The sequence below is a fragment of the Xanthomonas boreopolis genome (genome assembly GCF_046529185.1).
In the GTDB taxonomy this organism is placed as follows: Bacteria; Pseudomonadota; Gammaproteobacteria; order Xanthomonadales; family Xanthomonadaceae; genus Pseudomonas_S; species Pseudomonas_S boreopolis.
In genome coordinates, this window is record NZ_CP097162.1 from 3,616,645 (window position 1) to 3,730,308 (window position 113,664).

Annotated in this window: 97 protein-coding genes, 3 pseudogenes and 1 riboswitch (2 of these 101 cut by a window edge); of the genes and pseudogenes, 43 read left to right on the top strand and 57 right to left on the bottom strand. The window is 69.6% G+C overall.

The annotated features are described in order from the left end of the window. From pdxA to M3M27_RS16365, 5 genes are all read left to right on the top strand, one after another. On the top strand, positions 1-625 hold the 3' portion of the coding sequence (pdxA, locus tag M3M27_RS16345) for a 4-hydroxythreonine-4-phosphate dehydrogenase PdxA (RefSeq protein ID WP_434026289.1). The gene continues 368 nt to the left of window position 1, outside the view; only the last 625 of its 993 coding nucleotides appear in the window; its start codon lies off the left edge, out of view; its stop codon occupies positions 623-625. Between the two features lie 281 nt (positions 626-906). Beyond that, positions 907-1,245: a tRNA-binding protein gene (locus M3M27_RS16350; protein WP_140723855.1), complete on the top strand. Its 339-nt coding sequence runs from the start codon at positions 907-909 to the stop codon at positions 1,243-1,245. Beyond that, complete coding sequence (rsmA, locus tag M3M27_RS16355) at positions 1,242-2,042, top strand: 16S rRNA (adenine(1518)-N(6)/adenine(1519)-N(6))-dimethyltransferase RsmA (protein ID WP_434026290.1); 801 nt, start codon at positions 1,242-1,244, stop codon at positions 2,040-2,042. Before M3M27_RS16350 ends, rsmA begins: the two co-directional genes overlap by 4 nt. A gap of 128 nt (positions 2,043-2,170) precedes the next feature. After that, positions 2,171-2,554, top strand: coding sequence for a Co2+/Mg2+ efflux protein ApaG (gene apaG / locus M3M27_RS16360; RefSeq protein ID WP_140723859.1), 384 nt, complete (start codon positions 2,171-2,173; stop codon positions 2,552-2,554). Positions 2,555-2,567: 13 nt separating this feature from the next. After that, on the top strand, positions 2,568-3,521 hold the full coding sequence (locus tag M3M27_RS16365; protein WP_434026291.1) for a symmetrical bis(5'-nucleosyl)-tetraphosphatase: 954 nt from the start codon (positions 2,568-2,570) through the stop codon (positions 3,519-3,521). Between the two features lie 7 nt (positions 3,522-3,528). Here the strand turns inward: M3M27_RS16365 and M3M27_RS16370 are convergent, their stop codons facing one another. The 8 genes from M3M27_RS16370 to M3M27_RS16405 form a co-directional block, all read right to left on the bottom strand. Then, complete coding sequence (locus M3M27_RS16370) at positions 3,529-3,963, bottom strand: dihydrofolate reductase (protein ID WP_434026292.1); 435 nt, start codon at positions 3,961-3,963, stop codon at positions 3,529-3,531. A gap of 119 nt (positions 3,964-4,082) precedes the next feature. Continuing rightward, positions 4,083-4,877, bottom strand: a complete 795-nt coding sequence (locus tag M3M27_RS16375) for a thymidylate synthase (protein WP_140723866.1) — start codon at positions 4,875-4,877, stop codon at positions 4,083-4,085. Then, a complete protein-coding gene (gene lgt / locus M3M27_RS16380) occupies positions 4,874-5,779 on the bottom strand; it encodes a prolipoprotein diacylglyceryl transferase (protein WP_434026293.1) in 906 nt (301 codons plus the stop codon). The genes M3M27_RS16375 and lgt overlap by 4 nt, the downstream gene beginning before the upstream one ends. Positions 5,780-5,927: 148 nt before the next feature. Then, complete coding sequence (locus M3M27_RS16385) at positions 5,928-6,419, bottom strand: TPM domain-containing protein (protein ID WP_140723870.1); 492 nt, start codon at positions 6,417-6,419, stop codon at positions 5,928-5,930. Continuing rightward, on the bottom strand, positions 6,419-7,321 hold the full coding sequence (locus tag M3M27_RS16390) for a TPM domain-containing protein (RefSeq protein WP_434028031.1): 903 nt from the start codon (positions 7,319-7,321) through the stop codon (positions 6,419-6,421). The genes M3M27_RS16385 and M3M27_RS16390 overlap by 1 nt, the downstream gene beginning before the upstream one ends. A gap of 37 nt (positions 7,322-7,358) precedes the next feature. Then, entirely contained in the window at positions 7,359-7,988 is a 630-nt protein-coding gene (locus M3M27_RS16395; protein WP_140723873.1) for a LemA family protein, read from the bottom strand. Between the two features lie 119 nt (positions 7,989-8,107). After that, positions 8,108-8,857 carry a TerC family protein gene (locus tag M3M27_RS16400; RefSeq protein WP_140723876.1) on the bottom strand — a complete coding sequence of 250 codons (750 nt, stop codon included), beginning with the start codon at positions 8,855-8,857 and terminating at the stop codon, positions 8,108-8,110. A 29-nt stretch (positions 8,858-8,886) separates the two neighbouring features. Then, complete coding sequence (locus tag M3M27_RS16405) at positions 8,887-9,267, bottom strand: diacylglycerol kinase (RefSeq protein WP_140723879.1); 381 nt, start codon at positions 9,265-9,267, stop codon at positions 8,887-8,889. A 158-nt stretch (positions 9,268-9,425) separates the two neighbouring features. On the opposite strand from M3M27_RS16405, the gene M3M27_RS16410 reads away from it, so the two are divergent. Continuing rightward, on the top strand, positions 9,426-10,157 hold the full coding sequence (locus tag M3M27_RS16410) for an SGNH/GDSL hydrolase family protein (RefSeq protein WP_434026294.1): 732 nt from the start codon (positions 9,426-9,428) through the stop codon (positions 10,155-10,157). A gap of 234 nt (positions 10,158-10,391) precedes the next feature. On the opposite strand, the pseudogene tnpA reads toward M3M27_RS16410, so the two are convergent. From tnpA to M3M27_RS16425, 3 genes and pseudogenes are all read right to left on the bottom strand, one after another. Continuing rightward, positions 10,392-10,658, bottom strand: a pseudogene (gene tnpA, locus M3M27_RS16415) (IS200/IS605 family transposase); the annotation flags it as partial. Positions 10,659-10,664: 6 nt separating this feature from the next. Further along, the gene (locus M3M27_RS16420; protein WP_434026295.1) at positions 10,665-11,462 is read right to left on the bottom strand and encodes an IS5 family transposase; all 798 of its coding nucleotides are present in this window, start codon (positions 11,460-11,462) and stop codon (positions 10,665-10,667) included. A gap of 34 nt (positions 11,463-11,496) precedes the next feature. Next, positions 11,497-11,616 (bottom strand): annotated as a pseudogene (locus M3M27_RS16425) (IS200/IS605 family transposase); the annotation flags it as partial. Between the two features lie 447 nt (positions 11,617-12,063). Between M3M27_RS16425 and M3M27_RS16430 the strand changes: the two are divergent. Genes M3M27_RS16430 through M3M27_RS16440 form a run of 3 tightly spaced genes read left to right on the top strand, consistent with a single transcriptional unit; the run spans position 12,064 to position 14,449 of the window. Beyond that, positions 12,064-12,729: a hypothetical protein gene (locus M3M27_RS16430; RefSeq protein ID WP_434026296.1), complete on the top strand. Its 666-nt coding sequence runs from the start codon at positions 12,064-12,066 to the stop codon at positions 12,727-12,729. Next, a complete protein-coding gene (locus M3M27_RS16435; protein ID WP_434026297.1) occupies positions 12,719-13,744 on the top strand; it encodes a hypothetical protein in 1,026 nt (341 codons plus the stop codon). The genes M3M27_RS16430 and M3M27_RS16435 overlap by 11 nt, the downstream gene beginning before the upstream one ends. A 24-nt stretch (positions 13,745-13,768) precedes the next feature. Next, positions 13,769-14,449: a hypothetical protein gene (locus tag M3M27_RS16440; RefSeq protein WP_434026298.1), complete on the top strand. Its 681-nt coding sequence runs from the start codon at positions 13,769-13,771 to the stop codon at positions 14,447-14,449. Between the two features lie 24 nt (positions 14,450-14,473). Here M3M27_RS16440 and M3M27_RS16445 read toward each other — a convergent pair whose 3' ends face one another. The 5 genes and pseudogenes from M3M27_RS16445 to M3M27_RS16465 form a co-directional block, all read right to left on the bottom strand. Further along, positions 14,474-15,508 (bottom strand): TraB/GumN family protein, encoded by a 1,035-nt coding sequence (locus M3M27_RS16445; protein WP_434026299.1) that lies wholly within the window; start codon positions 15,506-15,508, stop codon positions 14,474-14,476. A gap of 180 nt (positions 15,509-15,688) precedes the next feature. After that, positions 15,689-16,489: pseudogene (locus tag M3M27_RS16450) on the bottom strand (IS5 family transposase); the annotation flags it as partial. Positions 16,490-16,493: 4 nt separating this feature from the next. Continuing rightward, entirely contained in the window at positions 16,494-17,765 is a 1,272-nt protein-coding gene (locus M3M27_RS16455) for a sensor histidine kinase (protein ID WP_434026300.1), read from the bottom strand. A gap of 129 nt (positions 17,766-17,894) precedes the next feature. Further along, positions 17,895-18,608, bottom strand: coding sequence for a response regulator transcription factor (locus M3M27_RS16460; RefSeq protein WP_140723889.1), 714 nt, complete (start codon positions 18,606-18,608; stop codon positions 17,895-17,897). 100 nt (positions 18,609-18,708) lie between these two features. Beyond that, positions 18,709-19,371: an arylesterase gene (locus tag M3M27_RS16465; protein WP_434028032.1), complete on the bottom strand. Its 663-nt coding sequence runs from the start codon at positions 19,369-19,371 to the stop codon at positions 18,709-18,711. 233 nt (positions 19,372-19,604) lie between these two features. On the opposite strand from M3M27_RS16465, the gene M3M27_RS16470 reads away from it, so the two are divergent. The 3 genes from M3M27_RS16470 to M3M27_RS16480 all read left to right on the top strand — a co-directional run bounded on the left by M3M27_RS16470 (position 19,605) and on the right by M3M27_RS16480 (position 23,227). After that, a complete protein-coding gene (locus tag M3M27_RS16470) occupies positions 19,605-20,318 on the top strand; it encodes an ABC transporter ATP-binding protein (RefSeq protein WP_434026301.1) in 714 nt (237 codons plus the stop codon). Further along, positions 20,315-22,792 (top strand): ABC transporter permease, encoded by a 2,478-nt coding sequence (locus M3M27_RS16475; protein ID WP_434026302.1) that lies wholly within the window; start codon positions 20,315-20,317, stop codon positions 22,790-22,792. Before M3M27_RS16470 ends, M3M27_RS16475 begins: the two co-directional genes overlap by 4 nt. 81 nt (positions 22,793-22,873) lie before the next feature. After that, positions 22,874-23,227: a DMT family protein gene (locus M3M27_RS16480; protein ID WP_140723895.1), complete on the top strand. Its 354-nt coding sequence runs from the start codon at positions 22,874-22,876 to the stop codon at positions 23,225-23,227. 21 nt (positions 23,228-23,248) lie between these two features. On the opposite strand, the gene M3M27_RS16485 is transcribed toward M3M27_RS16480, so the two are convergent. The 3 genes from M3M27_RS16485 to M3M27_RS16495 all read right to left on the bottom strand — a co-directional run bounded on the left by M3M27_RS16485 (position 23,249) and on the right by M3M27_RS16495 (position 25,274). Then, entirely contained in the window at positions 23,249-23,878 is a 630-nt protein-coding gene (locus tag M3M27_RS16485) for a Hemin transport protein (RefSeq protein ID WP_434026303.1), read from the bottom strand. Between the two features lie 88 nt (positions 23,879-23,966). Continuing rightward, the gene (gene hemP / locus M3M27_RS16490; protein WP_434026304.1) at positions 23,967-24,161 is read right to left on the bottom strand and encodes a hemin uptake protein HemP; all 195 of its coding nucleotides are present in this window, start codon (positions 24,159-24,161) and stop codon (positions 23,967-23,969) included. 141 nt (positions 24,162-24,302) lie between these two features. Beyond that, positions 24,303-25,274, bottom strand: a complete 972-nt coding sequence (locus M3M27_RS16495; RefSeq protein WP_140723906.1) for a potassium channel beta subunit family protein — start codon at positions 25,272-25,274, stop codon at positions 24,303-24,305. A 190-nt stretch (positions 25,275-25,464) separates the two neighbouring features. On the opposite strand from M3M27_RS16495, the gene M3M27_RS16500 reads away from it, so the two are divergent. The 3 genes from M3M27_RS16500 to M3M27_RS16510 all read left to right on the top strand — a co-directional run bounded on the left by M3M27_RS16500 (position 25,465) and on the right by M3M27_RS16510 (position 30,025). Continuing rightward, complete coding sequence (locus M3M27_RS16500; RefSeq protein ID WP_140723909.1) at positions 25,465-26,763, top strand: NupC/NupG family nucleoside CNT transporter; 1,299 nt, start codon at positions 25,465-25,467, stop codon at positions 26,761-26,763. Positions 26,764-26,800: 37 nt separating this feature from the next. Next, positions 26,801-27,757: a ribokinase gene (locus tag M3M27_RS16505; protein ID WP_140723914.1), complete on the top strand. Its 957-nt coding sequence runs from the start codon at positions 26,801-26,803 to the stop codon at positions 27,755-27,757. A gap of 150 nt (positions 27,758-27,907) precedes the next feature. Further along, positions 27,908-30,025, top strand: a complete 2,118-nt coding sequence (locus tag M3M27_RS16510; RefSeq protein WP_140723918.1) for a TonB-dependent receptor — start codon at positions 27,908-27,910, stop codon at positions 30,023-30,025. Positions 30,026-30,093: 68 nt separating this feature from the next. On the opposite strand, the gene M3M27_RS16515 is transcribed toward M3M27_RS16510, so the two are convergent. Next, positions 30,094-30,531 carry a hypothetical protein gene (locus M3M27_RS16515; RefSeq protein WP_434026305.1) on the bottom strand — a complete coding sequence of 146 codons (438 nt, stop codon included), beginning with the start codon at positions 30,529-30,531 and terminating at the stop codon, positions 30,094-30,096. Positions 30,532-30,742: 211 nt separating this feature from the next. Here M3M27_RS16515 and dusB point away from each other — a divergent pair, with 211 nt between their 5' ends. Continuing rightward, positions 30,743-31,735, top strand: a complete 993-nt coding sequence (gene dusB / locus M3M27_RS16520; protein ID WP_434026306.1) for a tRNA dihydrouridine synthase DusB — start codon at positions 30,743-30,745, stop codon at positions 31,733-31,735. A 111-nt stretch (positions 31,736-31,846) separates the two neighbouring features. Here the strand turns inward: dusB and M3M27_RS16525 are convergent, their stop codons facing one another. From M3M27_RS16525 to M3M27_RS16535, 3 genes are all read right to left on the bottom strand, one after another. Beyond that, on the bottom strand, positions 31,847-32,446 hold the full coding sequence (locus M3M27_RS16525) for a nitroreductase family protein (RefSeq protein ID WP_140723924.1): 600 nt from the start codon (positions 32,444-32,446) through the stop codon (positions 31,847-31,849). A gap of 210 nt (positions 32,447-32,656) precedes the next feature. Beyond that, positions 32,657-33,475, bottom strand: coding sequence for a UDP-2,3-diacylglucosamine diphosphatase (locus M3M27_RS16530; RefSeq protein WP_434026307.1), 819 nt, complete (start codon positions 33,473-33,475; stop codon positions 32,657-32,659). Beyond that, complete coding sequence (locus M3M27_RS16535; protein ID WP_177497770.1) at positions 33,472-35,187, bottom strand: lysophospholipid acyltransferase family protein; 1,716 nt, start codon at positions 35,185-35,187, stop codon at positions 33,472-33,474. Before M3M27_RS16535 ends, M3M27_RS16530 begins: the two co-directional genes overlap by 4 nt. A gap of 263 nt (positions 35,188-35,450) precedes the next feature. Here M3M27_RS16535 and metK point away from each other — a divergent pair, with 263 nt between their 5' ends. Next, positions 35,451-36,662: a methionine adenosyltransferase gene (gene metK, locus M3M27_RS16540; protein ID WP_140723931.1), complete on the top strand. Its 1,212-nt coding sequence runs from the start codon at positions 35,451-35,453 to the stop codon at positions 36,660-36,662. Between the two features lie 176 nt (positions 36,663-36,838). Then, a complete protein-coding gene (locus tag M3M27_RS16545) occupies positions 36,839-37,348 on the top strand; it encodes an acyl-CoA thioesterase (protein WP_434026308.1) in 510 nt (169 codons plus the stop codon). A gap of 111 nt (positions 37,349-37,459) precedes the next feature. Here the strand turns inward: M3M27_RS16545 and M3M27_RS16550 are convergent, their stop codons facing one another. Beyond that, positions 37,460-38,725: a histidine-type phosphatase gene (locus tag M3M27_RS16550; protein ID WP_434026309.1), complete on the bottom strand. Its 1,266-nt coding sequence runs from the start codon at positions 38,723-38,725 to the stop codon at positions 37,460-37,462. Continuing rightward, positions 38,715-41,498 carry a TonB-dependent receptor gene (locus M3M27_RS16555; RefSeq protein ID WP_434026310.1) on the bottom strand — a complete coding sequence of 928 codons (2,784 nt, stop codon included), beginning with the start codon at positions 41,496-41,498 and terminating at the stop codon, positions 38,715-38,717. Before M3M27_RS16555 ends, M3M27_RS16550 begins: the two co-directional genes overlap by 11 nt. A gap of 278 nt (positions 41,499-41,776) precedes the next feature. Here M3M27_RS16555 and M3M27_RS16560 point away from each other — a divergent pair, with 278 nt between their 5' ends. Beyond that, entirely contained in the window at positions 41,777-42,610 is an 834-nt protein-coding gene (locus tag M3M27_RS16560; protein WP_434026311.1) for an aldo/keto reductase, read from the top strand. Positions 42,611-42,635: 25 nt separating this feature from the next. Here the strand turns inward: M3M27_RS16560 and M3M27_RS16565 are convergent, their stop codons facing one another. The 7 genes from M3M27_RS16565 to ppc all read right to left on the bottom strand — a co-directional run bounded on the left by M3M27_RS16565 (position 42,636) and on the right by ppc (position 53,032). Next, the gene (locus M3M27_RS16565; protein ID WP_434026313.1) at positions 42,636-44,756 is read right to left on the bottom strand and encodes an amylo-alpha-1,6-glucosidase; all 2,121 of its coding nucleotides are present in this window, start codon (positions 44,754-44,756) and stop codon (positions 42,636-42,638) included. Then, the gene (locus M3M27_RS16570; RefSeq protein ID WP_140723948.1) at positions 44,749-45,873 is read right to left on the bottom strand and encodes a glycosyltransferase family 4 protein; all 1,125 of its coding nucleotides are present in this window, start codon (positions 45,871-45,873) and stop codon (positions 44,749-44,751) included. Before M3M27_RS16570 ends, M3M27_RS16565 begins: the two co-directional genes overlap by 8 nt. Before the next feature lie 82 nt (positions 45,874-45,955). Then, on the bottom strand, positions 45,956-46,468 hold the full coding sequence (locus tag M3M27_RS16575; protein ID WP_434026314.1) for an Hsp20/alpha crystallin family protein: 513 nt from the start codon (positions 46,466-46,468) through the stop codon (positions 45,956-45,958). A gap of 209 nt (positions 46,469-46,677) precedes the next feature. Beyond that, on the bottom strand, positions 46,678-48,630 hold the full coding sequence (locus M3M27_RS16580) for an esterase/lipase family protein (protein WP_434026315.1): 1,953 nt from the start codon (positions 48,628-48,630) through the stop codon (positions 46,678-46,680). Then, complete coding sequence (locus M3M27_RS16585; protein ID WP_434026316.1) at positions 48,627-49,646, bottom strand: Lnb N-terminal periplasmic domain-containing protein; 1,020 nt, start codon at positions 49,644-49,646, stop codon at positions 48,627-48,629. Before M3M27_RS16585 ends, M3M27_RS16580 begins: the two co-directional genes overlap by 4 nt. After that, entirely contained in the window at positions 49,643-50,224 is a 582-nt protein-coding gene (locus tag M3M27_RS16590) for a TetR/AcrR family transcriptional regulator (protein ID WP_140723957.1), read from the bottom strand. Before M3M27_RS16590 ends, M3M27_RS16585 begins: the two co-directional genes overlap by 4 nt. Before the next feature lie 93 nt (positions 50,225-50,317). After that, positions 50,318-53,032, bottom strand: coding sequence for a phosphoenolpyruvate carboxylase (ppc, locus tag M3M27_RS16595; RefSeq protein WP_140724268.1), 2,715 nt, complete (start codon positions 53,030-53,032; stop codon positions 50,318-50,320). 312 nt (positions 53,033-53,344) lie between these two features. Beyond that, a riboswitch (S-adenosyl-L-homocysteine riboswitch) is annotated at positions 53,345-53,434 on the top strand. A gap of 38 nt (positions 53,435-53,472) precedes the next feature. On the opposite strand from ppc, the gene ahcY reads away from it, so the two are divergent. Continuing rightward, positions 53,473-54,918: an adenosylhomocysteinase gene (gene ahcY / locus M3M27_RS16600; protein WP_140723961.1), complete on the top strand. Its 1,446-nt coding sequence runs from the start codon at positions 53,473-53,475 to the stop codon at positions 54,916-54,918. 124 nt (positions 54,919-55,042) lie between these two features. On the opposite strand, the gene M3M27_RS16605 is transcribed toward ahcY, so the two are convergent. The 3 genes from M3M27_RS16605 to M3M27_RS16615 form a co-directional block, all read right to left on the bottom strand. Continuing rightward, on the bottom strand, positions 55,043-56,941 hold the full coding sequence (locus M3M27_RS16605) for a potassium transporter Kup (RefSeq protein WP_434026317.1): 1,899 nt from the start codon (positions 56,939-56,941) through the stop codon (positions 55,043-55,045). Positions 56,942-57,110: 169 nt separating this feature from the next. Continuing rightward, entirely contained in the window at positions 57,111-57,896 is a 786-nt protein-coding gene (locus M3M27_RS16610) for an endonuclease/exonuclease/phosphatase family protein (protein ID WP_434026318.1), read from the bottom strand. Positions 57,897-58,005: 109 nt separating this feature from the next. Beyond that, on the bottom strand, positions 58,006-58,563 hold the full coding sequence (locus M3M27_RS16615; protein WP_434026319.1) for a DUF3228 family protein: 558 nt from the start codon (positions 58,561-58,563) through the stop codon (positions 58,006-58,008). Positions 58,564-58,815: 252 nt separating this feature from the next. Here M3M27_RS16615 and M3M27_RS16620 point away from each other — a divergent pair, with 252 nt between their 5' ends. Next, on the top strand, positions 58,816-60,243 hold the full coding sequence (locus M3M27_RS16620; protein WP_434026320.1) for an alpha-amylase family protein: 1,428 nt from the start codon (positions 58,816-58,818) through the stop codon (positions 60,241-60,243). Positions 60,244-60,301: 58 nt separating this feature from the next. Here M3M27_RS16620 and M3M27_RS16625 read toward each other — a convergent pair whose 3' ends face one another. Continuing rightward, on the bottom strand, positions 60,302-61,204 hold the full coding sequence (locus M3M27_RS16625; RefSeq protein WP_434026321.1) for a TIGR01777 family oxidoreductase: 903 nt from the start codon (positions 61,202-61,204) through the stop codon (positions 60,302-60,304). 143 nt (positions 61,205-61,347) lie between these two features. Here M3M27_RS16625 and metF point away from each other — a divergent pair, with 143 nt between their 5' ends. The 3 genes from metF (at position 61,348) to M3M27_RS16640 (ending at position 63,406) form a co-directional block, all read left to right on the top strand. Further along, the gene (metF, locus tag M3M27_RS16630) at positions 61,348-62,175 is read left to right on the top strand and encodes a methylenetetrahydrofolate reductase [NAD(P)H] (protein ID WP_140723976.1); all 828 of its coding nucleotides are present in this window, start codon (positions 61,348-61,350) and stop codon (positions 62,173-62,175) included. A 99-nt stretch (positions 62,176-62,274) separates the two neighbouring features. Next, complete coding sequence (locus tag M3M27_RS16635) at positions 62,275-62,808, top strand: hypothetical protein (protein WP_434026322.1); 534 nt, start codon at positions 62,275-62,277, stop codon at positions 62,806-62,808. Between the two features lie 259 nt (positions 62,809-63,067). Next, on the top strand, positions 63,068-63,406 hold the full coding sequence (locus M3M27_RS16640; protein ID WP_140723981.1) for a hypothetical protein: 339 nt from the start codon (positions 63,068-63,070) through the stop codon (positions 63,404-63,406). A gap of 159 nt (positions 63,407-63,565) precedes the next feature. On the opposite strand, the gene M3M27_RS16645 is transcribed toward M3M27_RS16640, so the two are convergent. Both M3M27_RS16645 and M3M27_RS16650 read right to left on the bottom strand, forming a co-directional pair. Next, a complete protein-coding gene (locus tag M3M27_RS16645; RefSeq protein WP_434026323.1) occupies positions 63,566-64,477 on the bottom strand; it encodes a DMT family transporter in 912 nt (303 codons plus the stop codon). 32 nt (positions 64,478-64,509) lie between these two features. After that, entirely contained in the window at positions 64,510-65,304 is a 795-nt protein-coding gene (locus tag M3M27_RS16650) for a PhzF family phenazine biosynthesis protein (RefSeq protein ID WP_434026324.1), read from the bottom strand. Between the two features lie 119 nt (positions 65,305-65,423). On the opposite strand from M3M27_RS16650, the gene M3M27_RS16655 reads away from it, so the two are divergent. Beyond that, positions 65,424-66,827 carry a PLP-dependent aminotransferase family protein gene (locus M3M27_RS16655; protein WP_434026325.1) on the top strand — a complete coding sequence of 468 codons (1,404 nt, stop codon included), beginning with the start codon at positions 65,424-65,426 and terminating at the stop codon, positions 66,825-66,827. Positions 66,828-67,048: 221 nt separating this feature from the next. Next, positions 67,049-68,866: an NPCBM/NEW2 domain-containing protein gene (locus M3M27_RS16660; RefSeq protein ID WP_434026326.1), complete on the top strand. Its 1,818-nt coding sequence runs from the start codon at positions 67,049-67,051 to the stop codon at positions 68,864-68,866. Positions 68,867-69,091: 225 nt separating this feature from the next. Here the strand turns inward: M3M27_RS16660 and M3M27_RS16665 are convergent, their stop codons facing one another. Further along, positions 69,092-71,914, bottom strand: coding sequence for a TonB-dependent receptor (locus tag M3M27_RS16665; protein WP_434026327.1), 2,823 nt, complete (start codon positions 71,912-71,914; stop codon positions 69,092-69,094). 133 nt (positions 71,915-72,047) lie between these two features. On the opposite strand from M3M27_RS16665, the gene M3M27_RS16670 reads away from it, so the two are divergent. Further along, entirely contained in the window at positions 72,048-72,827 is a 780-nt protein-coding gene (locus M3M27_RS16670; protein ID WP_434026328.1) for a DeoR/GlpR family DNA-binding transcription regulator, read from the top strand. A gap of 56 nt (positions 72,828-72,883) precedes the next feature. Here M3M27_RS16670 and M3M27_RS16675 read toward each other — a convergent pair whose 3' ends face one another. Then, on the bottom strand, positions 72,884-74,020 hold the full coding sequence (locus M3M27_RS16675; RefSeq protein ID WP_434026329.1) for an amidohydrolase family protein: 1,137 nt from the start codon (positions 74,018-74,020) through the stop codon (positions 72,884-72,886). A 146-nt stretch (positions 74,021-74,166) separates the two neighbouring features. Here M3M27_RS16675 and M3M27_RS16680 point away from each other — a divergent pair, with 146 nt between their 5' ends. The 6 genes from M3M27_RS16680 to M3M27_RS16705 all read left to right on the top strand — a co-directional run bounded on the left by M3M27_RS16680 (position 74,167) and on the right by M3M27_RS16705 (position 82,116). Beyond that, positions 74,167-76,263, top strand: a complete 2,097-nt coding sequence (locus tag M3M27_RS16680) for a glycoside hydrolase family 36 protein (protein ID WP_434026330.1) — start codon at positions 74,167-74,169, stop codon at positions 76,261-76,263. Next, positions 76,260-77,180, top strand: a complete 921-nt coding sequence (locus M3M27_RS16685) for an EamA family transporter (protein WP_434026331.1) — start codon at positions 76,260-76,262, stop codon at positions 77,178-77,180. Before M3M27_RS16680 ends, M3M27_RS16685 begins: the two co-directional genes overlap by 4 nt. Positions 77,181-77,194: 14 nt before the next feature. Further along, positions 77,195-78,496 carry a D-tagatose-bisphosphate aldolase, class II, non-catalytic subunit gene (locus tag M3M27_RS16690; protein ID WP_434026332.1) on the top strand — a complete coding sequence of 434 codons (1,302 nt, stop codon included), beginning with the start codon at positions 77,195-77,197 and terminating at the stop codon, positions 78,494-78,496. Continuing rightward, positions 78,483-79,643: an SIS domain-containing protein gene (locus M3M27_RS16695; protein WP_140724013.1), complete on the top strand. Its 1,161-nt coding sequence runs from the start codon at positions 78,483-78,485 to the stop codon at positions 79,641-79,643. Before M3M27_RS16690 ends, M3M27_RS16695 begins: the two co-directional genes overlap by 14 nt. After that, a complete protein-coding gene (locus M3M27_RS16700; protein WP_434026333.1) occupies positions 79,640-80,602 on the top strand; it encodes an N-acetylglucosamine kinase in 963 nt (320 codons plus the stop codon). The genes M3M27_RS16695 and M3M27_RS16700 overlap by 4 nt, the downstream gene beginning before the upstream one ends. Positions 80,603-80,937: 335 nt before the next feature. Further along, positions 80,938-82,116 (top strand): arabinose transporter, encoded by a 1,179-nt coding sequence (locus M3M27_RS16705; protein WP_140724019.1) that lies wholly within the window; start codon positions 80,938-80,940, stop codon positions 82,114-82,116. A gap of 93 nt (positions 82,117-82,209) precedes the next feature. Here M3M27_RS16705 and fghA read toward each other — a convergent pair whose 3' ends face one another. From fghA to M3M27_RS16735, 6 genes are all read right to left on the bottom strand, one after another. Next, positions 82,210-83,040 carry an S-formylglutathione hydrolase gene (fghA, locus tag M3M27_RS16710; protein ID WP_140724022.1) on the bottom strand — a complete coding sequence of 277 codons (831 nt, stop codon included), beginning with the start codon at positions 83,038-83,040 and terminating at the stop codon, positions 82,210-82,212. A gap of 31 nt (positions 83,041-83,071) precedes the next feature. Continuing rightward, entirely contained in the window at positions 83,072-84,181 is a 1,110-nt protein-coding gene (locus M3M27_RS16715) for an S-(hydroxymethyl)glutathione dehydrogenase/class III alcohol dehydrogenase (protein ID WP_140724025.1), read from the bottom strand. Positions 84,182-84,237: 56 nt separating this feature from the next. Beyond that, a complete protein-coding gene (gene frmR / locus M3M27_RS16720) occupies positions 84,238-84,513 on the bottom strand; it encodes a formaldehyde-responsive transcriptional repressor FrmR (protein ID WP_140724028.1) in 276 nt (91 codons plus the stop codon). A gap of 137 nt (positions 84,514-84,650) precedes the next feature. Continuing rightward, entirely contained in the window at positions 84,651-85,067 is a 417-nt protein-coding gene (locus M3M27_RS16725) for a hypothetical protein (protein ID WP_434026334.1), read from the bottom strand. A 252-nt stretch (positions 85,068-85,319) separates the two neighbouring features. Then, complete coding sequence (locus M3M27_RS16730; RefSeq protein ID WP_434026335.1) at positions 85,320-85,550, bottom strand: hypothetical protein; 231 nt, start codon at positions 85,548-85,550, stop codon at positions 85,320-85,322. Between the two features lie 34 nt (positions 85,551-85,584). Continuing rightward, positions 85,585-86,607: a glycosyltransferase gene (locus M3M27_RS16735; protein ID WP_434026336.1), complete on the bottom strand. Its 1,023-nt coding sequence runs from the start codon at positions 86,605-86,607 to the stop codon at positions 85,585-85,587. Between the two features lie 211 nt (positions 86,608-86,818). Between M3M27_RS16735 and M3M27_RS16740 the strand changes: the two genes are divergently transcribed. Both M3M27_RS16740 and M3M27_RS16745 read left to right on the top strand, forming a co-directional pair. After that, positions 86,819-87,535: a response regulator gene (locus M3M27_RS16740; RefSeq protein ID WP_140724038.1), complete on the top strand. Its 717-nt coding sequence runs from the start codon at positions 86,819-86,821 to the stop codon at positions 87,533-87,535. Further along, entirely contained in the window at positions 87,532-89,004 is a 1,473-nt protein-coding gene (locus M3M27_RS16745; protein ID WP_434026337.1) for an ATP-binding protein, read from the top strand. The genes M3M27_RS16740 and M3M27_RS16745 overlap by 4 nt, the downstream gene beginning before the upstream one ends. Positions 89,005-89,908: 904 nt before the next feature. Here M3M27_RS16745 and M3M27_RS16750 read toward each other — a convergent pair. Further along, positions 89,909-91,273 carry a glutamate--cysteine ligase gene (locus M3M27_RS16750; protein WP_140724044.1) on the bottom strand — a complete coding sequence of 455 codons (1,365 nt, stop codon included), beginning with the start codon at positions 91,271-91,273 and terminating at the stop codon, positions 89,909-89,911. A 173-nt stretch (positions 91,274-91,446) separates the two neighbouring features. Between M3M27_RS16750 and M3M27_RS16755 the strand changes: the two genes are divergently transcribed. Further along, a complete protein-coding gene (locus tag M3M27_RS16755) occupies positions 91,447-92,163 on the top strand; it encodes a VIT1/CCC1 transporter family protein (protein ID WP_140724047.1) in 717 nt (238 codons plus the stop codon). 77 nt (positions 92,164-92,240) lie between these two features. Here the strand turns inward: M3M27_RS16755 and yihA are convergent, their stop codons facing one another. Next, positions 92,241-92,873 carry a ribosome biogenesis GTP-binding protein YihA/YsxC gene (gene yihA, locus M3M27_RS16760; RefSeq protein WP_140724050.1) on the bottom strand — a complete coding sequence of 211 codons (633 nt, stop codon included), beginning with the start codon at positions 92,871-92,873 and terminating at the stop codon, positions 92,241-92,243. Between the two features lie 134 nt (positions 92,874-93,007). On the opposite strand from yihA, the gene M3M27_RS16765 reads away from it, so the two are divergent. The 4 genes from M3M27_RS16765 (at position 93,008) to M3M27_RS16780 (ending at position 96,320) form a co-directional block, all read left to right on the top strand. Further along, positions 93,008-93,808, top strand: coding sequence for a c-type cytochrome (locus M3M27_RS16765; protein WP_140724054.1), 801 nt, complete (start codon positions 93,008-93,010; stop codon positions 93,806-93,808). A gap of 88 nt (positions 93,809-93,896) precedes the next feature. Further along, positions 93,897-94,541, top strand: a complete 645-nt coding sequence (locus M3M27_RS16770; protein ID WP_140724057.1) for a thiol:disulfide interchange protein DsbA/DsbL — start codon at positions 93,897-93,899, stop codon at positions 94,539-94,541. Between the two features lie 164 nt (positions 94,542-94,705). Continuing rightward, the gene (locus tag M3M27_RS16775; RefSeq protein ID WP_140724060.1) at positions 94,706-95,539 is read left to right on the top strand and encodes a thiol:disulfide interchange protein DsbA/DsbL; all 834 of its coding nucleotides are present in this window, start codon (positions 94,706-94,708) and stop codon (positions 95,537-95,539) included. A gap of 43 nt (positions 95,540-95,582) precedes the next feature. Beyond that, entirely contained in the window at positions 95,583-96,320 is a 738-nt protein-coding gene (locus M3M27_RS16780; RefSeq protein WP_140724277.1) for an endonuclease/exonuclease/phosphatase family protein, read from the top strand. 206 nt (positions 96,321-96,526) lie between these two features. Here the strand turns inward: M3M27_RS16780 and M3M27_RS16785 are convergent, their stop codons facing one another. After that, a complete protein-coding gene (locus M3M27_RS16785; protein ID WP_434026338.1) occupies positions 96,527-99,403 on the bottom strand; it encodes a TonB-dependent receptor plug domain-containing protein in 2,877 nt (958 codons plus the stop codon). A gap of 184 nt (positions 99,404-99,587) precedes the next feature. On the opposite strand from M3M27_RS16785, the gene M3M27_RS16790 reads away from it, so the two are divergent. From M3M27_RS16790 to M3M27_RS16800, 3 genes are read left to right on the top strand one after another with little or no spacing between them, the layout of a single operon-like run. Continuing rightward, a complete protein-coding gene (locus M3M27_RS16790) occupies positions 99,588-101,549 on the top strand; it encodes a transglycosylase SLT domain-containing protein (RefSeq protein ID WP_434026339.1) in 1,962 nt (653 codons plus the stop codon). Beyond that, positions 101,550-101,789, top strand: a complete 240-nt coding sequence (locus M3M27_RS16795) for a hypothetical protein (RefSeq protein WP_434026340.1) — start codon at positions 101,550-101,552, stop codon at positions 101,787-101,789. It begins immediately after the preceding gene. 40 nt (positions 101,790-101,829) lie between these two features. Beyond that, positions 101,830-103,059: a multifunctional CCA addition/repair protein gene (locus tag M3M27_RS16800; RefSeq protein ID WP_434026341.1), complete on the top strand. Its 1,230-nt coding sequence runs from the start codon at positions 101,830-101,832 to the stop codon at positions 103,057-103,059. Between the two features lie 145 nt (positions 103,060-103,204). Here the strand turns inward: M3M27_RS16800 and M3M27_RS16805 are convergent, their stop codons facing one another. The 8 genes from M3M27_RS16805 to M3M27_RS16840 form a co-directional block, all read right to left on the bottom strand. Beyond that, on the bottom strand, positions 103,205-105,817 hold the full coding sequence (locus M3M27_RS16805) for a TonB-dependent receptor (protein ID WP_434026342.1): 2,613 nt from the start codon (positions 105,815-105,817) through the stop codon (positions 103,205-103,207). 440 nt (positions 105,818-106,257) lie between these two features. Continuing rightward, complete coding sequence (gene nagA / locus M3M27_RS16810) at positions 106,258-107,415, bottom strand: N-acetylglucosamine-6-phosphate deacetylase (protein WP_434026343.1); 1,158 nt, start codon at positions 107,413-107,415, stop codon at positions 106,258-106,260. After that, complete coding sequence (locus M3M27_RS16815) at positions 107,415-108,464, bottom strand: SIS domain-containing protein (RefSeq protein WP_434026344.1); 1,050 nt, start codon at positions 108,462-108,464, stop codon at positions 107,415-107,417. The genes nagA and M3M27_RS16815 overlap by 1 nt, the downstream gene beginning before the upstream one ends. A gap of 9 nt (positions 108,465-108,473) precedes the next feature. Continuing rightward, positions 108,474-109,541 carry a LacI family DNA-binding transcriptional regulator gene (locus M3M27_RS16820; RefSeq protein WP_140724085.1) on the bottom strand — a complete coding sequence of 356 codons (1,068 nt, stop codon included), beginning with the start codon at positions 109,539-109,541 and terminating at the stop codon, positions 108,474-108,476. Positions 109,542-109,581: 40 nt separating this feature from the next. Further along, complete coding sequence (locus M3M27_RS16825; RefSeq protein ID WP_434026345.1) at positions 109,582-110,862, bottom strand: sugar MFS transporter; 1,281 nt, start codon at positions 110,860-110,862, stop codon at positions 109,582-109,584. 55 nt (positions 110,863-110,917) lie between these two features. Further along, a complete protein-coding gene (locus M3M27_RS16830) occupies positions 110,918-111,673 on the bottom strand; it encodes a GntR family transcriptional regulator (RefSeq protein ID WP_434026346.1) in 756 nt (251 codons plus the stop codon). Positions 111,674-111,768: 95 nt separating this feature from the next. Continuing rightward, complete coding sequence (locus M3M27_RS16835) at positions 111,769-112,908, bottom strand: acyltransferase family protein (protein WP_434026347.1); 1,140 nt, start codon at positions 112,906-112,908, stop codon at positions 111,769-111,771. Beyond that, a protein-coding gene (locus M3M27_RS16840; protein WP_434026348.1) for an alpha-N-acetylglucosaminidase crosses the window boundary here: on the bottom strand, positions 112,905-113,664 show its end. It continues 1,496 nt past the right edge of the window; the window shows 760 of its 2,256 coding nt (coding positions 1,497-2,256); its start codon lies off the right edge, out of view — the gene reads right to left on this strand; its stop codon occupies positions 112,905-112,907. The genes M3M27_RS16835 and M3M27_RS16840 overlap by 4 nt, the downstream gene beginning before the upstream one ends.

Genomic DNA, 113,664 nt, shown 5'->3' on the forward strand with positions numbered 1-113,664 from the left:
CGCCGGCATCGCCTACACTGGCACCACCGAGCACCTGGCGCATCGCGCCGGCACCGACGTGGTGATGATGCTGGCCAACGACATCGTGCGGGTCGCGCTGGCGACCACCCACCTGCCGCTGCGTGCGGTGCCCGATGCGATCGACGGCGCGCTGCTCGAACGGGTGCTGCGCATCGTCCACGCGGCGATGCGCGAGGACTTCGGCATCGCCCGGCCGACCATCGCCGTGCTCGGGCTCAATCCGCATGCCGGCGAGAGCGGGCACATGGGCCGCGAGGAGATCGAGGTGATCGAGCCGGTGCTGGCCGCGCTGCGCGGCCGGGGCATGCACCTGGTCGGACCGCTGCCGGCCGACACCGCGTTCCTGCCGGGCAAGCTCAAGGGCTTCGACGCGGTACTGGCGATGTACCACGACCAGGGCCTGCCGGTGCTCAAGTACAGCGGCTTCGAGCAGGCCGTGAACATCACCCTGGGCCTGCCGTACCCGCGCGTGGCGGTCGACCACGGCACCGCGCTCGACCTGGCCGGCAAGGGCCTGGCCGATCCGTCCAGCCTGTTCGCGGCGGTGGCGTGCTGCGCGCGGATCGCCGCGGCGCGGAAAACCTCGTCCCTCTCCCAAGGATGAAGGCGCGCTCGCTGGGTCGAGCGCGAAGCCAAATGAAGCCTTCCTTCTCCCTTGGCGAGACGGTGCTCCGAAGGAGCGGATGAGGGTACGGGCGAAGCCTCGCGCGGTTGGATATCGCGAGGAGCTTCGCCCCCCGTACCCCGCCCCCGCTCCGCGCCCGGCCCGCGCCAGCGGCGTGGGCGCTCCAGGTCGCGCACCCCATGGCGCGCGCTATGCCCTGGAGGGAGCGGGGCTGGTGAGCGCATGGAATGAGGATCGGGGAAATCCCGCATAATCCCCGCATGGAACTCATCGACTGGAACGACTTCACCAAGGTCGAGCTGCGCGTGGGCCGCGTGCTGTCCGCCGAAGTCTTCGCGCAGGCGCGCAAGCCCGCCTATATCCTGCAGGTGGACTTCGGCCCCGAGATCGGCGTGCGCAAGTCCAGCGCGCAGATCACGGTACACTACACGCCCGAATCCCTGGTCGGCCGGCTGGTGGTGGGCGTGGTGAACTTCCCCAGGAAGCAGATCGGGCCGCTGATGTCCGAATGCCTGGTCACCGGCTTCCACGACGCCGACGGCCACGTCGCGTTGTGCGTGCCCGACCGCGACGTGCCGCTCGGGACCCGCCTGCTATGACCGCGCGCACTCCCGCCACCGAGTTCGGCGCGGCCAAGAAGCAGTTCGGCCAGCACTTCCTGCACGAGCGCGCCTACATCGACCGCATCGTGCAGGCGGTGAACCCGCAGCCCGGCGACCGGCTGGTGGAGATCGGCCCCGGCCAGGGCGCGATCACCTTCCCGTTGCTCAAGCGCCACGGCGAACTGACCGTCATCGAGTACGACCGCGACCTGATCTTTCCGCTCACCGAGGCCGCGCGCGGGCTCGGCACGCTGGAGATCATCCACCGCGACGTGCTGGCGGTGAACTTCACCGCGCTGGCCGGCGAAGGCCGGATCCGCCTGGTCGGCAACCTGCCCTACAACCTGTCCTCGCCGATCCTGTTCCACGCGCTGGAACACGCCGCGGCGATCACCGACATGGTGTTCATGCTGCAGAAGGAAGTGGTCGAGCGCATGGCCGCGGCGCCCGGCAGCAAGGTCTACGGCCGGCTCAGCGTGATGCTGCAGGCGTACTGCCAGGTGCAGTCGCTGTTCGTGGTGCCGCCGGGCGCGTTCCGGCCGCCGCCCAAGGTGGACTCGGCGGTGGCGCGGCTGGTGCCGCGCGATCCGGCCACGATCGGCATCGACGACGCCGGCCGCTTCGCCGAGGTGGTGCGCGCCGCGTTCGGCCAGCGCCGCAAGACGCTGCGCAACGCGCTGTCCGGGGTCTGCGACAACCGCCATTTCGAGGCCGCCGGCGTGCGTCCGGAAGCGCGCGCCGAGCAGTTGGACGTCGCCGACTTCATCCGCCTCGCCAACGTGGCGGCGGACTGAACCGCGCGCGCCACGGCGACCGGGCCCGCGGCTTCACGGCGGCTCGCACGGCGGGCCGCCACACTGCCGGGGACGTCCGGGCAGGCGCGGCCTGTTCGGGAATCCCGGCAGCCCCTAAACTTTCCCGCATGCAAGACAGTCCCCGCTACCGGATCGAGGTCGAGGTTTCGCCCCGCTTCCTCGACCAGCAGTCCGCGCCGTCCGACGGCCGGTACGCGTTCGCCTATACGATCCGCATCCGCAACGCCGGCGACATCGCCGCGCGCCTGGTCGCGCGCCACTGGCGCATCACCGACGGCAACGGCCAGGTCCAGCACGTCGACGGCGAAGGCGTGGTCGGCGAACAGCCGCGGCTGCGCCCGGGCGAGCAGTTCCAGTACACCTCGGGCGTGATGCTCGATACCGAGCACGGCCAGATGCAGGGCCATTACGACATGGTCGCCGACGACGGCACCGAGTTCGCCGCGCCGATCGCCACGTTCGTGCTGAGCGTGCCCAGGACCCTGCATTGATGGAGGCCCGGGCATGAGCATCTGGGCGATCGGCGACCTGCAGGGCTGCTACGACGTCACCCAGCGGTTGCTGGAGAAGATCCGCTTCGATCCGGCGCAGGACACGCTGTGGTTCTGCGGCGACCTGGTGAACCGCGGCGGGCAGTCGCTGGAAACGCTGCGGCTGGTGCACTCGCTGCGCGAGCGCAGCGTGATCGTGCTCGGCAACCACGACCTGTCGCTGCTGGCGATCGGCGCGCGCTCGGAGGAGGAGCAACGCAAGGTCAACCCGGACCTGCAGCGCGTGGTGCTCGCCGAGGACCGCGACGTGCTGCTGGACTGGCTGCGCATGCAGAAGCTGGCGCATGTCGACCGCGCACTGGGCTGGATGATGGTGCACGCCGGCCTGGGGCCGAAGTGGACCACGCAGATGGCCGAGAAGTACGCGCAGGAGGTCGAGCAACAGCTGCAGGGCAACGGCTACCGCAAGCTGTTGCGCAACATGTACGGCGACCAGCCGAGTTGGTCGCCGGGCCTCGGCGGCTACGACCGCAGCCGCGCCATCATCAACATCCTCACCCGGATGCGCTATTGCACCCCGCGCGGGCGCATCGCCACCGAGGACAAGGGCACGCCCGGCACCCAGGCCCAGGGCATGTACCCCTGGTTCGAGGTGCCCGGCCGCGTGGAGCGCGACCTGAAGATCGTCTGCGGCCACTGGTCCACGCTCGGCCTGACCATCACCCAGGGCATCCACGCGATCGACACCGGCGCGGTCTGGGGCGGCAAGCTCACCGCGCTGCAGCTGGACAGCGAGGAACTGCGCGTCGTGCAGGTGCCGGGCCGCGAGGTGGACGGACCGCCGCCGGCATCGCGCGCGCCGAAGAAGCCGGCCTCCGAGCGGCCCGCGCGCCGCGGGCGCCGTTCCCGCGCGCGTGGCAAGGGCCAGCCCAGGCAGGACGCGCCCTCGCCCGCCGGCCAGGACTGAGCCGCGCTCAGCGGCGGCGGTAGTCGACGAAGTCGAACGCGAACGCGTGCCTCGCATCGGCGGGGTGGCGTTCGCGCGCCACCGGCTCCCACTCCGCCGCATCGATGGCGGGGAAGAACGCATCGGCGCCTTCGACCTCGGCCGCGACATGGGTCAGGTAGAGCATGTCCGCGCGCGGCAGCGCCAGCTGGTACACCTCGCCGCCGCCGATCACGCACAGCTCCCCGGCACCGGCCTTTTGCGCGCGGGCGATGGCCTCTTCCAGCGTGGCCACCGCCTGCATGCCGTCGAACGGCACCCGGCCGGAACGGGTCAGCACCAGGTTCGAGCGCCCCGGCAGCGCGCGCCCGAGCGACTCTGCGGTCTTGCGGCCCATCAGGATCGGCTTGCCGAGCGTGCGCGCCTTGAAGTGCCGGAAATCGTCCGGCAGGTGCCAGGGCATCGCGTTGTCGCGGCCGATGGCGTTGCGGCGATCGAGTGCGGCGATCAGGGAAAGCCGGGGCGCGGGAAGAGCAGCCGCGGGGCCTTCCCGATCGGCGCTCTCCGGGTCCCCGCTTTCCCTCATACCGCCACCGGCGCCTTGATCGCCGGGTGCGGGTCGTAGCCCTCGATCGCGATGTCGTCGAACCCGAAGGCGAACAGGTCGCTCACCGCCGGGTTGAGCCGCAGCTTCGGCAGCGGCCGCGGCGCGCGCGACAGCTGCTCGCGCGCCTGCTCGAAGTGGTTCGAATACAGGTGCGCGTCGCCCAGCGTGTGCACGAAGTCGCCGGCGCGCAGCCCGGTCGCCTGCGCCACCAGGTGCGTGAGCAGCGCATAGCTGGCGATGTTGAACGGCACGCCGAGGAAGATGTCGCCGCTGCGCTGGTAGAGCTGGCAACTCAACTTGCCATCGGCCACGTAGAACTGGAACAGGTTGTGGCACGGCATCAGCGCCATCTTGGGCAGGTCGGCCACGTTCCAGGCGCTGACCACCAGCCGGCGCGAATCCGGGTTGCGCTTGATTTCCTCCACCACCCAGCGCATCTGGTCGATCTCCCCGCCCTCGGGCGTGGCCCAGCTGCGCCATTGCTTGCCGTAGACCGGGCCGAGGTCGCCGTTGGCGTCGGCCCACTCGTCCCAGATGCTGACCTTGTTCTCCTTGAGGTAGGCGATGTTGGTATCGCCCTTCAGGAACCACAGCAGCTCGTGGATGATCGAGCGCAGGTGCAGCTTCTTGGTGGTGACCAGCGGGAAGCCTTCTTCCAGGTCGAAGCGCATCTGCCAGCCGAACACGCTGCGCGTGCCGGTGCCGGTGCGGTCGGATTTCTCCGTGCCGTGCTCCAGCACGTGCCGCAGCAGGTCGAGGTATTGCTTCACTTGGCGGCCTCCGCGGCGGGCACGGGCTGCAGCACCGGCGCGCGGCGCGACAGCCACAGCAGGAACAGCCCCACCGCGATCAGCGGCAGGCTCAGGATCTGGCCGCGCGTCAGCCAGCCGAACGCGACGTAGACGCCGTTGTCCGGCATGCGCACGAACTCGACCGTGAAGCGGAACACGCCGTACAGCAGCGCGAACAGACCGGATACGGCATAGCGCGCGCGCGGCTTCAGCGAGAACAGCCAGATCGCCGCGAACATCACCAGTCCTTCCAGCGCCGCCTCGTACAGCTGCGAGGGGTGGCGCGCGTAGCGGTCGAGCAGGCCCGCGGCGTACTGCTGCTGGATCTGCGCGACGCTCATCAACTGCTCCATCGCCGGCTGGCCGGCCGGTATGTCGCTCAGCGGCGCATGCGGGAAGATCACGCCCCATCCGGCCTGGGTGAACTTGCCCCACAACTCGCCGCCGATGAAGTTGCCGAGCCGGCCGAAGCCCAGCCCCAGCGGCACCAGCGGCGCGATGAAGTCGACCACGTCGAAGATGTGCAGGCGATGCTTGCGCGCCCACCAGGCCACGGCGACCAGCACGCCGAGCAGGCCGCCGTGGAAGCTCATGCCGCCTTCCCACACCTTGAACAGGACCAGCGGGTTCTGCACCAGCGCGCCGAACGCGTAGAACAGCATGTAGCCGATGCGCCCGCCCAGCACGACGCCGAGCATCGCGTAGAACAGCAGGTCGGAGAACCCGTTCGCGTCCACGCCCGGCAGCCGGCCAGCGCGGATGCGCAGGCGACCCAGCCACCATGCGGCGAGGAAGCCCAGCAGGTACATCAGCCCGTACCAGTGCACCTGCACCGGTCCCAGCGAGAAGGCGATCGGGTCGATGTCGTGGAGATAGGTCATGCGCGGCGGAACCCGGCCAAAGCGAGGCCGCCATTTTGCCAGCTAAGCCGCCCGCGGGGCTGTACCGGCCTTCACCGGCTGCCGGGAACGGTGCCGGGAGTGGCGCGAGCCGCGATGGCGCGTGCCTGCGGTTGCCGCGGCGCCGCGATCACCCCAGCAGCTGCGGTCGATTGGGCAACTCGTCCTCGTCCTGCTCGTCGCCGCTGCGCGGGAAATGCAGGGCCAGCAAGTCCGATACCGCACGGATGCCGCCGATCACCGCCGCCTCGGCCTCGCCGGCGCGCAGGCCTTCCTCGATGCGCCTGCAGACCTCGCGCCACTGCGCCTCGCTCACCTTCCCGCGCAATCCCCGGTCGGCCACGATCTCGATCGCATGGTCGGCCAGCAGCAGATAGATCAGCACCCCGTTGTTGGCGTGGGTATCCCAGGTCCGCAGCTGCGCGAACGCATGCTCGGCGCGCGCGCGCGGCGGCATGCCCCGCAGGACCGCCGCGATCGGCAGGTCCGATTCGACCGCGAACATGATCTCGCCGCGATGCGCCCGCTCGCAGGCCTCGATGGCCGCGGCGATCGCATCCAGCCGCGCAGGCGGGAACAGGCGTTGTGCCGAGGGCGCGAACAGGTGTCGCAACAGTCGCATCACCAGCTCCCCGAGGCGCCGCCGCCTCCCGACGAACCACCACCGCCGCCCCAGCCGCCACCGCCGCCGAAGCCGCCTCCACCGCCGAAGCCGCCTCCACCGCCGAAACCACCGCCACCGAAGCCGCCCCCGCCACCCCAGCCGCCCCAGCCGCCATGGCGGACGAAGCTGCCGGGCGAGCCGGATACCAGCCCGACCAGGAATCCGACCAGCGCCGCCGCTCCGCTGGCGAGGAACAACGAGGTGAACCACAGCGCCGCCAGCCCGGCCGCGCCGCCGCTGAGCAGCGCCCGCACCGGCCGCGGCGCCCAGCCGAAGGCCCCGCGCGCGATGCTGGCGACGACGAAGCCCACGAACAGGGCCACGAGCCAGCCGGCGCCGCCTCCGCTGCGGCGGGCGTCGTCGTGGCCGCTGACCGGTGCCGGCAGCGGCTCGCCCTCGATCAGCTTGACCAGCACGCCGCTCGCTTCCTGGACGCCGCCGGCGTAGTCGCCCTGGCGGAAACGCGGGACCAGGTACTCCTGGATGATGCGGTTGGCGATCGCGTCGGGGATCGCGCCCTCCAGCCCGTAGCCAGGCTGGATGCGCACCCGCCGGTCGTCCTTGGCGACCACCAGCAGCACGCCGTCGTCCACGCCCTTGCGCCCCAGCTTCCATGCGTCGAACACGCGCTGGGTGTATTCCTCGATGGTCTCGGGCTGGGTGCTGGACACGATCAGCACCTGCAGCTGGCTGCCCTTCTGCCGCTGCAAGGCCAACGCCTGCTGCTCGAGCTGCTGCCTCTGCGCGGCGTCGAGCGTGCCGGTCTGGTCGACCACCGGCGAGTCGAGCGCCGGGATCGCCGCGAGTTGCTGCGGCCAGGCCGGCGCCAGCAGCGCCAGCCAGAGCGCCAGCGCCGCCATGCATCGCCGCAGGACAGGCGTCACGGGGACGGCCGCCTCAGTGGCCCGGCGCGGGTGCCTGTTGCGGGGCCTGCTGCGGCTGCGGGCCGCCGAAGTCCACCGTCGGCGCGCGCGAGACCTCGGCCTCGTTGGCCACGCTGAAATTGGGCTTCTCCTTGGCTCCGGTGATCTTGGCGGTGATCACCTGCGGGAACTGGCGGATGTAGGTGTTGTAGTCCTGCACCGACTGGATGTAGCGGCCGCGCGCCACGGTGATGCGGTTCTCGGTGCCCTCCAGCTGCGCCTGCAGGTCGCGGAAGGACTGGTCGGCCTTGAGCTGGGGATAGTTCTCGCTGACCACCAGCAGGCGCTGCAGCGCGCTGCCGAGCTCGCCCTGGGCCTGCTGGAACTGTTGCAGCGACTGCGCGTCCTCGGCGTTGACCTGGATCTGCCCGACCCGCGAGCGCGCCTCGGTGACCTGGGTCAGCACCTGCTGCTCGTGCTGCGCGTAGCCCTTGACCGTGTTGACCAGGTTCGGGATCAGGTCGTAGCGGCGCTGGTACTGGTTGAGCACCTCCGACCAACCGGCCTTCACCGCCTCGTCCTTCTGCTGGATCGTGTTGTAGCCGCATCCCGCCAGCGAGGCGACGACCACCCACAGCAGCAACGAACGGATCAACAGGCGCATGGCACGACTCCGGTGCGTTCTAGGGGCATCCAGCATGCCATGAACCCCGCATGCGTGGCATGCAGGGCCCCGGCGGGCCGGGGTCCCGGGCCGGCGGGCGGCCGGGGACCCCTGTGCGGTCACCAGTTGCCGGCGCCGGGCACGTGGTGCGCCACCGCGCGGCGGCGCATCAGCAGGTTCAGCCACTCCACCAGCACCGAGAACCCCATCGCCGCGTAGATGTACGGCTTGGGCACGTGCACTTCCAGGCCGTCCAGGACCAGCACCGCGCCGATCATCAGGATGAAGGCGAGCGCCAGCATCTTCACGGTCGGATTGGCGTCGATGAAGCGGCCCAGCGGGTTGGCGGCCAGCAGCATCACCGCCACCGACAGCAGGATCGCGCCGACCATGACCGGGATGTGCTCGGCGATGCCGACCGCGGTGATCACCGAGTCCAGCGAGAACACGATGTCGATGATCGCGATCTGCAGGATCACCAGCCCGAACACGCCGGTCGCCTTGCTGGTGGTCGGGTCGCTGTCCTCGCCGCCGGTGATCAGCTCGCGGATCTCCTTGCCGCCCTTCACCAGCAGGAACAGGCCGCCGATGATCAGCACCAGGTCGCGTATCGAGATGCCCATGCCGGCGACGCTGAACAGATCGGCCTGCATGTGCGCCAGGTAGGCCAGCGAGACCAGCAGCACGATGCGGGTGATGCAGGCCACCGCGATGCCCAGGCGGCGGGCGAACGGGCGGCGCGCTTCCGGCAGCTTGCTGACCGCGATCGAGATGAACACCAGATTGTCGATGCCCAGCACGATTTCCAGCGCACTGAGCGTCACCAGCGTCAGCCAGGCATTGGGATCGGTCAGCAACTCAAGCAACATGGGGGAAACCTTCGAATGTGGAGGGGATGTCAGAGATAGCGCGGGGCCAGGACCAGGCCCCAGCACACCAGCACGTTCACCATCAGCACGAACACCGCGGCCGACCCCATGTCCTTGGCCCGCCCGGCCAGTTCATGGTGCTCCGGGCCGTAGCGCTCGATCACCGCCTCGATCGCCGAATTGGCCAGCTCCATCGCCAGCACCAGCAGCAGCGAGCCGATCATCAGCACGCGCTCGACCGGCGTCTGGCCCAGCCACAGCGCCAGCGGCACCAGCACGACCGACAGGTAGACCTCCAGCCGGAACGAGGACTCGTGCAGCCAGGCCGCGCGCAGGCCCTGGAACGACCAGACGGCCGCCTTGAGGATGCGCCTGGGCCCGCGCGGGAGATGGCCGGACTGGTCGGCCATCTCAGCGGCGTCCCGGGATTCGGCGAAGGCGCAACGGGCGACGGCGGACGGTCATCGGCGCAAGGACAAGGATGATGAACCCGTAATTCTGCCACATCCGCCGTTCCGGCCGCCCCGCCGGCCCGGCCGTTTGCCCGCATCCGGCCCGGTGACGCACCATGCGCCCCTGGTTCCATGCATCAGGATCGCCCGTGAAACACCGCATCGTCCGCTCAACCCTGCTCGTCCTCGCCCTGCTCGGTGCCCAGGCCCATGCCCTCGACCGTCCCGCGCCGAAGATCCCCGAACAGGTATCCAATGCCGCCTGGGAAGAGGACATGCGAAAGTTCGCGGCGGCCGACGCCGTGCAACCGCCGCCCCAGCACGGCGTCCTGTTCGTCGGCAGTTCCTCGATCCGCTTCTGGGACACGCTGGCCACCGACTTCCCGGGCCAGCCGGTGATCAACCGCGGCTTCGGCGGCTCGGAGGTACGCGACAGCACCTGGTACGCCGACCGCATCGTCGTGCCGTACGCGCCCCGCCTGATCGTGTTCTACGCCGGCGACAACGACCTCGCCGCCGGGCGCAGCCCCGCGCAGGTGCGCGACGACTTCGTCGCCTTCGTCCAGCGCGTGCGCAAGGACCTGCCGGACACCCGCATCGCCTACATCTCGATCAAGCCCAGCCCCTCGCGCGCGCAACTGATGCCGCAGATGGCCGAGGCCAACCGCATGATCCGGCACGCCGCCTCGCGCTTCCCGAAAGTGGACTTCATCGACGTCTACAGCCGCATGCTCGACGCCTCGGGCAAACCGCGCCCCGAACTGTTCCGCGAGGACCAACTGCACATGACCCGCGCCGGCTACGAGATCTGGCGCGACGCGGTGGCACTGGAGCTGGACAAGCGCTGAAGGATCCCGGGAAGACCCGTTGCGACTTCAGGGCACCTCTAACAACCTAGGTTTGCTTTCTTGCTCTGACCTCCTCCCCGCAGTAAATATCCCCCGGCAAAGCCGGGGGCTTTAGAGATGTGAGCCGCTCAAAGCGGCTGCGAGGGCGCTACGCGCCTCTCTATGTTGCGGCCACCTGAAGGTGGCCGACTACCTCAGCAACTACAATTGGTCCAAGCGCCGATCTTCCGCCTCTTAGTTCTGGATGTATGCCCGGATCAGCTCTTCATCCCGACCTACCGTCGTGACGAAGTAGCTTCGCGCCCAGAAGCCCTGCCCTACAAAGTTCCGCTTCCGCTCCCCATACACCCGCACTAGGTGGATGGCGCTCTTGCCCTTGATATAGCCCACCGCGTACTTCGGCGGAATCTTCAACAACATATGGACGTGACCTGCCATCAGATGGCCCTCCTCGACCCGGCTCTCCTTCTGCTCGGCCAATCGCCGAAACACCTCTCCTAGAGCGTGTTATGAACTTTGAAGTAGAGAAGCGGCATTGCCGAGCATGAGGATGGTGAAGACGACGAAATGAAGTCCTGCCAAGGTTTCAGGCAGGCGTTCATAGTCACGGGCCAAGCGGCGGAACCGATTGAGCCATCCGAAACTGCGCTCCACGACCCAGCGATGCGGCAGCAGCACAAAGCCCTTCTTGGCCTCCGGTAGCTTCACTACGTGCAGTTCGATGCCTTCCTCCTGCGCGGCTTCGGCCGGTTCCTTGCCCGTGTAACCCTGATCGACGAAAGCGACCTTCACCGTTTTGCCCGTGACATGCTGGACTTCCTGCGCCAGCGATCGCACCTGGGCCCGCTCCTGCTCGCTGGTCGGCGTGACCTGCACCGCCAGCGGCGTGTCCAGCGCTATGTGCACCTTGCTGCCCTTCTTGCGCTTGTAGCCATCGTAGCCGGCCCGTGGGCCGCTCTCGCAGGTGGACTGCAGCGTGCGGCCATCCAGGATCACTGCGCTGGGCTGCCCTTGCTTGCCTTGCGCCACCCGCAAGACCGAACGCAGGTCGTTGACCATGGCCTCGAAGCAGCCGGCTTGTAACCACCGCTGAGTCTGCTGATAAACCGCCTCCAATGGCGGAAAATCGTTTGGAATCAACCGCCATGGGGCGCCGGCTCGCGCCATCCAACGCAAGGCATTGAACATCAAGCGCAGCTCGCACTTGCGCTGCCGTGCCTGCGGATCCATCAGGGTCAGGTAAGGCGCCGCAAAGGCCCATTCTTCATCGGAAACATCGGTCGGGTACGGGCGCTTGGGCTTCATCCGGCTACGATAGCGAGACTCACCCAAAGTTCATAACACGCTCTAGATGCTTCCTCAGATCCACATACAGCGTCTTGCGGCGACACTTCGGTATGAACACGACGTAGTACAGACACTCCCACCTCGTGTGACTTAATCTCTCAAACTCATCCATCTCGATTTCTCCGTCTCGTGTGCTTGGCGGCTCACGTTTCGGAGTTTCCGGGATGGACTCCCGGATACATCAAACTTCTACTGCCTTCCCGGCAGAGCCGCGGGAACTCTCAAGATTGGTTTAGGCCCAGGCAGAACTGGAAAATTTCGGCCTACTCGCAGGCAGCCCAAAAAATTTCTTGCTAAAATAAAATATATGTGCTAACAGTCTCACTGCCATTTCGGCATAATCACAAGGATGAATAGTATGGCCTCTGCATTGAGCCTCGACGATCTTGAAGCCTCCTTCTCTCTGTCCCAGGTTGTGGAGAGTGTGCGAGATACGCTGCAACTGGCGGTCGAACAGCCGCCGACGACCCCTATCTGCACCTGCTGGTTTTAAAGCGCCCAAAGAGAGGGGAGGCTTGACCTCCCCCCTCTTCTTTTTTACGCAGAGAACGATGCAGAAATGGCTGCCTGCACGGATAGACAAGACAGGGAACGCCCATTACGGGTGTCAGTGGTCTCAACAAACAAATCCAACATACTGACAGCACGATCCGAGGCAGAAGCCGGGAAGTCCTTTGTTGTTGGCTCACGCGACGTGATGGACAGGATCGCAACAGACTGGATTGGGTTGCACAGCCCCGGCGAAATGCTGGGCAAGCTTCATGCCGGAACAGCTGAAAAGCAGCACATTTTTGTGTTTTCCGACCAGATAGCTGGACTTGGTCAAGCTTCATTCTATGTCTACGTCAACGGCATCGCCAAGAGCATGTCTGCGTTCGAACTCCTGTGCGCTGAGAAGTATTGTGCGCTTGTAGACATCGAAGGCCATGGTGAAACCTTCGACGTCTCTGCCGAACCCGACACTCGGGCGCGATTGATCGAAGCGCTGAAGGAACACTTGGAACGTGCCGAAAGCGTGGCTAACAGCGTGGCCAGCCACTTGGCCGAGGAGCGCCTGCGCAGTCGCCACCTACAACAGCAACTTGTCCGAGTTCGTGAGTATTACTCGATCTTGATGGATTACGCCCATCGCGGCCAGATGCCGGCCGAGCTAGCCATGGAGCAGATTTCCCATCTCAAGGAAATCGAACGCATCGCCCGAAAGGAGTTCGCCAATGCTCGCTAAGGCCGCGGCACAACTCATCAACGTCCTTGTCTCTTGGCACTTTAGGATATGCGAGGTACTTTTCAGGTTCAGACCCAAGCGCGATCTTGCAAAGGCAATTGCCATCTATTCAAAGGCATCACTGGACATTGATGCAATAGAAGCGCAGTGCCATTCTTCAGGACAGACGCTGCATTCCTATGCTGCCTGGATCGCGAACTACAAGCTCAAATCTTGGATGATGGTGGTCTTGCCCGGTCAGATCATGATGCCCTTGGCCAGCATGCTCTGCCCTCTCACTCCCGGTCAGAAAATGGCCTTGGATTCGGATGGCGGCGTCATCGTGAGTGTTCCTCACTACGGAGAGTTCATTCCGGCGATCATCTCCATCGCCCTGGCGACACCCGCTCAACGACGTGTGGTCATTTTTTACGACCCGCCCTCCTCGGTCCAAACCAACAGTACGTTTGATGAGATCGCACAACGCGTGATTCCGACGATCGCGCGCGATGTGGCAATCTGCCATAACAACGCTGCCGGACTCGGTCAAGCACTGAAGACACTCAAGTCAGGCGGCACCGTGATCTTGATGCCGGACGTGTGCAAGGACGTTACCGTCGGCACAGCAATCAGCTTCCTCGGAAAAGACTTCGTAGTGATGCTAGGCGTAGGGCAACTCATCCGGAAGACCGGTTCCATATTGGTCCCATTCCTACCTCGGATTGCTGGAACTGATGCGAAACCACAAGTTCTTCCGGCGCTCGTCGCCGCATCCGAACGCACGCTTGCCACCAGCGCCAATGTCGACTTCCTGGAGTATCACGACTATCAGTTGGTGCGATCTCTTTTTCATGTCTACGAGCAGGCCATCGGCACCGCCAGAATCTTCTGGCTCTATTGGCTGACCTACCGCAGTCCGATAAGTCTCGGCAACGCTTCTGATCCTGGCGCACTACTCAAACTGCTTGCTGCGGATCCAATGCTGCGACGACATTCCGTCTTGGTGCTCCGCGAGTCGGACGCGACTGGTGGTTGAAGTGCCTGGCTTAGCGATACCGATATGACCTGGATGAACTCGAGCCGGAGATCTTGGAGGAGGAGGATCACCGAAAATCTGATTGCAGTAGCCGCCGTGCTGTTGCTGCATCTGCTGCTTGCGAGCGTGCTTTTCATGGAGGTCGACCCAATAGTCAGGCCAGAAGCGATCGAAACGTCGCGCCTCTCCATCCGATTTATCACGCAGATTCCACCGGAGGTGCAGGTTGCCGATCCGACGACTTCGGTCTCGTCCCCGGTGAAGCCACGGCCGTCCACAAGTGCCAGCAGACCTTCAGTGGCCAGACGGTTTACGGAAGCAACTATTGATACGTCACCAGACAAGGCCGCAACGAGCGTCCCTGGTGAAGCGTCAATCGCCGACGACTCTGAGCACTCGCCGAGCACATTGAATCTCCGCCTTCCATCGGCTTATGTGGCGGAGATCGGCATACGCAGCTCTGGCCTGCAGGACAGTAGGCAACCAGTCGATGTAAAAAGCACCCGATTCAACAAGTCCTGGGCGCCGGATGGAGGGGCGATGCAGCAATCATGGGCATTCCATTCCAAGGCCGCCAAGCTTCTTCTATCGGCCACGGGCGCTTTAGAAAAGCCGTGCAGCGCAGAAGAGAGGAGACGGCGAGAGAAGCGTTGCTTCGGCGCCCAATACGAAGGCGCCGAAGGTGAGTTGGAGACGGGTAAATGAACTTCCCGCGACGCCAGTAGTCGTTTAAGGCGCCTCGATCTCGTATCCTTGAGCGCGCAGTCGGTCGAGGTAGCCATTGGGCTTGAGCAACTCATCAACGGGCAACAAGGCAAACGTCGAGCTGTTTGTGTCAAGCGCCTTGTCCGCGAAAGCCATCCAATGCTGACGCAGCTTCTCGTACAGGTCCCCATAGCCTCTTTGCTTGATGACCGTCGAATCGAGAAATGCCTGCATGCATACCACCTGTGGATCCGCATGCGGCAGCGAGGTCAACTGACCGATGTCGCCCAACGCCCACGCGTTCGCTCGGTTCACCATGAAAGCGAGATCGTATTCAACCGCGTCGATCTGACTTGCGAAGCATGCCCGGTCATCCATACCGTCGCGACTGAACTGTTTGACGGCAGCACGCGCATCCGTCAGTTGGACGAGAAGTTGGGTGGATGTGGGTTCAATCCCTGCGCGCTTGCTCGCTGCACTGACAACCGGCCAGATAACCGCCTTGTTCCCAAGGCCACTCTTCTTGATTGCCTCGTTATATAGCTCTTGGCCAGCCAACATCGGCCGCTTCTTTTCCACCGATGTGTTGTTCCCCAAATAGTGCTGTTTAAGCACAAGCCAGCGCTTGTAGGCCTCAGCAGGGACCACCTGCGCCAGATCGGCACCGCCTTCATTCTTTTTTGCTTTCATCAGGGAGGGAAGCAGTGTGAGCTTTCCCCAAAAACCCATGTCCACATCGAATTTAACACTCGGCGTAAGCAACACCTGCTGTGACTGCGCGATGACGGACTCGACCTGCTTGGGTTGCCACTCGATGTCATCGGGCAAAGGAGCGAGGGTGCCGAGGATCCAGAGCACATGGTCGCCCTTGGTCACTTTCCAAAGACCGGGTCCAGGCTGTGCGCCGCGCACAACCATCGACGCCATATCAACGATGCCGGGGGATGTTTGTGTGGCGGACTGCGTCTCGGCTGAATCCTGACGGGCGCTGGCTGAAAATGGGACGAGGACGAAAGCCAGGACGAGAGGAAAGCACATACCCGCGCGAGAAATCAGCATAACAATCCATTGTGCGATCAGTTGGCTTGAGCATACCAGTACGGAACGGAAGTTGGGATTTCTTAGGGAACGTCTGAACAATGCAGACTGAGGACGAGAGATGCAACATCATTCCCTCAGTTCGTGTTTGAACCATCGGATTTTCGCCGTTTCCGGCGTATTTCCGGCGCGCTTCTCGGATTACGGGCGCACCTGCCCCATGGCAGGTAATAACGGCCTTCGCTTCATCCACAAATTTGACAATGCAAACAGCGTCAGCATCTGCGCCGTGTTCTTCGCCAGGCCGCGATAGCGGACTTTGACGTACCCAAATTGACGCTTGATCACCCGGAACGGGTGTTCCACCTTCGCTCGCAGGCTGGCCTTGGCGTGTTCCCAGCGTTCGGCCCACTTCAATTCGCGCTTGTTCCTGATCTGCTTCAGCTTCGAGGGCTTCTCCGCGATCAGGTAGCGCAATTTGCGCTTGTGCTTCATCTCTTCGCTTTTTTCCAGCCCGGTGTAGCCGCTGTCGCCGTACACCGTGTCTTCCTCACCGTGCAGCAGCTTATGCGCCTGCGTGATGTCTGCCACGTTGGCTGCCGTGCATTCCACGTGGCGCACCAGGCCGGACTCGTCGTCCACCCCGATGTGCGTCTTCATCCCGAAGTAGTACTGGTTGCCCTTCTTGGCCTGGTGCATATCCGGATCACGCTCGCCGCCCTGGTTCTTGGTCGAACTGGGCGCGGCAATGATCGTGGCGTCCACGATCGTGCCACCGCGCAGGCTTTGGCCCTTGCGCGACCGATGCGCATTGACCCGATTGAATAACTTGCGCGCCAGGCCATGTGTCTCCAGCAACCGGCGGAAGTTGAGGATCGTCGTCTCATCCGGCACCGCATCCAGCCCGCCGAGCTTCGCGAAACGGCGCATCGACACCGTGTCGTACAGGGCCTCTTCCGCCGCCGGATCGCTCAGTGCGTACCACTGCTGAAAAAAAAGAATTCCCTCAAGCGAACCGGATCACCACCGAAGTCCCGATCCCCGGCTCGCTGTCCAGCTCGATCTTCCACCCGAACCGATCGCACAACCGCCGCACGATCGAGAGCCCCAGCCCCGTCCCCTGCGGCCGGCCCGGCTCCCCCCGGAAGAACGGCTCGAACGCCCGCACCCGCGCTTCCTCGCTCATGCCGATGCCCGTGTCGCGCACCACGATGCCGTACGCGTGCACTTCCACCACCACGCTGCCGTTGTCGGTATAGGCGCAGGCATTGCGCAGCAGATTGCTCAACACCACCCGCAACACGCGCGGCGGCGCGTGCAGCTGCAACGCGTGCACCAGCCTCACGTCCACGCGCACCGGCTTCTCGCCGAGCAGCTCGCGGGCGCTCTCGGCCTCCTCCTCGACGAGATCGGCGACATCGAACGTCTCGCTCTGCGGCGTGACCTCCGCCTCGCGCGCCAGGATCAGGAAGGCGTCGATCACCGCCTCCATGTCGCGCCCGGCGCGCTGGATCCGGCGCAGGCTGCGCTCCACGCGCGGCGGCACGCCTTCCTCCGAGATCGCCATGTCGGTGGCCACCCGCACCACCGTCAGCGGCGTGCGCAGCTCGTGGCTGGCGTCGCGGGTGAAGTTGCGCTCGCGCGCGATGTGCTCGCCGACGCGCGTGGCCATCGAATGCAGCGCCAGCGCCAGCTGCCGCGTCTCGCCCTGCAGGTCGGCCGGCAGGTGCACGGGCGCCAGGTCGCTCGCGTCCGGATGCCGCGGGTCCCAGTTCGCCACGCGCCGCGCCAGCCAGTTCACCGGCGAGACCAGGCGCTTGGACATGCGGTACGTCAGCCACGACACCGCATACACCGCCAGCAGGATCAGCAGCACCGGCACCGCACCGAACCAGAAGGCGAGGTGCTGCGCCTGCGAGCGCAGGAACGCCAGGTACAGCGTCCCCTGCGGCCGGCTCTGCACCAGCACCAGCTCGTTCTGCCGTTCCATTTCGTGGAAACCGTCCGCGAGCGGGCGCATGTACTCCGGCAGCACCAGGCGCGACTCGCCCGCGGGCACCAGGTACCCGCGGACGAACGAGGTGTTGGGCGGCGGCTGCGCAGGCGAGGATTGATACAGCTGCCAGAAGTGCGCCGCCTCGTCCTCCAGCACGGTACGGATCAGGCTGTACTTGACGACGATCGTGACCAGCCAGGCGCCCACCACGATCGCCAGACTCGCCAGCACGGTCTGCACGATGAACGCGATGCGTATTTTCCGGGGCAAGCCGTAGGGCATTTCGGCGTCCAGATGATGCGCGCCCGGATTATAGGAAGAGACCTCCCCACCCACCTGTGCCGGAAGCCGCCATGCGGCGCCGCGGCGCCGCATGGCGGTCGGGATGGGCCGGCGCGGGGCCGGGCCAGGTCAGCCCATCGGCTGGGCGATGTCGGCGATGCGGTAGCCGGCGCTCTGCACGGTGTGCAGCAGCGGGCGGTCGAACGGCTTGTCGATGATCTTGCGCAGGTTGTACAGGTGGCTGCGCAAGGTGTCCGAATCGGGCAGGCCGTTGCCCCAGATCTCGCGCTCGATCTCCTGGCGGCTGACCACGCGCGGGGATTCCCGCATCAGGATCGTCAGCAGCTTCAGGCCGATCGGCGAAAGCTGCAGTTCGGTACCGGCGCGGGTGGCGCGCATGCTGACCGGGTCGAGCACCAGGTCGGCGACCTTCAGCACCTCCGAGCCCACCTGGCGGCGCTCGCGGCGGATCAGCGCCCGCAACCGGGCTTCCAGCTCCTGGATCGCGAACGGCTTGGTCAGGTAGTCGTCCGCGCCGAAGCCCAGTCCGGTCAGTTTGTCGTCCAGCGTGTCGCGCGCGGTCAGCATCAGCACCGGCGTGGACTTGCGCGCGTCGTTGCGCAGCCGCCGGCAGACCTCGATGCCGTCCAACCGCGGCAGCATCAGGTCGAGCACGACCACGTCGTAGCTGTTCTCGGCCGCCAGGCGATAGCCGTCCAGCCCATCGACCGCGTAATCGACCTCGAAACCGCGGCCCTCGAGATACTCACCGATCATCTCGGAAATGTTGCGATTGTCTTCGACGACCAGAACAAGCCCGGACGTCTCCTTGGTCTGACGCATGGAAACCCCTCGATCTCAGCTTTCTTCAGCTTTGTGAAACATGCCCCATCCTGGGTCGATATGGCGTGAAGACCGGACGACGGGAAAAATCCCTTTCAAATCATTTGTCTAGCACGCCCTTGAGGGTCGGCCAGACATTGTCGAGCACCTTGGGCTGGCCGGCCGCGGTGGGGTGCAGGCCGTCGGACTGCATCAATCCCGGCTGCAGCGCCACCCCCTCCAGCAGGAACGGCACCAGCGGCAGCCGGTACTGCTCGGCCAGGTCGCGGTAGACGGCGCGCAACCGCTCGCGATACGCCGGGCCGTAGTTGGGCGGCACGTCGATGCCGAGCAGCACGACCTGCGCGCCGGCCTGCCGGCTCAGGCCGATCATCTTGTCCAGGTTGGCCTTCAACTGGGCCGGCGCCAGGCCGCGCAGGGCGTCGTTGCCGCCGAGCTCGATGACCACCACGCCCGGCCGGTGCTTGGCCAGCAGGCCGGGCAGCCGGGTCAGCGCCCCGGAACTGGTCTCGCCGCTGATGCTGGCATTGACGACGGCGGGCGGCGCCTTCATCTGCTGCTTCAGGCGCTGCTCGAGCAGGCTGACCCAGCCCGACTGCACCGGTATGTTGTGGGCAGCGCTCAAGCTGTCTCCCAGCACAAGGATCGGGCCGTTCCCCGGACCTTTGGCATAGGCGAGCGCCGGCAGGAGCAGCCAGCATGCAAGCAGCAACCACCATGTCGCCATGGCGCGATGGCACGACCGCAAACCGCTTTCCCGCATCACGGAGAACTCCTCATCGACATTAGAGCGTGTCATGCCATTTTCCCCGAGTGCGAAGCCGCCTGGGGCGCGCCGAGACACGGCGCGCAAGCCGGTACCGGCGCTCGCCGGGCGACTTCCCGGGGGGGTGTCCGCCAGCGGCGCCGGGCCGGCGCCGCGCCGCTTGGCCTGGCCGCCAGCCAAGGCCGCACCACGCTGCAACGGCCCCGCACCGCCGACGGACGACGCATCTCATGGAAAATGGCATGACAGCTTCCAAGCCCCCACACTCTCCCATCGCACTCGATGTCCGCGACGTGGGCAAGTCCGTCGACGGCCCGGAGGGCACGCTCCACATCCTCGACGACATCAGCTTGACGGTCGGTGAAGGCGACAGCGTCGCGATCGTCGGTGCGTCCGGTTCGGGCAAGACCACGCTGCTGGGCCTGCTCGCGGGCCTGGACCTGCCTACCCGCGGCAGCATCAGCCTGGCCGGCAACGCGCTCGGCGCGCTGGACGAGGAGGCGCGCGCGGCATTGCGCGCGCGCGAGGTCGGCTTCGTGTTCCAGAGCTTCCACCTGCTCCCGTCGCTGACCGCCGAGGAGAACGTCGCGTTGCCGCTGGAGCTGGCCGGCCGCGAGGACCCGGCGCGGGTGCGCGAGGTGCTCGACGCGGTCGGCCTGAAGGCGCGCGCGCGCCACTATCCCCGCCAGCTCTCCGGCGGCGAGCAGCAGCGCGTGGCGCTGGCGCGGGCGTTCGTGGCGCGGCCGCGCATCCTGTTCGCCGACGAGCCCACCGGCAGCCTCGACCAGGCCACCGGCCGCCACGTCAGCGACCTGCTGTTCGCCCTCAATGCCGACAGCGACACCACGCTGGTGCTGGTCACCCACGACATGGCGCTGGCGCGGCGTTGCCAGCACGTCTACCGCATCGACGGCGGCCGCCTGTATCCGGGCGCGGCGGCATGAACGTGCTGCGCCAGGCGCTGCGTTCGGTGCGGCGCGAGTTCCTCGCCGGCGACCTGTTGACCGTGTTCGCCGCGCTGGTGCTGGGGGTGGCCGTGATGACCGCGGTCGGCACGCTGGTCAACCGGGTGACGCTGGCGCTGACTTCCAGCGCGGCCGAGGTGCTCGGCGGCGACCTGGGCGTCACCGGCCGCCAGGACATCCCGCAAGCCTTCGCCGACGAAGCCGCGCGGCGCGGGCTGCGCAGCACGCGCATGGTCGCCTTCCCGAGCGTGCTGTTCCACGGCGAGGCCAGCCAGATGGCGACGATCCGCGCGGTCGGCGACGGCTATCCGCTGCGCGGGCAATTGCTGGTCGCGCGCGATGCCGGCGCCGCCAACGCCGTGCCGGGCGGCGCGCCGCCGAGGGGCGAGGCGTATGCGGACCCGCGCCTGATGGAGGCGCTGGGGCTGGAGCTCGGGGACGCGCTGGAATTCGGCGCCGGCACGCTCACCGTCACCGGCGTGCTGCGCGCCGAGCCGGACGCGTCCGGCGAACTGCTGCAGATATCCCCGCCGCTGATGGTCAACCGCGCCGACGTCGACGCCGCAGGCCTGCTCGGCCCCGGCAGCCGCGCCTCGTACCGTCTGATGTTCGCCGGCGAGCCGGAAGCGATCGCCGGGCTGCGCGAATGGCTGCAATCGCGCGCCAACGGCTATCGGCTGGTCGGGATCGAGGATACCCAGCGCGGCATGCGCGCCGCCTTCGACCGTGCCGGCCGCTTCCTGTCGCTGTCGGCGCTGCTGGCGGTGCTGCTGTCCGGCGTGGCGACCGCGCTGGCCGCCAACCGCTTCGCGTTGCACCGCATCGACACGGTGGCGGTGCTGCGCTGCCTCGGCGCGCGCCAGCGCGACGTCCTGGCCAGCCTCGCGCTGCAGCTGCTGCTGGTGGCGGTCCCGGCCTGCCTGGTCGGCATCGCGATCGGCATGCTCGCGCAGGAGGGCCTGGTCCGGGCGCTCGGCAGCCTGGTCCCGGACCGGTTGCCGCTGCCGCAGGCCACGCCGGCGCTCACCGGTGCCGGCATCGGCCTGGTGCTGCTGCTCGGCTTCGGCCTGCCGCCGCTGCTGCGGCTGCGCGACGTGCCGCCGATGCGCGTGCTCAACCGCAGCTTCGCGGCCACGCCGCCGACTTCGCTGGCGACCTACGCCGCGGCGCTGGCCGCCACCTTGGCGCTGACGATCCAGGCCACCGGCGATGCCGTGCTGGCCGGCTGGGTGCTGGGTGGACTGGCGGCACTGGCGCTGGTGGCGGGCGGCCTCGGCGCACTGCTGCTGGCGGGACTGCGCCGGCTGCAGCGGCGCCTGCGCGGTCCATGGCGGCTGGGGCTGGCCTCGCTGACCCGGCGCCGCGCGCTCAGCGTCGTGCAGTTGGTCGGCCTGTCGCTGTCGTTGTGCGCGCTGTTGCTGCTGGCGGTGGTCGGGCCGGGCCTGCTGGGGCAATGGCGCGACCGGTTGCCGATGGATACGCCCAACTATTTCCTGATGAACATCCAGCCCGACCAGACCGACGCGGTGCGCCGGCACCTGGCCGCGCTCGGCGTGCAGGACGCCGACCTGGAGCCGTTCAGCACCGGCCGCCTGGTCGCGATCAACGATCGCCCGGCGCGTCGCCTGGACCGCCCGGAGGACGACGAGGGCGAGGACCGGCCGGTCAATTTCTCCTGGCGCCATGGCTTCCCCGCCGCCAATACGCTCACCGCGGGCCGCTTCTGGAACCCCGGCAGCGCCGCCGCCGAGGCTTCGGTGGAGGACGGCTGGGCGCAGCGCTACGGCGTCGAGCTGGGCGACCGCATCACCTTGCAGATGGGCGAGCAGCGGCGCAGCTTCACCGTCACCAGCCTGCGCAAGGCCGACTGGGACTCGTTCCGGGTCAACTTCTTCCTGCTGCTCAATGCCGGCTCGGTCGGCGATGCGCCCTACAACCTGATCTCCAGCTTCCACCTGCCGACGGATCGGGCGCCGCGGCTGGCGGCGTTGACGCGCGAATTCCCCAACATCTCGGTGCTGGACATCGACGCGATCCTGGAACGGGTGCGCGAAGTGATGGAGCAGGTCGGCCAGGCGGTGCAACTGGTCATGAGCTTCAGCCTGTTGGCCGGCGTGCTGGTCCTGCTGGCGGCCTTGCAGGCCACCGCGGCCGAGCGCCGCTACGACAGCGCGGTGCTGCGCACGCTGGGCGCCAATCGTCCGCAGCTGCGCGGCGCGGTGCTGGTGGAGTTCGGCGCGCTCGGCCTGTGCGCCTCGCTGCTGGCGGTGCTGGCCGCCGCGGGCATCGGCGTGGCCGTGGCGCGGCAGGCGTTCGAACTCGCCTTCGCCCCGCCCTGGCCGGTCCTGCTGCTGGGCGGCGCGGCCGGCGTGGTGCTGAGCATGCTCGCCGGCTGGTCCGGCACGCGACGGATCCTCTCCACGCCGCCGGCGCTGGCGCTGCGCGCGTCCTGACCGGCCAGGCGGCGCCGGCGCATGCCGGCGCCGCTCCGGCATCCCCGGTATGCTGCCGCCCTCTCCCGCTCGCGCGCCGACATGCCCGCCTCCCCGTTCACCGCCTACCTCTATCCCGTGCTGTTGCTGCTCGCCAGCAACGTGTTCATGACCTTCGCCTGGTACGGGCACCTCAAGTTCAAGACCGCGCCGCTGATGCTGGTGGTCCTGGTCAGCTGGGGCATCGCGTTCTTCGAGTACTGCCTGCAGGTGCCCGGCAACCGCCTGGGCAGCGCGGTGTATTCGGCGCCGCAGCTCAAGGGCATCCAGGAGGTGATCACGCTGCTGGTGTTCGCGGTGTTTTCCTTCGCCTACCTGGGCCAGCCGCTGAAGTGGAACCATTGGGCCGCGTTCGCGCTGATCGCGGTGGCGGCGTTCCTGATGTTCAAGGAATAGCGCGGCGCGGGCACGCCCGCCTCAGCGACCGCCGTTGCAGGCCCCGTCGTGCGCGATCGCCGGTCCCGGCAGGTCGAGCCCCTCCGCCTGCGCGATCCTGCGCAACAGCCCCGCGCCCAGCGCCGACAAAGGCGCCGGGCTGGCGGCGAGGTCGTCGCCGAGCCGGCCCAAGGCATGCAGGCGCACCACGCCCATCCTCCAGGCGTCGCCACGCACGCGGTGGGCCAGCCGGCGCCACAGGCGCTCGCCGATCCCGCCCCCTGGCTCCTGCGCCGGCAGGCGGGGCACGACCGAAGCCAATCGGTCCCAGGCCAGGAAATCGCTGTCCGGCAGCAGGTGCAGGCGCCAGCAGCAGCGGCCGCCGGCGTCGAAGAACCACAGGCTTTCGCGCAAGCCGTCGCTGTCCATCTGCGACTGCGCGGCCAGCCGGACCGCGTGCGACCAGCCGGCCAGCTCGCTGCCGGATGCGGCCGGGGACAGGCACAGCACGGTCCCCAATGCCGCCAGTTGCGAGGGATGCGGCAGCGACCGATCGGCCGGCCGGGTCCGGGCCGGTACCGGCGTGGCAAGAGCCCCCGGCGCCGGCATCGCGGCGACGCGGCCGGACGACCGGGGGGGAGAGAACGTGGGGGAGAGGGCCGGATGTCGCATGCGGATCTCCTGAGGGGTGCGATGCGCTTTCGAGAGGAGCCGCGCCGGCCGGCCCCGTCCGGCACCCGGCACGGCCCGGCGACACCGGTTATTTGGTGAGGATCAGCTTGTCGTTGCTGGTGTGGCGCAGGCGGTAGACGCGGTCGCCATGCTGGATCAGCACTTCGCGGCGGCCCTTGAGCAGCGCGTCGCTGGCGATGGTTTCCTCGGCCGGTACCGGCCGCACGGGACGATCCCGCAGGGACAGGGTTTCGGGACGCAGCAGGACGGGTTGGGCAGTCATGATCCGTACTCCAGAAGGGTGTCGGATCAAATGATAATTATTCTCACAAAGCAATCAAGAGGCGTTCTCATCTTTATCGATTGATGCTGGCGATGGCTGGAATCCTCCCACCAGCCTCCTTCAATCGGCCGGCGAAGCCCGTCAGCCGGCCACGGCGGTTTCGATCCGGCTCCAGACGTCGGCGTCGTAGCGATCGAGCAAGTCGAGCGCGCCGAGGTTCTCCTCCAGTTGCGCGACCCGGCTCGCACCCAGGATCACGCTGGAAACGTGCGGGTTGCGCAGGCACCAGGCCACCGCCAGCTGGCTGGGGCGCTCGCCGAGTTCCTCGGCGATGGCGGTGAAGCGGCGCGCCTGCACGATCCGCGCGCCGCCGTCCGCCCCCAGCACTTCCTCGCGCAGCCAGGCGTAGCCCGGCTGGTCCAGGCGCGTGCCGGCGCCGACGCCCTGGTTGTACTTGCCGGTGAGCAGTCCCGATGCCAGCGGCGACCAGATCGTCAGGCCGAGGCCGGCCTGGCACAGCTCCACGTATTCGCGCTCCACCCTGGAGCGATGCAGCAGGTTGTACTGGGGCTGCTCCATCGACGGCCCGAACAGGTGCCCGGCGCGGGCGATCTCCTGCGCCTGCAGGATCTGCGCGGCCGTCCACTCCGAGGTCCCCCAGTACAGCACCTTGCCCTGGCGGACCAGCAGGTCCATGGCGCGCACGGTCTCCTCGATCGGCGTCTCCGGGTCGGGACGGTGGCAGAAATACAGGTCGAGGTAGTCGACCCGCAGCCGCCGCAGCGCGGCGTGGCAGGCATCGACGACGTGCTTGCGCGACAGCCCGCGCTGGGTCGGGCGCGGCGATTCGGTCGCCCCGAAGAACACCTTGCTGGACACGCAATAGCCATCGCGCGGCAGGCGCAGGTCGGCGATCACGTCCCCCATCACCCGCTCGGCCTCGCCGGCGGCGTAGGTTTCGGCGTTGTCGAAGAAGTTGACGCCGTGGTCCCAGGCGCAGGCGATCAGGTTGCGGGCCTCGTCGCGGCCGACCTGGCGCCCGAAGGTCACCCAGGCGCCGAACGAAAGCGCGGACAGTTGCAGGCCGGCGGCACCAAGACGGCGGTAGAGCATGCGGGGACTCCTTGGACAAGTCTTCGAGGATGGCGGCATCGCCGCGTCGCCCGGCAGTGTACGGCGCGCCGCCGGGCAGCCGTATGAAGCCGCCGTTCCGGCGGGAAATTCCCGGGATGAACCGGGTTGTCCTTGCCCCCCGCACGCCCCTGCCCTAGGCTTTCCGCTTTTGCCGGCACAGGGGCTACGCATGGTCGAGGGTTTGGGGAGGATCGGCTTCGGCCTGTTCGGGCTGGCGGTCCTGATCGGCATCGCCTGGTTGTTCTCCAACAACAAGCGGGCGGTCGACTGGCGCCTGATCGGCACCGGCGTGATCCTGCAGGTGGCCTTCGCCGCCGTGGTGCTGCTGGTCCCGGGCGGCCGCGACGTGTTCGACTGGCTCGGCAAGCTGTTCGTCAAGGTGCTGAGCTTCGTCGGCGAAGGCTCGTCCTTCGTGTTCGGCAGCCTGATGGACGCCAAGAGCTACGGCTTCATCTTCGCCTTCCAGGTGCTGCCGACCATCATCTTCTTCTCCTCGCTGATGGGCGTGCTCTACCACCTCGGCGTGATGCAGGCGGTGGTGCGGGCGATGGCCTGGGCGATCACCAAGGTCATGAAGGTGTCCGGCGCGGAGACCACCAGCGTCTGCGCCAGCGTGTTCATCGGCCAGACCGAGGCGCCGCTGACGGTGCGCCCGTACATCCCCAAGATGACCCAGTCCGAGCTGCTGACGATGATGATCGGCGGCATGGCGCACATCGCCGGCGGCGTGCTGGCGGCCTACGTGGGCATGCTGGGCGGCGGCGACCCGGTGCAGCAGGCGTTCTACGCCAAGCACCTGCTGGCGGCCTCGATCATGGCCGCGCCGGCGACGCTGGTGGTGGCCAAGCTGCTGGTGCCGGAGACCGGCACCCCGCTCACCCGCGGCACGGTCAGGATGGAAGTGGAAAAGACCACCAGCAACGTGATCGACGCCGCCGCGGCCGGTGCCGGCGACGGCCTGCGCCTGGCGCTGAACATCGGCGCGATGCTGCTGGCCTTCATCGCGCTGATCGCGCTGGTCAACGCGCCGCTGACCTGGCTCGGCGAGGTCACCGGCCTCGCGGCCGCGATCGGCAAGCCGACCAACCTGTCCACGATCCTCGGCTACGTGCTGGCGCCGGTGGCCTGGGTGATCGGCACGCCGTGGGCGGACGCGACCACGGTCGGCGGCCTGATCGGGCAGAAGGTCGTGCTCAACGAGTTCGTCGCCTATACCGAGCTGTCGCAGATCGTGAACGGGCAGTTGCCGGGCGTGGCGCTGAGCAAGGAAGGCACGCTGATCGCCACCTACGCCCTGTGCGGCTTCGCCAACTTCAGCTCGATCGCGATCCAGATCGGCGGCATCGGCGGGCTGGCCCCCGAGCGCCGCCACGACCTGGCCAAGTTCGGCCTGCGCGCGGTACTGGGCGGCTCGATCGCTACCTTCATGACCGCCACGATCGCCGGCGTGCTGTCGCACTTCGGCTGATCGGCCCCGTTTCCAGAATCCACCAAGAGATACCTGCATGAGTTCGGTTGTTGTCGTCGGTTCCTTCAATGTCGATCACGTCTGGCGTTGCGAAACCCTGCCGGCGCCGGGTGCGACGATTGCCGGCCGCTACAGCACCGGCCCGGGCGGCAAGGGATTCAACCAGGCCGTCGCCGCCGCGCGCGCCGGCGCCAGGACCACCTTCGTGTGCTCGCTCGGCGACGACGCCGGCGGCGCGATGGCGCGCGGGCTGGCCGCGCAGGACGGGCTGCTGCTCGCGGCCGAGCCCAGCGGCGAGCCGACCGGCACCGGCGGCATCTACGTCGATGCGCACGGCCGCAACACGATCGTGATCGGTCCCGGCGCGAATGCCGTGCTGAGCCCGGCCTTCATCGAAGCGCAGCGCGCGCTCATCGGCTCGGCGCAGGTGGTGCTGGCGCAGCTGGAATCGCCGGTGGAAACGATCGAGGCCGCCTTGCAGCTGGCGCGCGAGGCCGGCGTGCCGACCGTGCTCAACGCGGCGCCGGCCAACGCGCAGAGCACGATCGGCCTGCTCAAGGCCGCCGACGTGCTGACCCCGAACGAGACCGAGTTCGCCGCCCTGCTCGGCCGCCACGTCGGCGAGCGCATCGCCGCGGACGACGTGGCCGCCACCGACGGCAACACCTTGCATGCGCTGTGCCGCAAGCTGCTGCCGGGCGGCACGGTGGTCATCACGCTCGGCGCGGTGGGCGCGTTCATCTCGCACGCCGACGAACAGCTGCGCGGCGACACCCAGCCGTACTACCGCGTCGCCGCCGAGAGCGCGCAGACCATCGACACCACGGGCGCCGGCGACGCCTTCAACGGCGCGCTGGCGGCCTCGCTGGCGCAGCAGCCGGGCGCCCCGTTCGCCCAGCACGTGCGCTTCGCCAACCGCTACGCCGCGCGTTCGACCGAGGTCGCCGGGGCCGCGGTATCGATGCCGCACCTAACCCCGGACGCCGCCGCCTGACACCCGGCGGATGCCCCGCGCGTCCGCCCGCTCCCGCAGGGAAAGCCGCGCATGCCGCCGCATGGCATGTGTCGGCATGGGATGCCATCTTGATTCGATAACGAATCTCATTAACACTTCGCGGCTCACTTTCGTCCCCGCGTGCCGCCCATGCCCCGCCGTCGCCTGCTCTGCTCCGCCCTCCTGGCCCTGTTGGCCGCACCGCTTGCCCAGGCCCAGTCCGGCGACGTCGTCGACCTCGACCAGCTGACCGTCTCCGCCAGCACCAGCCGCATGCCGACCTCGGACGCGGCCCTGCCCAACACCATCACCGTGATCGACCGGGTGCAGCTGGAGCAGCAGCTGGCGCTGACGCAGGACCTCTCGCAGGTGCTGTCCAACCTGATCCCCTCGTTCTCGCCGAGCCGGCAGAAGCTCACCAACGCCGGCGAGACGCTGCGCGGGCGCAAGCCGCTGTACCTGGTGGACGGCGTGCCGCAGTCCACCCCCTTGCGCGAGGGCGGCCGCGACGGCCACACCATCGATCCGGCGATGATCGAGCGCATCGAGGTGATCCACGGCGCCAACGCGCTGCAGGGACTGGGCGCTTCCGGCGGCATCATCAACATCATCACCAAGCGCGCCCCGCGCCAGGACGGGCAGACCTTCCAGGAGGTCAACCTCGGCGCCAGCAGCGCGCTGCCGCACGAGAGCGACAGCACCGGCTACCGCGGCTCCTACCTGTTCGGCACGCGCCAGGGCGCGTTCGATTTCGTCGGCGGCGCCTCCTACGCGAAGGAAGGCCTGTACTACGACGGCGACGGCCATGCGATCGCGGTCAACGACGTGCAGGGCGACCTGATGGACGCCAGCAGCCACAGCGCGTTCGCCAAGGCCGGCTGGAACATCGACGATCGGCGCCGCCTGCAGCTGACCACCAACTACTACGAGCTGCAGGGCGACAACGACTACCTCACCGTCAACGGGAACCCCGCCACCGGCCAGCTCGCCACCTCCCGCCGCGGCCGCAAGGACGCCGACGCGCCGCGCAACCGCTCCACTTCGCTGGCGCTGGACTACAGCGACACCGCGCTCGGCGGCGGCTACCTGCAGGCGCAGGCGTACTGGGTGGACTTCAAGGGGCTGTACGGCTCGACCGCCTTCACCAACCTCTGGAACGACGGCCGCAACGTCGTCGACCAGTCGCAGAACGCCTCGGAGAAGTACGGCGCCAAGACCAGCTGGTCGCGCGGCGAGCTGTTCGGCCTGCCGCTGCGCGCCACCTTCGGCCTGGACCTGGCGCGCGACCGCACCTACCAGGAACTGGTGCACAGCGGCCTCAAATGGGTGCCGGCGACCACCTACACCTCGTTGTCGCCGTTCGTGCAGACCGAATGGCGCCTGGCCCCGCAATGGCTGCTCACCGCCGGCCTGCGCTACGAGCATGGCGAGCTGGAGGTCGACGACTTCACCACCATCCCCAGCAACAACGGCGGCCAGTTCGTGCGCGGCGGCAAGCCCACCACCCACGAAACGCTGCCCAACGCCGGCCTGGTCTGGGAGGCCACCGATGCGTTGAAGCTGTACGTCTCGTACTCCGAGGGCTACACCGTCGCCGACATCGGCCGCGTGCTGCGCTCGATCAACGTCCCGGACCAGCGCGTGGACAACCTGGTCGACCTGCGCCCGGTGATCTCGGACAACCGGGAAGTGGGCGTGGACTACGACGACGGCCGCTGGCAGGTGCACGCGGCCTACTACTGGTCCGACGCGGACCGCGGCACCCGGCTCGACTACGATCCGGCCATCCAGAGCTACCGCGTCGCGCGCGAGCGCACCGAGATCCGCGGCTTCGAGGGCAACGTCGCCTGGCAATTCTCCGAGCGCGGCCGCGTCGGCGCCGCCTATGCCACGACCGTGGCGCGCTACGACAGCGACGGCGACGACCGCGTGGACAGCGACATGCCCGGCGCGAACGTCAGCCCGGACCGCGTCACCGCGTTCTGGCAGCAACAGTGGACCCCGGGCTTCTCGACCCGCCTGCAGGGCAACCGCGCGATCAGCCGCCGCTTCGACCTGCGAGGCACCGAGGTGGGCCGCTTCGACGGCTACGCCACGCTCGACCTGCAAGCCACCATCGCCTTGCCGCTGGGCCGCCTCAACCTGGGCGTGGAGAACCTGCTGGGCGAGCAGTACGTGACCTACTACTCGCAGACGACCCCGCGCAACGACACCTACACCGCCGGCCGCGGCCGGGTACTGACGGTGAGCTGGGGCAACCGGTTCTGAGTGGATTGCGGTGGTGATGCGACAGGGCTGATGGATAAGCCCTGCAGAGATTCACCTGCAGCAATTCATTAGCGCACCCGACGACGGGTTCTGCTGTTGCTGTTGCTGTTGCTGTTGCTGTTGCTGTTGCTGTTGCTCGTGATTTTGCTTTGAGCTTTTGACTTACCGGGGCCCTCCGAAGCGGCGGAGACAATGGGAAACACCCGAAGGGCGGCGCACAGGGGCTCGCCGGAAAAGGCGAAGCACCGCTTCGCCCCGGCGGGCGGGCATTCGCCGCGCGGCGAATGCCCCGGGCTCGTCCGCGTAGCGGACGAGTGCGCCGTTTTCGGCCGCGACAGGAAGTCGCGTCCGAAAATCCCATTGGCTCCGCGAACCCGCAGCGTAGCTGCGGGCGCGTAGGCGGGGTGTGCTTGATCAGCCATGACCAGCCATTCGGCTGTTGTGAAGCGCTTCGGCTGCTGGGAAGCGATTCCCGCCTTCGCGGGAATGACAGCAATGGAGATCACGAGGCTTCGCCCGTACCCTCATCCGCCCCTGCGGGGCACCCCGCTTCGCGCCCCGGCCTGGCACAGCGCGCCAGGCGTTCAGACGTATGCGAACCCATGGTTCGCAAGCAACACGCCTTCACCCCGGAGGGAGAAGGGAAGACTTCGCGCCTGAACGCCGAAGAGAGAAGGAAAAAAGCTCCGCCACGACACTCCCAGTACAATGCGCCCCATGCGCATAGGCCCCTACCCGATCGAACCCAAGGTGATCCTGGCCCCCATGGCCGGCGTCACCGACAAACCGTTCCGGCAACTGTGCAAACGGCTCGGCGCCGGCCTGGCCGTGTCGGAGATGACGACCAGCGACCCGCGCTTCTGGAACACCCGCAAGTCGCGCACGCGCATGGACCACGCCGGCGAACCCGACCCGATCAGCGTGCAGATCGCCGGCACCGAACCGCGGCAGCTCGCCGAAGCCGCGCGCCACAACGTCGACCATGGCGCCCAGATCATCGACATCAACATGGGCTGCCCCGCCAAGAAGGTCTGCAACGCCTGGGCCGGCTCGGCCCTGATGCGCGACAAGGCACTGGTGGCGCGGATCCTGGAAGCCGTCGTCGGCGCCGTGCAGGTGCCGGTGACGCTGAAGATCCGCACCGGCTGGGACTGCGACCATCGCAACGGACCGGCGATCGCGCGCATCGCCGAGCAGAGCGGCATCGCCGCGCTGGCGGTGCATGGGCGCACCCGCGACCAGCACTACACCGGCCAGGCCGAGTACGAGACCATCGCCGCGATCAAGGCCCAGCTGTCGATCCCGGTGGTGGCCAACGGCGACATCGACTCGCCGCGCAAGGCCGAACAGGTGCTGCGCCAGACCGGCGCGGACGCGGTGATGATCGGCCGCGCCGCCCAGGGCCGGCCGTGGATCTTCGGCCAGGTCGCCCATTACCTCGCCACCGGCGAGGAACTGCCGCCGCCGCCGTTGCCGGAGGTGCGCGAGATCCTGCTCGGGCACCTGCGCGAACTGCACGCCTTCTACGGCGAACTGCAGGGCGTGCGCATCGCGCGCAAGCACCTGGGTTGGTACGCGAAGGATCATCCGGAGAGCGGCGCGTTCCGCGCGGTGGTCAACCGCGCGGAAACCGCCGAGGAACAGTTGCGCTTGACCGCCGGCTACTTCGACCGGCTGATCGCCGGCGACGTGCTGTCGGCCGCCGCGTAGCCGCGGCGTACGCCCCGTTCGGGTCCGGCGCCCGGGTGGCCCTGGCCCTGCCGCGGTCGGCGCCGGAGGTGGCCGGGGCGCGCGCTTCGCACCGCCCCGGCCGCATCGGCCTCAGGCCGCGACGATGAAGCGCTTCTCGTCCTCGATGAAGCTCTTATCGCCGATCGGCGCCTCGTTGGAGCCGAACGGCATCTGCGCACGCAGCTTCCACGACGCCGGCACGTTCCACTCCTTGCGCACGGCCTCGTCCACGATCGGGTTGTAGTGCTGCAGGCTGGCGCCGATGCCGGCATCGGCGAGCGTGGTCCAGACCGCGAGCTGGGCCATGCCGGTGGAGTGCTCGGACCAGATCGGGAAGTTGTCGGCGTACAGGGTGAACTGCTCCTGCAGGCCCTTGACCACGTCCTGGTCCTCGAAGAACAGCACGGTGCCGGCGCCCGCCGCGAAGCCGTCCAGTTTCTGCTCGGTCTGGGCGAAGCTGTCGGCCGGCACGATCTTGCGCAGCGCGTCCTTCACCAGCTCCCAGAACTTCACGCTCTGCGCGCCGAACAGGATCACCGCGCGCGAGCTCTGCGAGTTGAACGAGGACGGCGCCTGGCGGATCGCCTCCTTGATGAGGGTGGCGGTTTCTTCCTGGCCGATCGGCAGTTGCCTGCCGAGCGCGTACTGGGTGCGGCGTTTGCTGATCGCTTCGAGCGCCTTGTTGGTCATCGCTTGCATCCTCTTGGGGGATTGGGGGATGCGCGACAGGCGCATCCGGCTGGCCAAGAGGATAGGGAGGCTTGCGAAGACGCCTAGGGGGCAATCCGGCAATGGATCGTTCCACCCAGGGAACGAGCCAATAGAAATCCGATTAATTCACACAAAAATGCAGGCAATCCACGGATGGAAATCGCGCCCTGCCCGGCTGGATGGATTACTTCAGGCCACCCGCGGCCAGGCTTGCCCGGCGCCAGCCCGCGCCCGCGGCGCGACTTCCTTCAGGACCTGGCCGGTATGGGTGACCAGTTGCAGCGTGCCGTCGGGGTTCTCGCACAGCGCGGTCAGGCTTTCCACCCAATCGCCGTCGTTGGCGTAGATCAGGCCGTCGCGTTCCAGCAGCGCGGCGCGGTGGATGTGGCCGCAGACGATGCCGTCCAGGCCGCGCCGGCGCGCATCGGCCAGGCCGGCGTCGACGAAGCGGGCGATGTAGCGCTCGGCCGCGCCGCTCTGGCGCTTGAGGTATTCGGCCAGCGACCAGTAGCGCAGGCCGAGCCGGTGGCGGATGTGGTTGGTGAGCTTGTTGCCGGTGAGGATGCGGTAATAGAGCCAGTCGCCGAGCTTTTCCTGCAGGCCGCCGAAATGGGTCTGCGCGTCGTAGTCGTCGCCGTGCGTGACCAGCAGGCGGCGGCCGTCCGCGGTGACGTGGATGGCGCGGCGGCGCACCTGCGTCATCGGCAGCGCCAGGCCGCAGAAGCGGCGGATCGCACGGTCGTGGTTGCCCGGCACGTAGATGATCTCGGTGCCGGCCCGCGCCAGCGCATGCAGCGCGTCGGCCACGCGCTGGTGCTCCGCATCCCAGTGCGCGCGGCGCTGCGACATCCACCACAGGTCGACGACGTCGCCGACCAGGTAGAGCGTGCGGCAGCGCAGGCGGCCGAGGAAATCGGCGATCTGCGCGGCATGGCAATGGCGGGAGCCGAGGTGCAGGTCGGAAACGAACACCGCGCGGCGCGCGGGCTCCAGCGTCAGGACGTTCATGCGACGGCCTCCTCTTCGTGGCGGGTACCCAGGTAGCGCTCGCGCTTCTTCGGCTTGAGCCGGTGCAGGTCGACCTCGATCAGGCCGTCCACCGCGTCGTTGAAATCGGGATCCACGCCGAAGGCGAGGAAGCGCGCGCCGCCGGGCTCGCACAGTTCCACGTACTGCTTGTAGAGCATCGGCACCGCCGCGCCGAGCGCGTCGAGGTTGTCCTTGAGCACGCGGAACGCGGTGGCCGCGTCCAGTTCGGCGAACAGCGCCTCGGGGATGTCGGGCGCGAACGGGCGCTTGGCGGCGGCTCCCTCGCCGGCATCGCCGTGGTAGTGGCGGTAGTACGCGACGATCTGCGCGCGCGCCGCCGGCGGCAGCGCGGCGCTGATCGAGACCGCCCCGACCAGGTAGCGGAGGCGCGGGTGCCGGCGCAGGTAGGCGCCGATGCCCTGCCAGAGGTAGTCGATGCTGCGGCTGCCCCAATAGTCGGGCACCACGAAGCTGCGGCCCAGTTCCAGCGCCTGCGCCAGCCGCGGCACCATCGCCTCGTCGTAGTCGAACAGGCTGGCGGTGTACAGCCCGGCCAGGCCCCGCTGCGCGAGCAGGCCGGCGCAGCGCGCGACCCGGTAGGCGCCGACGATGCGGCCGGCAGCGCCGTCCCACAGCACGATGTGCTCGTACCAGGCGTCGTAGCGATCGAGGTCGCGCGACAGGCCGGTGCCCTCGCCCACCTCGCGGAAGGTCAGTTCGCGCAGCCGGCCGATCTCCAGCAGCAGCGGCGCCTCCGCGGCCAGCCTGCCGTAGCGCACCTCCTTGCCGTCGAGGGTGTGGCCGAGCAGCTCCAGCCCTGCGATGCCCTCCAGCACCTGCCCAGGCGGCAGCGCCTCGGCCAGCGGTTCGGCGCGGCAGCCGCCGGCCAGGCGGCCCAGCGCATACAGTTCGCGGCGCAGCGCGTGCAGCTCGCGCTGGTCGTCGCTGCCGTCCTCGGGCAGGCGGCGCGGCTCGCCGATGTGCAGCCGCACGCGCTGCGGGCGCCGGCGCGCCAGCGTCTCGCGCGCCAGCAGCGCGGTGCCGGCCGGCTTGAACACCGCCGAGGCCCCGTAGAACAGCGCGGAATTGCGCGCCTGCACGCAGACCGGCAGCACCGGCGCGCCGGTGCGGCGGGCGAAATGCAGCACGCCGCGCCGCCAGCGCCCGTCCTGCACGCCGCGCCAGCCCAGCCGCGAGACCTCGCCGGCCGGGAACACGATCACGCAGCGCTCCTGGCGCAGCGCCTCTTCCACCGCCAGCAGGCTGGTCCGCGAGGGCTGGCCGCCGAGGATGCGCACCGGCAGCAGCAGCTCGCGCAGCGGTTCGATCACTTCCAGCCAGTCGTTGGCGACGATGCACACGTCGCGGCGCACGCGGCCGATGGTTTCCAGCAGCGCCAGCGCGTCGCGCGCGCCGGAGGGGTGGTTGGCCAGCACCAGCACCCGGCCCTGGCGCGGGATGCGCTGCAGGTCCGCCGCCGGCACTTCGCAAGTGGTCCTCAGGAAGTCCAGCGCGGCACGCACGAAATCCAGCCCGCGCAGTTCGGGCCGGTCGGCCAGGAAGCGCTCGGCCTGTCCCAGGCCCGACCAGCGCCCGAAGCCGCGCAGCAGCGGCCTCACCAGTTTCGCCCTGCGCCCGTTGAACAAGCCCGGATACCGTTGCTGCAGGGTCTGCTCAAGCAGTGTCGCCATCGCGGCATCTCCATTCCCCGTTGCGCCCATGCTCCGGAGCGGTGGCGACGGTCATGTTGCAGCGGCAAGTCAGTTCCGTGACGGCGCCGGCGTCCCGCCTCGCGGCGCCCGGCCGCCCCCGTGCGCCGGGCGGCCGGGCGCCGGGTCCCGGCGCCCGGCGGACTTAACCCCGGTGCAACCTCGCGCACGGCACAATGCACGACCGCCCCGGCGCGTGTATCATGCGCGCCCATCTTTTCATCCGAATCAAGGGATATAGGCTGATGTCCAGCTACCTGTTCACTTCCGAATCGGTCTCCGAAGGCCATCCGGACAAGATCGCCGACCAGATCTCCGATGCGGTGCTGGATGCCATCCTGGCCCAGGACGCCCGCGCCCGCGTGGCCTGCGAGACGCTGGTGAAGACCGGCGTGGCCATCGTCGCCGGCGAGATCACCACCTCGGCCTGGATCGACCTGGAGGCGCTGACCCGCAAGGTGATCCTGGACATCGGCTACGACTCCAGCGACGTCGGCTTCGACGGCGCCACCTGCGGCGTGCTCAACCTGATCGGCAAGCAGTCCCCGGACATCAACCAGGGCGTGGACCGCAAGAAGCCCGAGGAACAGGGCGCCGGCGACCAGGGCCTGATGTTCGGCTACGCCACCAACGAGACCGACAGCTTCATGCCGGCCGCGATCCACCTGTCGCACCGCCTGGTCGAGCAGCAGGCCAAGATCCGCAAGAAGAAGAACTCGCCGCTGCCGTGGCTGCGCCCGGACGCCAAGTCGCAGGTCACCCTGCGCTACGAGGACGGCGTGGCGACCGCGATCGACGCCGTGGTGCTGTCCACCCAGCACGACCCGGGCGTGAAGCAGAAGGACCTGATCGAGGCCGTGCGCGAGGAGATCCTCAAGCCGGTGCTGCCGGCCAAGTGGCTGCACAAGGGCACCAAGTTCCACATCAACCCGACCGGCAAGTTCGTGATCGGCGGCCCGGTGGGCGACTGCGGCCTGACCGGGCGCAAGATCATCGTCGACACCTACGGCGGCTGGGCCCGCCACGGCGGCGGCGCGTTCTCGGGCAAGGACCCGTCCAAGGTCGACCGCTCGGCCGCCTACGCCGCGCGCTACGTCGCCAAGAACGTCGTGGCCGCCGGCCTGGCCGACCGCTGCGAGGTGCAGGTGTCCTACGCGATCGGCGTGGCCGAGCCGACCTCGATCTCGGTGACCACCTTCGGCACCGGCAAGATCCCGGACGACAAGATCGAGAAGCTGATCCGCAAGCATTTCGACCTGCGCCCGTACGGCATCATCAAGATGCTCGACCTGATCCACCCGATGTACCAGCCGACCGCCTCGTACGGCCACTTCGGCCGCAAGCCGAAGGAGTTCACCTACGTCAACGGCGCCGGCGAGACCGTCACCGCCACCGCGTTCTCGTGGGAGAAGACCGACAAGGCCGAGGCGCTGCGCGCCGACGCCAAGCTGAAGTAAGCCGGTCCGGCCGCGCGCCGGTCGAAGGAAGGCCGCCTCCGGGCGGCCTTTCTTTTTGGGCCGGCGCGCGCCGGGTGCGGTTACCCGTGCCGGACGAGGCCGTCCACGCCGGCGCTGGCGACCGGGGCGAGCACTCGGTTAGCCTGCGGCCCTCACCTCCAGCGGCGCACGCCCCGATGTCCGAGCTCAAGTCCCACCAGCTGTCCATGACCGTGCTGATGTCGCCGGAGATGGCCAACTTCTCCGGCAAGGTCCACGGCGGCGCGATCCTGCGCCTGCTCGACCAGGTCGCCTACGCCTGCGCCAGCCGCTACGCAGGCCGCTACGTGGTGACGCTCTCGGTGGACCAGGTGATGTTCCGCGAGCCGATCGCGGTGGGCGAACTGGTCACCTTCCTGGCGTCGGTCAACTACACCGGCACTTCGTCGATGGAAGTCGGCATCAAGGTGGTGGCCGAGGACATCCGCAAGCAGAGCGTGCGCCACGCCAACAGCTGCTTCTTCACCATGGTCGCGGTCGACGACGAGGGCAAGCCCACGCCGGTGCCGCCGCTGGAGCCGCAGAACGCCGACGAGAAGCGCCGCCACGCCGCCGCGCAGATCCGCCGGCAGCTGCGCCAGGAAATGGAACAGCGCCACCGCGAACTGCTGGCCTCGATGCCGGAGGCGCCGGTCGCGGCGATCTGAAATCGCGATGCCCTGCAGGAGCCGCTTATGGGGGAGCGTTACCGGGAAAACCCATCGCGGCTGAAGCCGCTCCCACAAGAGCGGCTTCCCTACAAGAGTTTAGCGATGCCGCTATGGCGATGCAGGTTGCGCAGCTGCGCGCAGCTGGGTGACGAATGCCTTCAGCGGGCACCGCATCGATGTCGCCGCCTTTCCGCACACCGCCGGCGCCAGCGCCTGCCGCAACGGCGGATGCGCCAGGTCCAGCGGCCGCAGTTCGCGCAGCTGGTCCAGCGACTGCGCCAGGTACTCCACGCGCACGTAGCGCGCTCCGCTGGTGCCGTCGCGCCAGCGCTCCAGCGCCAGCATCCCGCCCGGCGGCGGATCGTCCGCGCCATAGCCCGGCAGGTGGAAATGCACGCCCAGCAGGCTGGCCAGCGCGGCGATGTGCGTATCGCTGCCGACGAACAGCGACACCGTCGGCGCATCGCCCTCGCCCAGCCGCGCCAGGACCTCGCGCGCCAGCGGCGCGCCGGCGCGCGAGGCCATGTAGCGCGGACGCGCGTGGACATCGAACAGCAGCGCGTGCAGGCGCGAGACCGCCTCGAGCCGCGCCGGCGTGGCACGCCCCCAGGCCACCTGGTCGAGCGGCAGGCCCTCGGCGTACTGCAGCAGGAACACCTCGCCGGTACCCGACGTGAGGTCGACCGGCCCCTTCAACGACAGCCCGCGCCCGTTCGCCGACGGTGCCAGCGACGACGGCATCGCCGCGAAATCGCAGCGCGGCCCGCAGCCCAGCAAGGCCTGCATCGCCGCCAACTCTTCGCGGTGCGCGGCCGCCAGCGCGGCCGGCCCGCCATTCTCGCGCTGGATCGAAGCGACCGCCGCGCGTGCGTCGAAAGCGACCGCGCCGGCCTCGACCGGACGGAACAGCGGATCGTCGCTGCCCGGCGCGCGATGGCCGGCGACGAGCCCGCATCCCGGTGCCAGCGCATCCACCAGCAGCTGCCCGCTGTCGATGGTGCGCGCGTCGGTATTGGCCCACACCTCGACGGCGCCCGCGGCCGGGCAACCCTCGTGCGGCAGCGCGCCTGCCTGCCGCAGCCATTGCCGCAGGTAGGCGCCGCTCAGGCGCACCGCCTCGCGACCGTGCGGGGTCAGCAGGCTGGCCGGCGTGTCCCAGTGCGGCCAGGGCGCGTCGGCGTAGCGCGCCGCGGCGGCCTCGCCGTCCAACGGCGCGCGCACGCCGTGCCGGGCCACCAGCACGATGCGCTCCAGTCGCCAATCCGGGGGCGCGGGCCTGCCCCACGCCGGCAGCGGTGCGAGGCAGGCCAGCAGCAGCGCGAGCGCGCCATGGACGCGGCGGCGACGGTCCGGGCGCCTTTCCTCAGAAGGCATATTTGACCGTCAGCAGGCTGGTCATGCCGGAATCCACGATGTCCGACAGCGCCGTGCTGTTGTGGCCGACATGCGCCCAGTAGCTCACGCGCTTGGTCAGGTTGGCCACCGACAGGTCCGCGCGCCAGCGTTCGCCGAAGGCGTAGCCGACGTGCAGGTCGAGGCGCGAACTCGGCTTGACCCACAGGTCGTCCCACTTCGCGCCCTGGCGCAGGTAGTCGTAGGCCGAGATGAACTCGCCGGAGTAGTGGTAGATCAGGTTCACCGACAACGGGCCGTGCTCGTAGAACAGCTCGGCATTGGCCATCAGGTCCGGCGCGTTCTGGATGCGCTCGTCGTGGAAGCCTTCCATGCCGAGATCGACATGGGTCTTCTGGCGGGTGGCGTTGAGGCTCACGCCCAGGCCGTCCAGCAGCGGCGGCAAGCCCTGGAAGCGCTGGCGCAGCGCGGCCTCCAGCCCGTACACCTCGCCGTCGCCGCCGTTCTGCGGGCGCCTGTGGATGACGCCGCCGTCGCCCTGGAAGTCGCCGGCGTTGGCCGCGTTCGAACCGCTCTCGTAGATGTAGTCGCTCAGGTGCTTGTAGTAGACCGCGAGCATCGCGTGGCCGCCGGCATCGTTCTGCCATTCGCCGGACATGTCGAGGTTGACCGACTTGATCGGCTTCAGGTTCGGATTGCCCTCGGTGATGGTGGTCACGCCGTCTTCGGAAACGTCGGAAGACACGCCGCCGCCGAGCTGCACGAATGCCGGGCGCGTGTAGCTGGTCCACGCCGACGCGCGGTAGACGCTGCGGTCGCTCGGGCGCCAGTTCAGGAACACGCTCGGCAGCAGTTCGTTGTAGCGCGTGCGGTTGTTGTCGAAGTGGCCGGCGACTTCGTTGCCGTCGGCGTCCTCCGGCATCACCCAGAAGGTGTTGCGGATCGAGGTGTGCTCGTAGCGCAGGCCGGGGATGATCTCCAGGTCGCCGAAGCGCAGGTTCGCCATCACGTAGGCCGAGGACACCGCCTCGGTGCCGCGCATCGTGTTGCAGTTGTAGTTGTTGACGTACAGGCTGCCGCAGGTATCGAAGCTGTCGGCGGCGAGGTTCCGCGCGATCAGGTTCTTCAGCCCGGAATTGCTGAGCTTGACCGTGCTCCAGTCGTACTTGCCCGGGTACACCGCGTCGTACTCGCCGGTGACCAGGCCGGTGTCGCGCAGCAGGGTGCCGTCGGTGTACTTGGCGGTCGTCCAGTCGCGGCTGGTGAAGGTGCGCGAGCTGTCCACGTACTTCGCCCCGAACTGCACGTTCTGCAGCGCGCCCTGCTCGAAGTCGTAGCGCACGTCGAACTTGGCGCCGCCCTTGTCCTGGCCGCTGTACTCCTTGGTCAGCTGGCCGGTGCGGCGCGCATACAGGCCGCCGATGTCGTTGAGGCGCTGGCGCATCTCCGGGGTGAGCAGCGGGACCGGGAAACCGTCGCTGTCGTAGCCCAGGAACTGGTTGGCGCCGTAGCGGGGATTGGCGCCGTCGGAATACTGGTTGGTGCGCGCGGAGATCTCGATGTGGTCGGGGCGGTCGTTGTCGCCGAAGCTGTAGAACACGTTCGGCGAGAACGTCCAGTTGCCCGACTGCTTGTCGGCGCCGACCTGGAACGTGGCCAGGTCGGCCACCTCCGGGTTGGTCTCGTACCAGTAGCGCACCGAGTAGTTGCCGATCCGCGGCTGGTACACGCCGTCGGTGCCGGTGGCGACGTAGCTCACGTCGCCAGGGATCAGCTGCGAGTAGCCGGTGTTCTGCTCGGTCTTGGCGTAGGCGTAGGTGGCGCGCGCATACAGGTGCAAGGTCGGGTCGACGCGCCAGTCGAACGAGGCGTTGCCGCCGTAGCGGCGCGTGGTGCCTTCGGAATAGCCGACGTTGAGGCCGGTGCCCATCAGCGATTGCTGCGGATCGTAGCCGTCAGCCAGCGCGCCCTTGGCGTTGGTGCGCGCGAACTCCCAGGACCCGTCGTTGCTGGCGGTGGTGGCGCCGGCGACCTCGCTGTTCACGTAGCTGCGCTCGTCGTAGTACGCGCTGGCGTAGAAGCCGAACTGGTTGTCCTCGCCGAAGCGGAAGTGGTACTCCCCGGCCAGGCCGCCGCCCAGGCCGTCCTGGTCGTAGTCGCGGGCGCGGCTTTCCAGGCGGCCGCTGGCGGTGACGCTGCCGCCCTGCGCCTCGCCGTAGTCGAACGCGGTCGGGGTGCGGTAATCGATGGTGCCGCCGATCGCATCGCCGTCCATCGCCGCGGTCGAGGTCTTGTTGAGCACGATCGTCTGCAGTCCGGACGGCGGCAGCAGGCTCAGCTGCACGCTGCGGCTGTACGGCATGCCCTGCGCGACGTTGACGCCGTCGATCAGGTTGACGTTGTACTCGGCGTTGAGGCCGCGCACCGAGGCGAACATGCCTTCGCCGCGCGCGGCGCCATCGATGCCGCCGAAGTAGGACTGCCCGGTGTTGATCACGCTGACGCCGGGCATCAGGCCGAGCGCCTCGGCGATGTTGTGCACGGCGGTGTACTTCAGGTCGTCGGCCGACAGCACGCTGGCGGTGTTGTCCGCGGCCATCTGCATGTCGGTGGCGTTGTAGCGGGTGGCGGCGACGGTGACCTTGTCCAGGGTCTTGGCGGAGGATGGCGTGGCGGACGTTTCCGCGTCCTGTGCGGCATCCTGCGCTTGCGCGTGGACCACCGGCGCGACGCCGAGCAGCGCGGCGACGACGGCACGCGAAAGGCGGCTCTGGAAATGGATCGAATGGGGCATGGGGGAATACCGGACGAAAATGACCACGGCGGAACGGTCCGCCGGGCGAGGCGAAGGGGGATGCCAGCAGCACCGCCGGGCGATGGCGGCGCGCAATTGTTCGCAGGCGTGCTTGCAGTTGTGTGACAACGATGTCAGCGCGAGGTTTTGCGCGTTTTCCACCCAACACGACGCGAAAATCGGCACAAGCCGCGCGGCGTTGCCCCCTCGCAACCCAGCGTTTCGCGGAGCATCGCCGCGGTTGCGTCTACCATCAACGCTTTGCCCCGGGAGCCTCCATGTCCACGATTCCCTCCGTGTCCCTCAACGATGGCCGCTCGATCCCGCAATTGGGCCTGGGCGTCTGGCAGACGCCCGCCGAAGAGACCGCCCGCGTGGTCGGCACGGCCTTCGAACTGGGTTACCGCCACGTCGACACGGCCGCGATCTACCGCAACGAGGAAGGCGTCGGCCAGGCCGTCGCCGCATCCGGCCTGCCGCGCGGCGAACTGTTCATCACCACCAAGCTGTGGAACGCCGACCAGGGCTATGACCGCGCGCTGAAGGCGCTCGACGCCAGCCTGCGCAAGCTCGCGCTGGACTACGTGGACCTGTACCTGATCCACTGGCCCTGCCCCGCCGACGGCAAGTTCGTCGATACCTGGAAGGCGCTGGTCCGCGCGCGCGAGGACGGCAAGGCGCGCTCGATCGGCGTTTCCAACTTCCGCCCGCAGGACATCGACCGCATCGTCGAGGCCACCGGCGTCGTGCCGGCGGTCAACCAGATCGAACTGCATCCGCTGTTCCAGCAGAAGGAGCTGCGCGCCTACGATGCCGCGCACGGCATCGCCACCGAATCGTGGAGCCCGCTCGCCCAGGGCGGCGAGCTGCTCGGCGATGCCCGCCTGCGCGAGATCGCCGGCAAGCACGGCAAGACGCCCGCCCAGGTGATCCTGCGCTGGCACGTGCAACTGGGCCTGGTGGTGTTCCCCAAGTCGGTCACGCCTTCGCGCATCGCCGAGAACGCGGCGATCTTCGACTTCGCGCTCGACGGATCCGACCTGGCGCGGATCGCCGAACTCGATGTCGGCCGCCGGCTCGGCCCCGATCCGGCCACCCTGCAGGCGGGCTGACGAGCCCGCCAGGGCCTGGCGCCGCCTACAGGCGGACGCTCAGGCCGATGCCGGCGCCGCCGTCGCGCGCGACCAGCACGCGGCGGCCGCTGCGCTCGAAGCTCAGGTCCAGGCGTTCCTGCCCGACCTGCAGGCCGCGCAGCTGCAGGCGGTCCACGCCTTCGGGCAGGCGGGGATGGTCGATCTCCACCATCGCGCGCGCCGCTTCGATGCGGATGCCCAGGCAGGCCTGCAGCAGCATGAACACCGAACCGGCCGCCCATGCCTGCGGCAGGCAGGCCACCGGATAGGCGATCGGCGGTTGTCCCGGCAACCGCGGGAAACCGCAGAACAGCTCGGGCAGGCGCATGTCGAAATGGACCGCGGCGTCGAACATCTCCTCCAGCAGGCGCACGGCGGCCTCGCGTTCGCCGTAGCGCGCCAGGCCGGCCGCGCACAGGGCGACGTCGTGCGGCCAGACCGAACCGTTGTGGTAGGACATCGGGTTGTAGCGGGCCTGGCCGATGGCCAGCGTGCGCACGCCCCACCCGCCATCGAAGGCGCGCCCGGCCAGCTGCATCGCCACCGCGCGGCCGCGTTCGGGTGCGGCGACGCCGGCGAACAGCAGGTGGCCGGCGTTGGACGCCTTCACCCGGCAGCGGCGTCCCTCGCCGTCCCGCGCGATGGCGTAGAAGTCCAGCCCTGGGTCCCAGAACACCTGTTCGGTGCGTTCGCGCAATGCGCGCGCCTGCCGCCGCCAATGCGCCGCGTCCGCCTCCCGCCCGCGCAGTTGCGCCAGCTCCGCCAGGGCCTGCAGTCCGGCGCAGGCATAGCCCTGCACCTCCACCAGCGCGATCGGCCCCGGCGGGATCCGGCCATCGGCATGGAAGATCGCATCGCCGCTGTCCTTCCAGCCCTGGTTGAGCAGGCCGCCCGGCTCGCCGCGGTGGTAGGCGAGCAGGCCGTCGCGGTCGGCCCGGCAACTGCGCTCGATCCAGCCGGCGGCGGCGACCAGCGACGGCCACAGGTCCTCGATGAAGCCCGTGTCGGCGGTGCGCGCGTGGTAGGCGCCGGCCAGGACCAGGAACAGCGGCGTGGTGTCCACGCCGCCGTAGTAGCGGCCGAACGGCAGCTCGGCCAGCGCCGCCATCTCGCCCTTGCGGGCCTCGTGCAGGATCTTGCCGGGGGCGGCGTCGCGGAAGCTCGAGGTCTCCTGCGCCTGGTGCCGCGCCAGGTAGGCGAGCACGCCGCGCGCCAGCGACGGATCCAGCCACAGCGTCTGCAACGCCGTCACCACCGCGTCGCGGCCGAACGGCGTGGAGAACCAGGGAATGCCCGCGTAGGGATACGGCCCGGTCGGCAGGTCGCTGGTGAGCAGGGCGATGTCCGCGCGCGAGCGCTCCAGCCACGCATTGAACAGGCGATTGCTGCTGCGCGGCCGGGCGCCCACGCGCCGCCGCGCCCGCATCGCGCGCCGCGCGTGCGCCGCCGCCTGGCGGAACCGCGCGCAGTCCGGCCGCTGCGCCTCCGCGCCGGCTTCCAGGTAGAGGACGTGGTCCGCGTCCGGCGCGAGCTCCAGTTCGAATTCGGCGCGCTGGTCCGACAGCCGCCGCGGCGGCTGCGAGAAATCCAGGCTCAGGCGCCGCTGCTGCCCGTCCAGGCCGAGATAGGCCAGGACGACGCCCTGCGCGTGCAGCTGCGCGGGCTGGTGCTGCCCGCGCCCGGTGCGCTGCACGCCGCGCACTTCGAACATGTCGCGGAAGTCGGCATCGAACTCCAGCGCCAGGCCGAAGCGCAGCGGCATCTGCCCGTGGTTGCGGCACGCGATGCGCTCGTACAGCCGCTCGCCCCACAGGAAGCGCGCGCGCTCGACATGGATCACGCCCTCCTCCGCCGCGCTGCCGCCCAGCGGCGGCAACGGCCGGTTGGTCAGGTGCACGGTCAGGAACACGTTGTCCTGGCTCACGCCCGCGCTCAGCAGCGACGGCTCGGTCCCGCCGAGCCGCAGCCGCAGCCGCGACAGCACCCGGGTGCCGTCGCGGTAGAGGCCGTCGGCTTCGCCGTCGACGATGTCGCCGCGGCCGTCGCAGACCAGGAAGCTGTCGCCGCACTTGAGCGCGTGCCTGGCGCCGGCCTGTGCCGACGGCGCGACGTCGAACTCAGGCATGCGCGGCTTCGCCTGCGGCGGCCACCGCGTGCACGGGCGGCAGGTGGCGCAGGTCCCATGCGCCGGCCGCCCCGGCGCGGCCGCGTTCCTCATCCAGCAGCCGGCGGTATGCCTCCAGGTAGCGCCGCGCCATCACCGTGGCGCCGAAGCGCTGTTCGAACCGGCGCCGGATCCGCGCGCGGTCCAGTTCGCCCGCGCGCGCGACCGCCGCGGCCGCGGCCTCTTCCGAGTCGACGATGAAGCCGGTGACGCCCTCCTCGACCACTTCGCGCACCGAGCCGTGGTCCCAGGCGATCACCGGCGTGCCGCAGGCCATCGCCTCGATCATCACCAGGCCGAACGGCTCGGGCCAGTCGATCGGGAACAGCAGCGCGCGCGCATGGCCGAGCAGGTAGCGCTTGCCGGCATCGTTGATCTCGCCGACCAGTTCGGCGCCGCCTTCGCGCAGCATCGGCGCGATGGTCCGGCGGTGGTAGTCGGCGTCGGCGGCGTCGATCTTGGCGGCGATGCGCAACGGCAGGCCGGCGCGGCGCGCGATGCGGATGGCGCGGTCCGGGCGCTTCTCCGGCGAGATCCGGCCCAGGAACGCCAGGTAGTCGCCGGTCGGCCGCGATGCCCGGCCGTACAGGTCCTCGGGCAATCCGTGCGGCACGGTGGCCACCCAGTTGGCGTCGGGCAGCGGACGGCGCTGTTGGTCGGAGATCGAGGCGAGCGGGTAGCGCGGCCAGCGCCGGTAGGCCGCCGGCAGGTCCTTCAGGTCCAGCCGCCCGTGCAAGGTCGTCAGGGTGCGCCCCGCCATGTCCTCGAAGAACGGGAAATGCAGCAGGTCGACATGGAAGTGCAGGATGTCGAAGCGGTCGGCCTGGCGCCTGACCTCGTGCAGCATCGCCAGGTGCGCGGCGATATCGGATTTCAATGGAGCCGGATCGAGCCGGATCGCGCAGTCGCGCGCCGGTACCAGTTCGGCGCGGGTATGGGTATCGGCGCTGGCGAATACGGTCACGTGATGGCCGAGCGCGACCTGCGCGTCGGCGAGGTAGGCGACGATGCGTTCGGTGCCGCCGTACAGGCGCGGCGGCACCGCTTCGTAGAGCGGGGCGATATGGGCGATACGCATGGGTCCGGGGTAAGAAGGCTGGGACCGGCGCGGCGAACCCGCGCCGGCCACGAAGAGGAACGGGAAGGGAACGGGCGGCGGCTCAAGCCGCCCTTTCGATCGGGATGCGTACCGGCCTGGCCAGCGCGCTCCCGCTCTTGGGCAGGCTCACGCTCAGCACGCCGTCGCGGAACTCGGCGCGTGCCGCATCGACTTCCACTTCCACGTCCAGCGGGATGCGGCGTTCGAAGCGGCCGTACCAACGCTCGCCGATGCGGCGCGCCGGGTCGTCGCGCTCGCCGCGGCGTTCGCCGCGCAGCACCAGCTGGCCGTTCTCGACCAGCACCTCGACGTCCTTCTCCTGCAGGCCGGGCAGTTCGGCGCTCACCACGATCTCGCGATCGCGCTCGACCAGGTCCACGCTGGGCCAGCCGGCGGCCGGCATGCCGGCGTTCTCGCCGCGCGGCAGCAGTTCGTCGGCCTGCCGCCACAGCTCGTCGAACAGCCGGTTCATTTCCCGGTGCAGCGACACGAAGGGATCGCGCGCGTCGCGCGCCAACGGTTGCGGGGAGTTTCCGCGGTTCCGGTTCCAAGGAATCAACTGACTGACGCTCATGACAGTTCTCTCCTCGATGATCAGGTCGTCGCCATGCGCGACGCCGCCCGGCCTCGCGCCGGAGCCCCCGCGCGGGAGGCTCCGGCGCGGCCGCGCGCGTTGCGCTGGCGACGCTGCAGATAGGTGCCTGCTCCGGCCTTTCAAGCGTCGCCCGCGGCGCTGGATTCAGCGCCAGGCCAGCATCGTCGATGCGGCGCGAAGAAGTTCGCTCAGCGGGCCCCTTCGGCCTCGGTGCGCATCTGTTCCCGGAGGATGCGCCGGATCTCCAGCACCGCCTGCGGCGTCTCCTGCACGCTGTGCCAGGACGGGATCACCTTCTCCGACTCGGCGCCATCGAGATGGGCGCTGCGGTACGGCACCACGCCGTCGCTGGAGTCCTGCAGCGGCAGGTCGTCGTCCTTGCCGACGATGGTGTGGTAGCGCACGCGCGGCGAGATCGGCAGGTTCTCGCTGGCGAGGATGAACGGATCGGTATCGCGCAGGTTGTCGATGCCGGTGGGCACCACGTTGTCGCCCTTGCCGTCCTGCCCGGCCAGGTCCTGCAGCACGTCGCCGAAGCGCTGCAGCAGCGTCACCGGCAGGCGGATCAGCCGGCCGACCAGGCGCCCGAGCTTGCCCTCGGCCATCGGCGTGCCGCGATGCGGCGCGGCGATGAAGATCGCGCGGTCCACTTCCGGCAGCGGCTCGAAATGCAGCAGCGGCGAGAGCCGCTCGCGGATGCGGCGGCCGCGCTCGCCGTCGAGCCGGCGATCGGCCATCAGCGACTGCCACAAGGCCTCGCCGGACGAGGACACCAGCAACCGCCCGATCACGCCGCCCATGCTGTGCCCGATCAACACCATGTGCTGCGAGGCGGCGGCGCTGCCGCCGGGGTCGAAATGCTTCAGCGTACGCTGCACCAGCGCTTCGATCTGCGCGCGGTTGTAGGGAATCGGCGCATTGGTCGGGTAGTAGACCTGCCAGATCTGGTAGTGCTGCCGCAGCGCCTCGTCGCCCATGATCTCGTTGGCGACGTTGACCCAGGCCTCGGGACTGGATGCCAGCCCGTGCAACAGCAGCAGGATGCGCCGGTCCGGATCGTAGGGCTGCATCAGGTACAGGTGCGGCCGGTCGATGCCGCGCTTGCGGCCCAGCATCGAGCGCAGCGACTGGCTGGCAAACCCGGACTGCGCCAGCCACAGCCCGTACGCCGCGGTGAAGTTGGCCGCCAGCGGCACGTGCTGGCCGTGCAGCACCACCTCGGCATTGCGGTACGGGTCGTACGGCACCAGGGTCACTTCCCGGGTGGCCAACAGCTCCTGCAGCGTGGCGCCGTGGAAGCGCAGCAGCGCCGTCGTCGGCGCGTACGGCATTTCGCTGAAATCCGGTTCGCCGTTGCGCCCCCGGCCTTGGCCCTGGTCGCCCCCGGCCTCGGGATCGACCGGCGAGGCGGTGGGATCGCCCACCACCGAGGGCGGCACCTTGGCCACCAGCTCGGCGCCGAAACCGTCGCGGCGATAGGTGCTGCGCAGGCCTTCGAAGCGCAGGCTGTTGGCGTCGAAGAGGGCCTCCGGCACCTCGGTATCGCCGGGCAGGCGGAAACCCGACAGGTCGGTGTTGAACCGCCAGCCGTCGATGTCCAGGCTTTCGCTGGACTGGGGCTGGGGAGTCGAGCGCCAGCGCCGGAACGCCTCGCCGACCACCTGCTGCACGGCGTAGTTGTAGTAGTCGCGGACCTGGGTCTGGCGGTTCTCGAAGGCGCGCTCGCCCGGGGTGCGCGCGGTGAAGAACAGGTAGGCATAGGCATGCCGCGCCGCCTCGAGCCAGGCGTGCAGCGTCGCGTCGTCCATCGACTTCGCCGGCTGGCGGCCGTTGCGCGCGATCGCCTCGGCAATCCACAACTCGGCCTGGGTGGCGAGGCGGCGCTCGTCGCCGAGCCCGGAGACCTCGTCGAGCCGGGCGGCGCAGGCGGCCGGATCGTCGCGGCACGGCTTGGGTTCGATGCCGGCCACGCGCAGCGTCTCGATCCCGCTTTCGCTGAGCCGGTCGGTGGTCAGCACGTCGCCCCGCGTGATCGCCACGTAGTCGCCGGCACCGCGCGACTTCACCGTGACCATCGCGCAGCCGGACGCCGCCAGCAATGCGGCCAGCGCCAGCGCCCGCACCATCGCCTGGAACCTCATCGCACCTCCTGTGCCGGCCGCAGCGGCATGCCCGGGCGGATGCGCGCGGAGAAATCGGGATCGCGGTCGGCCGCGCGCGCGCGCGCCGTGATGTGCCCGCCGCGCTCGAGCTGGTCGAAGGTATAGCCCGGCAGCAGGCCGTGCTGGTCGAAGGCGTACTCGGCCAGGTAGCCCGACGCCAGCAGCCGCCAGTCCAGCGGCAGGCCGGGATCGAGCTGGCGGGCCAGCTCGAACACGATGGTGGTGCAGTTGCTGGTCAGCGTGTTGTAGAAGCGCGGCGCCTGGTCCAGCTCGCGCGCGCGCTCGAGGTAGCCGACGAACAGCTTGCGCAGGCCTTCGCGCGGGATGTCCAGCCGGTACAGGTGCATGTCCTCGCCGCGGGCGTTGGTGCGCACGCGCAGGATGTCGCGCTCGTCGGCGGCGACCAGGGTTTCCTCGAACATGCGGAAGAACCCGCCCAGCGCCGAGAACGACTCGCCGCGCTCCTTGCGGATCTCCAGCGAGAACACCACGTGCGAACCGTCGTCGAACCCGAACGAGACCAGGGTATGGGCGATGGCCGGCCCCATCCAGTACGACAGCGCCAGGTCCGCGCTCGCCAGCCGGTCGAGGTCGTACTCGCGGGTCTCCCAGCGGATGCCGTAGTCGTCCTCGCCGCGCCAGTCGAAATCGCGCACGTTGTGCAGCACCACGCGGCTGCCATGCAGTTCCGGGCGCAGGCGCTCGGCGACGTCGTCGGCCCACGCGCGGTCCTGGCTGGGCTGCATCGACCACCAGCCGTACTGCAGGCCCGCGAAGGCCAGGGCGAAGATGCCCGGCAGCGCCCAGTTCTCGCGCCCGCGGCGCAGTCCCCACAGCGCGGCCGCGGTGAGCCCGGCCCAGATCGCCACCGTCGCCCAGCGCAGCAGCGCGTCGTGGCGGATCAGGAAGTACATCGACAGCAGGCTCCACGCGCCGGCGGCGACGACCGCCACGCGCAGCGCCCAGCGCCCCGCCCTTCGCAGCGCCGGGGTCACGCGTGCCTGCGCGGGGGCGGCGGCTCGGGCGACATGCCCAGCGCGCGCATCAGCAGATCGGCGGAGCGATGCGCCAGGCGCCGCCGCTCGGTTTCGTCGGCGCCCCGCACGCAGCCGCCGAGCATGTCGATCACCAGCAGCATCTCCTCCTCGTCCACGTCGGGCCGGCACAGGCCGGCGTCGATCGCGCGGCGCACGAACGGCATGAAGATCGACAGCGCGCGCTGGTCGGCGCCCTCCAGGGCCGGATGGTCGCGTTCCATGGTGCGCCAGAAATCCACCAACGGCGCCGACTCGGCGATGTACTCGGCCGCGTCGTGCAGCAGCACGCCCAGCGCGTCCGGCCGGTCGCCGAGGTCGCGCGCGGCCCGCTCGAACGCGTCCATCCCGCGTTCCATCAGCGCCGTCATCAGCGCGAGGCGGTCGGGGAAGTTGCGGTACAGCGTAGCCCGGCCCAGGCCGGAGCGCTCGACCACGAGTTCGAGGGGCGCATGGACGCCGTGCTCGCTGAACACGTCGTCGGCGGCGTCGAGGATCTGCCGGCGGCGCAGCGCGGCATCGGTGCGTGGGGTCGTCATGGCGCGCATTGTCGGACAATTTTGTCCGGTCGCGCCAGCCCCTGGCCGAACATGGCCGGCCTTGCGTCCGTACGGGCGCCGCGCATCGCCTCCTCAGCCCGTGTTCTGCAGGCCCTGCGAGACGCCGTTGACGCAGGCCACCAGGGCCCGCAGCAGCGCCTCGTCCTCCCCGCCGGTCTCGCGCCAGCGGCGCAGCAGGTCCACCTGCAGCACGCTGATCGGGTCGATGTACGGGTTGCGCAGCCGTATCGACAACGCCAGCCGCGGATCGTGCTGCAGCAGCGACTGCTGGTTGGTCAGGGTCTTGACCCAGCGCTTGGTCAGCGCCAGCTCGTCGCGGATGCGCGGGAAGAACCGCTCGTGCAGCGGGCCCGCCAGCCGCGAGAACATCTCGGCGATGTTGAGGTCGCCCTTGGACAGCACCATCGCGATGTCGTCGAGGAAGGTACGGAAGAACGGCCACTCGGCCGCCATCTCGCGCAGCAGCTCCTCGTGGCCGGCCTCCACCGCCGCCTGCAGGCCGCTGCCCACGCCGTACCAGCCCGGGATCACCGCGCGCGCCTGGCTCCAGGCGAACACCCACGGGATCGCGCGCAGGTTCGACAGCGCCGCGTCCTGGCCGAGCCGGCGCGAGGGGCGCGACCCCAGCGTCATCCGCTCGATCACGTCGATCGGCGTGGCCTGGCGGAAGTACGCCATGAAATCCGGCGCGCCGACGAAATCGCGGTACGCATGCGAGCTATGTTCGGCGACCACGTCCATCACCGGCCGCCACTGCGCCTCGCGCGGCTCCGGCGCGCGCGGGCGCAGGCTCGACAGCAGCACCGCGCCGGCCATCTGCTCCATCGAGCGCAGCGCCAGCGCGCGGATGCCGTACTTGCGGTGGATCACCTCGCCCTGCTCGGTGACGCGCAGGCGCCCGTCGACGCTGCCGCGCGGCGCCGCCTCCAGCGCCTTGGTGGTCTTGCCGCCGCCGCGCACGATCGAGCCGCCGCGGCCGTGGAAGAAGGTCAGCCGGATGCCCAGCTGCTCGGCCGCCTCCAGCAGTTCCACCTGGGCGCGCTGCAGGCCCCAGCGCGAGGCCGCGATGCCGCCGTCCTTGCCGCTGTCGGAATAGCCGAGCATCACCATCTGCACGTCGCCGCGCGCGGCCAGGTGGCGGCGGTAGACCGGGTCGGCGAGCAGGTCGCGCAGCGTGGCGATGCTGCCGCGCAGGTCGTCCACGGTCTCGAACAGCGGCACGATGTCCAGCGGCACCGCGCCGCCCGCGTCGACCAGCCCGCCGCGGCGCGCCAGCGCCAGCACGGTCAGCACGTCGGCGCGGTTGTGCGCCATCGAGATGATGTAGCTGCCGAGCGCATCGGCGCCGTGGCGGCGCCGCGCGTCGGCGAGCGCGGCGAACACCGCGTCCAGCCGCGCGTTGCCCTCGTCGCCGCCGCGCGGCAGCGCCGCCTCGCCGGCCGCGTAGGGCTGCAGCGCGTCGGCGCGCGCGGCGTAATCCTTCGATTCCCAGGCATCGTCGCCGAGCGCCGCGGCGACCGCGCGCGCGTGCACGCTCGATTCCTGGCGCACGTCCAGCCGCGCCAGGTGGAAGCCGAACGTGCGCACGCGCCACAGCAGGCGGCGCACCGCGAACCAGCCGGCGTGCAGGCCCCGGTTGGCTTCCAGGCTGTCGAGGATCAGCTGGATGTCGTGCTCGAACTCGGCCGGCGACGCGTACGCGCCGGGCGCGTCGTCGAGCGTCGCCTGCAGCTTGGCGCGCATCAGGTCGTTGAGCAGCCGGTACGGCATGTCGCCGTGGCGCGGGCGCGAGCGCGCGGCCGCCTCCGGCAGCGCGGCGCGGTATTCGTCCAGGCGCGCCATCAAGGCGGCGCTGACCGGCACCAGCGTGGTCGACTGGCTGAGCAGGCTGGCCAGTTGCCACAGTTCCTTGAGGTAGCGGTCCAGCACCGCGCGGCGCTGCGCGTCGAGCGTGGCGGTGACGGTCCTGGCGTCCACGTTCGGGTTGCCGTCCATGTCGCCGCCCACCCAGGTGCCGAAGCGCAGCACGCGCGGCAGCGGCAGCGCGCGCCCCCAGGTCTCCTCGATGGCGTGTTCCAGCGTTTCGTACAGCGCGGGGATCACCCGGTACAGCACCTGGGTGAGATAGAACCCGACGTGCTCGCGCTCGTCCTCGACGGTGGGGCGCACCGGCGAGGAATCGGCGGTCTGCCAGGCCGCGGTCAGGGCCATGCGGAAGCGCGCCTGGTCCACCGCCTGCTCGCCCGGCGTGCGCACGCCGTCGAGGTTGTCGATCAGGCTGGCGACCATCAGCTGCTCCTTCTCGAGCAGCGCGCGGCGCACCGCCTCGGTCGGGTGCGCGGTGAACACCGGTTCGATGTCGATGCGCGGCAGCCAGTTGCCGAGTTCCTCCAGCGTCACGCCCTGCGCCTTGAGCCGGCGCAGCGCGTCGTGCAACCCGTCCGGCTGCGGCGTGCCGGTGCCGCTGCGCTGGTAGTCGCGGCGCCTGCGGATGCGGTGCACCCGCTCGGCGATGTTGACCACCTGGAAGTAGGTGCTGAACGCGCGCACCAGCGCCTCGGCATCGCGCGGCTCGCGCGCGTCCAGCAGCGCGCTCAGCGGCTCCGGCGGGGTATCCCGTTCCCGGCGCGCGATCGCCGTGGTCCGTATCTGCTCGATCTCGCCGAGGAAGGCTTCCGACACCTGCTCGGCCAACAGGTCGCCGACCAGCGCCCCCAGCCTGCGCACGTCGTCGCGCAGGGGAATATCGGGCGTGGCGAAGACCAGACTGCTGCGGTACTCGTTCATTGCGATGCGCATCGGACAGTGGGGGTTCAGCCAAGCCTACCCGAAGCAAACGTTCGCTTTTGCAACCATCGGCGCGGCTCTCCCGTGCTGTCGTGCAAGTCATTCCCGATGCGCATGCGAGGCCGGCGGAAAGGAATGGATACAGCCCCAGGCCCCGTGGGAGCGGCGCAGGCGCCGATGGGACTCGACCGATACCCGATCCCGCGAAGGGACGACGGTCGGCCTTGCGGCTGGGTGTCGGCCAGCCTCGCCGGCTTGCGCCGCCTGCCCGCGAATTCAGCCGCGCCATGGCGCCGCGATATAATCGGCGCTCCCCTCGAGGGGCGCTGCGACCGGCTGCGGGTCTTCCGCCAGTCCGGCCAGGCTCGACGGGAATCCCTTCCACAACGGCGCCCGGAAACGTGCAGGCCTCCCGCCTGCCCCTTACCGGAGCATTACGCATGAATGCCGTAGCCAAGACCTTCTCCACCGGAGGCGACTACAAGGTCGCCGACATCGGCCTCGCCGACTGGGGCCGCAAGGAACTGGACATCGCCGAGCACGAGATGCCGGGCCTGATGTCGATCCGCCGCAAGTACGCCGCCACCCAGCCCCTGAAGGGCGTGCGCGTGACCGGCTCGCTGCACATGACCATCCAGACCGCGGTGCTGATCGAGACCCTCAAGGACATCGGCGCCGACGTGCGCTGGGCCTCGTGCAACATCTTCTCCACCCAGGACCACGCCGCCGCGGCGATCGCCGCCACCGGCACCCCCGTGTTCGCCTGGAAGGGCGAGACGCTGGAGGAATACTGGGACTGCACCCTCGACGCGCTGACCTTCACCCTGCCCGACGGCACCCTCACCGGTCCGGAGCTGGTCGTGGACGACGGCGGCGACGTCACCCTGCTGATCCACAAGGGCTACGAGCTGGAGAACGGCTCGGGCTGGGTCGACACGCCTTCGTCCAACCACGAGGAGCAGGTGATCAAGAACCTGCTCAAGCGCGTGGCCAAGGAACGCCCGGGCTACTGGACCCGCGTGGTGCAGGACTGGAAGGGCGTGTCCGAGGAGACCACCACCGGCGTGCACCGCCTGTACCAGCTGGCCGAGGCCGGCAAGCTGCTGGTGCCGGCGATCAACGTCAACGACTCGGTGACCAAGAGCAAGTTCGACAACCTGTACGGCTGCCGCGAGTCGCTGGCCGACGGCCTCAAGCGCGCGATGGACGTGATGCTGGCCGGCAAGGTCGCCGTGGTGTGCGGCTACGGCGACGTCGGCAAGGGCTCGGCGCACTCGCTGCGCGCCTACGGCGCGCGCGTGATCGTCACCGAGATCGACCCGATCTGCGCGCTGCAGGCGGCGATGGAAGGCTTCGAGGTCGCCACGGTGGAAGACACCCTGGGCACCGCCGACATCTACGTCACCACCACCGGCAACAAGGACATCATCCGCATCGAGCACCTGAGCGCGATGAAGGACCAGGCCATCGTCTGCAACATCGGCCACTTCGACAACGAGATCCAGGTCGATGCGCTGAACGCCTATCCGGGCGTGCGGAAGATCAACATCAAGCCGCAGGTGGACAAGTACGTGTTCCCGAACGGCAACGCAATCTTCCTGCTCGCCGAAGGCCGCCTGGTCAACCTCGGCTGCGCCACCGGCCACCCGTCCTTCGTGATGTCCAACAGCTTCTCCAACCAGACCCTGGCGCAGATCGACCTGTGGCAGAACAAGGACGCCTACGAGCGCGTGGTCTACCGCCTGCCGAAGAAGCTGGACGAGGAAGTGGCGCGCCTGCACCTGGAGAAGATCGGCGTGAAGCTGACCAAGTTGACCCAGGAACAGGCCGACTACCTCGGCGTGCCGGTCGAGGGCCCGTTCAAGCCGGAGCACTACCGCTACTGAGCGGCCACCGGGCCGATGCAACCGCGGGCGCCTCCGGGCGCCCGTTTTCGTGGGGTCCAAGGCACGCCGCAGGCGCGTCCGCGCATGCCGTCCCGGTCCGGCCCGCGGCCGGAGCCGGACACCCTCAGATCGCCACCCGTCGCCCGATCTCGATCAGCCGGTCCTCGGGGATCCGGAAGAACGAGGTCACCGGCAGCGCGTTGCGCGTGAGGAAGGCGAACAGGTGGTCGCGCCACCTCGCCATCCCGGTGCGGTCGCCGGCCACGATGTCCTCGCGGCTGGTGAAGAAGGTGGCCTGGCCGAGGTCGAATCCCTGGGCGGCGCACTCTTCCAGCACCTGCATGACGTCGGGCTGCTCGGCGAACCCGAAACGGGCGTGGACGCGGTGGAAGCCCTGCCCCACTCGCGCCAGTTCGATCCGTTCGCCGGGCCGCGCGCGCGGCGCGTCCAGCACCTCCACGGTGAGCAGCACGTTGCGCTCGTGCAGCACCTTGTTGTGCCTGAGGTTGTGCAGCAGCGCCTGCGGCGCCAAGGCCGGGTCGGCGGTCAGGAACAGCGCGGTTCCCGGCACCCGCGCGGGCGCGGGACCGGCCAGCGAGCGCAGGCAATCCTCCAGGGGAATGCCGCCGCCGCGCACGCGCGCGAACACCAGTTCGCGGCCGCGGCGCCAGGTGGTCATCACCACCAGCATCGCCAGCCCCAGCGCCAGCGGGAACCAGCCGCCGCTGGCCAGCTTCATGAGATTGGCCCCGAAGAAGGCCAGGTCCACCACCAGCATGGCCGCGCCCAGCGGCACCACCGCCCACCAGCGCCAATGCCATACGCGCCGCATCACCACCACGACCAGCGCGGTGGTCATCAGCATGGTGCCGCTCACCGCGATGCCGAACGCCGCGGCCAACGCGCCGGAAGTACGGAACCCCAGCACGGCCGCCAGCACCAGCAGCAGGAGCAGGGCGCTGATCGCCGGCAGGTGGATCTGCCCGCGGATGCGCGAGGAAGTGTGCCGCACGCGCATGCGCGGCAGGTAGCCGAGCTGGATCGCCGACCGCACCATCGAGTACGCCCCCGAGATCACGCCTTGCGAGGCGATGACCGTGGCGGCCGTGGCCAACGCGATCATCGGATAAAGCGCCCAGCCCGGGACCATGCGATAGAACGGGCGCACTGCGGCGCCCGGATCCTGCAACAGCACCGCGCCCTGGCCGAAGTAGCTCAGCAGCAGGCAGGGCAAGGCCACCGCCAGCCACGCCAGCCGGATCGGCCGTGAGCCGAAGTGGCCCATGTCGGCATACAGCGCCTCGGCGCCGGTCAGCACCAGCACGGTCGCGCCGAGCGTGGTGAAGCCCGCGAAACCGTTGCGCAGGAAGAACTCCAGCGCGTGCAGCGGATTCATCGCCGCCAGTATCTGCGGCTGCCTCAGCATGGCGAAGAAGCCGAGCGTGCCGGCCGCCAGCAGCCAGGCCAGCATGATCGGCCCGAACAGCACGCCCACTCGGGCCGAACCGTAGTGCTGCAGCGCGAACAGCCCCAGCAGGATGGACACGCCCAGCGGCAACACCCACGGCGCCATGGCGGGCGCCGCCAATCCGAGCCCTTCCACCGCCGAGAGCACCGACACCGCGGGCGTGATCACGCTGTCGCCGAAGAACAGCGCCGCGCCGGTCAGGCCCGCCATCACCACCCACCAGCGCAGCCGCGGGCGGTCCAGCAGCGAGGCGCGCGCGAGCGCCAGCAGCGCCATGATGCCGCCTTCGCCGTGGTTGTGCGCGCGCATGATCAGCAGTACGTACTTGAGCGAGACCACGCCGACCAGCGCCCAGAACGACAGCGATATCACGCCGACCACGTTCGGCGGCGTGGGCCGCACGCCATGCGTGTCGAACGCCTCCTGCAGCGAATACAACGGGCTGGTGGCCAGGTCGCCGAACACCACGCCCAGTGCCGCCAGCATCATGCGCGGCAACGGCACCGGCCGGGTGGAAGACGCATCGTGGCTGCGCGTGCCTGGGAGGTTCCGCATCGATCCGGGAGGCCTTGGGTTCGGCTCCAGTAAACGGCAACCGCGGTGATGCCCGGCGTCGCGCGCAGGCGCACCGCGCCGCCGCGGCATGGCGGCGGCTCACGCCGCGTGCACGGCCGTTTCGCCTGGCATTTACCGGCGGGCATGCCTGCCGGGCGAAGGCCGCCGCTCAGATCGTGAGCAGCAACGGGCAGTGGTCCGAGACCTCCGGATCGCGCACGACCTCGAATTCGACGACGTCGACGTGCCTGTTGACCAGCATGTAGTCGGCGTACTTGCCCGGCTTCGCGTAGTGGGAGGTGCGCGTCCCATGGAAGCCGCGCGTGGTCACCAGTTCCTGCAAGCCGGCCTGGCCCAGGATGTCGAACGTCTCGCTGTCCGGCTCGACATTGAAGTCGCCGCAGACCACCAGCGGCTCGTCGGCGACCGCGACCGCATCGACCAATTTCAGCAGGCGATGGGCCTGGAGCCGCCTTTCGGGCGTATCCATCTTTCCGTTCGGGTCGCGAAGCCCGTGCATGTGTGCGATGGTCATGGACCGGCCGCGCCGGAAATCGTGGATCCGGACCGCGTGCGCGCTGCGGGAGCGCGGGTGGTCGCCGTAGCCGTCCGGGGAAAACTCCTTGTGCACGAACCCCTGGCACTGGGCGATCACGGGATGCGAGGCATGGATGAACGTCGCCAATCCCCATTGCGAAGACACCGCGCGATCGCCGTCCCAGAGGACGCCCTGGGCGGCGGGACAGAAGACGGCCACGTGTTCCGGCAGCGCGCGGGCGACATCGCGGAAGAAATTGGCCCGTTGCGGCAGCACGTGGTTCCCGTCCCGGTACGTCAACCCGTCCTTCCCGGCCTCCGGGCTGTGGGTGACTTCCTGCAGGCACAGGACATCGGGCCTTTCGGAAGCCAGGTAGGGAATCAGCCGCTCGTGCAGGTTCCCGCCCCAGCCGTTCAAGCACATGATCCTCATCGCCCGCCAATCCCTTTCGCACGTGGGTCCGCCGCCATGATATCGGGCGCACCGGCCGACGCTCGCGCCGCGAGGATGCCGCTGCCCGCCTTCCTCAGGGCCGCCAGTTCGCGTTGTGCTCCCAGAACTCCACCGCACGCCGGTAGGCGTCGCGATCCAGCGGCACGCCGGAACCGCCCTCCCCTACGCCCAGCGCATTGCGCATCATCGTGATCGGCGCCATCGGGATCTCCTCGGGCTCGGCGGTGTAGAGGCAACCGACGACGCCCCAGTCGGCCTCGATCGGCGAGCCCTCCCGGGCCAACTGCTCGCGGCTGTAGAGGATCGGCAGCAGGTAGTTCGCGACCGGCGCCTCCACGCCCTCGAACCAGCGCACCAGGACCGGCAGTTCCTCGCGGTTGCGCGCCTCGTAGCCGGACCGCAGCAGGTGGCGGTTGTTGTCGGTGATGGGCACGGTCAGGCAACGCGTCGACGTCCAGTTGGCGTGGACGTGCAGCTTGCAGAACGGCGCATAGCCGTCGATCACCTTCAACGGTGCGTGCGCATTGAGATGCGCCACGAACTGCTCGGGCGTGCAGTCCTGGATGGTGTTGCCGCGCGGCACGCGCGGGAACAGGCGGGGTCGGGCGAAATCGGTGAGGACGATGGACATGCGCGGCGGGGGCGTGGCGGGGACCGCACATCATAGAGAGCCGCACCGGCCCGGCCCAAGCGGCGCCGTCTTTCCGGAAGTGCGATCGAGCGCATGGAAGCCAGGCCATGAATACGTATGCACCTCCGGCGTGCTGCGCCGCGATGCGCGCTTAGCATTTCCCGGCCGCCACGCACCGGGCCGCATTCGCCCGGCCGGCACCGGCCGTTCGATCGCGCCAGGGAACCCCTTCTTCACGAGGAGACACGCGCCATGCTCGACACGCGTCATGCGTCCACGCATCCATCGACGAACCGGTACTGGCATCGGTTCGCCGCCGCGCTCCTGCTGGCGTTCGCCGCCGCCGGCGCCCGGGCCGAGGTCATCCTGCACGCCTTCAACTGGCCCTACGCGACGGTCGAAGCGCGTGCGGCGCAGATCGCCGAGGCGGGCTACAGCAAGGTGCTGGTCTCGCCCGCGTACCGATCGCAGGGCAACGCGTGGTGGGCCCGCTACCAGCCCCAGGACCTGCGCGTGATCGACAACCCGCTCGGGGACACCAACGCCTTCGCCAGCATGGTGCAGGCGCTGGCCGAACACGGCGTGGAGACCTACGCGGACGTCGTGTTCAACCACATGGCGAACGAAGCCGCCATCCGCCCGGACCTGGACTATCCCGGCTCGGCGGTGCTCTCGCAGTACGCCGCCGATCCGGCCCGCCATGCGCAGCTGCGCCTGTTCGGCGACCTGTCGGCGAATTTCCTCGGCGCCAACGACTTCGGCCCGGCGCAATGCATCGCCGACTACGACGACGCCTACCAGGTGCGCACCTATCGCATCTGCGGCGGCAACGGCGATCCCGGCCTGCCGGACCTGGTGGGCAACGACTGGGTGGTGCAGCAGCAGCGCGCCTACCTGCTGGCGCTGAAAGGCCTGGGCGTGACCGGCTTCCGGGTCGATGCGGCCAAGCACATGGCCTTCGACCATCTCAATCGCGTCTTCGACGCCGGCATCCGCAACGGCGTGCACGTGTTCGGCGAGGTGATCACCGGCGGCGGCGCCGGCAACGGCGACTACGACCGGTTCCTGGCGCCGTACCTGCAGCAGACGCCGCACGCGGCCTACGATTTCCCGCTGTTCAACACGCTGCGCAACGCGCTGCTGCCGGCCGGCAGCCTGGACGCGCTGGTCGACCCGGGCGCCTACGGCCAGGCGCTGCCGGGCAGCCGCGCGGTCACCTTCGCGATCACGCACGACATCCCCAACAATGCCGGCTTCCGCTACGCGATCCTCGATCCGGTGGACGAGACCCTCACCTACGCCTATCTGCTGGGCCGCGACGGTGGCGTCCCGATGGTCTATTCGGACAACAACGAAAGCGGCGACAACCGCTGGGTGAACGCCTACCTGCGCGAGGACATCAGGCGCATGGTCGGCTTCCACAACGCGATGCAGGGCAGCGACATGCAGGTGCTTTCGCACGGCGCCTGCCACCTGCTGTTCCGCCGCGGCAGCCTCGGCATCGTCGGGATCAACAAGTGCGGCAACACCGTCAACGCCACGGTGGCGATGAACGGCAGCGTGCTGTGGTGGAACGTGGACTACGTCGACGCACTGGGCTCGGGCAGCGTGGTCAACATCGGCAGCGCCTCGTACACCTTCGTCCTGCCGCCGCGGCAGGCGCGGATGTGGCGGCGCTGAACGCATCCGCGGCGGACCGGCCATGCGCATCCTCCGGCCAGGCCGGAGGATGCGCAGCTCAACGGCCCCCGGCGCCGGCGGGAGCGTCGAGGCTGGCGCGCAGCGCCCCCTCCAGGCCAGGGTGCAGGAACGCGAACCCGGCATCCAGCGCGCGCGTAGGCAGCACGCGTTGCCCGGACAGCAGCAAGCCGGCCATTTCGCCGAGCGCGAGCCTCAGCGCGAACCCGGGCACGCGCAGCCTCGCGGGACGGCGCAGCACCGTCCCCAGCGTGCGCGCGAACACGCCGTTGGCGACGGGCCCGGGCGCGGTGCCGTTGAACGCGCCCTGCGCGCCCGGCTGGCCGATCAACCAGATCGCCAGCCGCACCAGGTCCTCGCGGTGGATCCAGCTCATCACTTGGCGGCCGTCGCCCATCGGCCCGCCCAGGCCGAACCGGAACGGCGGCAGCATCTTCTCCAGCGCGCCGCCGCCGCGGTCGAGCACGATGCCGGTGCGCAACAGGCAGGTGCGCACCCCGAGCGCCGTGGCCCGCATGGCCTCGGCCTCCCAGTCGCGGCACAACCACGCCGCGAAGTCCTCGCCCGGGGCGGCCGTCTCGTCCAGCGGGGCGTCGTCGCGCGGACCGTACCAGCCGATCGCCGAGCCGGAGACCAGCACGCGCGGCGGAGCCGGCTGCCGCGCCATCCAGGCCACCAGCCGGCGCGTGCCGTCGATGCGCGAGGCGCGCAGCACCTGCTTGTAGGCGTCGGTCCAGCGCCGGTCGAACAGCGAGGCACCGGCCAGGTTGACCACCGCATCGACGCCTTCCGCCTGTTCCAGCGCGACGACGAGGCGCGCTCCGGGTACCTGCGCGCGGGCCGGGTCGCGGGTCAGCACGCTGACGGCGTGGCCGGCCTCGTGCAGGCGCGCGCACAGCAGGCGGCCGATGAAGCCGGTGCCGCCGGTGACCAGGACGTGCATGTCGGCGATTCCGCTGGGAAGGGAACGCCAGTCTAGGCCGGGGAAGGCGGATCCTCGCTTGCGCGACGTTGACACCCGCAACCAATTTCACATTCATCGCGATGAAGCGATATTATTCCGGTCCCGTCTCCTCCCGCGCCGTCATGACCGCCCTCAGCTTCGAGTTCTACCCGCCCAAGACCGACGAGCAGCGCAGCCAGCTGGACCGTACGGCCAGCAAGCTGAAGGCCTACGCGCCCGAGTACGTCTCGTGCACCTTCGGCGCCGGCGGCTCCACGCTCAGCTACACCTCCGAGACCGTGCGCCACCTCAACCAGCACCATGGGTTCGAGGCCGCACCGCACCTGTCGTGCGTCGGCGGCAGCCGCCAGGAGATCCGCGAGCTGCTCAAGTTGTACCGCGCCATCGGCTGCCGGCGCATCGTCGCGCTGCGCGGCGACCTGCCTTCGGGCATGGGCCACCCCGGCGACCTGCGCTACGCCTCCGAACTGATCGAATTCATCCGCAGCGAACACGGCGACGCCTTCCACATCGAGGTCGGCGCCTATCCGGAGACGCATCCGCAAGCCGCGGACGCGCTCACCGACCTCAGGCACTTCAAGGCCAAGGTTGATGCCGGCGCGGACGCGGCGATCACCCAGTACTTCTACAACGCCGACGCCTATTTCCACTTCGTCGACGCGGTGCGCGCGCTCGGCGTCGGCATCCCGATCGTGCCCGGGATCATGCCGATCTCCAACTTCAGCCAGCTGCGGCGCTTCTCCGAACAGTGCGGCGCGGAGATCCCGCGCTGGATCGCCAAGAAGATGCAGGCCTACGGCGACGACGTCGAAGCGGTGCGCGACTTCGGCGCCGACGTGGTCGCCGCACTGTGCGAGCGGCTGCTGGCCGGCGGCGCTCCGTCGCTGCATTTCTACACGCTCAACCTGTCCAAGCCGACCAGCCTGGTACTGCAGCGGCTGCGCGGCTGAGCCGACGGTGCCGATGGAGGACGTTCTCCCGCACCTGGACCGGCCGCGCACGGCAACGCGGCCTATCCCGATAGCGTCGGCAAGGCCTAAGCTGCGCGGATGCGTCCGATCCTCCTGCTGTCATTGCTGTCCGTGGCCGCGCCGCTCCATGCCCAGCAGATCCATCGCTGCACCGGCCCGGACGGAACCGCCGTGTTCACCGACCGCCGCTGCGAGGACGTCGGCGCCCTGGCGCGCCTGCCGCCCGCCACCCGGCTCGACGGCGAGGCCGGCCTGTACCGCCACGGCTGCCCGCGCCGCCTGAGCGAACTCGTCAACGCGTTGCGCTCGGCCATCGACGCCCACGACGTGAACCGGCTGTCCAGCGTCTACCTGTGGCCCTCTCTCTCCGACCAGGCCGCCAACCGCGTGCTGACGCAACTCGAAGCCATCGCCGAACGCCCGCTGGTCGATATCGCCCCGCTCTATCCGGAAGCCCGCGGACCGCTTCCGCCCGATGCCGCGACAGCCCCTCCCAGCTCGCCACGACCGTGGGGCCTGCGCCTGGAACAGACGCTGGCGAACAACAGCACGCCATCGCGCACGATCCTCACCCTGCGCCGGCAGTACAACTGCTTCTGGGTGAGCTTCTGAATCGAATCGCGTCGCACCGCCAAGCCAAGGCCCGTCGGGACCGGAGTCCCGCCCCACGGGAAATCCCGCAAGGGTCCCCGTTCCACGCCCCGGGAAGCCCCAGGAACATGCGAACCGCCCCACGAGCCGACAAAACCTGCCCCGGAAAACCCGGGCGAACCAGGGATTGCCGAAACGGCGTGCCACGGATTCGACGGATCGCCGACAATCCGAACTGCTAGCCTTCCAGCCCCGATCCACCGACCTGCGAGACACCGACATGCCAGTCAGCTACTCGATCAGCCTGCCCGACCCCGCACGCGCCCGCGGCAGCGATGCCTCCGTGAGCTTCACCGCGCACGGCGCGGAAGCCTTCGCGGAGCAGTTGCAGGCGGCCCTGGCCGACCCGTCCTGGTTCGAGCGCTGGCGTGCATTGCAGCCGGACCCGGACGAAGTGGACCCCAGCATGGGCATCACCGACCCCAACGCCCGGGTCGCCGGCGAACAGAAGGACCTGCGCATCAACCTGGTCGCCACCACCACCATCCCCGGCGACATCCTCAAGCACCGCATGCACGTGCTCGCCGGTTCGCACTGGGAACTGCGCAACGTGCGTTGAGCACCGCTTTCTGCAGCAGCCGCTTTTCTGCGGGAGCGGCTTCAGCCGCGATCGGGTTTTCTCATTTGAAATCCCTGCACATGGATGTGCAGGCTGTTGCAGAGGGACCTGCATGCAAACCCCGTCGCGGCTGAAGCCGCTCCCACGAATTCCTGGTCCTCAGATTTCGCGCGCGACGCGGCCGCCTCCCAGCGACAGCCGCCACTTCAGGTTCACGCCCAGGGTGCCGAGCACGATCATGCCCAGGCCGAGCACCTGCACCCCGCCGAGCCGGTGGCCGTACACCAGGTAGTCCAGCAGCAAGGTCACCAGCGGATAGACGAAGGCGACCACCGCGATCGTCGCCACCGGCAGGTGGCGGTACGAGGAATAGAACAACACGTAGACGATGCCGCTGTGGATCACGCCCAGGCCGGCCAGCCAGAACCAGTGCGGCCCGGGATGCAGCGCCGCGCCGTCGGCGAACCCCGCCAGCATCAGCGTGCCGACGCAGCATTGCACCGTGACCACCGCGAACGGCCGCTCGCGCCCGATCCGGCGCGACATCAGCAACGACGCGCCGCACAGCACCGCCGCCAGCAGGGTCAGGCCGATCCCGGCGAGATAGCCGGCATCCGCCTGGTGCAGCAGGCGCACCGGATCGGCCGAACCGACCACGCCGACGAACGCCAGCGCGGTCCAGCCCCAGTCGGCCGGGCGCGTGCGCTCGCCCTGCACCAGCGCGGCCAGGATCAGCATCACGAACGGGAAGAAGTGGTAGACCATCGTCGCCACGCCGATCGACGAGCGCGCCATGCCGGCGAACAGCGCCACCCAGTTCAGCACCAGCAGCACGCCCGAGGCGATCGCCCCGCCCAACAGCGCGCGGTCGCGCCATAACCCGCGCAGGTGGCCGCGCGCCGCGCCCCAGGCCAGCAGGAACAGCGCGCCGAACAGGCAGCGGTAGAACACCGCGGTGATCGGGTCCTGCCCGCTCTCGTGCACGAACACGCCGACCGAGCCGATCAGCACTTCGCCCAGCAACAGTTGCAGCAGCGCGGTGCGCGAAGCGCCGCGTTCGGGGACGTCCATCGGGGAACTCCTGTGGGGAAGGGAACGTTCGCTCAGATCTCGATATGGCCCTGCAGGTACTGCACGGTGCCCCCGGCGACATGGACGCGCCCGCCGTCCACCCGGCAGCGCAGCAGGCCCGTGCGCGCCGAGGCCTGCAGCGCGACCAGTTCGTCGCGCCCCAGGCGCGCGGCCCAGTACGGTGCCAGCGCGGCATGGATCGAGCCGGTCACCGGATCCTCGGCGCCGCCGTTGGCCGGCCAGAAGTAGCGCGACACGAAGTCGTGGCGTTCGCCCGGCGCGGTCACCGCGACGTCCAGCGGCGCCAGCGCCTTCAATCGTTCGAGATCGGGCGCCACCTCGCGCACCTGGCGCTCCTCGGCATACACCGCGATCCAGGCCTGCTCGTTGCGCAGCACCTGCTCGGGCGCGATCGACAGGCCGGCCAGCAGCGCCCGCGGCGCGCGCGCCACCGGCTGCGGGCGACGATTCGGGAAGTCCATCTCGAACCCTGCCCCGTCCTCGCTGCGCGATATCCGCAGCTCGCCGACCGCGGCGGCGCGCACGACGATCGGGAACGGCGCCAGCGCCCGTTGCGCGACGACATGCGCACTGGCCAGCGTGGCGTGGCCGCAGAAGGCGATCTCGGTCAGCGGCGAGAACCAGCGGATCGCGAACGCGCCATCCGGCTCGCGGCGCAGGAACGCGGTCTCGGACAGGTTGTTCTCCGCGGCGATCGCCTGCATCAGCGCGCGCGGCAGCCAGTCCGGGACCACCACCACCGCGGCCGGATTGCCGCGGAAGCGCTCGTGGGCGAAGGCGTCGACGATGCTGATCGGAAGTTCCAAGGCGCGGCCCTGCAGGGGAGGAAGCACGGCGCGGTGCCGGCGACAGCAGGCTAGCCGGCGTGGCACGACCGGTACAGGATCAGTTATCGTGGAAATCGACCAGTACAGATCGGGCCGCCATGCTGCTCTACGAAGCGCTTGCCGCGCAGTTGCGCGGACAGATCGCCGGCGGCGTGCTGCGCGCCGGCGAACGCCTGCCCTCGATCCGCCGCCTGGCGCAGGCGCATGGCGTCAGCGCCGCGACGGCGGTGCAGGCCTGCCTGCAGCTGGAACGCGAAGGCCTGGCGTCGGCGCGGCCGCGCTCGGGCTATTACGTGCGTCCGCAGGCCGCCGCCCCGCACAGCCCGCCGCCGCGCCGGCGCGCGCCGAGGACGGTCAGCAACCCCGCGCTCCACGGCCTGCTGGACATGCTGGCGCGCAGCGACCTGCTGCCGCTGCATGCCGCGGTTCCCGCCCCCGCCCTGCTGCCGGGCAACGCGTTGGCCGCGGCGCTGTCCCGGAACCTGCGCCGCCACCAGGCGCAGGCCCTGGACTACGCCCCTCCGCAAGGCCATCCCCCGCTGCGCCGGATGATCGCGCAGCGCTACGCGCAGCTCGCCACGGCGGTGAGCCCGGACGAGGTCGTCGTCACCGCCGGCGCGATGGAAGCGATCAGCCTGGCGCTGCGCACCGTCGCCGGACCCGGCGACGTGGTCCTGGTCGAGACGCCGACCTATCACGGCATCCTGCAGGCGGTGGCGGCGCTGCGGTTGAAGGTGGTCGAACTGCCGCATCGTCCCGGGGGCGGGCTCGACCTGGCGCGGCTGGATGCGCTGCTGCAGCACTCGCCGGTGCGCGCCGCGGTGCTGGTACCGAACTTCCACAACCCGCTCGGCAGCGTCGCCAGCGACGCCGACAAGCGGGCCCTGCTCGCCAACTGCGCGCGCCATGGCACGGTGGTGATCGAGGACGACATCTACGGCGACCTCGCCTGGTCGGGCGAGCGCCCGCTCCCGCTGCGGCACTTCGACGAGCGCGGCCTGGTGATCACCTGTGGCTCGTTCTCGAAGACGCTCTCGCCCGGCCTGCGCATCGGCTGGCTGCTCGGCGCGGGCTGGACCGACGCCCTGGTGCGCGCCAAGTACTACGCCACGTGCGGCAATCCGGCACTGCCGCAGCTGGCGCTGGCCGACTACCTGCAACGCCACGACCAGGAACGCCACCCGCGCCGGCTGCGCCATGCGCTGTCCGGCAATGCGCGCCGCCTGCGTGCGGCCGTCGAGCGGTACTGGCCAGCGGGCACGCGTTGCAGCGAGCCTGCCGGCGGATTGTCGCTATGGCTGCAATTGCCGCCCGGCGGCGACGGTGGCGCGCTGTTCGAGGCCGCGCTGGCCGAAGGCATCGGCATCTCGCCAGGCCCCCTGTTCTCCAGCCGCGGCGACTATCGCGACCACCTGCGCCTGAGCTGCGGCCTGCCTTGGGACGCGACGCTGGACGCGGCGCTGCGCCGGCTCGGCGAGCTCGTGGCCGCGCAATTGCGCTGAGCCCGCACGCGGCGCCGGCAACGCGGTCCGTAGCCCCCCGCCCTGCCCTGCCTGGCCGTGGGCGGCAAACCCGGCGAAATATATCGGAACGACAGGGAAATATAACGACACGGAACGTATACAAAAGGAAAGCAATAGCCTCCAGAATCGGCACATCCCCTGAAAGGACCGTGCCCATGCCATCGATTCCCGTACGGATCGCCCGGATCCCCCTTCTCGCCATGGCATTGTCCTGCGCGATCGCGTCCCCCGCGGATGCCGGCCCGCCTGGCGATGCGCTGCAGCCGAGCGGCCGTTTCGACGTCTATGCCGCGGGCGCGGCACGGACGCCGCCGATGGGCTTCAATCCCTGGAACGCGTTCCGCACCGAAGTGGACCAGGCCAGGATCCTCGGCGTCGCCGAAGCGATGCAGCGGCGCGGGCTGCAGGCCGCCGGCTATCGCTACATCAACGTCGACGATGGCTGGTGGTTGCGCCGGCGGGACGACGGCGGCATCCAGATCCGGACCTCGATGTTCCCCATCGCCGGGTCGGCGGACGGGCGCACGGATTTCCGTCCCTGGACCGACCGCCTGCACGCAATGGGCTTCAAGGCCGGCCTCTATACCGACATCGGCCGCAATGCCTGCTCACAGGCTTTCGACCGCCACAGCCCGAACCTGCCGGCCGGCAACGTGGCCGAGCGCGAGATCGGCCTGCAAGGGTTCGAATATTCGGACTTGAAGACGATGTTCCAGGACTGGGGCTTCGACTACATCAAGGTGGACGCCTGCGGCGTGGCCGATTTCGGCCCCGGCAGCACGCCGGTGCGCGAGGAACGCTACCGGCCGCTGCGCCCGCTGATCGTGCGCGACGATCCGGTGCGGACCGATGCCGACGCGCTGGAAACCCGCTACGAGCGCATCGGCCGCCTGCTCGCGGCATTGAATCCCGACAACGACTTCGTGCTTTCGATCTGCCCCTGGGGCCAGGCGGGCGTGCGCGACTGGGGCGGACGCCACGGCAATCTCTGGCGCACCAGCAGCGACATCGAACCGACCTGGGAAAGCATGCTGCACAACTTCGACACCGCGACGCGCCGCGAGTTGTACGCCGGCCCCGGCCGCTGGAACGACCCGGACATGCTGGCGGTGGGCCTGGGCGACTTCGACGCGGCCCACCTGGAACAGGCCCGCACGCATTTCTCGATGTGGACGATCCTGGCCGCGCCTCTGCTGCTCGGCTTCGACCTCGTGCACGCCCCGGATGCCCTGGTCGAGCTGCTGTCCAACCCCGAGGTGATCGCGGTGAACCAGGACCCGGCCGGCAACCAGGGGATACTGGCCGTGGACGAGGACGGCGTGCAGGTGCTGGTGAAGCCGCTGGCCGGCCGCGGCGAACGCGCGGTACTCCTGCTCAATCGCGGAGAAAAGGACGCGGTGGCGCGCGTGGACCCCGTCCAGCTGAAGCTCCGCGCGGGCACGCCATACCGCGTGCGCGACCTGTGGGCGGGGCGGGACCTGGCGCCGGCGAACGCGGCCCTGCAGTTCCCGCTGCACCCGCGCCAATCGGTCCTGCTCAAGGTCAGCGGCACGCCGGTCGATCCGGAGGCCCGCCTGCTCACCGAGATGACGGCCCGCGTCCACGTGGCCGCCGGGGGCCATCCGCGCTACAGCTCGGCGCTCACGGAAGCCACGGGCATGCCGCGCGCCGACGCCACGCCCTACGGCCAACCGCTGCAGGTCGGAGGCAGGCGCTATCCGTACGGCATCGGAGCGCATGCCGATTCGCGCCTGGAAGTCCTGGCCCAGGGCGAGTTCACGCGCTTCACCGCACGAGCAGGCCTGCAGGACGGCGCCGACGCGGGCCGCGTGGTGTTCCGCGTCTATGGCGATCGCCGGCTGCTGTTCGAGGGGACCTCCCGTCGCGCCGGAACGGCCCTGCGCATCGATGTTCCGATCGCGGGCGTGAAAGTCCTGGAGTTGGTGGCCGCCGCTCCCGACGCCAAGGACGGCGCGCTGCCGCCGCTGGTGAGCTGGGCCGATCCGCGGCTGCACTGAGCACGCCCGCTCCGCGCACGCCGCCGCGCGGAGCGGGATCGCCCACGGCGATCCAGTGGACCGGCACGCGCGTCGCTTCCGGTCGCGCGCGAGGAGCCCGGCGGCCCGCGGCGCCATGCGAACGCACCAGCGTCGCATCGCACGGACAAAAAAAGGCCGTCGCGCTGGGAAGATCGCGACGGCCATGGGGCCGTCCGGGCAGCACGGCCCGGACGGATGCCAACTTCAGAACTTCATCGCCAGGCTCAGCTTGAACGAACGGCCATAGCGATAGTAGCCCTGCGACAGCAATGGATTGCCGTTGATGCTGTAGGTCTGCTCGTCGTCAAGCAGGTTGTCCCCGTCCAGCGACACGCTCAGGTGGTCGTTGATCGTGTACGACACGTGCGCAGTCAGCCAGGTCAGCTTGTCGGCCTGCTCGTTGTAACCCTGCCCGAGGACATTCGTGGCGGTGACGAAACCGTCGGTGTGGTCGGCCTGCGCGCCCAGCGACCAGGCGCCCCGCTCGTACATCAGCCCCAGCGAGTACACCGCGGGCGCGATGCCCTCGAGAGGACGCTCCTCGCCATCGACGAAGCTCTTGGACCAGTTGCGGGTGTACTGCGCGCGGAAGCCGAAGCCGTTGGACCAGAAGTGCTGCAGGCCGGCCTCGATGCCGCGGACCTTGGCGTAGTCGCCGTTGATCGGGCGCATGATGTTGAACAGGTGCCCCGGGACGCCGATGTCCTGCCCGGTCTCCCAACTGGTGGTGATCTGGTTCTCGATGCGCTTGTAGAACGTGGCGACGTTGAAGATCGAGTTGTCGCCGAAGTACCACTCCAGCGACAGGTCGCCTTGCTTGGCCTCGTACGGCTTGAGGTCGACGTCGCCGCCGTAGACCTGGGTGAAGTCGCCCCAGGACACGCTTTCGGTGGTGCTGGTCGGCGCAAGCTGCTCTACCGACGGGCGCGCCATGGTCTTGGCCGCGCCGATGCGCAGCTGCAGCGCATCGGTGAAGTGCCACACGAAGTTGGCCGCGGGCAGGAAGAAGGTGTAGTCCGAATCGTTGCGGATCGCGGTGGGGTCCTCGTACTCGACCGTGTAGTTGAACGAGCCCAGTTCGGTGATGCTGGCGATCTTCGCGTCCCAGGCCTGCGCGCTGGTCTCGGTCTTGCCGAAGCGCACGCCGATGTTGCCATCCCAGCGCTCGCCGGACAGATCGGCCTGCAGGTAGAACGCGCGCGTTTTCTCCCCGACGCGGTAGCTCTGCAGCGGGTTCCAGCTGGGCGCGGCGGCGCTGTAGTCGTAGACGCCGCCACCCGGGCGCGGCTGGCCGTCGTAGGCCTGCAGCGCCCGCAGGTAGGCCGGCACGTCGAAGCCCAGGAAGCTGTGCGGGAACTGCGCGCGCACGCCGCTCATGAAGCCGGGCAGCGAATAGCTGTGATCGATCACCTGGCCTTCCAGGTCGCCGACATTGATCGCGTGGTCGCCGGAGTAATAGTCCGCCCCCCCATCGACCGCGTTGGTGACCAGGTCGCGCGACTTGTCGCGGTCGGTCAAGGTCACGCCGAAATGCAGCCGGTCAAGTGCGCCGCGGCCGACGAACAGGTCGCCGGACAGCGTGCCGCCCTTGATCTCGTCGCGGATGTTGTCGCCGGACAACTCCATGTAGTGGGTGTTGAAGTCCGAGTCGCCGAACTGCCCGTTCTGCAGCCCGCTGATCAGGTCGCGGCCGTCGTCCAGCCGGACGTCCACGTTCGGCACGGCCGCCCCGCTGAGGCTGACGCGGGCGGTGTTGGGCTGGTTCATGCGCAACACGACGTAGGTGTCCTGGCCGCCGGAGATGCGCTTGGAGGTGGAACGGTAGACGTCGCCGGCCAGGGTCAGGTCGTCGGTGACCCGCCATCGCGCGTTGGCGCCGTACAGGTCGGTGTCCACGACGCGATGCGTGGTCTGGTTCAGCACCTCCGGATTGAGGCGCATCTCCGGGTCCGCGTTGTCCATGGTGAAGCCGGTGACGATGCCGTCGCGCATGGTGATGTCCGACCAGCGGCCCGGCGCGTAGAGCGTGTAGTAGGACTGCTGGTAGCCGACCTGCGGCGAGTCCAGCCGCGTCTTCAGCCCGTCCACCACGAGGCGGAAGTCGTCGTTCGGCCGCCATTCCAGCTTGCCGGTATAGGCGGTGCGCTTCTTGTCCTCCAGGATCGAGCCGACGCGGAACTGCCCGGGGGCGATCAACCCGTACTCGTCGGGGTCGAGCTCGCCGTTGCCGTTGGGGTCGATGTTGCCGCCCCAGGCGTTGCCTTCCCAATCACTGCCCGGATCGGGGTTGCGGGTCCAGCCGCCATCGTTGCCGGCCACGTCGGTGCGGTCGCGGCGATTGGCATAGACCGCGCCCACCAGGATGCCGATGGTGTCGTCGGCGAAGGTGTTGCTGAACACGCCGGAGAACTTGCGCCCGTTGAAATCGGACATCGTGTTGCGGTCGCCTTCCGCGCGCAGCACGCCGTGCATGCCCTTCTGGTCGAACGGGCTGGCCGAGCGCAGGTTGACCAGGCCGCCGATGGCGCCCTCGGTGTTCTGCGCCTCGGCGCCCTTGATGACGTCGGCGCCGCTGATCACGTCGGCCGGCAGCACGTCGTAGGCGAAATCGCGGCCGGCGCCGTCGGTGGCCAGGATGCGGCCGTTGAACGTGGTCAGGGTGTATTCGGGGCCGAGGCCGCGCACGCTGACCTTCTGGCCTTCGCCGCCGGCCGTGCGCGAGATCGCCACGCCGGTGATGTGGCTGAGCGAATCGGCCACGTTGTCGTCGGGGAACTTGCCCAGTTCGAGCGCCGTGATCGAGTCCTGCACGGTGGCCGAGTCCCGCTTGAGCTCCACCGAGCGCGCCAGGCTGGCGCGCACGCCGGTGACCGTCACCGTATCGAGCGTCAGCGCCTGATCCTGCCCCTCGGCGGAGGCCGGCGGGCTTTCCCCGCCGCTGGACTGGGCGAAGCTGCTGAACGGCATCAGCAGGGCGATGGCGATGCCTCGGCAGAGCATCGTGCGGTGCAGCTGGACAGTCTTCACGGGCCTCTCCTCCAAAGACGGTGACATCTGGCTGACTAACAAACGAAATCGAGCCTAAATGATGTTTCGTTTTATATCAATAGCGAAATTTAACGAAATAACGCATACTCGCGCCCTGAAAGGAGGTCCTTCGATGTCCGCCACCCGCGATACCAGCCAGCGCCGCCTGCAGATCAGCGAACTGGTGCGCCAACACGGCAGCGTGCAGGTCGCCGCGCTCGCCCGCCGCTTCGGCGTGAGCATGCAGACCGTGCGCAAGGATTTGCGCTACCTGGCCGAACGCGGTGTGATGGCCCGCGCCTATGGCGGCGCCATCGACTCCAGCATGGTCGGGATGGCGCCCAGCGAGCCGCACTACGAGGCCAAGCGCACCGTCCACCTGGACGAAAAACGCCGCATCGGCCAGCGCGCGGCCGCCCTGGTCAAGCCGGGCGACACCATCGCCATCGACTCGGGCACCACGGCCATCCAGCTGGCCGAGGCCTTGCCGAACATCGAGGTCACCGTGGTGACCAACGACTTCGGCGTGCTCACCGCGCTGACCCCCAAGAGCAACATCCGCATCGTCATGCTCGGCGGCGAACTCCGCCGCAAGAACATGGCCTTCTACGGCGGCCTGACCGTCGAGGCCCTGGACGCGCTGCACGTGGACCGCCTGTTCCTCGGCGTCGACGGACTGGACCTGGAGCGCGGGATCACCACGCATTACGAGCCCGAGGCCATGCTCAACCGCAAGATGGTCGAGGCCGCACGCATGGTCGTGGCCATCACCGACAGTTCCAAGTTCGGCAGGATCTGCCTGCACAGGATCATCCCGGTGGGCGACCTGGACGTGCTGATCACCGATACCGGGGCCCCCGAGGACCTCCGCCAGGCCAGCCAGCACCTCGGCTTCGACCTGCAACTGGCCTAACGGCCGGCGCCGTCGGGCCGGTCCCGACGACCGGACGGCGCCCCCGATCGCCGCGGCTAGTGCCGCGGCGCGGCGAACTCCCGCACGGCGTTTTGGTAGTAGATCTTGTCGATGACCTCGCGCGGCAACGCCAGGCCCGGCACATCGGCATCGACCGCATCGATGTACTGGCTTTCGCCGGTGGCCAGGTAGCGCCAGTCGGAACGCCAGGCCGCTTCGGCGGAGCGCCTGAACTCGGCCGGATCGCCACCCGGCTCGAAGGTCAGGTCGGTGCCGTACAGCAACCGGTCCTGGTAACGAACGAAGAATCGGCGCACCTTCTCCCGGTCGCGCAACGACTGGTACTGCACTTGCCCCATGCGCGCGGCCAGGTCGACCGTGGCATTGGGGAAGCGATCGAGGAAGCCAGCCAGGCGATCGACGTCGTACTCCAGGCTGGCCATGTGCGCCCCGACGAAGCGCAGCCGCGGATGCGCCGCGACGAAGCGGTCGCGCGCGGCCATCAGGTCCTCGTAACCGGGCTGCTCCGGATGCAGGTACATGTGGTACTGCGGATGCCGGGAGAAATACTCGCGGTCGTTCCGGGTGGTCATTTGCGCCAGCGGCAGCCAGCAGTTGTGCGGCTCGCCCTGGTGCGCGATCAGCGCCACGCCGAGCGCGCGCACCTGCTCGGCGACCGGCGCCAGCCCGGGATCGTCGAGCATGATCATGCGCCCCTGGGCGTCCTTCTCGACCATGCCGACGTTCTTCCATATCTTCACGGCGGTGGCGCCCTGCGCGACCGCCTGCCGCAGTCCGGCATCCACGCGCGCCTGCCAGCCGGGCGTGCCGAACCCCTGCATCGAGAACGTCGCCGCCCAATGCACGCGCGCCGGGTCGGCGCGGTGCTGCGCGAGCGCGATCTTGCGCTGCACGTCCAGCGGGGGAAAGTCCGGATAGTCCACGTTGATCGTCATCAACTCGAAGCCGTCCGCGCGCGCCAGGTCCAGGAAGGCCGCGTCATCCGCGTTGTAGTGCACGTGCGCGTCGTACTTGCGCACGCGCGCGAAGTCGTCCATCGAATAAGTGCCCGCCCGCTCCGGCCCTGGCGCCTGCGGCGCCGGCGTCGTCGTGGCAAGGGCAACGCCGCACGACAGCGCGGCAAGCAGGCCGGCCACACGGGCGGCAGGGCGGGCGGCGAATGAAGCTGACATCATCGACTCCGTCGTTTCGGTAAGGTAACGAAACTTAGATATCACATATCGCAACAAATGTGTTGCATCCATCGCTTCGTTTGCACCAGAATGAAGCCTCCCTTTCATCAGGACAGGTCGCCATGCCCCCAATCGGACGCCGCTCAGTGCTCAAACTCGTCGGTGGCACGGTCGCCGGCGCCTCCCTGCCCCTGTCCGCGCTGGGCATCCCGCGCGCGCAGGGAACGGAGAGCGACGCGCCACGCGCCTCCATCGGCGACGGGGCGCTCGACCTGCAGTTCGATGCCGTCCTGCGCACCCGGCTGCTCGTCCGCGGACTGGACCTCACCGGCTACGAGGCCAGCGAGGTGTTGCTGCTCGGGGATGGCACCGGCGAACCGCGCGTCCTCGGTGAGTTCCGCTTCCGCGGGCAGCACAGCGAGCGCCTGCGCGGCGATCGCCACGGGCCCGGCAAGCGCCTGCGGGTGACCGGGCTCGCCGACAACGGCATCGAGAAGCAGGTCGAGGTGACCCTGCTGGAGCACTACCCGGGCCTGGCCCTGCTGCGCGTCACTTATCGCAACGCTGGCCCTGCCCCGATCGAGGTGGCGGGCTGGCGCAACGGCGCGCATGCCCTGGCCGAACGGCCGGGCGGATTCTGGAGTTTCTCCGGCGCCACCCACGCGGACCGGCGGGACTGGGTGCAGCCGCTCGTGGACGGCTTCGAGCAGCGCAACACGCTGGCGATGGATGCCTCCGACTACGGCGGCGGCACACCGGTGGCCAACATCTGGCGACGCGACGTCGGCCTGGCCGTCGGGCATGTCGAGACCGTGCCGCGCCTGCTCGACCTGCCGGTGCGCAAGCTCGGGAGCGGCGCCAGCATCGCGGTGGAATCGAACCAGCCGCTCAGCCTCGCCCCCGGCCAGGCGTTGACCACCGACCACTGCTTCGTGTGCGTGCACCAAGGCGACTTCTTCGCGCCGCTGGACCATTACCGGCGCTACATGCGCGAACTGGGCATCGCCGGCCCGCGCCCGCCGCAGTCGGCGTTCGCCCCGATCTGGTGCGCATGGGGTTACGACCGCGACTTCACCACCGAGCAGATCGTGGCGACCCTGCCCAAGGCGCGCGAGCTGGGCTTCGAATGGGCGGTGCTCGACGACGGCTGGCAAACCAACGAAGGCGACTGGAAGCTCGACCCGCGCAAGTTCCCGCGCGGCGACGAGGACATGCGTGCGTTCGTGCGCGCGGTGAAGGCGCAGGGCCTGCGCCCGCGGCTGTGGCTGGCCCCGCTGGCCTGCGATCCCGGCAGCGACGTGCTGCACGACCATCCGGACATGCTGTTGCTGGACCAGGAAGGTTCGGTGCAGAAGGTCAGCTGGTGGAATGCCTTCACCCAGTGCCCGGCCTATCAGCCGACCATCGATTTCTACGTGGAGCTGGTGCGCAAGGCGATCGCCGACTGGGGCTTCGAGGGAATCAAGCTGGACGGCCAGCACCTCAACGCGGTCGCGCCCTGCTACAACCCCCTGCACCGCCATGCCCATCCCACCGACTCGTTCGAACGGCTGGCCGATTTCTGGAACGCGATCTACCGTGCCGCGCACCAGGCCAACCCCGAGGCGGTGGTCGAACTCTGCCCGTGCGGCACCGCGTTCGCCTTCCACAACCTGCCGTCCACCGACCAGTACCCGGCCTCCGACCCGCTCTCGTCCTGGCAGGTGCGCCACAAGGGCAAGTCGGTGAAGGCGCTGTTCGGCGACACCAGCAGCTACGCCGGCGACCACGTCGAACTCAGCGACGGCGGCGACGACTTCGCCTCGAGCGTCGGCATCGGCGCGGTGATCTCGACCAAGTTCACTTGGCCGCGCGATACCGACCGGCCGACCCAGCCCTTGCCTCCCGGCGGCTTCGTTCTCACCCCGGAGAAGGAGGCGCTGTGGCGGAAATGGGTGGACATCTACAAGACCCACATGCTGCCCAAGGGCGAATACCGGGGCGAGCTGTACGACATCGGCTTCGACAAGCCCGAGGCGCACGCGATCGCCAAGGACGGCGCGATGTACTACGCCTTCTACGCCGACACGTGGGAGGGGCCGCTGCACCTGCGCGGGCTGGGCAAGGGACGCTACGCGGTGCGCGACCTCTTCAACGGCACCGAGCTCGGCCAGGTCGATGCGGCTTCCGGCACCGGCACCGTCCAGGCGTCGTTCAAGCGTTTCCTGCTGCTGCAGGCCATACCGGCCGGGGCGCGCGCATGAGCGCGGCCGCGGCAATGGGCGGCGCGCGCCGGGCCTGGGTGTTGTACGCACTGGCGGTGGTCGCGCTGTGGGGGGTATGGGGGTCGTTGTCCGGGCTGTCGGCCGAGCACGGTTTCCCTGACACCCTGGTCTACTGCGTGTGGGCCGTGACGATGATCCCGCCGGCGCTGTTCGTGCTGTGGCGGGGCGGCTGGCGCCTGGACCGGCATCCGCGCGCGATGGCCTACGGGCTGCTGATCGGCCTGCTGGGCGCGGGAGGACAGCTGCTGCTGTTCCGCGCGCTCACGCTGGGCCCGGCCTACTTCATCTTCCCGATCATCTCCCTGTCGCCGGTGATCACCATCGCGCTGTCTTTCCTGCTGCTGCGCGAACGCACCGGCAGGCTGGGCGCCCTCGGCATCGTGTGCGCGCTGCTCGCCCTGCCCCTGCTCGACCTGTCGTTCGGCCGGGCCGATGCGCACGGCATGGGCTGGTTCGCCCTGTCGCTGCTGATCATGGCGGCGTGGGGCCTGCAGGCCTACTTCATGAAGCTGGCCAACCACACCGTCGGCGCCGACAGCATCTTCTTCTACATGACCCTCGGCGCGCTGCTGCTGGTGCCGGCCGCCTGGGCGATGACCGACTGGACGCAAGCGGTCAACACCGGCCTGGACGGCCCGTGGATGACGGCCGCGATCCAGATCCTCAACGCGATCGGCGCGTTGGCGCTGGTGTACGCCTTCCGCCATGGCCAGGCGATCGTGGTCGCCCCGCTGACCAACGCCGGCGCGCCGCTGGTGACCGCGCTGTTGTCGCTGCTGTTCGCCGGCGTGGTCCCCGGCCCGCTGAAGATCGCCGGCCTGGCGCTGGCCCTGGTCGCCTCGCTGCTGCTGGTGCTCGAACCGGAGCGCCCGGCCGCGCGCCCATCCTCCCCCTGACCCGGAAATCCCCGATGCACGCACTCCTGCAACTCGTCGCGCGCCACAAGCAGGGCCAGCCCTGCGGCGTCACCTCGATCTGCTCGGCCCATCCCCTCGTGATCGAAGCCGCGCTGCGCCGCGCGCTGGCCCGCGACCAGCCGCTGGTGCTGTTCGAAGCCACCTGCAACCAGGTCAACCAGGATGGCGGCTACACCGGCATGACCCCGGCCGATTTCGCCGGCTTCGTGCACGGCATCGCCGCCAGGGTCGGCTTCGATCCGGCGCGCATCGCGCTCGGCGGCGACCATCTCGGCCCGAACCCATGGACCGCGATGGACGCCGGGGCGGCGATGACCAAGGCCGAGGCGATGGTGGCGGCCTACGTCGCCGCCGGCTTCCGCAAGATCCACCTGGATTGCTCGATGGCCTGCGCGGACGATCCGCAGCCGCTGCCGGAGGCCTGGATCGTGGATCGCGCGGTGCGCCTGTGCGCCGCCGCGGAAGCCGCCTACGCACGGGCCGGTGGCGAACCGCCGGTGTACGTGATCGGCACCGAAGTGCCGGTGCCGGGCGGCCCGACCGAGTCCATCGAAGGACTGGCCACCACCACCCCGCAGGCCGCCCTGGCGACCATCGCCGCGCACCGCGAGGCGTTCCGCGCCGCCGGCCTCGAAGCGGCCTGGCAACGGGTGATCGCCTCGGTGGTGCAGCCCGGCGTCGAGTTCGACCACCATCGTGTCGTCGATTACGTCCCGGCCAGGGCGCGCACGCTCAGCGAGGCGATCGCCGGCGTACCCGGCATGGTGTTCGAGGCGCACTCGACCGACTACCAGACCCGCGGCGCCCTGGCCGCGCTGGTGCGCGACCACTTCGCCATCCTCAAGGTCGGCCCCGGCCTGACCTTCGCGTTGCGCGAAGCGTTGTGGGCGCTGGACGCGATCGAGGCCGAATGGATCGCGCCGGAACGGCGGGCGCGGCTGCGCGAGGTGGTGCTCGAACGCATGCGCCAGGAGCCACGGCACTGGCGCAAGTACTACCACGCGGAAGGCGACGCGTTGCGCATCGACCTGCAGTACAGCCTCAGCGACCGCATCCGCTACTACTGGCCCGACCCCGCCATCGAGGCGGCGCGGGAGCGGCTGTTCGCCAACCTCCGCGCCGACCCGCCGCCGCCGCCGCTGGTCAGCCAATACCTCCCCCAAGCGTTGCATGCGCTCCGCAATGGCCCGGCCGGCGACGATGCCGTCCGGGATCCGGCCGCCTTGGCGATGGCGCACATCAACGCAGTGATCGACGACTACGACCATGCCTGCGACCCCCATGAAAACCACTGAATACCTCGGCATCCCGGAACCGGACCTGCTTGCGGCCGGAGCGGCCTCGACCGCGCGCGAGATCGAGCAGCAACCGGACATGCTCAGGCGCACCCATGCCATGGTCCAGGCGCTGCACGAACGCGTGCAGGCCTTCGTGGCGCCGGTCGCGCACGATGCGCGCGCCCGGATCGTCCTCACCGGCGCGGGGACCTCGGCCTACATCGGCCAATGCCTGGCGCCGCTGCTCGACCGCCAACTGGCGGCGCGCGTGGATGCCGTGCCCACCACCGACCTGGTCAGCAGCCCGGCGCTGTACCTGGACCCGGAGCAACCGTTGCTGCTGGTGTCCTTCGGCCGCTCCGGCAACAGCCCCGAGAGCCTGGCCGCGGTACGGATCGCCGAATCGAGGGTGCGCCAAGTACGCCACCTGGTGGTCACCTGCAATCCGGACGGCTCGCTTGGCCGCAGTGGCGCGCGCGAGGCGATGACCCTGCTGCTGCCGGAGGAGACCCACGACGCCAGCTTCGCGATGACCTCCAGCTTCAGCTGCATGATGTACGCCACGCTGCTGGCACTGGGACCGGCACGCGCGCTGGACGCGCGCATCGCGCCGCTCGCCGATGCCACCGGCCGCGTGATCGCCGAAGCGCGCCCGGCCCTGCAGGAGCTGGCGCTGGCCGGATACGATCGCGTCGCCTATCTGGGGAGCGGGCTGATGCAAGGTCTTGCGCGCGAGGCGGCGCTCAAGCTCGGCGAGCTCACCAACGGCGCCATCGCGACCTGTTTCGACACGCCGCTGGGCTTTCGCCACGGGCCCAAGACGTTCATCACCCCGCGCACCCTGGTGGCGGTGTTCGTCTCGAACGACCCGCTGACCCGGCGCTACGACCACGACCTGCTCGACGAACTGCGCAGGGACGGCTACGCCGGCCGGGTCATCGAGATCACCGCGCAACCGCGCGACGGCCTGGCGCGCGACACGGTGACGGTACCCGGCATGGCCGGCGCCGCCGACGTGGACCTGCTGTGGCCGTACGTGGCCATCGCGCAGGTCTTCGCGTTCCAGTGCTCGCTGGCGCTGGGCCTGTCGCCGGACAATCCCAACAAGCAGGGCATGGTGAACCGTGTCGTGCAGGGCGTGCGCATCCACGCCTTGGCCCCATGACGCGCCACGCCTGCTTCCTCGGCGTCGACGGCGGCGGCACCAAGACCCGGTTCGCGCTCATCGACGCGGCCGGGCGCCTGCTCGCCCAGGCCCAGCTCGGCACCGCCTACTACCCGCAGATCGGGCTGGAGGCGGTGCGCACCATGCTCGCGCAGGGCGTGGCGCAGGTGTTCGAGGACGCCGGCATGGACCCGCAGGCGCTCGGCCATGCCTTCTTCGGCTTGCCGGCGCATGGCGAGGACAGCACGGTCACGCCGCTGCTGGACCGGATGCCGGCGCAGATCCTCGGCCACGCGCGCTACACCTGCGACAACGACACGGTGTGCGGGTGGGCCGGCTCCCTGGCCTGCACCGACGGCATCAACATCGTCGCGGGCACGGGGTCGATCGGCTACGGGCAACGCCGCGGCATGGCCGCACGCGCGGGCGGCTGGGGCGAGGCGTTCTCCGACGAGGGGTCGGCGCACTGGATCGCGGTGCAGGGATTGAACGCGTACTCGCGCATGAGCGACGGGCGCCTGCCCAAGGGTCCGCTGCACGCCCTCGTCAACGACGCGCTCTCGCTCCGGCACGACCTGGACCTGTGCGCGCGGATCTACGGCGAGCACGCCAGCACGCGCAGCGAAGTGGCGCAACTGTCGATCCTGGTGACGCGCGCGGCCGAGGCCGGCGACCCGGTCGCGCACGCGATCTTCGCGCGCGCGGGGCAGGAGCTGGCGGAGATCGCCGAAGCGATCCGGCTCGCGCTGCATTTCGCCGACGACGAGGACGTGCCGCTTTCCTTCTCCGGCGGCGCGTTCAGTGCAGGCGAGCTGCTGCTGGCCCCGTTCCGCGACGCGCTGCGGGCGTTCCATCCGCGGTTCGACCTGCGCGCGCCGCGGCACGAACCCCACTACGGGGCGGCGTTGTACGCGGCGAAGCTGGCCGGCGTAGCCGTACCGGCCGGCGCGCGCGCCTGATCCCCGGCACGGCCCGCCGCCGCCGCCGCGGCGTGCGACGGGCTCGCCGACGGGACCCATGCCACGCCCCGGCAGGATCGCCTCGGCTGCCGGCAAGGCTTCCTCCTGGTCCGGATCCGCTTCCCGAAAGGCGAACCGCCGGCATCCAGGGAATGGAAACGTCGAGTAGAATGCGTCTCCATTGGCGCGCCCTCCTGGCCCGCCACGTAAGCGTTTACGTCAATCAACGCGACCCCGCCCACCGGCGTGCCGCCGGTCGCGATACGGGTCGCCGGGCGCGTGCCCGTCTCGACCCGGTCCGGCCAGGCCGCAGATGGGCCCACACGAGTCGCCCAATGAACATCCCGAATCCAAACGTATCCTCCTCCGCGCATACGGCCGTGCTGCTGCGGCTGTGCGTCGCGATCTTTCTCGGCTTCATGACCTTGTCGGTACCGCTCCCGGTGGTGCCGGTGCACGTGCGCCAGGCGCTCGGCCATGGCGATCTCGTGGTCGGCTGCATCGTCGCGGTGCAGTTCGTGGCCACGGTCTTCACCCGCAGCGTGGCCGGCCGCCTCAGCGATACCGCCGGGCCGGCGCGCGCCACGCGCCGCGGCATGCTGCTGCTGTTCGCGTCCGGCGTCGGCTACCTGCTGGCCGCGCTGGTTCCCGCTCTGCCGCTGGCCTGGCTGGTGCTTGCGCGGCTGGCCGCCGGCATCGGCGAGAGCCTGCTGGTCACCGGCACCCTGGCCTGGGGCATCGGCCACCTCGGCGCGGCGCAGTCCGGACGGGTGATGACCTGGGTCGGCACGGCGATCTTCGCCGCGCTCGCGGCCGGGTCGCCCGTCGGCGTCGCGCTGGACGCGCACGGCGGCTTCCTGGCGATAGCCGTGGCAACGTTGCTGTTGCCCGTGCTGTCGTACGCGGTCGCCGGCGGCGTCGGCGCGGTCGCGCCCGTCGGCGGCACGCGCCCGCCGTTGCGCCAGGTGCTGGCGCGGATCTGGTGGCCGGCACTGGGATTGGCGCTGCAAGGCGTGGGCTTCGCCACCATCGGGACCTTCGCGGTGCTGTACTTCAACGATCGCCAGTGGCCAGGCGCGGCCTGGCTGCTCAGCGCCTTCGGCATCGGCTTCGTGCTGGCGCGGCTGCTGGGCGGGCGCTTGCCGGACCGCTTCGGCGGTGCGCGCGTGGCGGTCGCGGCGATGGGCGTGGAAAGCCTGGGCCTGCTCACGCTCGGCCTGGCGGTCTCGCCATGGATGGGCATTGGCGGTGCGTTCCTGACCGGCCTGGGTTGCTCGCTGGTGTTCCCGGCGCTGGGCGTGGAAGTGGTCCGGCGCGTGCCCGCGCAGGTGCGTGCGACCGCGCTGGGCGGCTATGCCGCGTTCCAGGACGTGGCCTATGCCATGGCCGGACCGCTGGCCGGCTTGGTCGCCACCCATCTGGGCTATGCCGCGATCTTCGTCTGCGCGGCAGGCAGCGCCTTGCTCGGCGCCGCGGTGGCGGCGGGCCTGGCGATGCGCGCCCGCGCGCCTTGAGCGGGATCGACGGAAGCGCGATGACCGCCGATCCCCGCGGGGCGGGGACGGCGCGGAAGCTGCCGGCCCCGCCTGCGCGGGGCCGGCACCGGCTCAGTCCCGCAATGCGGCGGCGTGATGCGCCACGTGCTCGCCGATGAAGCTGGCGATGAAGTAGTAGCTGTGGTCGTAGCCGGGCTGCATCCGCAGTGTCAGCGGGTACCCGGCCGCCTGCGCCGCCTCGGCGAGCAGTCGCGGCCTGAGCTGGCTGTCGAGGAACTCGTCGGCCTCGCCCTGGTCGACCAGCAGCGGCAGCCGCTCCTGCGCGGTCTTCAGCAGCTCGGTGGCGTCCCACGCCTTCCAGGCTTCGCGGTCGTCGCCGAGATAGGCGGAGAGCGCCTTCTCGCCCCACGGCACCCGCGCCGGCGCCACGATCGGCGCGAAGGCCGACACGCTGCGATAGCGCCCGGGATTGCGCAGCGCGATGGTCAGCGCGCCATGCCCACCCATCGAATGGCCGCTGATCGCACGCGCGCCGGTCGTGGGGAACCGCGCCTCGACCAGCGCCGGCAGTTCGTTCGCCACGTAGTCGTGCATGCGGTAGTGCGCCGACCACGGCGCCTGCGTGGCATCGACGTAGAAGCCCGCGCCCTTGCCCAGGTCGTAGCCTTCGGCATCGGCCACGTCGTCGCCGCGCGGACTGGTGTCCGGCGCGACGATCGCCACGCCGTGCTCGGCCGCGTAGCGCTGCGCGCCGGCCTTGGTGATGAAGTTCTGCTCGTTGCAGGTCAGGCCCGAGAGCCAGTACAGCACCGGCACTCTCTCCCGCTCCGCCTGCGGCGGCAGGTAGATCGCGAAGTTCATCGCGCAGCCGAGCGCTTCCGACGCGTGCCGGTACACGTCCTGCCAGCCGCCGAAGCAGGCGCGGTGTTCGATGCGTTCCATCAGGGACTCCTTCGAGGCGGGCCGATGCCGGTCAATAGTGGACGACGCTGCGGATCGACTTGCCTTCGTGCATCAGCTCGAACGCGCTGTTGATCTCGTCCAGGCCCATCGTGTGGGTGACGAACGGCGCCAGCTCGATCTCGCCCTTCATCGCGTCCTCGACCATGCCCGGCAGCTGCGAGCGGCCCTTCACGCCGCCGAACGCGGTGCCCTTCCAGGTGCGCCCGGTGACCAGCTGGAACGGCCGCGTGGAGATCTCCTGGCCCGCGCCGGCCACGCCGATGATCACCGACTGGCCCCAGCCGCGGTGCGCGCATTCCAGCGCCGCGCGCATCACGTTAACGTTGCCGATGCACTCGAACGAATGGTCCACGCCCCAGCCGGTCATCTCGACGACCACCTGCTGGATCGGCTTGTCGTGGTCCCTGGGGTTGATGCAGTCGGTGGCGCCGAACTGCCTGGCCAGCTCGAACTTCGAGGGATTGGTGTCGATCGCGATGATGCGCCCGGCCTTGGCCTGGCGCGCGCCCTGGATCACCGCCAGGCCGATGCCGCCGAGGCCGAACACGGCCACGCTGTCGCCTTCCTGCACCTTGGCGGTGTTGTGCACCGCGCCGATGCCGGTGGTGACGCCGCAGCCGAGCAGGCACACGTGTTCCGGGTTGGCGTCCGGATTGATCTTCGCCAGCGAGACTTCGGCGACCACGGTGTATTCGCTGAAGGTCGAGCAGCCCATGTAGTGGTAGACCGGCTCGCCGTTGTAGGAGAAGCGCGAGGTGCCGTCCGGCATCACGCCCTTGCCCTGGGTGGCGCGCACCGCCACGCACAGGTTGGTCTTGCCGGACTTGCAGAACAGGCACTGCCCGCATTCGGCGGTGTACAGCGGGATCACGTGGTCGCCCGGCTTCACCGAGGTCACGCCCTCACCGACCTCCACCACGATGCCGGCGCCCTCGTGGCCGAGCACGACCGGGAACAGCCCTTCCGGGTCGTCGCCGGACAGGGTGAAGGCGTCGGTATGGCACACGCCGGTATGGGTGATGCGGACCAGCACCTCGCCGGCCTTCGGCGGGGCGACGTCGATCTCGACGATTTCCAGCGGCTTGCCGGGACCGAACGCGACGGCGGCACGTGACTTCATGGACGACTCTCCTGCGATGACGATTCGACGGAAGGCCGGCGCGGCGCCGGCCAGGGTTACTTGAGATAGGAGCGGACCAGGCCGAGCAATTCCTGCACGCGCTCGGCGCGTTGCGCGTCCGAGCCGGCAGGCTGGCCGAAATCCTCGCGGATGTGCGCTTCCAGCACCTCGGACATCAGCCCGTTGACCGCGCCGCGGATCGCCGCGATCTGCTGCAGCACCGGCCCGCAGTCGGCCCCGCCTTCCAGCGCGCGCTCCAGGGCATCGCACTGGCCGCGGATGCGGCGCACGCGGGTGAGCACGCGCTTCTTTTCTTCCGGCGAATGCGGCATGGCCCCTCCTTATACTGGGGGGCAGTATACAGGGCGGGCCGGAAAAGGAAAGAAAAATGCCTGGCTCCCGCGGGGAACCAGGCATCGTCCGGTCTATCTAGGCGGCGCGCGCATCGCCTGCACCGCCTGCCCTCGGATCAGGGAGTATCGCGATCGGGACGCCGGAAGCCCTTGGCCTCCATGCACGCGTGCAACTTGTCGTGGTCCAGTTGGCCGGCGGCCGGCTTGTCGTCCACAGCCGGCGCGGCGCCCGGTTCCGGCAGGCGCACGCCCTGTTCGGCCGCGCACGCCCGGAATGCCGCGGCCGCGGCAGGATCGGGCGGCGGCAGGCCGGGCCCGCCCGGGCCACGGCGCATGCCGACGTCCGGCGGCGGCCCGGGCGGATGCTCGAAGCCCTTGGCCTCGAGGCAGGCGTCCATCCTGGCGCGGTCCGGCCGCGCGCCGTCCCGCGGCGGCGGACCTTCGCCCGGCGCGGGCAACGCCATGCCCTGTTCCTGCGCGCAGGCCTGCAAGGCCTCGCGGAACGCGGGATCGAGCCGATCCGGCGGCGGCATCGGCCGCTCGGCCGAACGCGGCGGGGGACCGCCTGCATCCGGCCCGCGTCCGCACGTCGACGCGCATCCGCCCAACGCCATTCCCAAAAACACCAGCACGCCCGTGGTCATCACGGGCCTGCCTAGCCTTGCCATCTTCATCTCGGTTCTCCGTAGCCGTCCTGTGCGGGTTCGTGCCGGCGCCGTCGTGGCCCCCTTCCGCACGACGCCTGGCGCGAACGGATGATTCCGTTCGCCTTTGCCGCCGGTTTGTCATCGACGTTCGCGGCGCTCGACGCAGGTGCGAAGCACGACATGGGCGGCTTCGATCCGGCAGGCGGCGGCACGTGCCGGCACCGCATTCCGCGGTGCGCGGGTGATCCGGTCGCAGAGCCACGGCGCATCGCCGGGCGACACGCATGCAAGCGCATCGCCACGCTCGCGCGAACAAGGACAAGGCAGGCGCATGGCGGCACGATCGCCACCACGTACGTACTTCTGCATCGACGGCGCCCGTCGCGGGCGCGCGCGGAACCGGTCAGCCTTCCGCGATGCCGGCGGGCTGCGCGTCCAGGGCCTGTTCCCCATCGGCCACGTGCGACAGCACCGCATGGCAGAAGCGCGCCGAGAACGCCTGGTCGTTGAGCACGAAATGCTCTCTCGCGCGCGCCGACAACTCCGCCAGCCGCGCCTCCGGCAACGCCAGCGCGCGCTCCACCGCCGCCTCGATGCCGGCCGCATCGACGTAGTAGTAGGACGCCAACTGGCGGCGGCGCGAGGACGTCGGCGGGATCAGGATGCCCCGCTCCTCGGTGACCAGTTCGTTCATCGGCTCGGCGCCGGTGGCGAGGGTCACCGCGCCCACGCTCATCGCCTCCATCAGGTAATGGCCGAAGCCCTCGGTCTCGGAGGGGCACAGGTGGAACAGGTGCGCGTTCTGCAGGTGGCGCAGCTGCGCATCGTCCAGGTACTCGAGCCGATGATCGATGTTGGCCGCCCGCACCTGCCCGCCGGCGGTGCGCGGGTTCTGCACCACGGTCAGCAGCGGCCACTCGGGATGGCGCCGCCAGGTATCCAGCACCACCTGCGTGCCCTTGGCGGAACTGCGCCCGGCCAGGTGGAAGAACGCGCGCTGGCGCGCGACGCAGGGATCGTGGCGGTCCTCGCTGGTGAATCCGATGAAACGGGTGCGGAACCCCATCGTGCGGAAGATGCGCTCGGCATGTCGCGTCTTGCACAGCACCGCCTCGAAGCGCGACAGCAGCGGCAGCCACTTCGGCAGCAGCCATTCCGGGTTGGGCACCAGCAGGTTGCGCGCGGCCAACCGCAGGCAATGGGGATACACCCGCTCGGAGAAGACCTGTACCGGCACCTTGCCGCGCAGCATGCGTTCGCCCCACAGCCCGGCGGTGCGCAGGCGGGTCCGCATGCCGGTGCCGCCGAAGCCCACCTGCTCGACGGTCATCCCGGCCGCGCGCAGGGCCTCGCTCATCAGCGCCAGGTCGCGGGTCAATCCGACGCCGTTGTCGCGGCTGATCAGCCTGATATCGGGGGGAGACATGTGTGCGCGGCCGGGGTAGCAATGGGACGGGGCCTGCAGAATCCCATGCTTCGGCGTCACCCACTTGACTGACACATTGCAGCCCCTGGCACGAATTTGTCATGCATTGACAAGCCCGCTCCGTATGATGCCGGCTCCAGCTTCCCGCCCGGTCCCGGCCCTCCCCCGGCCGCCGGCCCCGGGGGCCCCATCACCTGCCTCCGGACGGACCATGGACATGCAATCTTCCGTACTCGTGGTCGACGACGACCCCGACCTGCGCCGCCTCATCAGCGACTTCCTGGGCGAGCACGGCTACCACGTCCAGGCCGCCGAGAGCGTGCCGGAGATGCGCCGGCTGATGGCCCAGCGCCGCCCCGACCTGATCATCCTGGACGTGATGATGCCGGGCGAGGACGGGCTCAGCGCGGCCCGCGCCCTGGCCAGCGAGCGCGGCTCGCCGGCGGTGATCATGCTCAGCGCGCTCGGCGAGGACACCGACCGGATCATCGGGCTGGAAGTCGGCGCCGACGATTACCTCAGCAAGCCCTGCAATCCGCGCGAGCTGCTGGCCCGGGTCCGCGCGCTGCTGCGGCGCAGCCAGGCCAACGCCGAGCTGGCCGAGACCCGCGGCAACGTGTACGAATTCGCCGGCTGGCGCCTGGACCTGGTGCGCCGCGACCTGCGCGACCCGACCGGCGTGTTCATCAATCTTTCCGACGGCGAGTTCGCGCTGCTGCGCACCTTCGTCGAGCACCCGCAGCGCGTACTCAGCCGCGACCAGTTGCTCGACTACTCGCGCGGCCGCGACACCGACGTCTACGACCGCGCCATCGACAGCCAGATCAGCCGCCTGCGCCGCAAGATCAACGAGCGCGTGCACACCGAGCTGATCCGCACGGTCCGCAACGAAGGCTACATGCTGCTGCCGGCCGTCAGCCGGCTATGACCAGCGCCAAGCCCCGGCGCCGGCTTTCGATCTTCGCCCGCACCTTCCTGGTGCTGGCGATCGCCCTGGTGCTGGCGCAAGGCGTCGGCGTCGGACTGATCCTGATGCGCACGCCGATCTTCGCCACGCCGGTGCATCCGCCGGAGATCCTCGCGCTGCTCAGCACCAGGATGCCGGCCGCCAACGCCGACCTGCAGGTCAGGACCCAGTCCTCGCCGCCGGAAGCGCCGGCGGGGCACCATCGCGACCACTTCATCGAACGATTGATCGCGCACTGGCTGGGCATGGACGTCAAGAGCGTGCGCTTCTATCGCGAAGGCCGGCCGCCGGCCTTCCTCTCCGTCGTGCAGGAAGACGGCGATCGCGCGCCCATGGCCCCGCCGCGGATCGATTCGCGCGGCGAGGCCGGGGACGATTTCCTGCCCCATGGCCGCCCGTTCGAAGACCCGCCGCTCTACGACATCAAGGGGATCCCGGACGAGCCCTGGCACGAGATGCCGGTTCCCGGTTTCTCGCCCAGCTCGCCGCTGCTGGCCGGCTTCACCGCCGCCGCGCAGCAGCCGGACGGCACGTGGCGCGTGGTCACCGCGCCCGGCCGCCAGTTGTCCGGTGCGTTCAAGTTCCAGGTGGCGGCGCTGTTCTGCTGCGGCCTGCTGCTGATGCTGCCGCTGGCCTGGCGGTTCTCTCGCGCGCTGTCCGCGCCGATCCGGCGCTTTTCCGAAGCGGCCGACCAGCTCGGCCGGAATCCGGACGCCCCGCCGCTGGAACGCAGCGGCCCGGCCGAACTGGTGCAGGCCGCCGATTCGTTCAACGCGATGCAGGCGCGGCTGAACCGGATGATGCACGAGCGCACCCAGATGGTCGCGGCGATCGCGCACGACCTGCGCACGCCGCTGGCGCGCCTGGCGTTCCGCATGGAAGCCGCGCCCGAGGCCCTGCGCGAGAAGACCCTCGCCGACATCGACGAGATGAAGGCGATGATCTCCGCGGCCCTGGACTTCATCAAGAACGATGCGCGGCGCGGCCAGCGTTCGCGCGTCGATTTCCAGCTGCTGGTGGAAAGCGTGGTCGACAACCTGGCCGACACGGGCGCGGACGCGCGGCTGGTACCGGGCGATTCGGTCGACGTCGAGGGCGACCCGCTGGCGCTGCGGAGGATGGTCACCAACCTGGTGGAGAACGCGCTGAAATACGGCAAGCGCGCGCGCGTGCAGGTCCACCGCAACGGCGACCAGTGCCTGCTGTGGGTGGACGACGATGGCCCGGGCATCGATCCGGCGCAGCGCGAACACCTGTTGCTGCCGTTCGTGCGCGGGGAAAGTTCGCGCAACCGCGACACCGGCGGGATCGGCTTGGGCCTGGCCGTGGCCAACAGCATCGTCCTGGCGCACGGCGGGCAGATCGACCTGGACAACCGCCCCGAGGGCGGCCTGCGGGTCACCGTGCAGCTGCCGTGCCACGAGGCTTGAAGCCCGGGACTCGGGACCGGGCAAAGCATCCTTGCCCGGACCCGGCCATCAAGCGACCTGATGCTTTTTACAGGGCTTCTTGGGTACTTTTTGTGGGAGGGACTTCAGTCCCGACGGATGGCCGGCAAACCCCGTCGGGACTGAAGTCCCTCCCACAGCGGCATTCGATCCGAAGCAGGCTTGCCGCCTTGCCGAATCCCCCAGTCCGCGGCACCGGGCAAAGCATCCTTGCCCGGACCCGACCATCAAGCGACCTGATGCTTTTTGCAGGGTTTCTTGGGAATTTTTTTGTGGGAGGGACTTCAGTCCCGACGGATGGCCGGCAAAACCCCGTCGGGACTGAAGTCCCTCCCACAGCGGCATTCGATCCGAAGCAGGCTTGCCGCCTTGCCGAATCCCCCAGTCCGCGGCACCGGGCAAAGCATCCTTGCCTGGACCCGGCCATCAAGCGACCTGATGCTTTTTGCAGGGTTTCTTGGGAATTTTTTGTGAGAGGGACTTCAGTCCCGACGGATGGCCGGCAAAACCCCGTCGGGACTGAAGTCCCTCCCACAGCGGCATTCGATCCAAAGCAGGCTTGCCGCCTTGCCGAATCCCCCAGTCCGCGGCACCGGGCAAAGCATCCTTGCCCGGACCCGGCCATCAAGCGACCTGATGCTTTTTTTACAGGGCTTCTTGGGTACTTTTTGTGGGAGGGACTTCAGTCCCGACGGATGGCCGGCAAAGCCCCGTCGGGACTGAAGCCCCTCCCACAGCGGCATTCGATCCAAAGCAGGCTTGCCGCCTTGCCGAGTCCCCTGTCACCAAGCCCCGGCCACGGCTCCTGATAAGGCCCGTCGGGCTGGAGCCCCTCCTGCGACAGCGTCCGATCCGGCGCCGGCTTTCCCGGGTCCCGGGCCCGCCCTCAATACGCGAACTCGGCGAACACCGGATCGACGCTGCCGTTCCAGCGGCCCTCGAACAACGCCAGCTTGCGTTCGGCCGGGGTCAGGCCGCTGTCGGCGATTTCCTGCAACACGTCCAGGAAGGGCGTCTCGTCCTGGCCGTCGGCGTTGCGGCGCGCGCGCCGGCGCAAGCCCTCGCGCGAGATCCGCAGCGCTTCCAGGGCCAGCTCGCGCACGGTCGCGCCGCGGAACGGCAGCTTCAGCGCGTGCCTCGGCACGCCGTCGCGCAGCGCATGGCGTTCCTCCAGCGAGAAATCCTTGACCAGGTCCCAGGCCGCATCCAGCGCCGCATCGTCGTACAGCAGGCCGACCCAGAACGCCGGCAGCGCGCACAGCCGCGCCCACGGGCCGGCATCGGCGCCGCGCATCTCCAGGTACTTCTTCAGGCGCACTTCCGGGAACGCGGTGGTCGTGTGGTCGGACCAGTCGCGCAGGGTCGGCAGCGCGCCCGGCAGCGCCGGCAGCTTGCCGGCGAGGAAATCGCGGAAGCTCTGCCCGCTGGCATCGACGTAGGTGCCGTCGCGGTAGGAGAAATACATCGGCACGTCGAGCAGGTAGTCGACGTAGCGTTCGTAGCCGAAGCCATCCTCGAACACGAAATCCAGCATGCCGGTGCGGTCGGCATCGGTGTCGGTCCAGATGTGCGAGCGGTAGCTCAGGTAGCCGTTCGGCTTGCCCTCGGCGAACGGCGAATCGGCGAACAGGGCGGTCGCGATCGGCTGCAGCGCCAGCGACACGCGGAACTTCTTCACCATGTCCGCCTCGGACGCGTAGTCGAGGTTGACCTGTACCGTGCAGGTGCGCGTCATCATGTCCAGCCCGAGCTGGCCGACCTTGGGCATGTAGGCGCGCATGATCCGGTAGCGGCCCTTCGGCATCCACGGCATGTCCGCGCGCGCCCATTTCGGCTGGAAGCCCATGCCGAGGAAGCCCAGCTGCAGTTCGCCCGCCACCTCGCTGACCTCGCGCAGGTGCTCGCCGGTTTCCTCGCAGGTCTGGTGGATGTTCTCCAGCGCCGCGCCGGACAGCTCCAGCTGGCCGGCCGGCTCCAGCGTCACCGAGGCGCCGTCGCGGGCGAGCGCGATGGTGCGCCCGGCTTCCTGCACCGGCGTCCAGCCGAAGCGCACCAGTCCGTTCAACAGGGCCTCGATCCCGCGCTCGCCGTCGAACTGCGGCGGGCGCAGGTCGTCCAGGCGGAACCCGAACTTCTCGTGCTCGGTACCGATGCGCCATTGCGACGCCGCCTTCTCGCCGGACGCGATAACCTCCACGAGTTGGCGTCGGTCTGTGACGGGCGTATCGGCGACGTGGCTTGGGCTCGACAAGGGCGGACTCGCAGGTTGAAGGTGGAACGAAGTGGGGACGGGCCGCCGCCACCGCAAGAGCCGCACTATAGCGTGAGCCCGGCGGGCGCTACGTTGCGGCAACGGCGTTACAGATTTCCGCCATTCCTCTCGCTTTCGGCGCCCCTCCGCCCTCCGATCCGCAAGGAGCCTGCATGGGATCCCAACCCCGCCCGACCTTACCGCGGCACCGCGAGCGCCATCGCGGCGACCGCGTCGGCTGGCTGCGCGCCGCGGTGCTGGGCGCCAACGATGGCATCGTCTCGGTCGCCGGCGTGGTGGTCGGCGTGGCGGCCAGCGGCAGCGACGCGCGCTCGGTGCTTGCGGCCGGCATCGCCGCCACCGTCGCCGGCGCGATGTCGATGGCGGCGGGCGAATACGTATCGGTGCAGTCGCAGGCCGACACCGAGCAGGCGGACCTGAGGATCGAGCGCCGCGAACTGCGCGAGGACCCGCACACCGAGCTGGAGGAACTGGCCGGCATCTACCGCCAGCGCGGGCTCGATCCGGCCCTGGCCCGGCAGGTCGCCGAACAGCTCACCGCCCACGACGCCCTGGCGGCGCACGCGCGCGACGAACTCGGCATCACCGACACCCTGCGCGCGCGCCCGCTGCAGGCCGCGCTGGCCTCGGCCGCCGCCTTCTGCTGCGGTGCGGCGCTGCCGGTGGCGACGGCCTTGCTGGCATCGCCCGGGGCGGTCTCCCGGACGACCACGATCGCCACTCTGGCGGGCCTGTCGATCACCGGCGCCTGGGCGGCGGCGATGGGCGGCGCCCCCGCCTGGCGCGGCGCCCTGCGCGTGACGTTCTGGGGAGCGCTGGCGATGTTCGCCGCCAGCCAGATCGGCCGCCTGTTCGACATCGCCGTGTAGGCCGCGTCATGGCGCGGCGCCTCCTGCACCGCGCGCAAGCGGGTCAGAGGGTTCCCTGCGCAGCGGCGATCAAGCCGTCAGGAACGACCGTGCTCGGCCGCCACCGGCGGCTCCAGCTCCAGCCAGCCCTCCACCACCGCCCGCAGTTCGTCCACGCCCTGCCGCGACTGCCCCGAGAACGCCTGCACGCCGACGCTGTCGGCGAAAAGCGATGCCAGTTCCTTGCGCACCTTCTGCAGCGCCTGCGCCTGCTGCCCGCGCCCGAGCTTGTCGGCCTTGGTCAGCAACGCGTGGGCCGGCAGTCCGCGCGCGGCCGCGTAGCCCAGCATCTGCAGGTCGTACTCCTTGAGCGGATGGCGGATGTCCATCACCACCACCAGGCCGCGCAGCGCCTGGCGGGTCCGGAAGTAGTCGTCGATGAAGGCCTGCCAGTGCACCTGCAGTTCCTGCGGCACCTTGGCGTAGCCGTAGCCGGGCAGGTCGACCAGGCAGCGGCCGGGCTGCACTTCGAAATACACCAGTTGCTGGGTGCGCCCCGGCGTCTTGGACACCCGCGCCAGCGCGTTCTGGCGGGTCAGCGCGTTCAGCGCGCTGGACTTGCCCGCGTTGGAGCGGCCGGCGAAAGCCACCTCGAAGCCGCCGTCGGGCGGCAGCTGGCGGGCGTTGTGGGCCGAAAGGAGGTAGCGGGCACGTTCGATGAGCTGCGACATCCGCATAGGATCGCATGTCCCCCGCCTTGCTGCGCCGTTCGTTGACCGATGCGCGGCGCCATGCCGATAATCCGGACGCCTGCGGAGGCAGCGCCCCCACGCCCGCGGTCCAGGTCCATACGGAGCTTTAGCTGATGCGCCATGCTCGCGTTCTTGCCTTCACTGCCCTTGCCGTTCCCGTCATCGCGGCGGTCGCGTTCGCGCAGTCCGCGGTGACGCCCGTCCCGGACAACGCGCCGGTGCGGGTGGCGCCCTTGGAGATCGACCTCTCCAAGACCACCTGGGGCGATGCCAAGGCCGGCCAGGCCAAGGCGGCCGCCTGCGCGGCCTGCCACGGCCCGGACGGCAACCCTTCGGTCGACATGTACCCGCGCATCGCCGGGCAGAGCGAGCGCTACATCGCGCACCAGATGGCGCTGATCGCCAACGGGCAGCGCACCGGCGGCGCGGTCGCGGCGATGGTGCCGTTCGTGAAGGACCTCACGCCCCAGGACATGCGCGACATCGGCGCGTATTTCGCCACGCAGAAGGCAAGCGCCGGCCTGGCCGACGACACCGTGGTCGCCGAAGGCCCCTACAAGGACATGAAGTTCTACGAGATCGGGCAGAAGCTCTACCGGGGCGGGGATCCCTCGCGCGGCATCCCGGCCTGCATGGCCTGCCATGGCCCGACCGGGGCGGGCAACCCGGGCCCGGCCTACCCGCACATCGGTGGCCAGCACGCCGCCTACGTGGCGCGCCGGCTGCAGGAATACCAGTCGGGCCAGACCACCGAGACCGACCGCCACCTGTTCGACATCATGGCCCAGGTCACCCATTCGCTGACCGAGCAGGAGATCCAGGCCCTGTCCAGCTACCTGCAAGGCCTGCACGACCGGGCCGACGACGAGGCGGCCGCGGCGACCCTGCCGGCCGCGCCGCCCGGACGCTCGTGAACCTCGGGCCGCCGCGGCGGTCCAAGCGCAGGTCCCATCCAGGCGCCGGTCATCGACCGGCGCTTGCTTTTCACCCCACGGAGCACGCATGAAACTGCCATCCCGACTGCTGATGATCCTGCTCGCGTTCGTCCCCCTGGCCGCGGTCGCGGCCGCCCCGGCACCGGTCGCCGGGCAGGACTACGTCGAGATCGCCGACGGCCAGCCCTACCAGCCGCTGGACGGCAAGATCGAGGTCGCCGAGGTGTTCGGCTACACCTGCCCGCATTGCGCGCACTTCGAACCGCGGCTGGAGCAATGGGTCGCGCGGCTGCCGAAGTACGTGCGCTTCACCCCGGTGCCGGCCGCGTTCGGCGGGCAGTGGGACGCGTTCGCGCGGGCCTACCTGGCCGCCGACCTGCTGGGCGTGGCGAAGAAGAGCCACCTGGCGATGTTCCAGGCGATCCACGACAAGCACAGCATGCCGATGCAGAACGTCGCGCCCGAAGAACTGGCCGCGTTCTACGCCGACTACGGCGTGCCGCAGCAGCAGTTCATCGATACGCTCAGGAGCGACGAGGTGGAGGCGCGCCTGAAGGCCGCGCGCGAGTTCGCCATGCGCAGCGGCGTGCCGGGCACGCCCTCGATCGTCGTCAACGGCCGCTACCTGGTCCGCGGCAAGGACTTCGACAGCCTGCTGCGGGTGGCCGACTGGCTGATCGCGCGCGAACACGCCGGCGCCTCGCGGAAGTAAGATCCCCGCACCTGGAGGCACGGCGCCCTCGCGAGGGCCCGCCATCAATACCCCGCGCATGGATGCGCGGCGCCGTTGCGAGGGACTCGCAACCAACTCGTGCCATCATGCGTCCCCTGGCCGGCCGCCGGCCGCCATCCCGTTTCCCGTTGGAGATCCATTCGATGAAGAGCCGTTTTGCCCTGACCCTGATGGCGATCCTGCCGGTCCTGGTGGCCTGCAAGGCCCAGGACGGCAGCGCCGATACCGTCGCGGCCACCCCGGCCACGCCGGCCAGCGCCCCGGCCGAGCAGCCCGCCGCCACGCCCGCCCCGGCGACCCCCGAGGCGCCGGCCGACGCGGGCGCCGAGCAGGCCGCCGCCCCGGCCCAGGAGGCCGGCCATACCCCGGCCGCCAACCCGCCCTCGCCGCCGAGCGGCCCGGAGCCGGTGGCCGGCACCGACTACGTCGACATCGAGGGCGGCCAGCCCTTCCAGCCCGCCGCCGGCAAGATCGAGGTCGCCGAGGTGTTCGGCTACGTCTGCCCGGCCTGCTTCCGCTTCCAGCCGCTGATCGGGCCGTGGAAGGCCGGCCTGCCGTCGGACGTGAACTTCGTCTACGTGCCGGCGATGTTCGGCGGCACCTGGGACGACTACGCCCGCGCCTTCTACGCGGCGCAGACCCTGGGCGTGCAGGAGAAGACCCACGAAGCGCTGTACCAGGCCATCCACGTCGAGCAGACCCTGAAGGGCGAGCGCGGCCGCGACTCGGTGCAGGACATCGCCAACTTCTACGGCAAGTACGGCGTGGACCCGAAGAAGTTCGCCGACACCATGGCCAGCTTCGGCGTGCAGACCCAGACCAACCGCGCCAAGCAGTTCGCCACGCGCAGCAAGATCACCGGCACGCCCTCGCTGATCGTCAACGGCAAGTACCTGGTCAAGGGCACCAGCTACCAGGACATGCTGCGCATCGCCGACCACCTGATCGCGCGCGAGCGGGCCGCCGGAGCGAAGTAAGCCCGGAACCGTCGTGAGCGATTCGGAAACGCGTACCCTGCGGGTGCTGACCGCCAACATCCAGGCCGGCTCCAGCACCCGCCGCTACAGCGACTACGTGACGCGCAGCTGGTCGCACGCCCTGCCGATGGGGCGCAAGCGCAACAGCCTGGACGCCATCGCCAAGCTGGCGGGCGAGCGCGACATCGTCGGCCTCAACGAGGCCGACCCCGGCAGCCTGCGCTCGGGCTTCACCAACCAGACCCACTACCTGGCCGAGCGCGCCGGCTTCAATTACTGGAGCCACCAGCCGAACCGGCGCATGGGCGGCGTGGCCTCCAGCGCCAACGGCCTGCTCAGCAAGCTCGAGCCGGTCGAGGTGCAGGACCATGCCCTGCCCGGCCGGATCGGCGGGCGCGGCATGTTGCTGGCCAAGTTCGGCGAAGGCCGCCAAGGCCTGGCGGTCGCGGTGGCGCACCTGTCGCTGGGCGCCAACTCGCGCAAGGCGCAGTTGGCCTTCATCGCCGAACTGCTCTCCGAGCACCCCAACGCGATCCTGATGGGCGATTTCAACTGCGTGGCCGACCGCCCGGAAATGCAGCCGCTGTATCGCCATACATCGTTGCAGCCGCCGGGCTGCGTGATCCCCAGCTTCCCGAGCTGGCGGCCGGAGCGCGCGATCGACCACATCCTGGTCAGCGACGGCCTGACGATCGGCAAGACCGAGGCCATCCCGGCGGCCTTCTCCGATCACCTGGCGATCGGCATGGACGTGAGCGTGCCGCGGAAGCTGTTGAAGTGAGGGCCGGCGAGGCGCCGGCCGCATCTTCGGCAAGGCCCTGTCGCGACTGAAGTCGCTCCCACAGGAAGCGAAGCGCGGCATTCGCGAGGCGCGGCCCGCCTCCATCGCCGATTCGCCTGCCTCGCCTTCCCCGGGAATCGCGCAAGCCGCGACGGGGATTTCCCTGGGGAGCCCCGTCGCGGCCTGCGCCGTTCTTGCGGAATGCCTCAGAACTTCAGGTCCGCCCGCACGTACCAGTAGCGTCCCTGCGGGATGTCGTAGGTGGACGCGTCGTAGCCGTTGAGCGAGCACGACAGGCAGATCGGCGGATCCTTGTCGAACAGGTTGTTGACGCCGGCGGTCAGCTGCAGCCCGTTGAGCCAGGCGAAGCGATAGCCCAGCTGCACGTCGTGGTAGGTGATCGCATCGAGCGTGTTGGTACCGGCGGCCTGGTTGCTGCAGACCGGGAAGGCCACCGCGTCGCCGCACTGCTCGGTCAGCTCGGAGATGTGGCGCACCGTCCAGGCCGCGTTCCAGTTCCCCAGCGACCAGTCCAGCGAGGCGTTGCTGGTCCACTCCGGGATCGAACTGTCGACCACCTCGATGCCCGGCCCCTGCGGCTGCCGCTGCCCGGCCGCGCCGGTGGCCTCGTAGCGGCCCACGAAGGTGTTCTGCCACTTCACCTTGAAGCGGCCGAGCGCGGTCTCCGGCAGCGTCCAGAACAGGTCCACGTCCCAGCCGTCGGTCTTGATCGAGCCGAGGTTGGTCAGGCGGTTGTTGAAGCCGTTGATGCCGCCGGTGGAGGCGCGCGTGATGCCGCCGCAGTAGGTCGGATCGAGCGTGTCCACGCACAGGTCGAGTTGGGTCTGCGCATCGATCGCCTGGATCGCGCCGTCGACGTGGTGGCGATAGAACGTCACTTCGATGTCGAAGCGGTCCGACCAGGCCGCGTTGCTGCCGAACCACGGGCTCCAGACGAACCCGGCGCTGAAGCTGCGCGAGCGTTCCGGTTCGAGATCGCGGTTGCCGCCGGTGGTCACCGAGATCTGCGAGTTGGCCTGCTGGTAGCCGGCCGGCACGCCGAGCGCAGCGCAGTTGGCCGCGCTGCCGCGCGGCGGCGTGCCGCCCAGGCCGATCGAGCAGGGGTCGGAGAGCGTCAGGTCGGCGCGCGCCGCCGAGCCGTACAGCTCGCCGATGGTCGGCGCGCGGAATCCTTCCGCGTAGCTGGTGCGCAGCACGAACTCGTCGGTCACCTGCCAGCGCAGGCCGTACTTGGGCGTGAACTCGCCGCCGAAGGTCGAGTAGTCCGAGTAGCGCCCCGCCAGGCTCAGGTCGAGCTTCTCGCCCAGCGGCGAGTCGGCGAAGATCGGCACGCTCAGCTCGAGGTAGGCCTCGTTGACGTCGTAGCTGCCCGAGGTCGGCAGCGACGGCACGCCGTTGTAGTGGCCGGCCACCGTCAGCGGATCGGGGCGATACCAGCCTTCGTACTTGCGATGCTCCAGGCCGGTGGCGAAGGAGACCGGGCCGGCCGGCAGCCGGAACAGCTCGCTGCTGAGGTTGGCGGTGAACAGCGTCAGCTCGTTCTGGCTGCGGTCGCGCACCACCGGCTGGATCCAGCGCAACATCTCCGGCGTGATGCTGCCGGCGCCGCCGAAGATGTCCAGCGGCACGCAGCCGGCCACCGCCGCGCACGCGGCCGGGTCGCCCAGCGCCAGCGCGATGTTGTAGATGTTGTAGCTGCCGTAGTTGGTCTGCTCGGCCTTGTTCTTGCTGTACATCGCGTTGATGTCCCAGAACCAGGTCCGGTCGGCCGATTCGAAGCTGCCGACGAAGCCGGTCCCGACATACGAGGTGTCCACGCGCTGTTCGAAGATGCGCGCCCCGCCTTCCACGGGGCGCCGGCCGATCATGATCAGGTTGTCGGACGAATCCAGGTCGAACCCGAACGGGTTGTACGGATTGAGCGCCGAAATGAAGACGTTGTCGGCCAGCGGATTGCCGGTGCCCGCGTCGGGCCCCAGGAAGATCGGCTCCGGCGCGGCGCGGTTGACCGATTCGCGGCGGTTGCCCAGCGCCTTGAGGTACCACTGCACGTCGTCGTTGAAGAAGAAGCGGAACTGGCCGAACACGCCCTTCCGTTCGGATGGCGTCAACACCATGTTCTCGGCCGCGAAGTTGTAGCGGTCGGCGGTGGAGAAGCAGTGGTAGTCGTCGTTGCGCGCGCAGCCGGCGCTGCCGTCGTAGGACGGCGCCCCGGACCGGCCGCCGTTGAGCGTCAGGTCCTGCTCGGCACCGGTGTTGGGATCGACGAAGACGAAGCGCCCGTCCGGCGTGGCCGAGCTGCCGAAGGCAAGCCCGGTGCCCGGGGTCGGGTAGTACGACTGGCGGCGATCGCGCGCGTACACCGGATCCTGCTTCACGTAGCTCGCGCCGAGGAACAGGCTGGTGCGCTCGGTACGGGTACCCCAGGCGAGGTCGAAACCGCGGTTCTCGCCGTCGCCCTTGCCGTACTGCCCGTAGTTCAGCGTGATCTGCGCGCCGTCGAACTCGCGCCGGGTGATGATGTTGACCACGCCGGCGATCGCGTCCGAGCCGTACAGCGAGGACGCGCCGTCCTCCAGCACCTCGATGCGCTCCACCAGGGCCAGCGGGATCGTGTTGAGGTCGGTCGAGGCGCCCACGCCGGAGGCGGAGGACTCGTTGATCCAGCGGATGCCGTCGACCAGCACCAGCACGCGCTTGGCGCCCAGGTGGCGCAGGTCCACCTGCGCGGAACCGGCGCCGACGCCGCTGCCGTCCGGCGGGAAACCGAAGTTGCCGGACGAGTTGAACTTGGCGTTGAGCGCCGAACCCGAGCCGGTGAGTTCCTGCAGCACCTCGCCGATCGAGGTCAGCCCCGTGCGCTCGATGTCGTCGCGGGTCAGGGTCTGGATCGGCACCTGGCCCTGGACTTCGGCGGTCTTGATGCGGGTACCGGTCACCTGGACGCTGTCCAGCGTCTTGGTCTCGGTCGTCCCGGCGTCCTGGGCCCGTGCCAGCAACGGCAGGCAGAACGCCGCGCCCAGCAGGGCGTGGCTCAAAGGATGGCGGCGCAGGTACTTCATCCGGCTCTCTCTCCAAAGGGGATGGGAAGGCCGCCACGTTCCCCCTGCGCCGCAGCGGCTGACCCGACTTGTAAACAAATCGTGAATAGATGGCAAGCGGCGGCACACAACGACACGTGGTTGGCACGCAGCCGGCACGTCGGTCCATCACGCCTGTTCAGCGCGCAGCGGCGATACTGCCGCGATGAAGCGGACCCTGACCCTGTTCATCCTTTCCATCGCCGGCCTGCCCGCCTTCGCCGGCGCGCAAAACCTGGAGGCGCAGCGGCCGGCCATGCGCAGTGCGCTCGAGGCCGCCGATGCCGGCCGCCTCGAGCCCGACGAACTCGCCGCGTTCTCCAGCCATCCGCTCTATGGCTGGCTGCAGTACGCCAGCCTGCGGCGCAACATCGACCGCATCTCCAACGCCCAGGCCCAGGACTTCCTCAAGCGCTACGCCGGCCAGCCGGTCGCCGAGGCGTTCCGCGGCACGTGGCTGCCCGCGCTGGCCCGCCGCCAGGACTGGAGCGCGCTGCTGGCCAACTGGAAGCCGACCGACAACGTCGGCCTGCGCTGTGCCGAGCTCAATGCGCGCCAGGCCCTCGGCAAGGCCGACGCGCAATGGGTTGCCGATGCGCAGGCCCTGTGGTCGAGCAGCGGCAAGTCGCTGCCGGACGCCTGCGACCCGGTGTTCGCGGTGCTGGAGGCGCGCGGTGGCATGACCGACGCGCTGCGCTGGCAGCGCGTGGAAGCGGCGGCCGACGCGCAGCAACCGGCGGTGATGCGCAGTGCGGCCCGCGGGCTGCCGGCGGCCGAGCTGGCCCAGGCCAACGACTACGCGCAGTTCCTGGCCCAGCCCGATACCCGGGCGCTGCAGTGGCCGAAGACCGATCGCAGCCGCCGCATCGCCGTCGACGGCCTGGCCAAGCTGGCCAAGGCCGATCCGGACGCGGCCGAGCGCCTGTTGCCGCAGGTCGCCGGCGCGCTCGGCTTCAGCGACGCGCAGCGCGGCCAGGTGCTCTACCAGATCGCGCTGTGGACGGTGGCGTCCTACCTGCCCGATTCCGCGCGCCGGCTCGACGCGGTGCCCGAGGCGGCCTACGACGAGCGCCTGCACGAATGGCGCGCACGCGAGGCGATGGCGCGCGGCGACTGGCCGTCGGCGCTGGCGGCGATCCGCAAGATGCCGGCTTCGCAGCGCAACGACTCGCGCTGGCAGTACTTCGAGGCGCGGTTGGCGGAGAAGACTGGCGATGCCGCGGCGGCCCAGGCCCTGTACCGCCGCGCCGCCGGGCAACCGACCTTCCACGGTTTTCTCGCCGCCGACCGCCTGCAACAACCCTACGCGCTGTGCCCGTGGCAGCCGAACGACAGCGCGCAGGCCAAGGCCGCCGTGGCGCGCGATCCGGCGCTGGTCCGCGCGCTGGAGCTGTACAAGCTCGACCGCGCCGGCTGGGCGACCCTGGAATGGAACGACGCCCTGACCCGCTTCGACGACACCCAGCGCCGGCTCGCGGTGGAAGTGGCCGGCGACAACGGCTGGTTCGACCGCGCGGTGTTCGCGCTCGGCAAGCAACCCGACGAACAGCGCCTGTACGCGCTGCGCTTCCCGCTGCACCACGACGACACGATCCGCCGCGAAGCCGCGCGCAACGCGCTCGACCCGGCCTGGGTCGCCGCCGAGATCCGCGCCGAGAGCGTGTTCAACCCGAACGCGCGCTCGCCCGCCAACGCGATGGGCCTGATGCAGGTCCTGCCCGCCACCGGCGCGAGCGTGGCCAGGTCGATCGGCCTGGCCGGCTACGGCGGCGCGTCCAGCCTGTACGACCCGGACACCAACATCGCCATCGGCACCGCCTACCTGCGCCAGCTGCTGGACAAGTACGGCGGCCAGCCCTACGTGACGATCGCGGCCTACAACGCCGGCCCGACGCCCGCCGCGCGCTGGCTCGGCCAGCGGCCCAGCCACGACCCGGACATCTGGATCGAGACGATCAGCTACAAGGAGACCCGCGAGTACGTGGCGCGCGTGCTCGCCTTCAGCGTGATCTACGACTGGCGGCTCAACGGCGACGCCCTGCCGCTGAGCGACCGCCTGCTCGGCAAGCTGGTGGACACGCGCAAGAAGTTCGTCTGCCCGTCGTCGGCCAGCGCGGGCGGTCGCTGAGTGGGCCTGGTCGCGTGGTGCCTGCTGTTCGCGGCGGCCAGCAGCCTGGCCTGGTGGATAGTGAATGGCGGCGGCGCGGACTGGATGGAAGGCTGGAAGGCCGCGCTTCTCCTCGACGGCCCTTTCGCCGGCTTCTGGAACGCCGAGCAGATCCGCCTGTACGTCCTGCTGCTGTGGCTGGCCGGGCTGGTGTGGTTCGTGATCGGGCTGTTCGTGCCCGGGGCGCGCGGATTCGGCTGAACGCCGCGGCGCATGCATGCCTTCAGGCATCATGGCGGGCATGAAGATCTATCTCGTGGGCGGGGCGATCCGCGACGAACTGCTGGGCCAGCCGGCCGGCGACCGCGACTGGGTGGTGGTCGGCGCCACCCCGCAACGGATGCTCGATGCCGGCTACAAGCCGGTGGGCCGCGATTTCCCCGTGTTCCTGCATCCGCGGACCGGCGAGGAGTACGCGCTGGCGCGCACCGAGCGCAAGAGCGGGCGCGGCTACCGCGGCTTCGTGGTCGATGCCGACCCGTCGGTGACGCTGGAAGAAGACCTGCAGCGGCGCGATTTCACCATCAACGCGATCGCCCGCGACGAGGCGACCGGCGAATTGGTCGATCCCTACGGCGGCGTGCGCGACATCGAACGGCGCGTGCTGCGGCACGTCGGTCCGGCCTTCGTCGAGGACCCGCTGCGGGTGCTGCGCGCGGCGCGCTTCATGGCCCGGTTGGCGCCGCTGGGCTTCGGCGTCGCCGGCGAGACCCTGGCGCTGATGCGCGAGATCGCCGCCGGCGGCGAACTGGACGCGCTGGTGGCCGAGCGCGTGTGGCAGGAACTGCGCAAGGCGCTCGCCGCGCCGCAGCCGTCGGCCTTCCTGCGCACGCTGCACGACGCGGGCGCGCTCGCCGCGATCCTGCCCGAGGTCGAAGCGCTGTACGGCGTGCCGCAGCGCGCCGAGTTCCATCCGGAAGTGGATACCGGCCGCCACCAGGAACTGGTCAGCGACATGGCGGCGCGGATCGCGCCCGGCGATGCGCTGGTCGGCTTCGCCGCGCTCGTGCACGACCTCGGCAAGGCGCTGACGCCGCGCGAGGAGTGGCCGCGCCACGTCATGCACGAGCAGCGCGGCGTCGCGCCGGTGCGGGCGTTGAGCGAGCGCCTCAAGGTACCGGCCGACTACCGCGACCTGGCGGTGATCGCCTGCCGCGAGCACCTCAACGTGCACCGCCTGCCCGAACTGCGCGACCGCACCGTGCACGAACTGCTGCAGCGCTGCGACGCCTTCCGCCGCCCCGAGCGCATCGCGCAGCTCGCCAAGGTCTGCGAGGCGGACAAGCGCGGCCGGCTGGGCAGCGAGGATGCCCCCTATCCGCAAGGCCCAGAGCTGCAACGCCTGCACGCCGCCGCGATGGCGGTCAACGCGCGCGACCTCGCCGCACGAGGGCTGCAGGGCCCGCAGATCGGCGAGGCGCTGGCGAAGGCGCGGATCGCCGCGATCGCGCAGGCGCGGTCGGCCGCGTAGGACCCCGCCGCCCGGCCGAGACCCTGCTGGGATCCGGAGCCCCGGATATTCATGGCGCTTGCGGGATTCCTTCCACCGTCGTCCCCGCGAAGGCGGGATCCGGCGCCTTGCACGGGAACGACGGCGGATGTCCGCGGGCCCTCGCCTACATCTTGAAGTTGAGGCTCAGCATGTAGGCTCGCCCGTTCTTGTAGATGTAGTACGGGTGGTCCTTGCTGCCGATGTAGCTGTAGTAGGTCTCGTCGAGCAGGTTGCTGCCTTCCAGCGAGATGCGCAGGCGATCGTTGATCTGGTAGCCGATGGAAGCGTCGAGCTGGGTGAACGCGTCGGTCATCTGCTGGCCGTTGAGGCGGCCGATCTGGGTGAAGTATTCCGAACGCCAGCCCAGGTTGATGCGCGCGCTCCACTTGCCCTGCTCGTAGTACGGGCTGAGGTTGTAGGCGTTGCGCGAGTTGTAGGGCAGGCTGAAGTCGCCGTCGGTGCTGGCTTCGGAATAGGTGTAGTTCGCCACCACGCCGAAACCGTGGCCGAAGTTGTGCTGGAAGTTGGCCGACACGCCCTTGACCCTGGCGTTGCCCGCATTGGTCGGCACCGAGGTCAGGTAGGTGCTGGAACCGCCGGTGGTGGTGTTGAGGAAGGTGCGTTCTTCCACCGTGGTCAGCACGTAGTTGGAGATGTCGCGGTAGAACAGCTCGGCGCTGAGCAGGCTGCTGGGGGTGAAGTACCACTCCAGCGAGGCGCCGTAGTTGTTGGACTCGTAGGGCTTGAGCCCCGGATTGCCGGTGGAGGCGGTCAGCGTGGTGTTGTCGGTGGCGACGTAGGGCGTCATGTTGGTGTAGCGCGGCCGCGCGATCACCTTGGCCGCGGCCAGGCGCAGGACCAGGTCGTCGCGCAGGTCGTAGGCGAAGTTGAACGACGGCAGCCACTTGCCGTAGCTGCCGCGGTAATCGACCGGCGTGTAGCCGCCGTCGGCGTCGTAGCTGTAGCCCTCGGTCGAATCGCGCGTGTGCACGTAGCGCACGCCGACGTTGCCGCGATAACGATCGCCCGAGAAGTTGCCCTGCACGTACCAGGCGCGGATCTGCTCTTCGATGCCGTAGCTGGCGCTGTAGCTGAAGTCGAGCGCGTCGGCCCCGTCCAGGGTGCCGGCGTAGCGGCCGATGGCGCCCCTGTCGATCGTGGCCCAGTGCTGCATGTCCTGGCTGGCCGAGATGCCGTCGAGGTACCCGGACGGCGTGGCCCCGCCGTAGAAGCCGGACAACGTGGCGTCGCCGTCGAAGTTCCAGGTGGTGCTGTACGAGGTCTGCCCCATCGCGTGGTTGCTCGCCTTGATGCCGGTCAGGATCTGGGTGAACGGCCCCCACTCCACTGCATGGTCGAAATCGAGCTGCAGGTATTTCTCTTGGTCGTACTGCGGGCTGTGGCTGGCCGAGAGATTGCGCAGCCGCATGTGCGACGGGTCGGTCGGGTCGAGGTCGTAGTCGATCGACGTGCTGCGGTGGTCGATGCCGTAGCCGTAGCCGCCCAGCGAGGCGAACTGGATGCCGTAGATGCGCTCGGCGCCGCCGGTGGAACGCGTATAGCCGGCCTGGCCGGACGCGTTCCAGCCGTCGCCGTGCCAGTCGGCGCGCAGGTTGATGCTGCCGGTCTTGACCTCGGTGTTGCGCAGGTAGCCGTCGAGGTAGGTCACCGAGTCGTTGCCGAACGTGCCGGAGGTCGCCACGCCGTTCTCGAAGCCGAGCGAGGTCGCATCGGCGGTGTTGGAACCCCAGTAGGCGTAGTGGCTCTGGTTGTAGTTGTCGAAGGATTCCTTGACGTACAGGCCGGTGAGGTTCAGCTCGAAATCGCCGTCGGGCTTCCACTGCAGCGCCGCGGTCACGCCGTCGCGCTTGCGGGTCTGCTCGAACAGCGCGGTGTTGAGCGAGGTCGGGTACTGGCCGGTGTTGCCGCCGACCACCGACGCGGGGAAGTCCGCGCTGGCCACCTCGTCGTAGCCGAAGATCTCCACGCCATCGCGGCGCAGCACCTTCTGCGAGTGCATCACCGACGCCAGCACGCCCAGCGTCTCGTCGCGGTTCTTCCAGCTGTACAGCAGCGAGGCGTTCGGCTTGCCTTCCTCGGAACGGTCGTTGTAGCCGTAGCTCACGGTGCCGGTGAGCGTGTTGCGGTCCAGGTCGAGCGGCTTGCGGGTGTGCACGATCACGGTGCCGCCGATCGAGCCTTCGTCGATGCGCGCTTCCGGCGTCTTGTAGACCTCCATCAGCCCGACCACCTCCGGCGCCAGGATGCTGTAGTTGAACGAGCGGCTGTCCGGGTCGTTGGGATCGCCGCCCCAGCTGGTGGAAGCGATGGTCTGGCCGTTGAGCAGCACGCGGTTGAGTGCCGGGTCGGTGCCGAGGATGCTGACCTTCTCGCCTTCGCCGAACTGGCGGTCCACGGTGATGCCGGACAGGTGCGAGAGCGATTCGGCGACGTTGGTGTCCGGGAACTTGCCGATGTCCTCGGCGCTGATCGCATCGACGATGGCGTCCGCGTTGCGCTTGACGTTGAGCGCCTTGCCCAGGCTCGCCTGGTAGCCCACCACCTTGACCGCGTCCATCGTGGTGACGTCCTGTCCGGAGGCGGCGGCCGGCGCGGCGGCCTGGCCGGCGCTCGCATCGGCGGCGGCCGGGACCTCCTGCGCGGCGGCGAGCGCGGGATGGACGACGCCGCCATAGACCAGGCCATGCACGGCCAGCGCCAGCGGCGCGGTGCGCATGCGGCGCAGCCAATGCGAAGAGCGGGGTGGAGCGGACAGGGAGCGGGGCGGGTTCAACGTCATGGTCGGACCTTCTGGCTATGCGGTGATGGATGCGCGCTGCGCGCGGCATGCACCGCCCGTCCCCCTGTCCGGACGGCGGCGGCAGTGGGTTGTGGCGCCGCGGCAAGCACGGCGTGGAACGTCGTCGAGAGGGCCGCACCTCCGCTGATAACGTTATCTTCCGAGGGCGTATAGGTATCCCGTTTTGCAACGCCGCTGCAACGTTCGCGGCGGAGACAACGTGATCTTCCGTCAGGTCTCCTTCATGATCCCGCCGCTGCGGCGTGACCGGGCGCACGTTTGTGCCCGCCGCCCCGGTGGGCGGCGAGTTAAGGTTGCTGCGTTGCGGGAGCGCGGTGCGTGCCGGCGCCTGCCGAGCGGGCGCGGCCGGGGATCGGCTATGCGCGCTGTCCGGCGATCCAGGTCTCCAGCACCTGCAATCGCGGGTCGAGCAGCACCAGGTCCGCCTGGTAGCCGGGCGCGATCGCGCCGAGGCGGTCGCCGAGGCCGATGCACTGCGCGGGATAGGTCGAGGCCATGCGTGCGGCCTCGTCCAGCGGCACGCCGAGCAGTTCGACGGTGTTGCGCACCGCGCTGGCCATGTCCAGCGCGGAACCGGCCAAGGCGCCGGCGGCATTGCGCACCACGCCGTCGATCTCGGTGATGGTCTCGCCGTACAGGTCGAAGCTCGGGCTGTCGGCGCCGACCATCGGCATCGCGTCGGTGACCAGCAGCAGCTTGCCGCGCGGCTTGGCCGCCAGCGCGACGCGCAGGCTGGCCGGATGCACGTGGACGCCGTCGACGATGATGCCGCACCAGGTGTCGCGGTCCTCCAGCGCGGCGCCGACCACGTTGGGCTCGCGCCCGGCCAGCGGCGACATCGCGTTGAACAGGTGGGTGAAGCCGCGGATGCCGGCGACGATGCCGGCGCGCGCCTGTTCGTAGGTGGCCGCGGTATGGCCGGCGAACACGATCGCGCCGCGCGCGACCAGCGTGCGGATGTCCTCGGCGGGCACGCGCTCGGGCGCCAGCGTGATCAGGGTGACGCCGTTGTCCAGCGAGGTATCGACCTCGATCTCGCGCGCATCCGGCACGCGGAACACCTTCTCGTCGTGGGTGCCCTTGCGCGCCGGGTTGAGGTACGGCCCTTCCAGGTGGATGCCGAGGATGCCCGGCACGCCCTGCGCGATCGCTTCGCGCGTGGCCCGGATCGCCGCGGCCATCTTCTCGGCGGTGTCGCTGATCAGGGTCGGCAGCAGCCCGGTGGTGCCGTAGCGCCGGTGGGCGCGCGCGATCGCGGCCAGGCCCTCGGGCGAGGCGTCGTTGTTGAACAGCACGCCGCCGCCGCCGTTGACCTGGATATCGATGAAGCCCGGCAGCAGCGTGCCTCCGCCCAGGTCGACGCGCTGCGCCGCGGCGGCCGCGCGCGGATCGCCGGCGGCCACGACCGCGGCGATCTCGCGCCCGTCGAGCAGCACCGCGACATCCTCGCGGAAACCCGCCGGCGTCAGTACCCGGCCATTGACGAGCGCGACGGGCGTGTTGGCATCCTTCATCAGACGGTTTCCGTGACCTTGTTGAGGTGCGGCGGCAGGTCGGGGTTGTAGCCCCGGCGCAACGCCAGCGCGTTGATCGCGCGGTAGAAGCTCTGGACGGTCAGCAGCGGCGTGCACACCGGGTGCGGAGCCCCGGCCAGTGGCAGCGCCAGCGCCTGGCCGCGGGCCGGCGCGCTGCCGTCCGCCAGCCACACCTGCGCACCGCGGGCGCCGAACTCTTCCGCCAGCGCACGAGTGCCGGCGCCGGTCTCGTCCGGCTGGGCGAAGGCCAGCACCGGGAATCCAGGGCCGACCAGCGCCATCGGCCCGTGCTTCACTTCGGCCGAGCTGTAGGCCTCGGCATGCAGGCCGCAGGTTTCCTTGAACTTGAGCGCCGCTTCCTGCGCCGCGGCCAGGCCCAGGCCGCGGCCGAGCACGAACAGGTTGCGCGCATCGACCAGGCCTTCGGTGAGGCTGCGCCAATCGGCCTGCCAGGCCGCGCCCAGGGCGGCCGGCAGCGCATCCAGCGCCTCGAGCAGGGCCGGTTCGTTCTTCCACGCCGCCCCCAGCTGCAGGATCGCCGCCAGCGAGGCGAGATAGCTCTTGGTCGCGGCCACGCTCTTCTCCGGCCCGGCGCACAGCGGCAGCACGGTGTCGGCGAGTTGCGCCAGCGGCGAGTCCTCGACGTTGACCAGCGCCACCACGCGCGCGCCGGCGGCCTTGGCGGACTCGGCGTTGCGCAGCAGGTCCGGGCTCTTGCCGGACTGCGAGATCACCAGGTACAGCGCGCCCTCGAGCTTGAGCGGCGAGGCGTAGACCGAGCCGACCGACGGCGAGGCCGAGGCGGTGACGATGCCCAACTGGGTCTCGAACAGGTACTTGGCGTAGGTGGCGGCGTGGTCGGAGCTGCCGCGCGCGCAGGTCACCACGAACGGCGGCGGCGCCTGCCGCAACGCGTCGGCCAGCGCCTGCACGGTGGCCCGGTTGCGGGCGAACTGGGTGGCGACCACGTCGGCGGCCTGCGCCGCCTCGCGGAACATCAGCGTATCGGTCTCGTTGGGCAATGCCATTGGGAAGGATCAGGTCGGTTCTGTTGGAAGGGGACGCGGCGGCGAGGGTTGCAGCGGCGCGGTGGAGCCGCGCACCACCAACTGCGGGACGAAGCCGCGGTTCTGCAGTTGCACCGCCTGCTCGTCGTAGGCGTCGCTGCGCAGCTGGCTGATCAGCAGGCGCGCGGCATGGCGCGCGATGTCCTCGGTCGCCTGCTTGGCGGTGGTCAGCGCCGGCCACGACTGGCGCGAGAACGGGCTGTCCTCGAAGCCGGCGATCGACAGCTGGTACGGCACGTTCATGCCGGCCGACTTGGCCGCGGCCAGCACGCCGGCGGCGATCTCGTCGTTGCTGCCGAAGATCGCGGTCGGCGGCTCGCGCAGCGACAGCAGCCGGCGCGCACCGCGGAAGCCGTCGTCGAAGGTGTAGTCGCCCTGCACCACCAGGTGCTTGTCGAGCGGGATGCCGTAGTCCTTCAGCGCCGCCTCGTAGCCGGCGTAACGCTCGCCGCTGGAACGGTGCTGCGGGCCGCCCCACAGGAAGCCGATGCGCTGGTGGCCGAGCTGGATCAGGTGCTCGGTGATCTCGTAGGCGGCGTCGCGGTCGTCGATGTAGACGCAGGGACCGTCGCCCGGGTCCTCGGTGGCGGCGATGATGCGCACGTGCTTGATGCCGCGCGCACCCAGCCCGGCCAGCAGCTCGGGCCGCTCGGACATCGGCGCGGTCAGCACCAGGCCGGCCAGGCGCGAGCGCTGCACCCACTCGGCCAGCTCCTCGGCCAGCAGCGGCGAAGTCGAGTCCACCGGGTTGATCTGCAGGCCGAAGCCGGTCTCGCGGCAGGCCGCGAGCACGCCGTTCTGCACGCCGATGATGTGGTACGGGTTGGGGTTGTCGTAGACCAGCCCGATCACGAACGGCGTGCCGCTGCGCAGGTTGCGCGCGGACGGATCGGGTTCGTAGTCCAGGTCGGCGATCGCGCGCAGCACGCGCGCGCGCGTGGCCTGCATCACCGAGGGTTCGTTGTTGATCACGCGCGACACGGTCTTCAACGAGACCTTGGCGCGTTCGGCGACATCCTTGATGGTCGGTCTGCGCATGTTCTGGTCCTGGCTGCCTGATCCGCCCATGATGCCCGGATCAGCGCCGCTCCGCCGGCAGGCCGGCGCGGTGCCCGAGCATCGAGTAGAACAGGATGTACAGGTAGCACGGCACGGTCAGCAGGGCGAACACGAGCTGGAAGTCAAGGTATTGCTTCAGCACCGCGAACAGCTGCGGGATGATCGCGCCGCCGGCGATGCCCATGACGAGCAATGCCGAGCCGGCCTCGGTGAAGCGGCCCAGGCCCTTGATCGCCAGCGGGAAGATCGCCGGCCACATCATCGCGTTGGCGAAGCCGAGCGCGGCGACGAAGCCCACCGAGAGATAGCCGTGGGTGAACAGCGCGCCCAGCGAGAACGCCACGCCCAGCAGCGCGGAAACGCTGAGGTAGCGCGCCTGCGAGATCACCCTCGGGATCAGCACCAGCCCGGCCAGGTAGCCGGCCAGCATGGCGCCGAGCGTGAACGCGGTGAATACCTTGGTGCGGTCCAGCGGCAGGTCGAAACCACGGCCGTAGACGCCGATCGCATCGCCCGCCAACACTTCCACGCCGACGTAGACGAACAGGCACAGCACGCCCAGCCACAGGTGCGGGAACTGGAAGATGCTGCTGCGCTGGCCCGCGCCGCTCGCCATGGCGGGCGTCGCGTTGGCCTCGGACGCCTTGATCTCCGGCAGCGGCGACAACAGCACGCCCAGCGCCACCACCACCAGCAGGCCGGCCATCACCAGGTATGGCGCATGGATCTTGGCGGCGAAGGCGTCGAGCAGCTGCTCCTTGGTCGCCGCATCGGCCGCCGCCACCTGTGCGGACAGGTCGCCCACGCCGTGCAGCACCACCGTGCCGATCACGATCGGCGCCAGGATGCCGGCGACCTTGTTGCAGATACCCATCACCGCGATGCGCCGCGCCGCGGTCTCGATCGGGCCGAGGATGCTGATGTACGGATTGACCGCGGTCTGCTGCAGCGCCAGTCCGCTGCCGATCACGAACAGGCCGACCAGCGCGCCGGGATACCAGCGCTGCGTGGAGAACTCGCCGAACGCGGCTGCGCCGATCGCCATCACCACCAGGCTCAGCGCCAGCCCCTTCTTCATGCCGGTGCGCTTGAGGATCCACGACGACGGCAGCGCCAGGAAGAAGTAGGACAGGTAGAACACCATCAGCACCAGGAAGGCGTTGACCTCGTCGAGGTCGAAGGCCAGGTGCACGAAGGTGATCAGCGGTCCGTTGACCCAGGTCAGGAAGCCGATGATGAAGAACAGCAAGCCGACGATGGCGATCGAAGCGAGGGGATTGGCTGGCCTGGCGGGTGACATGGATCGGCGGGCTCCTGCGGAGGGGCGGTGGGTTGGCGCGCGTTCTCGGCGCGCTCTAGCGCCTGAGTTCGGCGACGAAGTCGTAGTAGTCGTTGTGGCAGTAGGTATCGGTCAGCTCGATCGCGCTGCCGTCGCGGGCATAGCCCACGCGTACCACGTGCAGGATGGCCTCGCCGGTGCGCATCTTCAGGTGCTCGGCCAGCCGCGCCGGCAGGTTGAGCGCGCGGAAGTACTGCAGCGCGCGCACCACCGGCGTGCCCTGCGCATCCAGGTAGGCGTACAGCGAGTCGCCCACCCGGTCCGGGTCCGGCACGATGCGCTCCGGCAGCACCGCCTGTTCGTAGGCCATCACGCGGTCGTCGGCGCTGCGCAGGCGGGTCAGCGCCGCCACCGTCGAGTCCGGCGACAACCCGAGCCGCATCAGTTCCTCGCCGTGGGCCGGGCGCAGCCGGCGGTCCAGCCAGCGCGTCCCCGGTTCGTAGCCCTTGAGGCGCAGCGTCTCGCTGAAGCTGGCCAGGCCGCTCAGCTGGTGCTGGATGTGCGAGGTGACGAAGGTGCCGGCGCCCTGCCGGCGGGTGACCAGCCCCTGCTCCACCAGGGCATCCACGGCCTGGCGCAGGGTGACGCGGGAGATGTCCAGCCGCTCGCAGAGATGGCGCTCGGCCGGCAACGCCTCGCCGCTTTTCCAGCGGCCTTCGCGGATGCTGTCGCCGAGCTTGGCCGCCAGTTGCAGGTACAACGGCGTGGGTGCCGACGAGTCCAATACCAGCTCGTCGAGCCTCTTGTCGTGCTCCCGCTTGGACTTGGCCATCCCTCTCCCTCGTGGACGCTAACTCATTAGGTCCAATATATTACCAATTTGGGATTTGTACACCCCGAGGCCGGGGCTGACCGCCCAGGCCAGGCCTACAGGCGCACGTAGATCCGCCGCCGGTCCATCCACCAGGCCAGCGCCCAGCACAGCAGGGTGTAGGCCAACGCGCACAGCAGCGAGCCGGACGGCCCCGGCGCGATCCGCTGGAACAGCGCGATGCCGAACCAGTCGTACAAGCCCATGCCGGGGGCGACCTGCACCAGCTGCAGGGTCACCACGAACAGCTCCGAGAACAGGTAGATCGCCAGCGGGTTCTTGCCCAGCACCGTGAAGAAGCCGCTGCCGCGCCGGTGGCCGCGCAGCTCGATCCAGGCCACCAGCAGCGCCAGGCCGACCAGGTCCAGGCCCACGGTCAGCAGCACGAACGGGCCGGTCCACAGCTTCTTGGAGACCGGGAACCAGGGGTTCCACAGCAGGGCCAGCGCCACCAGCGATGCGCCGGCGGCCAGCATCCACCCCACCGCGCGCGGCGTCTTGCCGGCCGTGCGCAGCCATTGGCCGGCGAGGTAGCCGCCCAGCACGTTGGAGGTCGCCGGCAGCGCGCCGAGCAAGCCTTCCGGGTCGAAGCCGCCATCCTTGCGATACAGGTGGTCGCGCCCGACCAGCCACAGGTCCAGCCGGGTACCGGCATTGGCGAGCTTGTCCAGTTCCAGGCCGGGCGTGCCGAACAGGTACAGGATCGCCCAGTACGCGAGCGGCAATGCCAGCGCCAGCCACGGCAGCGCCCTGCCGGGCAGGTAGCGCACCGCGAGCGCGGCCAGCAGGTAGCAGATCGCGATCCGCTGCAGCACGCCGAACACGCGGGTCTGGTCGAACGGCTTGAACGCCCAGTGCCCGTCCACCGGATGCACGAACGGGTACCAGTACATCAGGAATCCGCACAGCAAGATCAGCGCCGCGCGCTTGGACACCCGCCGCAGGAAGTCCGCCTCGCTACCGCCCGGCGCGGCGAAGCTGAGCGCGTTGCCGGTGACGAACAGGAAGGTCGGGAACACCAGGTCGGCCAGCGTGAACCCGAACCACTCCGCGTGCACCAGCTGCGGATAGGCATGGGCGCCGGGGCCAGCGGTGTTGACCAGGATCATCAGGAAGATGGTCAGGCCCCGCAACACGTCGAGGGAGAGGAAGCGCTCGCGCGCGGCGGCCGGGACCGGGGCGACGGCCAGGCTCATGGCGCGGCCTCCAGCTGCAGCAGGGCGCGAATGCCGGCGAACGCATCGCGCGGCGGGCCGCCCGGCGGCGGCATCGCGTCCGACTCCGCCCACCGCCGCTCCCATTGCACCAGCTCGCGGCCGAACGCGGCCTCGTCGAACGCCGCGCCCGCCTGCTGCGCGGCGCGATACGCATCGAGGAAGCGTATCCAGCGCTGCAGGTAGAAACCGTCGTACATGCCCTGCCACGCCTTGGACGCGTAATCGGCCAGGTTGCCCTCGCCGCCCCACACGCTGACCTGCGCGCGCGCGTTGGCGACGTAGTAATCGGCAAGCCCCGCATCGCCACCGGCATAGGCACGCGCCTGCGCGGTCCAGCTTGCCAGGCTCTCCTGTTGCCCACCGACCAGTCCGTCGATCCCGCGCACGAGGGCCACCGCCTTCGCCCGCGCCGCGTCGCCGGCGGCGAAATCCTTGTCTCCATACGCCCGCACCGCCTGCTGCAGCAACTCGTCCACGCGCAACGTCAGGTAATGGCGCGCGTAGTCCACCAGGTCGTAGCGGAACAACGGCGCATCGCGGTAGCGCGGCGCCTGCGCGAGCAGCGCCTCGATCGCCCGCCGCAGCCGCACCGGATCGCCGGGCTTGTCGTCGAAACCGGCGACCGCGGCGGTGGGACGCTTGAACAGCAGGTAGCCGCCGGCGCGCTTGTTCCACCAGCGCGGGCTCCAGTAGCGCGTGGCGTACACCGACGCGCGCAGGTCCTGCCATGCCGCC

Excerpts from the sequence above, each read along its gene's own strand:
- M3M27_RS16785 (WP_434026338.1), bottom strand. The coding sequence starts at position 99,403 with ATGAAGTACCTGCGCCGCCATCCTTTGAGCCACGCCCTGCTGGGCGCG.
- metK (WP_140723931.1), top strand. The coding sequence starts at position 35,451 with ATGTCCAGCTACCTGTTCACTTCCGAATCGGTCTCCGAAGGCCATCCG.
- M3M27_RS16625 (WP_434026321.1), bottom strand. The coding sequence starts at position 61,204 with ATGCACGTCCTGGTCACCGGCGGCACCGGCTTCATCGGCCGCCTGCTG.
- M3M27_RS16550 (WP_434026309.1), bottom strand. The coding sequence starts at position 38,725 with ATGCCTTCTGAGGAAAGGCGCCCGGACCGTCGCCGCCGCGTCCATGGC.
- M3M27_RS16460 (WP_140723889.1), bottom strand. The coding sequence starts at position 18,608 with ATGCGTCAGACCAAGGAGACGTCCGGGCTTGTTCTGGTCGTCGAAGAC.
- M3M27_RS16530 (WP_434026307.1), bottom strand. The coding sequence starts at position 33,475 with ATGAACGTCCTGACGCTGGAGCCCGCGCGCCGCGCGGTGTTCGTTTCC.
- M3M27_RS16555 (WP_434026310.1), bottom strand. The coding sequence starts at position 41,498 with ATGCCCCATTCGATCCATTTCCAGAGCCGCCTTTCGCGTGCCGTCGTC.
- M3M27_RS16480 (WP_140723895.1), top strand. The coding sequence starts at position 22,874 with ATGCCCGCCTCCCCGTTCACCGCCTACCTCTATCCCGTGCTGTTGCTG.
- M3M27_RS16770 (WP_140724057.1), top strand. The coding sequence starts at position 93,897 with ATGAAACTGCCATCCCGACTGCTGATGATCCTGCTCGCGTTCGTCCCC.
- M3M27_RS16615 (WP_434026319.1), bottom strand. The coding sequence starts at position 58,563 with ATGTCCATCGTCCTCACCGATTTCGCCCGACCCCGCCTGTTCCCGCGC.
- M3M27_RS16740 (WP_140724038.1), top strand. The coding sequence starts at position 86,819 with ATGGACATGCAATCTTCCGTACTCGTGGTCGACGACGACCCCGACCTG.
- hemP (WP_434026304.1), bottom strand. The coding sequence starts at position 24,161 with ATGACTGCCCAACCCGTCCTGCTGCGTCCCGAAACCCTGTCCCTGCGG.
- M3M27_RS16590 (WP_140723957.1), bottom strand. The coding sequence starts at position 50,224 with ATGACGACCCCACGCACCGATGCCGCGCTGCGCCGCCGGCAGATCCTC.
- M3M27_RS16825 (WP_434026345.1), bottom strand. The coding sequence starts at position 110,862 with ATGTCACCCGCCAGGCCAGCCAATCCCCTCGCTTCGATCGCCATCGTC.
- apaG (WP_140723859.1), top strand. The coding sequence starts at position 2,171 with ATGCAAGACAGTCCCCGCTACCGGATCGAGGTCGAGGTTTCGCCCCGC.
- M3M27_RS16670 (WP_434026328.1), top strand. The coding sequence starts at position 72,048 with ATGTCCGCCACCCGCGATACCAGCCAGCGCCGCCTGCAGATCAGCGAA.
- M3M27_RS16485 (WP_434026303.1), bottom strand. The coding sequence starts at position 23,878 with ATGCGACATCCGGCCCTCTCCCCCACGTTCTCTCCCCCCCGGTCGTCC.
- M3M27_RS16715 (WP_140724025.1), bottom strand. The coding sequence starts at position 84,181 with ATGAAGTCACGTGCCGCCGTCGCGTTCGGTCCCGGCAAGCCGCTGGAA.
- M3M27_RS16735 (WP_434026336.1), bottom strand. The coding sequence starts at position 86,607 with ATGTCTCCCCCCGATATCAGGCTGATCAGCCGCGACAACGGCGTCGGA.
- M3M27_RS16645 (WP_434026323.1), bottom strand. The coding sequence starts at position 64,477 with ATGGACGTCCCCGAACGCGGCGCTTCGCGCACCGCGCTGCTGCAACTG.
- M3M27_RS16835 (WP_434026347.1), bottom strand. The coding sequence starts at position 112,908 with ATGAGCCTGGCCGTCGCCCCGGTCCCGGCCGCCGCGCGCGAGCGCTTC.
- fghA (WP_140724022.1), bottom strand. The coding sequence starts at position 83,040 with ATGGAACGCATCGAACACCGCGCCTGCTTCGGCGGCTGGCAGGACGTG.
- rsmA (WP_434026290.1), top strand. The coding sequence starts at position 1,242 with ATGACCGCGCGCACTCCCGCCACCGAGTTCGGCGCGGCCAAGAAGCAG.
- M3M27_RS16705 (WP_140724019.1), top strand. The coding sequence starts at position 80,938 with ATGAACATCCCGAATCCAAACGTATCCTCCTCCGCGCATACGGCCGTG.
- M3M27_RS16695 (WP_140724013.1), top strand. The coding sequence starts at position 78,483 with ATGAAAACCACTGAATACCTCGGCATCCCGGAACCGGACCTGCTTGCG.
- metF (WP_140723976.1), top strand. The coding sequence starts at position 61,348 with ATGACCGCCCTCAGCTTCGAGTTCTACCCGCCCAAGACCGACGAGCAG.
- M3M27_RS16430 (WP_434026296.1), top strand. The coding sequence starts at position 12,064 with ATGGCTGCCTGCACGGATAGACAAGACAGGGAACGCCCATTACGGGTG.
- M3M27_RS16440 (WP_434026298.1), top strand. The coding sequence starts at position 13,769 with ATGACCTGGATGAACTCGAGCCGGAGATCTTGGAGGAGGAGGATCACC.
- M3M27_RS16350 (WP_140723855.1), top strand. The coding sequence starts at position 907 with ATGGAACTCATCGACTGGAACGACTTCACCAAGGTCGAGCTGCGCGTG.
- M3M27_RS16775 (WP_140724060.1), top strand. The coding sequence starts at position 94,706 with ATGAAGAGCCGTTTTGCCCTGACCCTGATGGCGATCCTGCCGGTCCTG.
- M3M27_RS16365 (WP_434026291.1), top strand. The coding sequence starts at position 2,568 with ATGAGCATCTGGGCGATCGGCGACCTGCAGGGCTGCTACGACGTCACC.
- M3M27_RS16410 (WP_434026294.1), top strand. The coding sequence starts at position 9,426 with ATGCGCCCCTGGTTCCATGCATCAGGATCGCCCGTGAAACACCGCATC.
- M3M27_RS16455 (WP_434026300.1), bottom strand. The coding sequence starts at position 17,765 with ATGCCCTACGGCTTGCCCCGGAAAATACGCATCGCGTTCATCGTGCAG.
- M3M27_RS16510 (WP_140723918.1), top strand. The coding sequence starts at position 27,908 with ATGCCCCGCCGTCGCCTGCTCTGCTCCGCCCTCCTGGCCCTGTTGGCC.
- M3M27_RS16575 (WP_434026314.1), bottom strand. The coding sequence starts at position 46,468 with ATGAGCGTCAGTCAGTTGATTCCTTGGAACCGGAACCGCGGAAACTCC.
- M3M27_RS16545 (WP_434026308.1), top strand. The coding sequence starts at position 36,839 with ATGTCCGAGCTCAAGTCCCACCAGCTGTCCATGACCGTGCTGATGTCG.
- frmR (WP_140724028.1), bottom strand. The coding sequence starts at position 84,513 with ATGCCGCATTCGCCGGAAGAAAAGAAGCGCGTGCTCACCCGCGTGCGC.
- M3M27_RS16830 (WP_434026346.1), bottom strand. The coding sequence starts at position 111,673 with ATGGCCAAGTCCAAGCGGGAGCACGACAAGAGGCTCGACGAGCTGGTA.
- M3M27_RS16390 (WP_434028031.1), bottom strand. The coding sequence starts at position 7,321 with ATGGCGGCGCTGGCGCTCTGGCTGGCGCTGCTGGCGCCGGCCTGGCCG.
- M3M27_RS16690 (WP_434026332.1), top strand. The coding sequence starts at position 77,195 with ATGCACGCACTCCTGCAACTCGTCGCGCGCCACAAGCAGGGCCAGCCC.
- M3M27_RS16435 (WP_434026297.1), top strand. The coding sequence starts at position 12,719 with ATGCTCGCTAAGGCCGCGGCACAACTCATCAACGTCCTTGTCTCTTGG.
- M3M27_RS16790 (WP_434026339.1), top strand. The coding sequence starts at position 99,588 with ATGAAGCGGACCCTGACCCTGTTCATCCTTTCCATCGCCGGCCTGCCC.
- M3M27_RS16505 (WP_140723914.1), top strand. The coding sequence starts at position 26,801 with ATGAGTTCGGTTGTTGTCGTCGGTTCCTTCAATGTCGATCACGTCTGG.
- yihA (WP_140724050.1), bottom strand. The coding sequence starts at position 92,873 with ATGTCGCAGCTCATCGAACGTGCCCGCTACCTCCTTTCGGCCCACAAC.
- M3M27_RS16685 (WP_434026331.1), top strand. The coding sequence starts at position 76,260 with ATGAGCGCGGCCGCGGCAATGGGCGGCGCGCGCCGGGCCTGGGTGTTG.
- M3M27_RS16820 (WP_140724085.1), bottom strand. The coding sequence starts at position 109,541 with ATGCGCAGACCGACCATCAAGGATGTCGCCGAACGCGCCAAGGTCTCG.
- M3M27_RS16605 (WP_434026317.1), bottom strand. The coding sequence starts at position 56,941 with ATGCGGAACCTCCCAGGCACGCGCAGCCACGATGCGTCTTCCACCCGG.
- M3M27_RS16470 (WP_434026301.1), top strand. The coding sequence starts at position 19,605 with ATGGAAAATGGCATGACAGCTTCCAAGCCCCCACACTCTCCCATCGCA.
- nagA (WP_434026343.1), bottom strand. The coding sequence starts at position 107,415 with ATGAAGGATGCCAACACGCCCGTCGCGCTCGTCAATGGCCGGGTACTG.
- M3M27_RS16400 (WP_140723876.1), bottom strand. The coding sequence starts at position 8,857 with ATGTTGCTTGAGTTGCTGACCGATCCCAATGCCTGGCTGACGCTGGTG.
- M3M27_RS16675 (WP_434026329.1), bottom strand. The coding sequence starts at position 74,020 with ATGTCAGCTTCATTCGCCGCCCGCCCTGCCGCCCGTGTGGCCGGCCTG.
- M3M27_RS16420 (WP_434026295.1), bottom strand. The coding sequence starts at position 11,462 with ATGAAGCCCAAGCGCCCGTACCCGACCGATGTTTCCGATGAAGAATGG.
- M3M27_RS16475 (WP_434026302.1), top strand. The coding sequence starts at position 20,315 with ATGAACGTGCTGCGCCAGGCGCTGCGTTCGGTGCGGCGCGAGTTCCTC.
- M3M27_RS16655 (WP_434026325.1), top strand. The coding sequence starts at position 65,424 with ATGCTGCTCTACGAAGCGCTTGCCGCGCAGTTGCGCGGACAGATCGCC.
- M3M27_RS16405 (WP_140723879.1), bottom strand. The coding sequence starts at position 9,267 with ATGGCCGACCAGTCCGGCCATCTCCCGCGCGGGCCCAGGCGCATCCTC.
- M3M27_RS16815 (WP_434026344.1), bottom strand. The coding sequence starts at position 108,464 with ATGGCATTGCCCAACGAGACCGATACGCTGATGTTCCGCGAGGCGGCG.
- M3M27_RS16725 (WP_434026334.1), bottom strand. The coding sequence starts at position 85,067 with ATGCCGCCGCCGGATCGGCTCGATCCCGCGTTCCGCGAGGCCTTGCAG.
- M3M27_RS16805 (WP_434026342.1), bottom strand. The coding sequence starts at position 105,817 with ATGCGCACCGCGCCGCTGGCGCTGGCCGTGCATGGCCTGGTCTATGGC.
- lgt (WP_434026293.1), bottom strand. The coding sequence starts at position 5,779 with ATGACCTATCTCCACGACATCGACCCGATCGCCTTCTCGCTGGGACCG.
- M3M27_RS16560 (WP_434026311.1), top strand. The coding sequence starts at position 41,777 with ATGTCCACGATTCCCTCCGTGTCCCTCAACGATGGCCGCTCGATCCCG.
- M3M27_RS16465 (WP_434028032.1), bottom strand. The coding sequence starts at position 19,371 with ATGCGGGAAAGCGGTTTGCGGTCGTGCCATCGCGCCATGGCGACATGG.
- M3M27_RS16800 (WP_434026341.1), top strand. The coding sequence starts at position 101,830 with ATGAAGATCTATCTCGTGGGCGGGGCGATCCGCGACGAACTGCTGGGC.
- M3M27_RS16635 (WP_434026322.1), top strand. The coding sequence starts at position 62,275 with ATGCGTCCGATCCTCCTGCTGTCATTGCTGTCCGTGGCCGCGCCGCTC.
- M3M27_RS16525 (WP_140723924.1), bottom strand. The coding sequence starts at position 32,446 with ATGACCAACAAGGCGCTCGAAGCGATCAGCAAACGCCGCACCCAGTAC.
- M3M27_RS16730 (WP_434026335.1), bottom strand. The coding sequence starts at position 85,550 with ATGCAGAAGTACGTACGTGGTGGCGATCGTGCCGCCATGCGCCTGCCT.
- M3M27_RS16755 (WP_140724047.1), top strand. The coding sequence starts at position 91,447 with ATGGGATCCCAACCCCGCCCGACCTTACCGCGGCACCGCGAGCGCCAT.
- M3M27_RS16765 (WP_140724054.1), top strand. The coding sequence starts at position 93,008 with ATGCGCCATGCTCGCGTTCTTGCCTTCACTGCCCTTGCCGTTCCCGTC.
- M3M27_RS16500 (WP_140723909.1), top strand. The coding sequence starts at position 25,465 with ATGGTCGAGGGTTTGGGGAGGATCGGCTTCGGCCTGTTCGGGCTGGCG.
- M3M27_RS16580 (WP_434026315.1), bottom strand. The coding sequence starts at position 48,630 with ATGAGGTTCCAGGCGATGGTGCGGGCGCTGGCGCTGGCCGCATTGCTG.
- M3M27_RS16745 (WP_434026337.1), top strand. The coding sequence starts at position 87,532 with ATGACCAGCGCCAAGCCCCGGCGCCGGCTTTCGATCTTCGCCCGCACC.
- M3M27_RS16445 (WP_434026299.1), bottom strand. The coding sequence starts at position 15,508 with ATGCTGATTTCTCGCGCGGGTATGTGCTTTCCTCTCGTCCTGGCTTTC.
- M3M27_RS16535 (WP_177497770.1), bottom strand. The coding sequence starts at position 35,187 with ATGGCGACACTGCTTGAGCAGACCCTGCAGCAACGGTATCCGGGCTTG.
- M3M27_RS16660 (WP_434026326.1), top strand. The coding sequence starts at position 67,049 with ATGGCATTGTCCTGCGCGATCGCGTCCCCCGCGGATGCCGGCCCGCCT.
- dusB (WP_434026306.1), top strand. The coding sequence starts at position 30,743 with ATGCGCATAGGCCCCTACCCGATCGAACCCAAGGTGATCCTGGCCCCC.
- M3M27_RS16700 (WP_434026333.1), top strand. The coding sequence starts at position 79,640 with ATGACGCGCCACGCCTGCTTCCTCGGCGTCGACGGCGGCGGCACCAAG.
- M3M27_RS16370 (WP_434026292.1), bottom strand. The coding sequence starts at position 3,963 with ATGCCCTGGCACCTGCCGGACGATTTCCGGCACTTCAAGGCGCGCACG.
- ppc (WP_140724268.1), bottom strand. The coding sequence starts at position 53,032 with ATGAACGAGTACCGCAGCAGTCTGGTCTTCGCCACGCCCGATATTCCC.
- M3M27_RS16385 (WP_140723870.1), bottom strand. The coding sequence starts at position 6,419 with ATGCGACTGTTGCGACACCTGTTCGCGCCCTCGGCACAACGCCTGTTC.
- M3M27_RS16395 (WP_140723873.1), bottom strand. The coding sequence starts at position 7,988 with ATGCGCCTGTTGATCCGTTCGTTGCTGCTGTGGGTGGTCGTCGCCTCG.
- M3M27_RS16565 (WP_434026313.1), bottom strand. The coding sequence starts at position 44,756 with ATGCCTGAGTTCGACGTCGCGCCGTCGGCACAGGCCGGCGCCAGGCAC.
- M3M27_RS16620 (WP_434026320.1), top strand. The coding sequence starts at position 58,816 with ATGCTCGACACGCGTCATGCGTCCACGCATCCATCGACGAACCGGTAC.
- M3M27_RS16570 (WP_140723948.1), bottom strand. The coding sequence starts at position 45,873 with ATGCGTATCGCCCATATCGCCCCGCTCTACGAAGCGGTGCCGCCGCGC.
- M3M27_RS16495 (WP_140723906.1), bottom strand. The coding sequence starts at position 25,274 with ATGCTCTACCGCCGTCTTGGTGCCGCCGGCCTGCAACTGTCCGCGCTT.
- M3M27_RS16640 (WP_140723981.1), top strand. The coding sequence starts at position 63,068 with ATGCCAGTCAGCTACTCGATCAGCCTGCCCGACCCCGCACGCGCCCGC.
- ahcY (WP_140723961.1), top strand. The coding sequence starts at position 53,473 with ATGAATGCCGTAGCCAAGACCTTCTCCACCGGAGGCGACTACAAGGTC.